A 113,197-nucleotide genomic window follows, 5' to 3' on the forward strand; every position below is an offset into this window, starting at 1 on the left:
GGCCATCGGGGGGTGCTGCCCCCTACGTGGGGCCAGCACCCACCGAGAAAAGTGAGGCGCGATCGACCGGCCGCAGGCTAGCCTGGCGCGTGTGAGCACGCTGCCCCCGCCTCCTGCCTTCACGCCCTTCGCCGAGCCGACGAGGCGGGTGAGCGCCCGCTGGATCGCGCTCTTCGCCACCGCGTGGCTCGGCATCTGGATGGCGCAGCTGACACCCGTGCAGCTGCTGCTGCCACAAGAGATCGACGCCCTCGCGAGCGGCGACGACTGGACGCAGAGCGTCGTGGCCTTCGGCATCATCTCGGCGACCGCCGGCGCCTGCGCGCTCATCGTGTTCCCCCTCACGGGCGCCCTGAGCGACCGCACGACCTCGCGCTTCGGCCGTCGCAAGCCTTGGATCGTCGCGGGCACCCTGCTCTTCGCCGCCTCGCTCATCGCGCTCGGGCTGCAGACCTCGCTCGTCGGCATCGGCGTGGCGTGGTCGCTCGCCATCAGCGGATTCTGCATGGCCTCGGCCGGCATCACGGCCACGATCGCCGATCAGGTGCCCGTTGAGCAGCGCGGCTTCGTGTCGGCCTGGGTCTCGGCCCCGCAGGCGATCGGCACCGTGCTCGGCATCGTGCTCGTGCTGATCCTGGGCCTGGGGCTCTTCGGGGGTTACGTGCTCGTCGCCGGGCTGCTCGTGGTGCTCGTGCTGCCGTTCGTGCTGGGGGTGCGCGATGAGGCGCTGCCGCGCATCCTGCGACCGAAATTCCGGCCCGGGATGCTCGTCACGGGTCTCTGGATCAGCCCGCGCCAGCACCCCGACTTCGCCTGGACGCTCGTCAGCCGCGTGCTCGTCAACATCGGCAACGCGCTCGGCACGACGCTGCTGCTGTACTTCATCCTGTACGGGCTCGGGCGCACCGAGACCGCCGAGGACGACCTGCTGCTGCTGACCGCCGTGTACCTCGTCTTCTTCACGGCGGCCGCGCTCGGGTTCGGCCGTCTGAGCGACCGCTTCGGGCAGCGCAAGCCCTTCGTCTACGTCGCCGCCTACCTGCAGGCGATCGCGGCCCTGCTGCTCGCGGTCGCGCCCGACTACACGATCGCGATGGTCGCCGCAGCGTTCCTCGGCATCGGCTACGGCAGCTTCATGGCGGTCGACCAGGCGCTCGCCACCCAGGTGCTGCCTGACCGCCACACGCGCGGCAAAGACCTCGGCATCATGAACGTCGCCCTCGCCGTGCCGCAGGCCGTCGCCCCGCTGCTCGGCGCCCTGCTCGTCGCGGCGGCGGGCGGGTTCACGGCGCTCTTCATCGCCTCGGCGGTGGCCGCGACGCTCGGCGGACTCGCGGTGCTGCCCGTGCGCTCGGTGCGCTGACCGCTACTTCAGGAACAGCGCGCGCAGCCGGTTAGTCGTGAAAACCACACCGATCGCGATCATGACGAGGTAGTAGCCGACGTGCACGAGCATCATGCTCGAGAGGGCGCCCGTCGTGAGCCCGCGCACGAGCTCGACGCCGTGCCACAGCGGCAGCGCCTGAATGACCCACTGAATGCCCTGCGGGTAGACCGTGATGGGGTAGAACGTCGCTGAGAAGAGGAACATCGGCAGCATGATGAACGTGACCCACTCGATCTGCTGGAAGGTCTTCATGTAGCTCGTGATCGCCATGCCGAGGCTTGCGAACCCGAAGGCGATCAGCAGCACGGCCGGCAGCGCCAGCAGCGCCGTCCACGCGAGGTTGAGGCCGAAGGCCTGCATGATCACCATGAAGCCGAGCGCGTACATCGCCCCGCGCAGCAGGGCCAAGAAGATCTCGCCCAGAGCCACGTCGAGCGGGCCGAGCGAGGTCGTGAGCATGCCCTGGTAGAGCTTCGAGTAGTTGAGCTTGAAGAAGACGTTCCAGGTCGAGTCGTACACCGCGCCGTTCATGGCCGAGACGGCGAGCAGTGCGGGGGCGATGAACGCCGCGTAGGGCACCTCTTGCCCCGTCGAGGTCTGCACGGTGCCGACGAGCGCGCCGAAGCCGATGCCGAGCGACAGCAGATAGAACACGGGCTCGAAGAAGCCGCTGAGCACGACGAGGTAGTTCGTGCTGCGGGTCGCCAGCAGGCCGCGATGGATGACCGCACCGGTGTTGCCCGCATACAGGGCACTGCGGCGCGGCAGAAGAGCGGGGGCTTCGGTCGTCGTCACTTGTTGAGCCTCCGCACGAAGTGCTTGCGCGTGGCCCACAGGCCCACGACGAGCAGCGTCGTCAGGTAGCCGACGTGCGTCACGGTGAGCCAAATCGGCTCGTCGGCGCCGTAAGTGAGCACGCGGCCGAGCTCGGTGCCGTGCCACAGCGGCGAGGCCCAGCCGATCGGCTGCAGCCACACCGGCAGCTGCTCGAGCGGGAAGAAGGTGCCCGAGAACAGGAACAGCGGCGTGATGCCGAAGCGCTGCAACATGGCCATCTGCCCGCGATCCTCTTCGATCGTCGAGGTGTAGGTCGAGAGCACGACGCCGATGGCCATGCCCGTGAGCGTGGCGACGACGATCGCGAGCCAACCGAACCCCGAGGGCACCGCGCCGAACAGCACGATGACGCCGAAGTAGATCGCCACCGTCACAAACGTTCGCAGGGCGATGTGGATCATCATGCCGTTGACGATCTGCCCGCCCGAGATGGGCGAGGCGTTCATGCCGAAGAAGATGGGGTTCCACTTGAAGCCCATCATGATCGGATAGCTCGTCTCGTTCGCCGCGACCGTCATGGCCGCGGTCGCCATGAGCGCAGGCGCCACGAACTGCAGGTAGCTGACCTCGCCGATGCCCTGCGGCACGAGGCTCGCGAGCCCCACACCGAGGGCGAAGAGATAGATGAGCGGGTTGCCGAAGCTCTGGAAGATCGCGTCGCCGGCGTAGCCCTTCATGGCGCGGATGCGGTGCTCGGCGATGTACCACGAGCCCCAGCGGCGCGGGGCGGCGCCGCCCGCGAGCGCGCGCTGGGCATCCTGCCGCTGCTCGAGAGCGGTCATTCGATGAGGCTCCGCCCGGTCAGGCGCAGGAACACGTCCTCCAGGCTCGAGCGTCGCACGAGCGAGGTGATGGGCGCGAGGCCCATGTGGGTGATGGCCTCGAGCGCGGCCTCGCCGTTCTCGCTGTAGACGAGGATGCGATCGGGCAGAACCTCGAGGCGCTCGCCGACCCCGGCCATGCGCTGCGCTGCCTCGGCGTTCTTATCGCTGCCGAAGCGCACCTCGAGCACCTCTTTGCTCGAGTACTCGCGGATGAGCGCGGCGGGCGAGCCCTCGGCCATGATGCGGCCCTTGTCGACGACGACGAGGCGGTCGCAGAGCTGCTCGGCCTCGTCCATGTAGTGCGTCGTGAGCACGAGCGTCGTGCCCTGCTCTTTGAGCCGGAAGAGGCGGTCCCACAGGATGTGCCGCGCTTGCGGGTCGAGGCCCGTCGTGGGCTCGTCGAGCAGCAGGATGCGCGGCTCGTTGATGAGCGCGCGCGCGATCGTGAGGCGGCGCTTCATGCCGCCCGAGAGGTCGTCGACCTTGGCCTTCTTACGGTCGGTCAGCTGGGCGAACTCGAGCAGGGCATCCGCCCGCTCGGCGACCAGGGCGCGCGGCAGGCCGAAGTAGCGCCCGTAGACGAGCAGGTTGTCGCGCACGCGCAGCTCTTGGTCGAGATTGTCTTGCTGCGGCACGACGCCCAGCTGCGAGCGGATGTCGGGGCCGTGATCGTTCGGGTCGAGGCCGAGGATGCTCAGGGCCCCGCTCGTGCGCGTCGACACCGCCCCGACCATGCGCATGGTCGTCGACTTGCCCGCACCGTTGGGGCCGAGCAGGCCGAAGCTCTCACCCGGAGCGACCTCGAAGTCGATGCCGTCGACGGCCGTGAAGTCGCCGTAGACCTTGGTGAGCTGCGATGCGGTGATGACGGGCTGGGGCACGAGAGAAGAGCCTAGCCCCGTCGCACGGTCGGCACCGAGGATGCGTCGGCCAGGATGGAGCCATGAGCAGCCCCACCCCGCGCCCCGCCCGCCGCTTCGGCCGCCCCGTCGACGACGGGCCGCGTGCGACCTTCGGGCAGCTGCTGCCCTACCTGCTCGAGCATCGCGTGGTGCTCGGCTGGGTCATCGTCATCAGCGTGCTGGGCGCCGCCGCCTCGCTCGCGCAGCCGCTGCTCGTGAGCCAGGTCATCACCGTCGTCGAAGACGACGGCGACCTCGGCCCGCTCGTGGCCCTGCTCGTCGCGCTGGTCGTCGTCGGCGCCCTGCTGAGCGGATTCGGGCACTACCTGCTGCAGCGCACGGGTGAGGGAGTCGTGCTCTCGAGCCGCCGCGCGCTCGTGCGCCGCATGCTGCACCTGCCGATCAGCGAGTTCGACCAGCGGCGCACGGGCGACCTCGTCAGCCGGGTCGGCAGCGACACGACGCTGCTGCGCGCCGTGCTCACGCAGGGCCTCGTCGAAGCCATCGGCGGCAGCCTCACGTTCGTCGGCGCGCTCATCGCGATGATCATCATCGACCCGGTGCTGCTCGGCCTCACGGTGCTCGTCATCGCGGTGTCGGTCGTCACGGTCGTGCTGCTCTCGCAGCGCATCCGCATCGCAAGCCGCAGGGCGCAAGAGAAGGTCGGTGACCTCGCTGCGGCCGTCGAGCGGTCGATCTCGTCGGTGCGCACCGTGCGGGCCGCCAACGCGACCGAGCGCGAGATCGCCGTCGTCGAGCAGAACGCGGTCGGCGCGTGGCAGCAGGGCATCAAGGTCGCCAAGATCTCGGCGCTCGTCGTGCCCATCTCATCGATCGCGCTGCAGGTCTCGTTCCTCGTCGTGCTCGGGGTCGGCGGATTCCGCGTGGCCTCGGGCGTCATCGGGGTCGCCGACCTCGTCGCGTTCATCCTCTTCCTGTTCCTGCTCATCGGCCCGCTCGGGCAGGCCTTCGGCGCCATCACGAGCGTCAACGCGGCGCTCGGGGCGCTCGGCCGCATTCAAGAGATCATCGGCCTGGCGAGCGAGAGCGAGGGCGATGCGCAGGTCGCGCCCGCCGCGTCCACCGACTCGGTCGCGGCGGTCGAGTTCGACGCGGTGCACTTTCGGTACCCGGAGGCGGCGCACCGCACCGAGGAGGAGAAGGCCATCGCGGAGGTCGTGGGCGAGCATCCCCGCGACAAGACAGTGCTCGATGGCGTGACGTTCAGCGTTCCCGTCGGCTCGCGCACCGCCCTCGTCGGCCCGAGCGGCGCCGGCAAGAGCACGGTGCTCTCGCTCATCGAGCGGTTCTACGACCCGACCGCGGGCGTGATCCGCATGGGCGGCGACGACATCCGCGGCCTCGACCGCACCGAGCTGCGCGGCCGCATCGGCTACGTCGAGCAAGACGCCCCCGTGCTCGCCGGCACGCTGCGCGACAACCTGCTGCTGGGCACGCCCGGCGCCACCGACGAGCAGTGCATCGCCGTGCTGCGCTCGGTCAACCTCGACGAGGTGCTCGATCGCGACGAGCGGGGGCTGGATGCGCAGGTCGGAGAAGACGGCGTGATGCTCTCGGGCGGCGAGCGCCAGCGACTCGCGATTGCCCGCGCGCTGCTCGCGGCCCCGCCGATCCTGTTGCTCGACGAGTCGACCTCATCGCTCGACGGCGTCAACGAGCAGCGCATGCGCGAGGCCATCGACGCCGTCGCCGAAGACCGCACGCTCATCGTCATCGCGCACCGGCTCTCGACCGTCGTCGACAGCGATCAGATCGTCGTGCTCGACCACGGTCGCGTGGTCGGTATCGGCACCCACAGCGAGCTCGTCGTCTCGACGCCGCTCTACCGCGACCTCGCGAAGCACCAGCTGCTGGTCTAGCGCCCGTTCTCAGACGGCTCGACCGTCACCCCGGCGGCGTCGAGCTCGGTGAGCGCAGCCGCGCTCGTCGCGGGAGCGACGCCCGCGACGAGGTCGGTGAGCACCCGCACACGGCGGCCGGCGGCGAGCGCATCGAGCGCCGAGGCGCGCACGCAGTAGTCGGTCGCGATGCCGACGACGTCGACGTCGGTCACGCCGAGCTCGTCGAGCGCGGTCACGAGTCGCCTGCCATCGTCGGTCGTGCCCTCGAAGATCGAGTACGCGGGCACGCCCTGGCCCTTGCGCACGTGGATATCGATGAGCCCGGTGTCGATCGAGGGGTGGTACTCGGCGCCCTCGGTGCCCGCCATGCAGTGCTTCGGCCACGTGGCGACGAAGTCGGGCTCGCCCTCGAGCGCGAAGTGGCCGCCGTTGTCGTTGTCGGCATCGTGCCAGTCGCGCGAGGCGATCACGACGTCGTAGGTCTCAGGATGCGCGCGCACGTGCTCGGTGATCGCAGCCGCGACGGCCGCTCCCCCCTGCACGCCCAGCGCTCCGCCCTCGGTGAAGTCGTTCTGCACATCGATGATCACGAGCGCGCGGGACATATCGCCTCCGAGGCGGGTCAGTTGTTCGAGAGGTTGTTGCCGCAGCGGAAGGCGCCCGCCGTCAGCGCGTCGAGCGCGGGCCGGGCTCCGTCGGTGATGCCGTCGCGGATCGCGTAGAAGGCGAAGGTCAGCACCGTGCCGTCGGCGGCCCGGATGATGCCCGAGAGCGTGTGGGCCGATCGCAAGAAGCCGGTCTTCGCCGTCACCTGCCCGCGCGCGACCGCGCTCGACCCGGTGAACCGCCCCGCGAGCGTGCCGCTCTCGCCTGCGACCGGCAGGGCCTCGGTGATGATCGAGAGATTCTGCTCGCCGGTCTGGATGACCGCGAACAGTTGGGCCATGAACCGGGTCGGCACGCCGTTGTCGGTCGCGAGGCCCGACCCGTCTTTGATGACGAGGCCCGCGGTGTCGAGGCCGTAGGTGTTGAGCGCTCCCGTGATCGCCTGGGTGAGCGATGCCGTCGACCCGTCGAGCCCGAGCGACTTCGACGTGATGCGCGCGAGCATCTCGCCGAGCATGTTGTCGCTGTTGGGCAGCATCTGCGCGATCAGGCGGCTGACGGGCTGCGACTGCACCTGGCCCAGCACGGCGCCGCCGACGGCCGAGCCGCGGCTCACCGAGGGCACCCCCGCCGGGTTGCCGGCCGCGGCGATGGCCTGCGCGAAGGCGGTGCCCGCCCGAGCGATCGGGTCGTCCGAGCGGGGGCTCGTCTGGGCGCGGGGGTCGGCGCGATCGCCGTCGACCATGAGCGCCGTCGCGGGCGCTTGGAAGCCCGCGGGGATGCGGTCGCGGTTCCACGTGGGGTGCCAGGCGTCGGCCGGGTTCCAGTAGGTCGCGTCGAGCACGAGCTGGGTGATGCCCGGCGATTCGGGATTCGCCGCGGCGTGCGCCGCGACCACCTGGGCAGCGAGGTCCGAGAGCTTGGGCGCGCCGCGGTAGATGCTCTCCTGGCCCGCGGGCAGGCGGCTGAGGGTGGCATCGCCCGCGCCGACGAGCACGACGGTGCCGGGCGTCGAGCCGGCGACGACCTTCGTCGTGATGCGGAAGTCGGGTCCGAGCGCCGAGAGCGCGGCGGCGGCCGTGGCGACCTTGAGCACGCTCGCGGTGCGCACGGCGGCGTCGCCGCGGCGATCGAAGAGCACCTCTCCCGAAGCGGCGTTGATGACCGTGCCGTGGATGGTCGCCAGTTCGGGGCTGCGGGCGAAGGAGAGGATGCTGCAGGTGCGCACGGGGCTCGGCGCCGCGATCGTCGCGGGCAGGGTGCGCGGATCGGGCTCGGCGGTCGGGGTCGCTGAGGCCGTGGGAGCAGGAGCCGCGTCGGCAGAGCCGACGGCGATGCCAGCGAGCAGCGAACCGCTCGCGAGCAGCACGAACGCGACCGAGAGCGACGTGGTCAGAACCGCACGGGGGTGGCGGCGCACGAACCCGGCGATGCCACGGGGCTCGGTCGTCGTTCCCTCGGACGGCGCGGCGCCCGGTTCAGCACCCGCTGCCGGCTCGACGCCCCGACGCCCGCGCGAGGTCGTCGACGCGCGCGCGGCGCGGCGGCTGGGGGGCTGCTGCGAGTCGCTCACGCGCCCATGATACCGAGCAGACCCGAGGCGTCCTCGCCCGGGTATGCGAGCCCGATGATCGCGCGCACCTCGTCGAGCACCCCCATGATGGCCACCGACTCGTCGAGCGGCAGCGAGGCGGGCTCATGCCCGGCGACCCGCCGCTCGAGCTCGAGCGCCTGAAAGTGCATGCCTCGGGTCGCGACCGGCTGCTCGAAGCGCTCGACGACCTGCCAGTCGCGGTCGTAGCGCGTGAGCACCGTGGGGGTGTACCAGACGCGGTCGAGCTCGATCGCCCCCGTCGTTCCGAGCACGACGGCACGATTGGATCCCGCCGTGTCGAGCGCGCACTGCAGCACGGCCTGGCGCCCGTCGTCGTAGCCGAAGATCATCGCGGTCTGCCGGTCGACACCCGTCGGGGTCATGGCGGCGTGCGCGCTGATGCTCGTCGGCAGGCCCAGCACGTCGACGGCGAACGACACCGGGTAGATGCCCAGGTCGAGCAGCGCCCCGCCGCCGAGTTCAGGGTTCTGCAGGCGATGACCGGGGTCGGTGGGCAGCGACTGCGTGTGGTCGGCGATGACCGTGCGCACCTCGCCGATGGCCCCTGCCGCCAGCAGCTGCCGCAGGTGCACCATGTGCGGTAAGAACCGGGTCCACATCGCCTCCATGGCGACGACGCCGCGCTCGGCGGCACGATCGGCAATGCGCTGCGCATCCGCCCGATTGAGGGTGAGGGGCTTCTCGATCAGTACGTGCTTGCCGGCATCGATCGCGAGCAGCGCATTGTCGACATGGTGCGGATGCGGGGTCGCGATGTACACGACGTCGATCTCGGGGTCGGCGACGAGCGCCTCGTACGATCCGTGCGCGCGCGGGATGCCGAACTCGGTCGCGAACGCCTGGGCCGCGCCGGTCGCGCGCGAGCCGACCGCACCGATCGTGAGTCCGGCGTCGATCAGGTCGCGCGTGAAGGTTCGGGCGATGTGCCCCGTGGCCAGGATTCCCCAGCGCAGTGCAGTGCTCACGGTCGGCTCCTCTTGTGCGCCGCTGTGGCGCCCGGTGGTGCGAGCCTAATCGAGCCGCGCGATGCGAGCAGCGGTCAGCAGCTGGTCCATCGCGCGGCCGCGCGGGTGAACGAATAGGGCTCATTCGGCACGCCGCCGTGCGTCATGGCGAACAGGATGCAGACGTTGGTCGTGCTGCCCGTATAGGTCGGCTTGTAGAGCGAGCTGCGGTGGCCGCTCGAATCCCACCACTTCTGCGCGACCGTTGTGCCGGTGTTGTCGGTGCCGCCGGCGAGGTTGCCGTCGCATCCGACGCTCGGCACCCCGTCGCTGCGCTGCGAGCCGATGTGGCCCCACGCGCTCATCGGGTCGGTGCTCGGGTCCTCCGCCATCCAGAACAGGCGGTCTTCCATGCAGCTGTCGTACCGGATGTTCGAGAAGGGCACGGGAGGCAGGCAGTTCGCGACGCGGATGGCGTTGTACTTCTCGGCGAAGAGCTGCAGATCGCTCGAGGTGGTGCCAGCGACGCCGAGCGGAGAGGTGCGGCTCGGGGCGCCGGGGGTGGTGCCCGAGATCGCCGCCGGGCACGAGCCCGCGGTGGGCGCCGGCGACTCCTCGGCGATCGGCAGGTAGATGGGCACGGGCGAGGCGGTGACGGTCGAGGTGCCCGTCGAGGTCGACGAGCCCGAACCGGTCGAGCCGGTCGCGGTGGGCCGGGGCGACGACGAGGTGGCGGTGGGCGACGGCGCGGCCGAAGCGGCGACGAAGTCTCCTTGGTCGGCGACCGGGGTCGGCGTGACGGCCAGATCGGGCGCGGCCGTGTCGGTGCTCGCGACGGTGACCGACCCTGCCGGAGGGGCCGCGGTGGTCGAGGCCGCGCCGGCACCGCTCACGACGGGCACAGCGAGCCCCACGACGACCGTGAGCGCCATGACCGCGGTGATCGAGCGGTAGTCGAACGATGCGCGCATGATGATCAGCCCCGCTCTCAGCAACTCGTCCAGCGCGCGGCCGCGCGGGTGAAGCTCGTGGGCTCGTTCGGCACACCGCCGTGCGTCATCGCGAAGAGGATGCAGACGCCGCCGGTGCCGCCCGTGTAGGTCGGCTTGTAGAGCGAGGCGCGGTGACCGCTCGAATCCCACCACTTCTGCGCGACCGTCGCCCCGGTGTTGCCCGAGCCGCCGGCGAGGTTGCCGTCGCAACCGACGCTCGGCACGCCGTCGCTGCGCTGCGAGCCGATGTGGCCCCACGCGCTCATCGGGTCGGTGCTCGGGTCCTCCGCCATCCAGAACAGCCGCTGCTCCATGCAGCTGTCGTACCGGATGTTCGAGAAGGGCACGGGAGGCAGGCAGTTCGCGACACGAATCGCGTTGAACTTCTCGGCGAACGACTGCAGGTCGCTCGAGGTCGTGCCGCCGACGCCGCCCGCCGAGGTCTTGCCCGGAGCGCCCGGGGTCGAGCCGCCGATCGCGCCGGGGCACGTCGGGGCCTCCGGTTGCGGTGCGGGTGCCGGTGCGCTCGGCGCGGGAGCAGACGACCCTCCCGAGGAGCCGCCCGACGACCCGCTCGATGAGCCGGAGGAAGACCCGGAGGATGATCCCGCGCTCGATCCGCTCGATCCGCTCGACGCCGCGCTGGCCTCCGCGCTCGCAGACGGCGCGGGCGCTTGCGCGCTGTGCTCGGTGTCGCGGTCGTCGGCCGGGCCTGCGGAGTCGCTCTCAGCCGTTCGGCGCTCGACGTACTCGAGGATCGCGACGGTGGAGTCGTCGTCGACCGACCGTGCGTCGGCGGCCGTGATGACCGGTGCGCTGCTGCTCGGGCTCGCCGCGAAGAGACCGGCGAGGTCGGTGTTCGCGCCGCCCAGAATGGGCATGGTCACGAGCATGACCGCGGTCAACGCGGACCCAGCAAACACGGAACGCAGCACGAGCCCATCCCCCCGAACAGTTAGCTCGACAGCCCCCCCGGCTGTCGTGATTCACGGTATGCCCGCATAGCCGAACGGCAAAGTGGGCATAGTCGAAAAACGAACGATTGCCCCGCGAACTGGGGGGCGTGTCGTGCCCTTTTCGCCCCCGGTCGGGGGTATTGACGATTCGGTCCGCTCGCGCAGGGGGATTGCCCGCCGAGTCTGTGAGTTCGCCGAACACGCACCGCATAGCAGTACTGAGAGAGCCGACTGCGGGCGTGGCGCATCGCGCCACGCTGGGCGCGGCTCTCGACACATCGCCTACTGAGGGGTAGGCGAGTCTGTGGGGTTCTGAGAGAGCCGACTGCGGGACTTGAACCCCGCGACGCATCGCGTCGCGACAGAGAGCCGACTAGGGGACTCGAACCCCTAACCGCCCGATTACAAGTCGGGTGCGCTACCAATTGCGCCAAGTCGGCGTTGGCCGATTCCGGCCGGGGCCGGAGCCCGGCCCCCAGACTACCGCCGCTACGGCGTCGGGGTCGGGGTCGGCGTCGGGGTGGGGTTGGTCGAGAACTCGTCGCCGGCCGCCTGCAGCACGAACTGCGCGAACTCCCCCTGGTCGAACGGGTAGCGGTACTCGAAGAGCTGGCCGTTGACGAAGATCGACGGCGTGCCCTCGATGCCCTCGACCTCGACCCCGCGGATCGCGAGAGGCCCGGTGCGCGCGCGCTCGGTGGCCGCCTTGACCCACGACTCGAATCCGCGTTCGGCGATGCACGGCTCGACCAGGCTCATGGTCGCCCCGGCCTCGTCAGCGAGCTCGACGAGTCGCGCGTCGTCGAGTCCGGGCGTGCCCTCCTCGGGCTGCTCGGCGAAGAGCGCCGCGTTGAAGGCGAAGAACGAGTCGGGCGAGGAGTTGGCTACGCACGCGGCGGCATTGGCCGCCCGCAATGAGTACTCGGTGCCGGCGGAACGACTGGTGAGAATGGCGATGGGCCGGTACTCGACCGTTGCGGCCCCCGACTCGATGAGGGTCGCGATGAACTCGCCGTTGGTCTCTTCGAACTCGCCGCAGATGGGGCAGAGGTAGTCGAGCACGATCTGGATGTCGACGACACCGTCGGCGTTCGGGGCCGAGGCCACGGGCCGATCGCCCGCGGGCAGGGCAGCCGTCGGCACGGCGACGAAGCCCTCGGCGATGCGGATGCCGTCGCTGGCCATATTGCGCGGGCCCGGTCCGGCGGGCCGCACCGAGTTGACGAGCACGAGGGCGATGATCGCGACGATCGCGACGGCCGCGAGGGCCACGCCGCCCTGCAGCAGCAGGCGCGAGCGCTTCTCCTTCTTCAGGTGCTCTTGGCGCAGCTGGCGGGCCTTCTCCCGCGCCTCGGCACGACGCTCGTTCTTCGACGGTCGCGCGCTCGCGGATCGCTGGTCGCTCATGGAACCTCATTCGACGGGAGGACGGGACTCCCCCGGGACACGGTGAAGGGCGCACTCGGCGCCCTCGGTGCAGTCTACGTCGCGCCGCTATGAGGGTGCCAGGCAGGGCGCCGGAATGGGCGTAGCGCTCGTCAGGTGGCATACTGGCCCCGGTGGTCGATGACGCCCACCGCGCCTCTTGGCACATCCATTCACTACGGATCGTCCGGCACGTACCTGCCGGTGAAGGAGAAGATCAGCATGGCTACTGTGACCTTTGACAAGGCCACCCGCCTCTACCCGGGTTCCACGGTTCCCGCGGTCGACGCGCTCGACCTGCACATCGCAGACGGCGAGTTCCTCGTGCTCGTTGGCCCCTCGGGCTGCGGCAAGTCCACCTCGCTGCGCATGCTCGCCGGCCTCGAAGAGGTGAACGACGGCAACATCCTCATCGGTGAGCGCAACGTCACCGATGTGCCGCCGAAAGACCGCGACATCGCGATGGTGTTCCAGAACTACGCGCTCTACCCGCACATGACGGTCGCCGAGAACATGGGCTTCGCGCTCAAGATCGCCGGCATCAACAAAGACGAGCGCGCCACCCGCGTGCTCGAGGCCGCCAAGCTGCTCGACCTCGAGCCCTACCTCGACCGCAAGCCGAAGGCGCTCTCGGGCGGCCAGCGCCAGCGCGTCGCCATGGGCCGTGCGATCGTGCGTCAGCCCCAGGTGTTCCTCATGGACGAGCCGCTGTCGAACCTCGACGCCAAGCTGCGCGTGCAGACGCGCACCCAGATCGCCTCGCTGCAGCGCCGTCTGGGCGTCACCACGGTCTACGTCACGCACGACCAGACCGAGGCCCTCACGATGGGCGACCGCATCGCGGTGCTGAAAGACGGCATCCTGCAGCAGGTCGGCACGCCCCGCGACCTCTACGAGACCCCGAACAACGTCTTCGTGGCCGGCTTCATCGGCTCGCCCGCGATGAACCTGTTCCCGGCCGAGGTCGCCGACGGCGGCGTCAAGTTCGGCACCGCGATCGCGCCGGTCGCGCGCGACGTGCTCTCGTCGACGAGCGAGAAGATCGTGACCGTCGGCGTTCGCCCGGAGGACATGATCGTCAAGACGAGCGGCGAGGGCCTGCCGGTCGAGGTCGAGATCGTCGAAGAGCTCGGTGCCGACGGCTACCTCTACGGCAAGACCGAGGTGCAGGGTCAGCGCGTCGACATCGTCGCGCGCGTCGACGGCCGCGTGCACCCGCACAGCGGCGACACGGTCTACATCACGCCCGAGCCGAAGCACGTGCACGTCTTCGACACCGCGTCGGGCCTGCGCCTGAACAAGGAGCCCGTCTCGAGCTGAGACGCTCTCTGATCCACCGGCGAGGGCGGGCGTGCTGACTCCAGCACCCCGCCCTCGTCGCTTTCCCCCGGTCCCCCACCCCCGACAGGAGCGCGCATGAGCGCATCGCTCTCGATCACCTCGGCCGTCACCGACCCGGCCCTGCTCGATCTGCCGTGGCAGCTGCCCCTCGAGCTGTGGCCCGACGACGCGATCGCCTCGCTGCCCAAGGGCATCTCGCGCCACCTCGTGCGGTTCGTGCACATGAGCGACTTCGTGGTGGCGGTCAAAGAGACGACAGAGGAGATGGCGCGGCGCGAGTACGACATGCTGCGCACCCTGCAGCGCCTCGACATCCCCTGCGTCGAGCCCGTCGCCGTGATCACGGGACGGGTCAGCGCCGAGGGCGAGCAGCTCATGCCCGTGCTCGTGACGCGGCACCTGCGGTTCTCGCTGCCGTACCGCGCCCTCTACTCGCAGACGCTGCGGCCCGACACGGCGACACGATTGGTCGACGCCCTCGCGCTGCTGCTCGTGCGTCTGCACATCATCGGATTCTTCTGGGGCGATGTCTCGCTCTCGAACACGCTCTTCCGGCGCGATGCCGGAGCCTTCGCGGCCTACCTCGTCGACGCCGAGACCGGGCAGCTCTACGAGGGCGGGCTCTCGAACGGGCAGCGCGAGAACGACCTCGAGATCGCCCGCGTCAACATCGCGGGCGAGCTGCTCGACCTCGAGGCGGGCGGACGCCTCGACGAGAGCATCGACGCCATCGAGACGAGCAACGGCATCATCGAGTCGTACCGCTCGCTGTGGAAGGAACTCACGGGCTGGGAATCGTTCGACCGGTCAGAGCGCTGGCGCATCAACCAGCGCGTCGAGCGCCTCAACGACCTCGGCTTCGATATCGAAGAGCTCGCGATCACGACCGATGGCGAGAGCACCGAGGTACGCATCCGCCCCAAGGTCGTGGATGCGGGCCACCACACGCGCCGCCTGCTGCGGCTGACCGGCATCGATGCGGAGGAGAACCAGGCGCGGCGACTGCTCAACGACCTCGACTCGTACGCGGCATCCAACTACCCCGATCGCGAGGCCGATGAGGAGGTCGTCGCCCACGAGTGGCTGGCGCGTGTGTTCGAGCCCGTCGTGCGCGCGGTGCCGAAAGATCTGCGCGGCAAGCTCGAGACCCCCGAGCTGTTCCACCAGTTGCTCGAGCACCGCTGGTACCGCTCGCAAGACGAGGGTCGTGCCATCCCGCTCGCCGAGGCGCTCAGCTCGTACATCGACACCGTGCTGCGGCACCGCCGCGACGAAGCGACGATGATCGCCCCGCCGACCGAGACGATCTCGCTGCCCGCACTCGACACGAGCGAGATCGAGATCGTCGAGGGCGACGACGCGCCGACGGGCAGCTGGCGCGACAAGGTGTAGTCGGCCAGGCAGCTCAGGGGGAGGGCTCGATCTGCACCTGCACGGTGACCTCGACCCCGTCGCGCACGAACGTGAGCGTCGACCCCGAGAGGAACTGATCGATCGGCACCCGGACGACCTGTCGAACCGCGCGGTCGTACCCTGCCGCACGAGGCAGAGCGGTCGGGCACACGTCGTCGTCACCCCCGACGGAACCCGGCGTGAAAGCCTCGACGTGCACCGACACCTCGGTCGACCGGGTGAGGTACGCCGACCGGACGTCGTTCTCGAGAGGAGACGTCTGCACGCCTGCCCCGCACGAGAACCATTGACGGCGCGACCGGTCGTTCTGCCACACAGCAGCGCCGATCGTGACCGAGTGCTCACCCAGGATCACGGGGCCTCCGTCGAGGCGACGCACGGAAACGTCGGTGCGAACCTCGACCGGTCGAGGGTCGACGAAGACGACACCGGCCGGCCAGGTGAGGCCCTGCAGACCGTTTCCGTCGTAGACGCTGATGTTCCCGTCTCGGTCGGTGAGGGTGAGGACGAGCGAGTAGGCCGTGCGGGCATCCACCGTTCCCAGATCGATGACGTGCCGGTCGGAGAAGGTGGTCTCGCGGATCACGGGGACGTCGACCTCGACGACGCTCGCGTCGCCCGAGAAGGAGTAGTCGACCGAGAACGTGCCGACCATGGTGACCTCGCGATCGGTCACGATGGTCGCGGTCGCGGGGAAGGTGATGCCGTCGGCCTGCGGCGCCCCGATCTCGATGCCCGAACTGCGGTCGAGCACGGGTCGATCGACCTCGGCGAGGGGCACGTCGTCGCGCACCCAGTCGGTGAACCACGAGTCACGACCGTCGACCCAATCGATGCGCAGCCGAACCCAACTGCGGTCGTACGGCGCGCATCCGTCGCCGAGGCACTCCCGCTGCGCGGGCAGGGGAACATCGGCGAACGTCGGAGCGATCGATTCGCATCCGACCCCGCATTCGCGTGCGTCGATGATGTGCACATACGGACGGGCCGACGAGCGAGGCGCACCATCCTGCCGGGTCGAGACGATCAGGGTGTTGTTCCACCGCCAGTCGGGGGCGTCGGCGAACCCCGTCGCGTCGCACAGCACGTAGTCGGTCGCGAGAACGGGCCCCCAGAAGTCGGTACCCCACCCGCCGCAGTACGACTCGCCGAATAGCGCGGTTTCAGAGAACGAGCCACCCAAGCGGGCCTCGAGCAGCACGGGATTCGCGAGGACCCACCCGTCGAGATCGGCGTCATCGACCGAGATCACGGGGTAGGCGAGGTCGGGGCTGTGCAGCACCTCGCCGAAGACCTGATCAGGAATGTTGCCCGACCACGTGTGCGACTCGACCCAGCCCGCGCAGACCGTGATCGTCGAGGCCTCCGGAACGGCGAAGGCCGCCGCATGCCGTTCGATGAAGAGGTCGTTGTAGCCGGCCTCCCGCAGCTGCTCTCGCGACGAGCTCTGCATGGCCTGGTCGATGGGCTCGATTGCGTTCTCGATGTTGTCGAAGTCGCAGGCGAGGGGCGGTTCGCCAAAGGGGACCGCGAAGGCGAGAAACCGCACGGTCGCGACATCGCCCGTCGCGACCGAGATCATGACCGCGGTCGGCGTGATCGGCTCGACCCACGAGGGCGGGATCGGATTCGCGTCGTACCACTGCAATCGCTTCTCGAGGCGAGCGGTGCCGCCCGTCTGATCGACAGCGTCGATGACCGCGGTGCCCTGCCACGCGGGCGAGAGATTCGTCAGCGCGACGCAGTGCGCGATGAAGTCGATCGCACCGGCCGCGAGCCAGGCCGATTCGGCCTCGTCAGAGGTCGTGACGGTGATCGCGCGTGGCGCTCCGTCAACCACATACGTGATGTCGAGCACGACGGGCCGGGTCGAGAAGACCTGGAACTCCCATCGGTCGCGAGCGTTGGCCTCCGGCGCGCAATCAGATCGGTCGCTCGCCCGCAGCTCGAGCGGCGGGCCGAAGGGCAGATCGAGAACGGTCGCTCGGCCGCCGTCAGGGCACTCGCCCTCGACGGGCGGCAGAGCGGCGCAGGGGTCGGCCGCGATCGCCGCGCGTCCGGCGCTCGGCAGCAGGTCGCGCGCGAGCAGAAGCGCGCCCGGATCCGCGCGGTCGAGTGCCCGTACCTCGTCGATCGTTTCGAGCATCGCCGACCGGGCGGCCACCGCTGACGCGGGGTCGGCGGTCACGACCTGGGTGGGCGCCAGCAGTTCGTCGATCGGGGGGTCGTCTCCCGACCGGTCGAGTGCGAGCGGCGTGATGCCCGAGCTCGTGGGCAGCACCCACGCGTCGAGCAGTTCGGGTTCGACGATGCGCGGAGCAGCGAACGGAGCGGCGATGGCGAAAGCGCCCACCCCCACCGCGATAGACGTGACGCCGGCAATGACGGGCATCCAGATTCGGCGAGGTATCACGGCGGCTCTCTCGTTAGATGAGGCAGTCGACCGGCACGGTGAGCCCGGCGGGGGCGCTCACGTTGCCGGCGGCGTCGACCGCCGTGATCGTGAACTGCACGGGGCCCTGAGTGCCTGGTCCGGTCGCGTCGAAGGTGAAGACCCACACCGAGCCCGACCGGGTCGCGGTCGCCTGGCCCGTGTACGCGCCGCTCCACGTCGCCCTGACGCCTGTGACGCCGACAGCGTCAGCGGCGGTGATCGTGATCACCGTCGCCGTGGGGTAGGTGTACCCGTCATCGCACGCGACGATCGGGTGCTGCGAGACGACGCTGGAGATCGTGGGGGCCGTGCGGTCGCGCGCTGGCTGCGACGGCGACGGCGACCCGTCGGAGTCATCGACCGGGGGTTCGCTCGCCACCGGTTCGGCGGCAGGGGGCGCCGAGTCGGCCACGATCGTGACCGACGCGCACTGCCCGCCGATCGGCACGGCACCCACCGCGGCGGCCTCGCCGTCGTCGATCACGATCACGGTCGCCGGAACCCAGAGCAGCTCGGTGAGACGCTGCGGGTTGCGCACGGCCACCCAGTCGGCGTCGTCGCTCTGTGCCACGACGAGCACCCGGTCGCCCGCGAAGAGCTCGCTCACGACGGGGCCGTCGACACACGCGTGGGCGGCCGTCGATTCGATGAGCCCGCCGATTCCGGGGTCGAGCGGTTGGGGCGCCGCGAGAACACCCGAGAGCGCGATGCTCGCTCCCGCCACGCCCGACACCGCCACGGCACCCGCCGTGATGAGCCATCCGCCCAGTGCACTGAGTGCCATGGGCCCATCATGACGGTCGAATGACCGCAACGCTATGGTGAAAAGGAGTATTCGTCGCGAGCGCTACAGGTTCTTGACGGCCGTCAGCACCTTTGTGAGCGAGTCTTTGGCGTCGCCGAACAGCAGGGTCGTCTGCGGTTCGAAGAGCAGGTCGTTCTCGATGCCCGCGAAGCCGGGGCGCATCGAGCGTTTGAGAAAGACGACCTGACGCGCCGAGGCGACGTCAAGGATGGGCATGCCGTAGATGGGCGAGCCGGGGCTCGACTTCGCGGCCGGGTTGACGACGTCGTTCGCGCCGACGACGAGCGCGACGTCGCAGTTCTTGAACTGCGGGTTGACCTCGTCCATCTCGGCGAGCACCTCGTAGGGCACGTTCGCCTCGGCGAGCAGCACGTTCATGTGCCCAGGCATGCGCCCCGCGACGGGGTGGATGCCGAACACGACCTCGATGCCCATGGCCTCGAGCGTCGTCGCGAGCTCGGCCATCGTGTGCTGGCCCTGCGCGACCGCGAGGCCGTAGCCGGGCACGACGATGACGCGCTGCGCGTAGCCGAGCAGGATGGCGACGTCTTCTGCGCTCGAGCTGCGCACGGGGCGGTCGCTCTGCGCGGTCGAGCCGGCGGTCGAGCCGCCGCGGAAGGCCCCGAAGAGAATGCCCACGACGCTGCGACCCATGGCCGAGGCCATGGCGCGCGTGAGAATGGTTCCGGATGCTCCCACGAGGGTGCCCGCGACGAGCAGCAGCGTGTTGCCGAGCACGAGGCCCGAGGCTGCCACCGTCAGGCCCGTGAACGCGTTGAGCAACGAGATGACGATCGGCACGTCGGCTCCGCCGACCGGCAGCACGATGAGCACGCCGAGCGCGGTGCCGAGCGCGAGCAGAACGTAGCTGGCGGTCGCGTCGCCCGTGAGCACGAGCCACACCGCGCTCGCGAGCGAGCCCAGCGCGACGAGCGTGATGACGACGGGCGCGCCCGGGAAGACGATCGGGCGGGTCGGCATGAGCTCTTGCAGCTTGGCGAAGGTGATCGCCGAGCCCGAGAACGACACCGCACCGACGAGCACCGTGAAGGCGACGGCGATGACGGCGCCGAGCTCGTCGGCGACGAGCGGCAGCTCGAGCAGGGCGACGAGCGCGGCCGCGCCGCCGCCGACGCCGTTGAACAGGGCGACGAGCTGCGGCATCTGGGTCATCTTGACCATGCGCGAGGCCGGCACCGCGATGACCGTGCCCAGGGCGATGACGCCGAGGATCAGCAGCACGTTGTCGAGCTCGGTCGAGAGGAACACGACGACCATCGCGAGCAGCGCGCCGAACGCGCCGATGAGGTTGCCGCGTCGCGCCGACTTCGGCGACGACAGGCCCTTGAGGGCGAGGATGAAGCAGACGGCCGCGACCAGGTACAGCACAGCGGTCCACTCGGGGCTGAGCACGATCACTTCGACTCCTCGCGATCCTTCGCGACGGCGGGCTTGCGACCGCCGAACATCTCGAGCATGCGGTCGGTCACGACGAAGCCGCCGACGAGGTTGACGGTCGCGAGCAGCACGGCGATGAGGGCCACGACGAGCACCGGGGTGCTCTCGGCCTGCCCGGCGACGATGACCGCGCCGACCAGGATGATGCCGTGGATGGCGTTGGCACCCGACATGAGCGGGGTGTGCAACGTGCTCGACACCTTGGAGACGACCTCGAAGCCGACGAACACCGAGAGCACGAAGAACGTGAGCAGGGTGATGGCGTCCATTACTTGCCCTCCTTACGGTCAGCGAGGGCCGCGGCCGTCGGCTCGTGCCGCACGACCCCCTCGTGGGTGAGGCAGGCCCCCGCGACGACCTCGTCGTCGAAGTCGGGAACGAGCGCGCCGTCACGCGTCATGAGCGCGATGAGGTTCGCGATGTTCTGGCCGAGCAGGCGCGAGGCGTCGAAGGGCATCGTCGAGGGGGCATCATTCATACCGACGATCGTGACGTGGCCGCCCGTGACGGGAACCAGAACATCGTCGCCGGGCTTCGCGCCCTCGACGTTGCCGCCGGTCTCGGCGGCGAGGTCGACGATAATCGAGCCGGCGGCCATGCCTTGCACCATGCTCGCGGTGATGAGGCGCGGCGCCGGTCGGCCGGGGATGGCCGCGGTCGTCACGATGATGTCGGCCTCAGCCACGAAGGGTGCGAGCAGCTCGCGCTGCCGATCGGCGCGATCGGCGGCGAGCTCTTTCGCGTAGCCGCCGGCCGCGTCGGCCGCGGCATCGAGATCGAGGTGGATGAATGTGCCGCCCATCGACTGCACCTCGTCGGCCGAGGCCGAGCGCACGTCGTAGGCCGAGACCTTCGCGCCGAGGCGCTTGGCGGTCGCAATGGCCTGCAGTCCGGCGACACCGGCCCCGAGCACGAGCACCCGGGCCGGCGGGATCGTTCCCGCGGCGGTCATGTACAGGGGAAGAAAGCGGGGGAACCGCATCGCGCCCTCGAGCACGCAGCGGTAGCCCGCGACGAGCGCCTGCGAGGTGAGGGCATCCATCGACTGGGCGCGCGAGATGCGCGGGATCAGCTCGAGCGAGAACGCGGTCACTCCGCGATCGGCGAGCGCCTGCACGCCGTCGAGCTCGCTCGCCGGCGAGGCGAACCCAACCGTGATCGCACCCTTCGGCAGCGTCGCGATGGTCTGGCGGTCGAGCGGGCGCACATGGGCCAACACGTCGACTGTCGACAGCGGGATGCTCGCCGCGAGCTCGGCCCCCGCCTCGGCATACGCGGCATCGGGGTACCCGGCCGCGATGCCCGCCCCCTTCTGTACGGTCACCGCGTAGCCCGCGGCGACGTACTGGGCGACGGCCGCGGGGGTGGCCGCGACGCGGCGCTCCCCCTCGATCGGCTCGCGCCGGATGGCGATCTTCATTCGTGCTCCCGTTCGACAATGAGTGGAGACACGGCCAGAGTATCCGCCGCGTCGCCCGCCGACCCCGATGGTCGGCCCCGGGGCCGTGAAAGAACCGCCGAAAATTGCTGCAGCGCAGATTCTGCTCAGGCGAGGATCGACACCGGGTTCTCGATGCGGGCGACGAAGGCGGCGAGCCAGCGCGCGGCGAGCGCGCCATCCAGCACCCGGTGGTCGGCCGAGAGCGTCACGGTCATGACCGTGCCCACCTCGAGGACCCCGTCGACGACGACGGGGGCCGGCCGCGCGGCGCCGACCGCGAGGATTCCCGCCTGGGGCGGGTTGATGATGGCGCTGAAGGCTTGCGTGCCGAACATGCCGAGGTTCGACACGGCGAAGCTGCCGCCCTCGATCTCGTGCTGCTTGAGGCCGCCGTTGCGCGCGCGCGTCGCGAGGTCGCCGATCGCCGCCGAGAGCGCCGTGACGCTGAGCGACTCGACGCCGCGCACGACGGGGGTGACGAGACCGTCGTCGAGCGAGACGGCGATGGCGATGTCGGCCGTGCGGTGGCGCAGCATGCCCTCGTCGCTCCACGTCGTGTTGGCCTCGGGCACGTCGACGAACGCCGCCGCCACCGCCTTGACGACGAGGTCGTTGACCGAGATCTTGACGCCGTCGATCGCGTTGATCTCGCGCCGCAGCTCGAGCAGGCGGTCGACCCGGCAGTCGGCTGTGAGGTAGAAATGCGGAACCGTGCTCTTGCTCTCGGTGAGACGGCGCGCGATGGTCTTGCGCATGCGCGAGGTCGGGATGAGCTCGGGCTCGAGGCCCGCGGCAACCGGCGCGGGAGCGGCGGCCGCAGCCGCGGGAGCGGCCGCCGAGGCGGCGGCCGGTCCGGACGCGAGCAGGGCCTCGATGTCGCGCCGCACGATGCGGCCGCCCGGTCCCGATCCCACGACGCCATCGAGGCTCAGGCCCTTCTCGCGGGCCAGGCGGCGCACGAGGGGGCTGACGAACCGGCGAGCGCCGGAGTCGACGGTGGTCGCGGGTGCCGGGGCGGCGGTCGGCGCCGCTGCTGCAACGGGCACGGCGGCAGTCGGCGCCGCCGCGGCCGACGGGGCCACCACCACAGAGTCCCCGTCGGACGCGGCAGGCGGTGCTGCCGCGGGAGAGGCAGGGGCCACCTCCCCCGCCTCCCCCACGATTGCGATGGGAGCGCCGACGTCGACGGCGTCGCCCTCCCCGATGAGCAGCTGCAGCACGGTACCGGCCGTCTCGGCCATGTACTCGACGACAGCCTTCTCGGTCTCGATCTCGGCGAAGGGCTGGCCCACCGCGACCTCGTCGCCAGGAGCGACGAGCCACTTCTGCACGGCCGCCTCGGTGACATTGGCGAGCACCTCGGGCATGCGAATGGTCGTGGCCATCAGGCACCCGCCCCGTTCGCCACGATCGCCTGCAGCGCGGTGACGACCTCGTCCGTGCGGGCGATGGCCGCCCGCTCGAGCACGCGCGAGATCGAGGGCGACGACTCCTGCCCCGTCACGCGCTGCACTGGCTGATCGAGCCAGTCGAAGAAGCGGCGCTGGATCTCGTCGGCGAGCCATCCGCCGTAGCTCGTGCCCTGGGCTCCCTGCTCGACGATGAGCACCGCGTTGGTCTTCTTCACGCTGGCCTCGATGGTCGCCCAGTCGAGCGAGGCGCGGTCGAGCCAGCGCAGGTCGATGAGCTCCGCATCCACCCCCGTCTGCTCGATGGCTTCGGCGCAGTGCCGCACCATCGAGAGGTAGCTGATGACGGTGACGGCCGAACCCTCGCGGCGCACCGCGGCGGTGCCCGGCGGGATGATGTAGTCGAGGTCGCCCGCGATGATCTCGTCTTTCTCGGCGTACAGGTCGACATGCTCGATCACGAGCACCGGATCCTGCAGCGCGAGTGCGGCGTTCATGAGCCCGACGTAGTCGGCCGCCGACGAGGGGGCGACGATGCGCCAGCCGGGGCTCGTGGCGAAGATGCCGGCCGGGTCCATGAGGTGCTGCGAGCCGTAGCCCGATCCCATGGCGACCTTCGTGCGCAGCACGAGCGGCACGGGGTTGTCGCCGCCGAACATGTGGCGCGCCTTGCCCACCTGGTTGAACACCTGGTCGGCGGCGACCCACATGAAGTCGGGGTACATGAACTCGACGACAGGACGGAACCGCCCGTCGAGGGCCAGACCGCCGCCGAGGCCCATGAAGGCGTTCTCGCTGATCGGCGTGCCGAGCACGCGGTCGGGGTAGGCGGCGGCGAGGCCCTTGGTCGCGCCGTTCGTACCACCCTTCAGGCGGTGGATGTCCTCCCCCATGATCACGATGCGCTCGTCCTCGCCCATCCGGCGCTCCATCACCGCGGCGACGGCGTCGACGAACTTGGTCTCCTCGCGCGCGGCGTCGGATCGGCTCGGATCGAGCACGCGCAGGGCGTCCAGCTCGCTCGCGTCCCCGCGCACGCCCACGTTGACGAACGCGGTGTCGGGCCAGAGCTCGGGGCGGATGCGCCGGCGACCCTGCTTCTCGGGGTCGGCCTCGAGCAGTTCGGCGGTGGCCGCATCCATCGCGGCGACGGCCTGGGCGCGCACGCTCTCGATGCCGGCGTCGTCAATGAGGCCGAGCTTGATCATCTCGGCGGCGACCCGGTCGAGCGGGTCGCGCATCTTCCACTCCTGCTCTTCTTCTTTGGTGCGGTAGCCGAAGGCGCTGCCCGGGTACGGCCCGTTCTGGTGGAAGAAGCGGTAGACCTCGGCCTCGATGACGACCGGGCCGTTGCCCGACCGCATGTGCTCGATGGCCTCCTGCATCGCCAGGTGCACGGCGAGCGGGTCCATGCCGTCGACGCGCCACGAGGGGATGCCGAAGCCCTGGCCGCGCACCGAGAGGCGCGTGTCGGCCACGGCCTCGTCGATGTGGGTCGAGACGGCGTAGAGGTTGTTCTCGATGAAGAAGGCGACGGGCAGCTTCCACGCGGCGGCGAGGTTCATCGACTCGAGCACCGAGCCGATCTGCGCGGCGCCGTCGCCGAAGTAGTTGATCGTGAGGTCGGTCGTGCCGGCATGCTTCTGGGCCCAGGCGTTGCCCGTGGCCATGGGGGCGCCGCCGCCGACGATCGCGTTGGTGCCGAGCGCACCGGCCTCGAACCACTGCAGGTGCATCGATCCGCCGCGGCCGCGGCAGTAGCCCTGCGCGAGGCCGAGGATCTCGGCGAGCGTGCGCTGCAGCACGGTCTGGATCTCGGCGGTCACGAGCGCGTCGAGGGCGAGGCCGCCCTGCGCCACGTGCGTGAGCGCCTTGGCGAGGAACTGGTGGTGGCCGCGGTGCGAGCCGTTGACGGCGTCGGTCGAGCGCAGGGCCACGATCGAGCCGACCGCGCCGCCCTCCTGCCCGATCGACGAGTGGGCGGGGCCGTGCACGAGGCCCTCGGCGGCGAGGTCGAGCACGCGCTCTTCGAAGGCGCGGATCAGGTGCAGCTGCCCGAGCATCGTGGCGAGCAGGGCCGGGTCGGCCGCCTTCCAGTCGGCGGGCGTGGTCGTGATCTCGACCCACGGAACCTCGGTCTGCAAACGTCGTTGTTTCGCCATGGGAGCGAGAATAGACAACATTGCATCCAATCGCAACGACTTGATGGAGAAAATCGCGCGCAACGCGGCTGTTTGGGGATATATTGCATCCACTGTTCGCTCCCACCCCGCCTGGAGGCCCCGATGGCACTGCCCGGACTGCGCGGCACCGAGCACATCGGGTTCACGGTGCCCGACCTCGACGAGGCGCACCGCTTCTTCGTCGACGTCATCGGGTGCGAGTACGTCTACACGCTCGGCCCCTTCGCGCGCGACGACGACTGGATGCGCGAGCACCTCAACGTGCACCCGCGATCGGTCATGCGCGAGCTGCGCTTCTACCGCTGCGGGCACGGCCCGAACTTCGAGGTGTTCCAGTGGGAGCCGGCCGACACCCAGCTCGCCCAGCCGCGCAACAGCGACATCGGCGGCCACCACCTCGCCTTCTACGTCGACGACCTCGATGCGGGTGTCGCCCACTTGCGCGAGCACGGCATCCGCGTGCTCGGCGAACCGACCGCGAGCCGCAATGCCAGCGAGGGTCAGCGCTGGGTCTACTTCCTCAGCCCCTGGGGCATGCAGTTCGAGCTCGTGAGCTTCCCCTCCGGCAAGGCCTACGAGCGCGACAGCGACGTGGTGCTGTGGCACCCCGCGCGTCCGGCAGAGTAGAGCGGTGACCCCGCCCCGCGAACACGGCGCCGCCGCCGCCCACGTCGCCGACCGCATCCGCGAGGCGATCATCCGCGGCGAGTACCCGCCGGGCGCCCGCATCCGGCAAGAAGAGCTCGCCCTCGACGCCGGGGCCAGCCGCGTGCCGGTGCGCGAGGCCCTGCGCATGCTCGAGGCCGAAGGGCTCGTCACCCTCGTCGCCAACACGGGAGCCTGGGTGTCGTCGCTCAGCCTCGGCGAGTGCCAAGAGATCTACCGCGTGCGCGAGCGCGTCGAGCCGCTGCTGCTGCGCATGAGCGGCCCGAGCCTCGATGAGCCGACGCTGCAGCGGCTCGACGAGCTCGCCGCGCAGATGGCCGACTCCGACGACCCCGAGACCTTCCTCGAGCTCGACCGCGCCTTTCACCTGCTCACCTACGCGGGCACCACGACCGTGGTGCTCACCGAGCTCGTGCACCGCCTCTGGAACCGCACGCAGGCCTACCGGCGCGTGTACACGGGCCTCATGGATGCTCGCGCGCGCCGCACCGTGCACGACGAGCACCGGCTCATCGTCGGGGCCCTGCGCGACCACGACATCGACGCGGCCGAGTCGCTGCTCGCCGGCCACATCCGGCGCACCCGGCGCCAGCTCGCGAGCCACCCCGAGGTGTTCGCGGCGAGCGACGCGTCGAGCTAGCCGCGCTGCTCGGGGCGCAGCGCCTTGAGCGCCTGCAGCACCTCGACCGCCGAGGCCGGCGCCCGCACCTCGCCCGTGTCGTCGTGGCCCAGGTCGGCGAGCGTTTGATAGGCCATCTCGCGGCGGCCGATGACGAACCAGATGCCGCGCGCGGGAACATCACCCGCATTGATGTAGAGGTGCGGCCGCGAGGCGTCGAAGCAGAACGAGTCGCCGGGGTCGAGCTCGTAGGTCTCGAAGTCGACGCGCAGGGTCAGCCGCCCCTCGAGCACGACGCCGTACTCGAGCGCGGCGTGCCGCATCATCTTGCCCTCGACCGACGACGAGGCCGACGGAGCGTAGGTGACGATGAGCGGGTCGGCGATGGCGCTGTCGCCGACGGCGAGGCGCTCCCACGTGACGCCGTTCTCCATCTCGATGACGGGGTTGTCCTCCCGGCGCTGCACGATCGAATCGCTGCGCCGGTCGCCGTCGGGCCCGGGCGCGCTGTCGGCCGAGCTGACCGCGCTCAGGCCGAGCGGCGCGGCCGTGACCCGGCTCGTGCCCATGAGGCCGTCGAGCGAGATGCCGAGGTGGTTGACGAGCGCGTAGAGGGTGCTGACCGAGGGCTGGGTCTTGCCCGTCTCGACCTGCGAGAGCAGGCTAGCCGAGACGCCCACCGCCGAGGCGACCGCGCGCAGGCTCAGCTTCTTCGATTCCCGAACGCGCCGCAGTTCGGCGCCGAGATCGAAATGCATGGGTCGCCCTTTCGTCGTGCACGGGATCAGCATTGATCGACAGCCACGGTGAACAAGACTGTTGATCGAGCATAGCCGACGGAACGGTCTACCCGGGCGGCGCGCGGGCTCGTCGCCAGCCCGCCGCACGGTCAGCGCCCTGTCGCGCGCCAGTGTGAAGCGATACTGTACAAAGGCGAGGGTGGACACCGCGCCGACGAACGAAGTGGAGACGATCGTGCAGCACAACGACACGAGCAGCCCCGCCGCCGTGGCCTTTCTCGGGCTCGGAGCCATGGGGCGCGGCATGACGGCCCGGCTCGTCGATCAGGGCTACGACGTGCTCGTCTGGAACCGCAGCTCTCAGCCGGCCGAGCAGCTCGCCGCCGAGCACAGCGCCGTGGCGCGCGCCGACTCGGTCGAGGCGGCCTTCGCCGAACGCGCGGTCGTGCACTCGATGCTGAGCGACGACCGCGTCGTGCTCGATGTCTTCAGCGACGACCTGCTCGCGGCCGTGCCCGCGGGTCGCGTGCACGTCAACCACGCGACCATCAGCCCCGCGGCGGCGGCCGAGCTCGCCGAGCGGCACGCCCGGCACGGCGTCGCCTACGTGAGCGCGCCCGTGCTCGGGCGCTCGACCGTCGCCCACACCGGTGCGCTGCTCGTCGTCGCCTCGGGCGCCCCGGCCGCGGTCGCCGCCGCGACCCCGTCGATGCAGGCCCTCGGCTCGCGCCTGTGGAGCCTCGGCGACGACCCGCGCCTCGCCGCCGTCGTCAAAATCGCCGTCAACTACTCGATCCTCAACGCCCTGCAGTCGATCGCCGAGTCGGTCACCCTCGTCGAAGCAGGCGGCATCGACCCGAGCACCTTCGTCGAGATCCTCACGCACACGGCGTTCAGCGGCTCGGCCCACAAGGGGTACGGACCGATCATCGCCGAGAAGCGCTATCAGCCGGTCGGTTTCGCGATGTCGCTCGGGCTCAAAGACCTCACCCTCGTCGAGGATGCGGCGGCCGAGCTCGGCGTCGCGCTCCCCGTGGCTCCGGTGCTGCACGAGCTCTTCGAGGCCGCGCTCGCCGACCCCGAGCTGGCGCAGCTCGACTGGTCGGCCGTGGCCGAGATCACGCGTCGTCGGCGCGGCTGAGGCCAGGCATCCCGATCGCACAAGAGAGCCCGGCGGCGCCGACCCGAACGGCGCCACCGGGATCACCACGACCCGGCGCCACTGGCTCGGGGCCGATGACGCCGGGCGGGACTCGAGCGGCTACTTGCCGCCGCGGCCGTCGACCGTGTTGAGGTGCGACTGCGAGTCGCGCAGCGTGCTGAGCTCGCCGCCGACCGAGTAGTAGCGCTTGCCCGCGACGAGCAGCTCTTCGGCCGGGAACTTGGTGATGACCTCGCAGCCGGTGGCGGTCACGACGACCTCTTCTTCGATGCGCGCCGCACCCCAGCCGTCGGCCGCCGGCCAGTAGGTCTCGAGCGCGAAGACCATGCCCTCCTCGAGCACCTCGGGGTGGTCGAACGAGGTCAGGCGCGAGAAGATCGGCTTCTCCCAGATCGAGAGCCCGACGCCGTGGCCGTACTGCAGGGCGAACGCGGCCTCTTCGTCGGGGAACCCGAACTCCTCGGCCTTGGGCCACACGGCGACGATGTCGGCCGTCGTGGCGCCGGGCTTGACGAGCGCGATCGCGCGGTCCATGTACTCGCGGGCTCGCGTGTACGCATCCTTCTGCGCCTGGCTCGCCGAGCCGACCGCGAAGGTGCGGTAGTAGCAGGTGCGGTAGCCGTTGTAGCTGTGCAGGATGTCGAAGAACGCGGGGTCGCCCGGGCGGATGAGGCGGTCGCTGAACACGTGCGGGTGGGGCGAGCAGCGCTCGCCCGAGATGGCGTTGACGCCCTCGACGTACTCGGAGCCGAGGTCGTACAGGGTCTTGGCGACGAGGCCCACGGCCTCGTTCTCGCGCACGCCGGGCCGCAAGAATTCGTACAGGTTCTCGTAGGCCGCATCCACCATCGACGCCGCCTGCGTCAGCAGCCGGATCTCGTCGTGGGTCTTGATGCGGCGCGCCTCGAGGAAGATCTGCTGGCCGTCGACGACCTGGATGCCCTGCTGCTGCAGTGCGAACAGGATGGGCAGCTCGATCACGTCGACACCGAGCGGCTGGTCGGCGACCCCGAACTTCTCGAGCTCGCGCTTGATCTTGCGGGCGACCTCTTCGGCGATGCCCGCGTCGGGCGGGAAGGCGCCGCGCAGGGTCGAGATGCCGGCGCGCGCCCCGCTCTCGAGGCGCGGGCGCTTGGCGCCCTCGTGCGGCGAGTGCGGGTCGGCGTCCATCTCGGAGGTCGTCACGTCGAGCCACGGGTTGTAGAGCTTGTGGTGCTTGGCAGCCGAGCCGAAATCCCACGAGATCGGGTCGGTGTTGCGCGTCAGCAGGCTGAAGCGGATGAGCTTGTCCATCGCCCACGTGCCGATGTGGGTCGCGGTCATGTAGCGGATGTTCGAGAAGTCGAACGCCAGCAGCGCACCCACGTCGGAGCGGTCGAGCTGCGCCTTGAGCTTCGCGAGCCGCTCGTCGCGCAACCGATCGAAATCGATGCGTGCTTCCCAGTCGACGCCGTTGGTGCCCGTGGTTCCCGTGTTCTTCATGGTCTCAACTCTCCTCGATGAATCCCGTGATGGTGTGCAACCGCTCGATGCCGCCGTGGCTACCCGGCCGCGGATCGAGCGTCGGCGCGGCGTCGGCGCCAGGCGACGATGATCGGGATCAGGGCGGCCAGGATGACGAAGACGCCCTGCAGCCAGTATTGCCACGAGAGCCCGAGCGAGAGGAAGCTCAGCGCGCTCGTGATGGTCTGCAGCAGCAGTCCAGCAGCGGCGACGGCGATCGCCGAGCCCGAGCCGCCGAAGATGCTCGCACCCGCGATGACGATGGCGGTCACCGAGGTGAGCGTTAGCGCTTGGCCGGTGTTCGCGTCGCCGATGCCGGTTCGCGTGTAGAGGATGAGCCCCGCGATGGCGGCGAGCACCCCCGCGGCGACGGCCGCGTAGAAGCGCATCCGGTCGACGTTGACGCCCATGCGGTTGGCCTTGACCGGGTCGGAGCCCGCGGCCCGCAACCCGCGGCCGAGGGTCGTGCGCTCGATGACGTACCAGAGCCCGACCGCGAGCACGACGGCGACCATGAGCACGACGGGCACCCCCGCGATGACCGTGCCGATCGCCGACATGATGTCGCCCGTCGCCGAGCCGCCGGGGGCGGGACGTAGCACCTGGGCCACGCCCACGACGGCGATCGAGGTCACGAGGGTGGCGATGACCGGTGGCAGGCCGAGCCTCGTCACGAGCAGACCGTTGACGACGCCGACGACGAGCCCCGCGACGAGCGCGAGCACGATGCCGAGAGCGAAAAGCCCGGGGCCGCCCTGCCCGAAGAACGAAACGACGACGGTCGAGAGCGCCACGACCGAGCCGATGCTCAGGTCGATACCGCCCGTCATCACGACGAGCAGCTGCGCGAGCCCGACGAGGATGATCACCGACGACGCCGCGAGCAGCTGGCTGAGGTTGAGCGGGCTCAGGAAGGCTGACGACACGAGCGTCGTCGCGAGGCTCAGCGTGAGCGCCAGGGCGAGCAGCACGGTCGCCTGGGTTCCCCCGGGCCCGAGCGGCGAACGCCGACGCGGCGCGGTCGCCGCGGTGATCGTGGTCGACTCGGAGGTGTCGGTCGAGAGCACTGCGGCGCCCGTGATGGCGCGCTCGGTGACCTTGCTGCCGTCGAGAACCGTCTGCACGCGGCCGCGCGAGAACACGGCGACGCGATCGCACAGGCCCTCGAGCTCGACGGCGTCGGTCGAGAGCACGACGACCACCGTTCCCTGGGCGGCCATCTCGCGCAAGAAGGCGTAGATCTCGACGCGCGCTCCGGCATCGACGCCCTGGGTCGGGTCTTCGACGAGCAGCACGCGCGGCGCGCCCAGCCGGGCCCGCGCCAGCAGCACTTTCTGCTGGCTACCGCCCGACAGCGAGACGATCGAGGTCTCGAGCGTGGGGGTCTTGACCGCGAGGCCGGCGATGGCCTGACGCGTCAGTCGGTATTCCTGGCCCCGATTGATCACACCGAAGGGCATGGCCTCGCGCAGGGAGGGCGCGACGACGTTCTCGCGGATGGTCATCTTGCCGAACATGGCTTCGCCGATGCGATCTCCGGGCAGGTACACGACGCCGGCCCGTTTGGCGGCGCGCGGGTTCTTGAGCGAGATCTCGTCGCCCGCGAGCGACACGGTGCCCGACCGCACCCCGTGGCCGCCGAGCGCGCGCAGCACTTCGCGCTGGCCGTTGCCCTCGACCCCGGCGAGGCCGATGATCTCTCCGGGCCGAGCCTCGAAGCTGACGTCGGTGAACGCGGCAGAGGTGAGGTTCGCCACCGAGAAGACCGGGGCGACTCCGTCGTCGACGGCGGCCTTGTCGGGGAAAGTGGTCTCGAGCGAACGCCCGACGATGAGTTCGACGATCTCGTCCTCGGTGTAGTCAGAGACCACGCCGCGACCGACAACACGGCCGTCGCGCAGCACCGTGAGGTCATGGGCGATCTCGACCACCTCGGGGATGCGGTGCGTGATGTAGACGATCGCCGTTCCGTCGGCGAGCAGCTCGGCGATGCGGTCGAAGAGCCAGCGGGTCTCCTCGGGCCCGAGGGCCTCGGTCGGCTCGTCGAGCACGAGCACCGAGGGCTTGCTCGCGAGTGCGGCGGCGATCTCGACGAGATGCGCATCGCGCAGCGAGAGGCTCGACACGAGCGCGGCGGGGTCGACCCGCAGCCCGAGCTCGCTGAAGTGGGAGGAGAGCCACGCGCTCGCCGCACGCTGGGCGGGGCGGCGCGATTCGGGAAGGAGCAGCATGACGGCGTCGAGCACCGACAGGGCGGGAGCGAGCGCAGGCGTCTGGTAGACGATCGCCAGGCCGCGCTCACGGGCATCCCGGGTGTGCATCCGGGGCAGTTCCTCGCCGGCGAGGCCGATCGTGCCGGAATCCGGCACGACCGACCCCGCGGCGATTCCGACGAGCGTGGACTTGCCCGCGCCGTTCTCACCCAAGATCGCGTGAACCTTGCCCGGGGCGACAGCGACGCTGACATCGTCGAGCGCGCGAACACCGGGGTAGGTCTTGGTGATACCGGAGAGAGTGAGTGCGAAGTCCATGATCATCGGTTCTTTCTCGTGCTAGTTGAACAGAGCCGCGATCTCGTCGGGCGTGAGGAGGGTCGACGGCGTCGCGTCCGGCGGAGCGTCGGGCAGGCACGCGTCAGCGGGCAGCACCGAACCCGGAGCGGTTCCGGTCGAGTCCTCGTAGATGGCCAGCTCGTAGATCGACGGCTCGGGGTTGCTGCCGCCGTAGTACGCCGCCACGGCCTTGCGCAGGGCGACACGGCCGATCCAGGTGCGCGACGACACGGTCGCCAGCTCGTACGAGGGGTTGGTCTCCTTGAGCGCCTCGAAGTTGCAGCTCAGCGAGTTGTCGTCGGTCGTCGCCAGCAGCGGCAGCGAGAGCCCAGCGGCCTCGTAGGCGCGGATGACGCCACCCGCGGCTGCGCCGTAGTCAGCGATGATCGCGTCGATGTCCGGGTACTGCGCGAGCAGTCCGGCCATGGCCTGCTGGGCCTGGGCAGGGTCCCAGTTGGTGACGACGGGCTCGGGGGTGAGCAGCGTGACCTGCGGGTTGTCCGCGAGCACCTCCTGCAGACCGGCGAACTCCTGCGTCGAGACGAGCGCGCCAGCGGGGCCACCGAGGAACACGATGTTGCCGCCCTCGTCGCCCAGCTGGTCGACGATCCACTCGGCCTTCGAGATACCGACGAACTTCGGGTCCTGGTCGGCGTAGTCGAGGTAGTCGACACCGGCCTCTCCCTGCGGGTCGGAGGCGAAGTTGATCACGATCGACCCGGCCTGCGTGGCCTGGCGGATCGCGGGCAGGTGCGCCTCGCCCGGTCCAGCATCCGGGATCACCAGGATGATGTCGGTGCCCTTGGCCGCGAGGCTCGTGATGCCGCTCGTGGTCGTCTCGAGGTCGAACAGACCCGCGACGAACTCAACGCTCTCGATGAGCGGGCACTGTGCGGCTTCGCTCTCGATCTCGGCCAGCACGGTCTTCGACCAGCTGTTGGTGCCGATGCCGTCGACGACACCGAGCGTGATGGGGTCGCCCTCCTCGGGGCAGACGTCGGCCATGGTGATGAACTGGTCGACGGTGCCGACCGATCCGGCGGCGATGTCGGCGACGAGGTTGTTCGGCGTCTCGCCCTCTTCGGGCGCCGTCGAGTTGGTGGACGAGCAGCCGGTCACGACGAGCGCTGAGACTGCCAGCACGGACGCGATCGGAATGAGCCTGTTGCTCATGATCTTCATGACGCACTCCTCATTGAGTAGTTGGTGCTAGGGATGGGTTTTGCGATTGAGCCGAAGGATCGAAGAGATCCGACTCGAGTTGCCGCCCAGCTGAAGCTGGGCAACGATCCCGACGCCGATGATGAGCGCCTGGACGATGTTCTGCACGGCTGTCGCCTGCGTGAAGGTCTGCACCAGCTGGCTCAGCTGGGCGAGGAAGAGGGCGCCGAGCGCCGTGCCGACGACGCTGCCGCGCCCTCCCGTGAGCGCCGTGCCCCCGAGCACGACCGCCGCGATCGACGGCAGCAGGTAGTCGTTGCCCGCCGTAAGCGTCGGCGCGCGCAGCAGGCCGGCGAGCAGCACGCCCCCGGCGGCCGCGAGCAGGGTCGAGAGCCAGTAGGCCGAGACGATGTAGTTGCGGGCCGAGATGCCGATGTTGCTCGCGCTGCGCGGGTTCTCACCGACGAGCTCGAAGCGGCGGCCGACGCGGGTTCCCTTGAGGATCACGTGCACCGCGACGACGATGACGAGCGCGAACCAGGCGAGCACCGGGACACCCCACACCCGCGTGAGCGCGAAGCTGCTGAGCTCGTCGGTGGTCTGCGCGTTGAACCCGCCCGAGATCGCCTGCACCGCGCCGATCATGAGCGCGTTGCTCGCGATTGTCACGACGAGCGGCGGCAGGCCGAAGACCGCGATGACCACGCCGCTCAGCAGCCCGAACAGCGACGTCGCGATGATGGCCACGACGATCGCGGTCGGCAGGCCCCAGTTCTCGTCCGAGCCGAACTTCGCCACGATGAGCGCGCTGAGCGTGATCGCGCCGGGTACCGAGAGATCGAGCCCGCCCTGCTGGATCACGAGCGTCTGCCCGACCGCCACGATGGCCGTGAGCGCCGCGAACGGCAGCATCGAGATCACGGCCGTTTCGCTAACGCTGCCGGGCGCGATGAGCGGGCTCACCGCGAACAGCACCGCGACGGCGACGAGCGCCCGCGTTCCGGGCCACGACCAGATCGTGCGCCCGAGCGAGGCCCGATCGACGATCTGCGGCCGCGTCGGTGCGGGCTCGGTAGTGGCGGTCATGGCGATCAGCCCTTCTTCGCGAGCTCGGGGTGCCACGAGCCGTCGAGCTTGGCCTCGGGCATCTCGCCGACGATGTAGTCGCGCGAGGCCTCGGCCCGCTTGCGGAGGGCGTCGATGTCGACGCCGACGAGCACGCCGTCTTTCTTGACCTGCTTGCCCTGCACGAAGATGTCGCGCACGAGGCCGGGGTGCGCCGAGTAGACGACGGCGCCGATCGGGTTGTTCATGGGCGTGAGGGCGAGCGAGCGGCCGTCGAGCACGACGATGTCGGCCGCCTTGCCCACCTCGAGCGAACCCGTGCGGTGGCCGAGCCCGGCCGCGTTAGCCCCGTCGATCGTCGCGAAGCGCACGACCTCGGTGACGCTCAGGCCGATGCGCTCGAGCACCTCGCCTGTGTCGACGCTCGGGGCGTTGTCGAGGGCGCGCTGCATGCCGATGGCGGTGCGCATCGTGCCGTACATGTCGCCGCCGTTCGAGCTGCAGACATCGATCGAGAAGGTCGGCCGGATCCCGGCCTTGAGCAGGCGGCCCGTGGCGGGGAAGCCGTGGCCCATCTGCATCTCGACGTCGGGCGAGACGGATGCGGTGCCACCGGACTCGGCGATCATGTCGAGCTCGTCATCGCCGAGGGTGCAGCAGTGAACGTAGGTGATCTTGTCCGAGAGCAGGCCCTCGTCCTTGAGCTTGCGGATCGGGCCCGACTTGCCCCAGTAGCCGTCGCCGACGTGCATCGTGATGCGCAGGTCGAGGTCTTTCGCCAGCCGGAAGTCGTTCGTGTTGACCTCGGGAACGACGAACTGCGGCCCGCGTAGGGCGAGCGCCATCGTGACCAGCTGGTCGTCCGAGCTGAAGTACTGGTCGCGCACGCGGCGGGCGTCGTCGGCGGGGTGGTCGTTGGTCGAGGGCAGCGCGCCCCACTGCTGGGCGCCACCGCCGTGCGCGAAGACCGCGCGCATCCCCGTGTCCATGAGCGCCTGCACAGCGGCGTCGGCGTGGGCCGGGGTCGCGAGGTTGTGCGACCAGTCGACGAGGGTCGTGATGCCCGAGTCGAGGGCCTCAAGGGCCCCGAGGTAGTTGCCGGTGTAGGTGTCTTCGGGGCGGAAGAACTTGCTGAGGCCCGTGTGCAGGCCCGCGAGGTACTCGGTGAGCGACCAGTCCGAGGCGACGTGCCGCACGACCGACTGCCAGGTGTGCCGGTGGGTGTCGACGAAGCCGGGGTGCACGATGCGGCCCGACACGTCGATGACGGTGGCATCGGCGGCGTCGAGCCCGCGGCCGATGGCTTCGATGTTGCCGTCGGCGCCGATGAGGATATCGGTGTCGGTGAGCACCTCTCCGGCCCGAGCCGAGGTGATCACGGTGCCGCCACGCAGCAGGGTACGAGTACTCATGTCGTCTTTGACTCCTGGTTCAGGCAAGGCGTCGCCTGAGGCGCCGCATTGCGTCGTGGTGTGCTGAGGTCATGCTAGAAGTGACACTGAACGACGTCAAGCGTCACTTACCGTTTTGTTTAGTTTTAGTGAACCCCGCGCGAGCGGGGCCGTCATCACGCCCGCTCGCGGTAGAGCGGGATGTCGATGGGCGGCTGCGGGATGAACCCGCCGTGCTGCTCCATCTGGTCGTAGAGGTAGCCGTGCGACTCGTCGAGCGTGCGCAGCGCGCCCGGCAGATCGACGTGCACGAGCACACCGCCGCGCTTGATCACGCGACCGTCGACCAGCACCGTGTCGACGCACCCCGCGTGGGCCTGGGCGATGATCGCCCCGGCCGGATCGTTGCGATTCCACCCGGCCTGGCTGATGCCGCCCATCTCGAGCAGCACGATGTCGGCGCGCTTGCCCGGGGTCAGCGAGCCGACGAGGTCGCCGACGCCGGCCGCGTGAGCTCCGTTGATCGTGAGCCAGCGCAACGCATCCTTCGTCGTCCACGCCATCGTCTGCGGCGCGACCCATTGCTGGTAGCCCGGTTCGTCGGCACGGTACCGGCTCGCCTGCAGCACGAGTCGGGCGTGCGAGATCATGTCGCCGCTGTCGCCACTCACGCAGTCGATGCCGAGGCTCGGGCCCGGCGTGTGCCGCGTCACCTCGGCGATCGCGGGGTACCCCATGCCCATCTGCATCTCGGTCTCGGCGCAGACCGACACCATCGTGCCGGTGCCCTCGAGCATGCGCCACTCGTCGTCGGTGTTGAAGGTGCAGTGCACGAGCAGCAGGTCGTCGCCGAGCAACGAGTGCTCGTGCAGCACCTCGACATCTTTGAACAGCTGCCGCACCATGACCTGGTTCGCGTGCATCGTGATGCGCGCACCGAGCTCGCGAGCCAGCGCGAACTCGGCCTGCACCGTGGCGACCGGAGCGATCGCGAGCTCTTGAGGCGCGATGCCGAATCGCAGCAGGCTGTCAGAAGAGAAGTACTCGTCGCGGATGCTGCGCGCGAGCCGCGCCCGCGTCTCGAGGTCGGCGGGGTCGGAGTCGGCGGCCGAGCCACCCTTGCTCTCGCTCCACGTGTTGCTCGTGATCGGCGTGAGCCCGTGGCCGTACAGCCCGCGGATTCCCGCATCGCGCAGCCCCGTCACCGCGGCATGCGCGCAGTCCGGGTCGAGGATGTTGTGACAGTAGTCGACGAGCGACGTCACCCCGCAGTTGAGGGCGTCGAGGGCGCCGGCGTAATTGCCCGCGTACATGTCGGCGGCCCGGTAGCGGGGAGCCATCTGCAGGCGGATGCCCCTCAGGTAGTCGGGAATGTTGCCGTCGGCGAGGATTCCGCGCAGCGCGGTCTGCCACGTGTGCCGGTGGGTGTCGACCATGCCCGGCATTGCGATCATGGTCGAGGCGTCGATGACCTCGGCGTCTGCCGCGTCGATCGACGGGGCCACGGCGAGGATCTCGCCGTTCTCGATGAGGATGTCGCCGCGCGGGAGGTCTCCGATGGCGTCGTCCATCGAGACGATGGCGGCGTTCGTGATGAGGGTGCGCATGGGTCAGCTCCGGTGGTGGTCGGCGGCGCGCACGTGCGTCGCCGAGGGGTCGATGAGGGTCTTGATGCGCTGGGATGCGCCCGTGCTGAGAGGGATCAGACCGTCGTCGAGCGTGCGGTCGAGGGGGTGGACGGTCGGCGCGATGTCACTCCAGTCGTCGCGCGTCGCCAGCAGGCGGACCGCCTCGGCGAGGTCGGCCGAGAAGACGTGGGCGTTGGTGCCCACGATCGTGTACTCGCGCACGGTCCACGAGGCGAGGGGCGCGGTGACATCGGCGCGTTGGATTCCGACCGGCACGATCGTCGAGCCCGGTCGTGCGGCGCCGAGCACCGAGGCGAGTCCCGCTGCGCTGCCGCTGACCTCGAAGAGCACATCGGGGTGCACGTCGAGCGCGTCGAGCTGGTCGGTGAGCGATCCGTCGCGCGGGTCGAGGGTCGCGGTCGCGCCGAGGCGGGCCGCGAGCTCGAGACGCGCGGGGTCGAGGTCGACCACGACGACGCGCGCCGCCACCGCGGCGGCGGCCACGATGAGGAAGGCGCCGATGCCCCCGGCACCGACGATCACGGCGTTGTCGTCGGGGCCGACACCGCTGCGGCGCACGGCGTGCACCGCGATCGACATGGGCTGGGCCAGGCCCAGGGTGTCGAGCGTGAGGGGGGAGTCGCTCACGTCGAGCAGCACCGAGGCGGGTGCCACGACGTACTCGGCGAGTCCTCCATCGCGCTGCAGCCCCGTGGTCCAGTAGGTGGCGCAGAGATTGGTGCGGCCGCGGTGGCACTGACGGCACTGGCCGCACGACACCCCGGCGCCGCACACGACGCGGTTGCCGGGTGCGAATGCCGTGACCGACGCGCCGACGGCCTCGACCGTGCCGGCGAACTCGTGGCCCAGGACGACCGGAGGCGAGGTCAGGATGGGGCCGTGATCGAACTCCGCCGCATCGCTGCCGCAGACCCCGCACACCGCGACGCGCACGAGCACTTCGTCGGGGCCGGGCACGGGAATCGGCCGCTCGACGACCTCCGCCTGCCCGGCCGTGCGGAACACGAGAGCCTTCACGACGACGCCTCGCGCGTCCCGGTCGTTCGATCCATCGTGTCTGCTCCAGCTCATCGTTGAGATTTAGCGTCACTTTACACACGGGGTGGGAGTGCAGCGCAAGCGTCCATACATCCGCATATATCCGCGCAAGTGTCACTGTCGCTCGACAGATCGTTCCCTGCCACTGAACGAGCCTGTACAGTGTGGACGTCGTCCCGACCGAAGCAGAGAGGCCTCGAATGAGCAGACCGCGGATCGCCGTGCTCGGCACGGGAGCCCAGGGCGCCGGGATCGGCGCCGACATGGTGCGCGCGGGGCACGACGTCACCTTCATCGATCAGTGGCCCGCCCACGTTGAGGCCATGCGCGATGGGGGCATCGAGGTGCGCATGCCGCTCGAGACGGTCGTGACGCCGGTCGACGCCATCCATCTGTGCGAGGTCGCGACACTGCGCCAGCCCTTCGACATCGTCTTCGTCGTCGTCAAGGCCTACGACACCCGGTGGGCCGTCGAGCTCATCGCGCCGCATCTCGCCGAGGACGGTCTCGTGGTCGGTGTGCAGAACGGCATGACGATCGACGACATCGCCGCGGTCGTCGGGCCCGAGCGCACCCTCGGCGCCGTCATCGAGATGGCGTCGAACATGTTCGATCCCGGGGTCGTGACGCGTCAGAACGCTCCCGCAGACTCCTGGTTCGCCGTCGGGGGCGTGCACCCCGAGGCGCAGCGTCGCGCTCCCGAGGCGCAGCAGGTCTTGAGCAGCGCCGGCACGGTCGAGATCAGCGACGACATCCGGTCGTCGAAGTGGATGAAGCTCGTGGCCAACGCCGGCGAGCTCGTGCCCTCGGCGATCCTCGACCTGCCCCTCTACGAGGCGGTGCGGCTCGAGGGCGTGCACGAATTCATGATCGCCTGCGGCGCCGAGGCCGCCCGCGCGGCGCTCGAAGACGGCAGCCGCCTCGTGAGCATCTTCGGCATCGACGCCGCCGAGGTCGGCGATCCCGACCGCTACGCCGAACGGCTGCTCGGCGAGGTGCTCGACAAGTACTCGCTGCCCGACACGCGCACGACGGTGCTGCAGGACTGGATGAAGGGGCGTCGCTCCGAGTACCGCGAGCTCAACGGGCTCGTCGTCGACGTGATGCGCGGCGCCGGCACGCAGGCGCCCATCAACGCGCGCATCGTCGAGCTCGCGGCGCGCATCGAACGCGGCGAGCTATCGCGCGACATCGCGCTGCTGCCGGCCCTGCTGCACGGCGACGAGCGGTGAGCGGCACCGGGCCCGACGCCCTGCGGGTTGCCGTCGTCGGTGCGGGCGCCAACGGCGGCGGCATCGCCGCCGACCTCGTGCGCGCCGGCCTCGACGTCACGGTGATCGAGCAGTGGCCCGAGCACGTCGCGGCGATGCGGCGCGACGGGCTGCGCGTCATCATGCCCGACCGTGAGACCGTCACGCCGATGCGCGTGCTCGACCTGTGCGATGTGGCAGCCGAGCGTGAGCCCTTCGACCTCGTGCTCATGCTCGTGAAGGCCTACGACGCGACCTGGGTCGCCCGGCTCATGCTGCCCGTGCTCGCCCCCGACGGGCTGCTCATCGGCGTGCAGAACGGCATGATGGCCGAGACCATCGCCTCGGTCGTCGGCACCGAGCGCACGCTCGGCTGCGTCATCGAGGTCTCGAGCGAGCTGCTCGAGCCCGGCATCATCGTGCGCAACACCCCTCCCGAGCGCTCGTGGTTCGCGCTCGGCGTGCTTCCCGGAGGGCGGGACGACCGCCTCGAGCTCGCCGCGGCCGTTCTCGGCCACGCGGGCCGCGTCGAGATCGTCGACGACATCCTCTCGGCCAAGTGGATGAAGCTCGTCAGCAACTGCACGACGCTCGTCGCGACGGCCGCCCTCGGCCTGCCGATGATCGCGGCGCTCGAGACGCCCGGCATGCGCGCGCTCATGCTTCGGGCGGGTGCCGAGGCGCTCGCGGTCGGGCAGCGCGACGGCCGTGCGATGCTGCCGATCTTCGGGCTGACCACCGCGCAGGTCGAGCAGCCCGAGACGGTCGTCGAGGTGCTGCTCGACGCGCTCTACGCCGGGTTCGTGCTGCCGACCACGACGACCACGGTGCTGCACGACTGGCGCCGCGGCCGGCGCAGTGAGGCCGAGCAGCTCAACGGCCTCGTCGCCCGGCGCGCGGCGCAGCTCGGCATCGCGTCTCCCGCGAACGACGCCCTCATCGAGATCGCCCGGCAGATCGAGCGTGGCGACCGCGTGCCCGAGCCCGGCGTGGCGACCGCGCTGCAGCGACTCGCGTCGCGCTGACGGCGCTGCGCGCATCCACCACCCGCCCGCCGCGCGATCTCGACACCGCGCCCCAACGGAACGAGGGGGCGACCAGCTGGTCGCCCCCTCGTTCGTCGACGCGTGCGTCGATCGGTCGCCTAGCTCTCCTCGTCGAGGTACATGTACGGGTTGGCGATGGGCTCGTCCTCGGGCAGAGCGGGGTTCATCCACTCCTTCCAGGCGTATTCGCCCAGCTCGCCGCGCACGTGCTCGACCGACGCGGCGACGCGGTCGGCCACGGGCTTGAGCGGCAGACCGATGCGCTCGCCGTTGTACTTGACGACCTTGCCGTTCACCACGACCGTGTGCACGTCGGCCGTGCCGGCCTGGTACACGACGTGCGCGTAGGGGTTGAGCACGGGGGTCATCGCGGGCGACTCGTCGTTCTTGAGCAGAACCAGGTCGGCCTTCTTGCCGACCGTGATCGAGCCGAGCTTGTCGGCCATGCCGAGCGTGTGAGCACCGCCCATGGTCGCCTGCCAGACGGCGTCCTCCGCCTTCATGCGGTTGACGTTGACCGTCTCCTCCTTGTTGTGCGCCTCGAGGTGGTCGCGCGAACGGAACGAGCTCAGGGTCGCGCGCATCGCCGAGAAGAAGTCGGCGCTCCACCACACGCTCGTGTCCATCGACAGCGAGGCCGTGATGCCGTACTTCTTGGCGACCCAGGCCGAGGGGTAGCCCTGGCCGGCGCTCTGCTCGCTCTCGGTCGCGATCGAGATCGTGCCGCCCGTCGCGGCGATCTTGTGGTAGCTGTCGGGCCCGAGCGAGCTCGCGTGCACGTACGTGACGGTGTCGTCCATGAAGCCGTTCTCGTACATGTACTCGATGTTCGGGTCACCGTTGACGCCCCACACACCGGCGTGGGTGGTGACCCGCAGGCCCAGGTCGCGCGCGGCCTGGAAGGCACCCTTCTCGTGGAAGTCGGGGCCCGAGTTGACGTCGAAGGCCACCTGCAGGCCCATCATGTCGTCGGCCGTGAAGTTCTTCGCCCAGTTCTGGAAGCCGGGCTCGTTCATCCACTCCCACGGCGCGCCGAGGTAGTTGCCGTACGCGAGCACGAACCGGCCCGGGATGCTGCGCAGAGCCTCGACGGCGGCGTCGGCGTAGTCGGGCGTGCGCAGGGCGTGCGACCAGTCGACGGTCGTCGTGACGCCCTGGTCGACCGACTCGAGCGCGCTGAGCTGGTTACCCGCGGCGATGTCTTCTGCACGGAAGACGTGGCCCCACGTGAGGTAGTAGAAGACGAAGTACTGGCTGAGGGCCCAGTCGCCGCCGTAGCCGCGCAGCGCGGTCTGCCACATGTGGCGGTGGGTGTCGATCATGCCGGGCATGAGGATTCCCCCGGTGGCGTCGATCTCGAGCGTGCCGGCGGGCACCTCGAGCTTGTGGCCGACGCCGGCGATCGTGTCATCGGTGATGAGAACGTCGGCGTTCTCGAGCACGCCAGCCGAATCGACCGTGATCACCGTGGCGTTCCGGAAGACGACGGGACGGCCGGGAGCGAAGTCCGCGGCGTGAGGCGCGACGGCATCGGTCATGAGTTCCTCCTCGTTGAGCAATTCAATAAGGGTGTACGGCTATGTACAGCCCGGGTGAAATTCTAAGTCCATACGCCTGGATATATCCAGTCGTGATCGCAAACTTCCGGGGGCGATGCTGGCCCCTCGTGACGAGGAGCGCACGCCGACTAGGTGAGGCGCCACCCGCGGTCGACGTTGAGACTGATGCCCGAGACGCCCCGGTTGTCGAGCAGGAACATCGTGGCCCCGACGATGTCGGCCATCGTCGCGAGTGTGCCGCCCGGTGTGCGCGACTGGTAACCGTCGAGCGCCGCCGTCTTGTCGGCCCAGAACGGGCTGTCGCCGATGATGCCGGGGTGCAGGCCGTTGACGCGCATAGGGGCCAGTTCGAGAGCCATCGAGTGTGTGAGGCCCTCGACGCCGCCGTTGATCGTGGCGACCGTGGTCGAGCCGGGGTACGGGGCGTCTTTCGCGCGCCCCCCGAAGAGCACGATGCCCGTGTCGACGCTCGGTTCGAGACGGTCGAGCAGCGCGTGCACGGTCTCGGTGTACCCCACGAGCTTGAGGGTCACGAGGCGGCGGGCGCGCGCGATGTCGTACTCGCGCACCGAGTTCGCGTCGCGCTCGATGGCCGCGAGCACGAGGCCGTGCACCTGGCCGATGCTCGCGAGGCTCGCGGCGATCGTCTCGGGCTCGGAGATGTCGACGCCGAGGCCCGTGGCGTTCTCGCCGATCGAGGCCGCGATCGCCTCGGCCCGCTGCTGGTCGCGACCGGTCAGCACGACGCGGTCGCCACGGGCGACGACCTCCTTGGCGATCTCGAGGCCGATTCCGGATGTTCCGCCGATGACGACGATGGTGCGCTGAGTCACTGCTCCTCCTTGAGCGTTTCGATCGGGTGCGGTGCCGCCGGGCTACTCGGAGCCGAGCTTGTCGGTGAGGTAGGTCCAGTCGCGCGCGAACCGGTAAGCGTGGCGCGCGGGCATCTGGGGCGACTGCGTCTCGAGCCAGCGCACGGGCTCGCCGACCGCACGGAACGAGTGCACACAGCCGACGCCGGCCCACGCGATGTCGCCGGGCTTCATGCGCACCTCGTAGCCGTCGAAGGTCGCGTCGACCTCGCCGTCGAGGATGAGATACGCCTCTTCGAGCGGGTGATCGTGCGGGCCGGCCACGCCGTCGGGCTCGTACTGCACCATGAACATGGTGTGCAGCACCGATCCGAGGTCGCTGTCGACCATCATCTTGAGCGAGATGCCGCTGTAGACGAGCAGCGCGGTGCGCATGCTCGCCGATTGCGCGAGCAGCTCTTGTGACTGCTTGCCGGGGTTCATCTGCTCGGTCGTGATCGCGCCGAACGAGCGCGTGCGCGGGTCACGCGGGTCGACCGCGACCGGCGTTCCGGGGGCGATGTCGGGCACCCGGAAGGTGTCGTAGCCGTGGTGCGCGCGCGGCGGCGGCGAGTAGATGTCGCTCCACACGGCGGGCGCGTCGCCGACCGCGTGCCACGAGTGCGGCACGCCCAGCGGGATGACGCCGTAGTCGCCCGCCACGAGGTGCACCGTGGCCTCGGGGGTCACGAGCAGCACCTCGCCCTCGACGAGGTGGAACGACTCCTCGACCGAGTGCACGTGCGTGGGCACGACGCCGCCGGGCTCGAGCCGCGACATCCCGAAATCGGTGTGGGCGGCGCCGTCGTCGAAGCCGACCGCGCACCAGCGGGTGAAGCCGCTCGAGTCAGGGGCGAGCGGCCCCGGGTCGCGGTAGTCGGCCTGCTCGGCCGTGCGCACGACGTAGCGGTTGGTCATCGTCGACTCCTTCGATCACGGAGGGCCTCGCCACTCAGGCGTTCACCCCAGCTGAACACAGTCAATGCGATCGCATGCTCCCCTGTCAAGCGGAGGCGAGCGTACCGATCAGCAGCGGGGCGTTCGCGGGCGAGGGTTCGATCTCGCCGCGCTCGACCCGCTCGGCAAGACGCAGCACGGCGTCGTTGACCGGCGCGCGGCCACCGAGCGCGGCGCGCTGGCCGACGATGTAGCCGCTGAACGCGTCGAGCTCACCGCGGCGCCCCTTCTGCCAGTCCTGCAGCACCGCCACACGCGTGTCGGGCTGCGAGAAGTGCGAGAGCACGCGGTCGAGAAGATCGAGCGCGTACTGCTCGGTGGGCGGCATCTCGTCGGCCGCGATGCCCAGGCTCGGACGCATCGTGATGCCGAGGTCGATCGCGAGGCGGTAGGCCTCGCGGGACATCGCATCCATCACGGGCCGGATGCCCGCCATGGTCGCCGCTTCGAGCAGGGGCACCCCGAGCAGGGCCGACGGCAGCATCTCGGGGATGTTCGCGATGAGCTTCATCCACTTGGCCGCCCTGATGTCATCGGTGACCTCGACGGTCGCCGCGTGGCCGAGCACAGCCGCGACCTGCTCGAGCCGCGGGGTGCGGGCCCCCGAGAGCGTGCCGATCGAGAACCACGTCGCCGCGGGCGCCACCTGGCGGCGCACGAGGCCGGGCTGCGGCAGATTCGCGGCGATACCCATGGCGCAGCCGATCGTGCGATCGGCGCCCAGGATCTGCGCGCTCTGATCGATCGTCATGCCGTTCTGCAGTCCCACGAACACGGAGTCGTCGCGCAGGAGCGGCCGCATGAGCTCGGCGACCCAGCGCGTGTCGTAGGTCTTCACCGAGGTGAAGACGAGGTCGAAGGGAGCCCGTAGCTCGGCGACCTCGCACAGGTGGTGCGCTCGCACCGCGGTGACCTGCACGTCGCCGAGCGTGTCGACCGTCAGGCCGTTCGCGCGCATCGCCTCGACGTGCGCGGGCCACTGGTCGATGAGCGTCACATCGAGCCCCGCCCGCACGAGGTCGGCACTCACCGATGCGCCGACGGCGCCGGTTCCGACGACGGCGATCCTCAGGTCGTGCAGCTCCATTGCCGGCTCCTCGCGCGTTCAGTAAAGGTGAACACTGCGAGGATACACACGGCCGCGAGGCCGCTACAACGCCGAGCGCCTCCGCGCCACCTCGTAGAGCGCAACGCTCGCCGCGATGCCCGCGTTGAGCGACTCGGTCGCCGCCGAGATGGGGATCGACACGATCGCGTCGCACGTCTCGGTGACGAGGCGCGAGAGCCCCTTGCCCTCGCTGCCGACGACGATCACGAGCGGGCGGTCGGCCAGTTCGAGCTTCGGCAGCTGCATGTCGCCCTCGCCGTCGAGCCCGAGCACGAATACGCCCTCGGCCTTCATCGCCTTGAGCGTCTGCGTCAGGTTCGCGGCCATGGCGACGGGCGTGCGGGCCGCAGCTCCCGCCGAGGTCTTCCAGGCGGCGGCCGTGACGCCGACCGAGCGACGCTGCGGCACGATGACGCCGTGCCCGCCGAACGCGGCCGTCGACCGGATGATCGCCCCGAGGTTGCGCGGATCGGTCACGCCGTCGAGGGCGACGAGCAGCGGCGTCTGACCGCGGTCGATCGCGCGCGAGACGAGATCCATCGGGTGCGCGTACTCGTACGCGGGCACCGTGATCGCGATGCCCTGGTTGACCGAGTTCTCGCCCGTCATGCGGTCGAGCTCGGGCCGCATGACCTCGAGTACGGGGATACCGCGCTTGGTCGCGAGCGACAGCGCCTCTTTCACCCGATCATCCATCTCGACGCGCGAGGCGATGTAGAGCGTGCTCGCGGGGATCTTGGCCCGCAGCGCCTCGAGCACCGAGTTGCGGCCGCTCACGACCTCGGCATCGGCGCTCTTCTTCGGGGCGCGCGACCGACTGGCCTGCTGGCCGCCGCCGTTGCCGCCGCCCGCCCGGCTCTTCGCCGCCGCGAGGCGATCGTTGGCCGCCTTGCGCTTGCCCGCGGGATGCCACGTGCGGTCCTCGGCCTTGGGGGTGGGGCCGCGGCCCTCGAGAGCCTGGCGGCCTTGCCCTCCCGAACCGACCGTGGGGCCTTTTCTTTTCTTGCTCGCGCCAGGGCGCCCAGGCTTAGCCATCGATACTCCAGTCAGTTGCGGTCGGTGAGTCTTCGAGCACGATGCCCGCGGCAGCGAGCTCGTCGCGGATGCGGTCGGCTGCCGCGAAGTCGCGTGCGGCTCGAGCGGTGCGCCGCTCGGTGATCTTCTGCTCGACGAGCACGGCGAGCGCGCGCTGCGCGACGACGGCGTTCGCCGTGCTCGGTGCGGTGTCGTCGAGACCGAGCACGGCGAGCATCGCCTCGACCTGCGCGAGCACGGCGCGTGCGCCGTCGTCGTCGCCAGCGTCGAGGGCGGTGTTGCCCGCCCGCACGGTCTCGTGCAGCGCGGCGAGCGCCTGCGGCACCGCGAGGTCGTCGTCGAGCGCGGCCGCGAACGTTGCGGGGACGCTCTCGTCGAGGGGAGCGAGCCACGCGTGCTCAGCGTCCGGAACCGCCAGTCGCGCGCGCGCCCGCCCGCGGAAGACGCGGATGCGAGCGAGCGCCTCGCGAGCCTCGTCGAGCGAAGTCGGCGTGTAGTCGATGCTCGAGCGGTAGTGCGCCGAGCCGAGCCAGTACCGAACGACGGCAGGCTCGTGGGTCGCCAGCAGGTCGGCAGCGAACACCGAGTTGCCGAGTGACTTCGACATCTTCTGCCCACCCACCGTCACGAGGCCGTTGTGCACCCAGTGCCGGGCGAAGGCATCGCCCGCCGCGGCCGACTGCGCGAGCTCGTTCTCGTGGTGCGGAAACCGCAGGTCGAGCCCGCCGCCGTGAATATCGAACGCCGCGCCGAGGTAGCGGGCGGCCATGGCCGAGCACTCGATGTGCCAACCGGGTCGGCCCGGCCCCCACGGCGACGACCACTGCGCGGTCTCGGGCTCGTCGGCCTTCGCACCCTTCCACAGCGCGAAGTCGCGGGGGTCGCGCTTGGCCCGCGCGGGGGCGTCACCCGCGTCTTCCATGTCGTCGGGGCTCTGCCGCGTGAGCTCGCCGTAGCGGCTCCAGCTGCGCACGTCGAAGTACACGTCGCCCGAGGCATCGGTCGCCGCGTAGGCGTGCCCCGCGGCGATGAGGCGCTCGATGAGCTCGTGCATCTGCGGGATGCTGGCTGTCGCGCGCGGCTCGTACGTCGGGGGCAGGATGCCCAGGGCACGGTAGGCGGCGGTGAACTCGAGCTCGACGCGATACGCCACCGCGAACCACGGCTCGGCCTCGCTCGCATTCGCGAGCACCTTGTCGTCGATGTCGGTGACGTTGCGCACGAACGTCACGGCGTAGCCGCGCGCGGTCAGCCAGCGGCGCCACAGGTCATAGACGAGCGCGCTGCGCAGGTGCCCGATATGCGGAGCCGACTGCACCGTGGGACCGCACACGTACATGCCGATCTGCCCCTCGACCCGTGGTTCGAGGTCGACGACGGCCGCTTGCAGGCTGTCGAAGAGGCGCACGGTCACCGGCCCAGCCTACCGGCGGGTCAGGATCGGAGCATGGCCGTGGCGATGGCGGCGACGCCCTCGGCGCGTCCGGTGAATCCCAGGCCGTCGCTCGTCGTCGCCGCCACGCTCACGGGAGCCCCGAGCGTGCGGCTCAGCAGCGCCTCGACCTCGTGCCGGCGGGCGGCGAACCGCGGGCGCTGGGCGACCACCTGCACCGCGACATTGACCACCTCGAAGCCCGCGGCGCGCACGAGCTCGAGCGTCGCCGTCAGGAACACCTCGCCGCGGGCCGCGGCGAACCGCGGGTCGTCGACGCCGAACTGCGAGCCGATGTCGCCGAGCCCCGCGGCCGACAGCAGCGCATCGCAGATGGCATGACTGATGGCGTCGCCGTCGCTGTGCCCCGCGAGCCCCGGCTCGTCGGGCCAGTAGAGACCGCCCAGCCACAGCGGCTGGCTCTCGTCGTAGGCGTGCACGTCGATGCCGATGCCCGTGCGCAGCGCCGACCGGTCGCTCGCGACGAGCTGCTGCGCGCGTCGCAGATCCCACGGGGTCGTCACCTTGAAGGCGCGCTCGTCACCGGGCACCGTGACGACGGGATGCCCCGCCGCGGCGAACACGCTGGCATCGTCGGTGTGCTGCGCACCAGGGGCTACCGCTGCTACCGCGGAACGGTAGGCCTCGGCCGGAAAACCCTGGGGGGTCTGGATCGCCGCGAGCTGCGCGCGATCGACCTGCTCGACGACCGCTCCCGCGGCGTCGCGACGCGCGATCGTGTCGACGACGGGCAGCGCAGGGATCACGCCGACCCCCTCGGCGCGCACGCGCTGCACGACACGCGTGAAGACCTCGGGCGGCGTGAGCGCCCGCGCCGCATCGTGCACCAGCACGACCTCGATGCCCTCGGCCATGGCGGCGAGACCGGCCGCGACTGATGCCGCGCGGCTGTCGCCTCCCGTCACGACGGTCACCGCATCCTGAACCGCGCCCGCGACGCGACGGCCGATCGCGGTCGCCTCATCGCGGTGGCTCGCCGGCGCGACGATGACGACCTGAGCGGGCTCGGGCTGGGCAAAGACCCCCTCGAGGGCGTGCTCGAGCAGCGTTCGCCCGGCGAGCGCGACGAACGCCTTGGGCTCGGGGCGACCCAGCCGGGTGCCGCTGCCGGCCGCGACCACGATGATCGCGAGCCGCGGCGCGAAGGGCACCGTCATGCTCAGGAGGCGAGAACCTCGTCGAGCACCGTCGAGGCCTTCTCCTCATCCGTCTTCTCGGCGAGCGCGAGCTCGCTGATGAGAATCTGACGGGCCTTCGCGAGCATGCGCTTCTCGCCCGCGCTGAGGCCGCGGTCCTGATCGCGGCGCCACAGGTCGCGCACGACCTCGGAGACCTTGATGACGTCGCCCGAGGCGAGCTTCTCGAGGTTGGCCTTGTAGCGGCGCGACCAGTTGGTGGGCTCTTCGGTGAACGGCGCACGCAGCACCTCGAACACCTTGTCGAGCCCCTCCTGGCCGATGACGTCGCGAACGCCGACGAGGTCGACATTCTCGGCGGGAACCTCGATCGTCAGGTCACCCTGCGTGACGTTGAGCTTGAGGTACAGCTTCTCTTCGCCCTTGATGATTCGGTTCTTCACTTCGATGATCGTCGCCGCACCGTGGTGGGGGTAGACGACCGTCTCGCCAACCTGAAAAAGCATGGGTGATGGTCCTTCCGCAGAACTGCCAGTCTACCACAGCGTTTTCACAGAGAATCGGGCCCGGCGCCCCCGCGCACGGGGGCGGGAACGGGCCGCGGCGGCTCACTAGACTAGACTCGGATGCGCTCTCGCGCGCCTCTCGCACTGTGCGCGAACAGGCCACCCGACGGGCTGAAGGAGTCAATTCGTGAAATCTCGCTTGGCGGCGTCGATCGCCCTCGCGACCGCCCTCCTAGTCGGAACGACCGGCTGCACGTTCGGAGCGGTGATCGCCACGGAGAAGGACTACGACCCGAGCGACGGCGTCGGTGCCGAGGTCGGCGAACTGGCCATCCGCAACGCCCTGCTCATCGGCGAAACCGGCGACGAGCTCAACCTCGTCATGACCATCGCGAGCTCGGCCGACGTCGACCGACGCCTCACCGTGCAGTGGGAGGCCGACGGCGAGCGCGTCACCGAAGCCGTCGTCGTGGCAGCGGGAGACCGCACGCGCGTCGGGGGGCCCGACGACGAGACGCAGATCGTCATCGCCGGCAGCGGCGCCACGATCGGGGGCCTCGTGCCGGTGTTCTTCAGCTACACGGGCGCCGAGGGCGTCGAGGTGCTCGTGCCGGTGCTCGACGGGGCGCTTCCCGAGTACGAGCTCTATATTCCTTGATCCCGCCCTTCGGGCGGCGAATCCCTGAGCTCGCCCTTCGGGCGACGAGTTCCCTAGGCCTCGAAGCGGTAGCCGAGGCCGCGTACGGTCACGAGCATCCGCGGGTTCGAGGGGTCGGGCTCGATCTTCGAACGGATGCGCTTGACGTGCACGTCGAGGGTCTTGGTGTCGCCGAAGTAGTCGGCACCCCAGACGCGGTCGATGAGCTGGCCGCGGGTGAGCACGCGCCCGGCGTTGCGCAGCAGCAGCTCGAGCAGCTCGAACTCTTTGAGTGGCATCGCGACGACCGCGCCATCGACCGTCACCTGGTGCTTCTCGACATCCATGCGCACGGGGCCCGCCGTCAGCACGGCGTCGTCGAGATCGCCCGCGTCGGTCTGGCGGCGCAGCACCGCCCGGATGCGCGCGAGCAGCTCTCGGGTCGAGTACGGCTTGGTGACGTAGTCGTCAGCGCCCAGCTCGAGCCCGACGACGATGTCGACCTCGCTGTCTTTCGCGGTGAGCATGATGATCGGCACCCCCGAGCGCTGACGCAGCTCGCGGCACACCTCGGTGCCCGGCAGACCCGGCAGCATGAGGTCGAGCAGCACGAGGTCGGCCCCCGCCCGGTCGAACTCGGTGAGCGCCGCGATGCCGTCGGCGGCGACCGTGGTCTCGTAGCCCTCGCGGGTGAGCAGGTAGGCGAGCGGCTCAGAGAGCGCTGCTTCGTCTTCGACGATGAGGATTCGGGTCATGACCGTGCCTTCGTGAGGAGGGGTTTCGCCGGCTCGAGCACGCGCGGCAGTCGGATGGTGAAGGTCGAGCCGCGACCGGGCTGCGACCAGACGCGCACATCGCCGCCGTGGTTTTGCACGACGTGCTTGACGATGCTGAGGCCGAGACCGGTGCCGCCGGTCGTGCGCGACCGGGCCTGGTCGACCCGGAAGAAGCGCTCGAACACGCGATCGAGCTCGTCTTCGGGAATGCCGATGCCCTGATCGGTCACCGCGATCTCGATGACGTCGTCGGCGGCCGTGACGCCCACGCCGACGCGCGAAGGGCTGGGTGAGTACTGCACGGCGTTGAGCACGAGGTTGTGCACGGCCGTGATGAGCATGGCCTCGTCGCCCCACACCCGCATGCCCTTCGACCCCCCGCTCACGAGCGTCACACGCTGCGCTTCGGCGAGCACGCGGTTCTGGTCGATCGCGGCGGTGATGACGTGATCGAGGTCGACGACCTCGGGATTCGACAGGGCATCCTTCGCCTGCAGTCGCGAGAGCTCGATGATCTCTTGCGTCATGCTCGCGAGCCGCGACGACTCCTTCGTCAGCTGCTCGGCGAAGCGGCGCACCTGCACGGGGTCATCGGCCGCATGCACGAGCGCCTCTCCCAGCAGCCCGATCGCGCCGATGGGCGTCTTGAGCTCATGACTGATATTTGCCACGAAGTCGCGGCGCACGGCATCGAGACGGTACGACTCGGTGCGGTCCTCGGCGAGCAGCAGCATGAACCGGCTGCCGAGGCGGGCGACGCGCACCGAGAGATGCAGCGCGGCATCGCCGAGCGGCCCGCGGCTGAGCTCGAGCTCTTCGGTGACCGCCTCGCCGCTGCGGCGAACGCGATCGACGATCTCGACGAGTCGCGGGTGCACGAGCGTGCGGTGCCACACGAGCCCGAGGGTGACGGCGCGCGGCGAGGCCTTGACGACATTGTTGCTCGGGTCGAGCACGACCCCCGCCGACTCGAGCGCCTCGATGACCTGATCGACACCGTCGGGCACGGTCGTCGACGCGACCTCGGCGGCCATGCGGCCCCGTCGCGCGGCGGTGACGACGGCGACGACGGCTCCGCCCCCGATCACGGCCCCGAGGGCGAGAGCGAGGGGCACGAGCAGTGCCGAGTCCATGAGCACTAGATTAGTGACCGACAGAGCACCCTCCGGGTGCCGAAGGTCGCCCCGAGCGCGACGTCGCCGAGAATTAACCTGCGGGCCAGCAGTCGTTCACCGCCGAACGGCACTGTGCAAGGGATTGTGCCGCAGCCCCCGAGATCAAGAGGACGTGTTCAGATGCGCGAAGTGTTCCAGCAGGAGCTGCGAGAGGTGCGCGAGCGCCTTGTGGAGATCGCCGGCCTCGTGGCCGACTCGATCGACAACGCGACCCGCGCGTTCAATGAGTCGAATGTCTCGCTCGCCGAGACCGTGATCGCCGACGACGCCAAGATCGACGCCGCGGCGGCCGAGCTCGACGAGCTCGCGATCAACATCCTCGCCCGCCAGCAGCCCGTCGCCCGCGACCTGCGCGTGGTCGTCAGCGCCCTGCGCATCAGCGCCTCGCTCGAGCGCATGGGCGACATGTCCGAGCACATCGCGCAGCTCGCCCGCTACCGGTTCCCCGACAAGGTCGTGCCGAAGAGCCTGCGCGGCACGTTCAAAGAGATGGGCGCGCTCGACGTCGAGATCGCGCGCAAGCTCGTCGAGCTGCTCGAGACCGAAGACGTCGCGATCGCCGAGCACATCCGCAACGAAGACGACAAGATCGACGCGCTGCACCTCAGCGTCTTCGACAAGGTGCTCGGCGAGACCTGGAAGGGCGAGGCGATCGACACCGTCGATGCCACCCTCGCCTCGCGCTACCACGAGCGCTTCGCCGACCACGCCGTGTCGATCTCGAAAAAGGTGCAGTACCTGGCCACGGGCGACTGGGTTCCGGTCGACTGACCCTGCTCGAGCATCCTGCTCACGCGAACGGCCCCGGCAGACCTGCCGGGGCCGTTCGCATTGCTGTGGATGCGCGCTACTTCTTGCCCTGCGCTGCGACGGCCGCGGCCCCTGCCGCGGCAGCCTCGGGGTCGAGGTACTCGGCGGGCTTCACGGGCATGAAGTCGTCGCCCAGCTCGTAGACGAGCGGGATTCCGGTGGGGATGTTGAGCTCGGCGATCGCGTCGTCCGAGATGCCGTCGAGGTGCTTGACGAGCGCGCGCAGCGAGTTGCCGTGGGCCGTGACGAGCACCGTCTGACCCGCGGCGAGGTCGCGAGTGATGTCGCTGTGCCAGTACGGCAGCATGCGGTCGATGACGAGCTTGAGGCTCTCGGTGCGCGGCACATCGCCGTCGATGCCGGCGTAGCGCGGGTCGTGCACCTGGCTGAACTCGGCGTCGTCGTCGAGCGGCGGCGGCGGGGTGTCGAAGCTGCGGCGCCAGGTCATGAACAGCTCGTCACCGTGTGCCGCGAGCGTCTCGGCCTTGTTCAGGCCCTGCAGCGCGCCGTAGTGGCGCTCGTTGAGCCGCCAGCTGCGCTTGACCGGCAGCCAGTCGAGATCGGCGACCTCGAGGGCGATGTTCGCCGTGTGGATGGCGCGCTTGAGCAGGCTCGTGTAGAGCACGCGCGGGGCGAGGCCCGAGGCCTTGATGAGCTCGCCGGCGCGGGCCGCCTCGGCCTTGCCCTGCTCGGTGAGCCCCACGTCGACCCAGCCGGTGAAGATGTTCTTCTCGTTCCAGACGGAGTGGCCGTGGCGAAGCAGGATCAGGGTGTGCGTCATGGCTCCAGCCTATCGAGGGCCGACAATAGACGGATGGCAGAGGGGCGCATCACGCGGGGCACGACGGGCGTCAACCGCCTGCGCCGCATGGACCGCTGGCTCGCGGCGCAGCCGGCCCTGCGCCGCGCATCCGACCCCCTCGTCGTCGACCTCGGCTACGGGGCCGCGCACTGGACCTCGCTCGAGCTGCTCGAGCGCCTGCGCCCCGTGCGCCCTGACACGTGGGTCGTCGGCATCGAGATCGACCCCGAGCGCGTTCGCGCGGCGGCCGCGTTCGCGCGCGAGGGGCTGAGCTTTCGGCAGGGCGGCTTCGAGGTGCCGCTCGACGGGGATGCCCGGCCGGCGATCATCCGCGCCGCCAACGTGCTGCGGCAGTACGACGAGGCCGAGGTGCCCGCGGCGTGGGCCCTCATGCGGTCTCGACTGCTGCCCGGCGGTCTGCTGCTCGAGGGCACGTGCAGCGAGGTCGGCCGCGTGGCGAGCTGGGTCGCGCTCGACCCGGCCGGCCCGGTGTCGCTCACGCTCGCCCTGCATCTGGGCTCGCTCGACGAGCTCGGCGGGCCCTCGGTCGTGGCCGAGCGGCTGCCGAAGGCGCTCATCCACCGCAACGTGCCCGGCGAGCCCGTGCACGCGCTGCTGCGCGACCTCGACGCGCACTGGGCGCGGCAGGCGCCGCTCTCGACGTTCTCGCCGCGCCAGCGATTCATCGCCGCGGTGCGCGGGCTGCGCGAGGCCGGTTGGCCGGTGCTCGACGGCCCCGCGCGCTGGCGGCTCGGCGAGCTCACCGTGCCCTGGTCGGCGGTCGCCCCGCTCTCCTAAGGCCGGCCCGCGCCGCCCTGCCCTGCACCGCTCTGCCTCGCCTCGCCTCTCCTCTCCTCGCCTCTCCTCTCCTCGCCTCCCCTCTCCTCGCCTCTCCTCGCCTCTCCTCGCCTCGCCTCGCTCCACCCTCTTCCCTACTCCACTCCCCCAGACTCCCCAATCCAAGGAACTGTGCGCGACCGCGCTGCCTGATCTCCTTGGATTGGGGAGTGCGCGTGACCGGGGCGGGCCGCCGCGCGCTACCGGGTGATGACGACACGCGCCCAGGCGGCCGCACGGGGCAGACGGCCCTACAGCGGGGGCAGCAGCGCGCGAGCCTCGTCGGCGGGGGTGCCGAGGTGCACGAGCACGTCGAAGACGAGCGGGCGCAAAAGCACGATGACGACCTGGTCGCCGACGCCCTCGACCGCGGTTGGCGAGCAGCGACCCGCGAGCACGGCCGCCACGGCGCGCGCCGCATAGCGCGCGGCCTCGTCGTCGCGACTGCGGCCGAGAAGGCGAACGAGCTCGGCGGCCGACTCGACGAGCTCGGCGAGCACCGGCCGGGCCCGGCCGTCGCGCACGATCACCTCGACACGTCGCGCGATCGCCCGCACGTGGCGGGTCGTGAGGTCGGCGACGGCGAGCAACCGCACCTCGTCGGCGAGACCCGCGCGCCGGGACCGCAACCAGGGCGACACGGCCGCGACACCGCGCGCGCTCTCGAGAGAACGGCCCCAGTCGTCGATGAGCACCTGGCTGCGCCGCACGCGGGCGAGGGCGAGCTCGGCCGCGCGGCCGTCGCCACCGCGCAGCGACTCGTGCAGGCCCGAGAGCGACTGCTCGAGCAGCGAGAACAGGGCGGTGGCCTCGCCGCGCTGCCGCACGAGGTCGAAGCGCGGGATGAAGGCCGTGATGAGCAGCGCCATCGCGCCTCCGATGAGGCCGTCGAGGCTGCGGGCGAAGACTCCCCCGTCGGGCGGCGGCAGCACGGCGACGAGCATCGACTGCACGGCCGCCGCGATCGCGAACGGTGCCGAGGGCGACACCGCCCGGGCGACCACGAGTGTCACGGCGAGGATCACCGCGATCTGCCAGGCACCCTGGCCGATCACCTGCACGAGCAGCGCGGCCACGGCGATGCCGATGTTGATACCGATGACGGTCTCGACGACGCGCCGCGGGGTCGCATCGCGCGCGAGCCCGAGCGCGACGATCGTCACGGTGACGGCGACGAGCGGCAGTTCATGGCCGAGCAGCCACTGTGCGAGCAGGTAGGCCGCGGTCGCGCCGACGACGATCTGCACGATGGCCGGCAGCGAGCGCGCGACGCGGTCGAGCGCGGCGCGCGCATCCAATCGTCGCCGGATGCTGCGCTCGAGCCGCGAGAGCGCCTTCGCCTCACCGCTCATGCCGACACCCGCCGGCTCAGGCCTGCGGGCGCTGCACGGCGCCCAGCCGCGGCAGGCGCGGAACACCCGCCGTCGCGCCCGCATCGGTCGGCACGATGGTCTGCTGGGCGGCGGCGACCGCGACGCCATCGGCCTCGACGACGAGGGCCGCGGAGGGGTCGAGCGAGCGCTTCACGACCGCGAGCGCGATCGGGCCGAGCTCGTGGTGCCGGGCGCTCGAGGTGACGGTGCCGACGGGCGCGCCGTCGAACAGCACGGAAGCGCCATGCGCGGGCAGCAGCGCGTCGGAGCCGTCGAGGTGCAGCATGACGAGCCGGCGCGGCGGGTGGCCGAGGTTGTGCACCTTCGCCACCGTCTCTTGACCGCGGTAGCAGCCCTTGCTGAGATGCACGGCCGAGCGCAGCCAGTCGAGCTCGTGCGGGATCGTTCGCTCATCGACCTCGGTGCCGAAGCGCGGGCGCCACGCGGCGATGCGCAGGGCCTCGAGCGCGAGCGTGCCGGCGACCGCCAGGGTGCCCGCACGGGCGGCCGCGGCGACCTCGGCGAGGCGAGCGCGCTCGACGAGCAGTTCGACCGCCGAGAACTGCGGCGCCGGATGGCCCTCGTCGGCGGCGTACTGCCAGCCGCCCGTCTGCACGGCCGACCAGGGGTCGTGCCACGCGAGCGGAACGCCGTTCGGGGCCGCCGGCGCGACGAGCAGGTCGGCTCCCTCGGGCTGCAGCTGCCCGAGCACTGCCCACTGCGGCGAGACGTCGGCGACCTCGACCCGCAGCATGAAGCGCATGCGGTCGAGCCACGCGGCGAGTGCCGCGGTCTGCGCCGCCTCGACGAGCAGCCAGGCGGTGACGCCGTCATCGACGAGGCGGATGCTGTGCTCGAGCCGCCCGTTCGGGTCGAGCATCAGGGTCTCGGCCGACTGGCCCGGGGCGAGCGAGGCGAGCGCCTGCGAGGTGAGCGAGTCGAGCCAGGTGAGGCGGTCGGAACCGGTGACGGTAATGACCCCGCGGTCGCTGAGGTCGACGATCGCGCGGCCGGCGGCGAGCATCCGCTGCTCGGCGACCGGGTCGCCGTAGTGCGCCGCGACCGCCGCGGGGCCGGCGGCCTCGGCCGGCACGGCGCCCACCATGGCCACCGCCCCGGGCAGGGCGAGCAGCGCGCTCACGGGGCTCGACTCAGGCATCGCGGTTCAGGGTTCCCGAGGCGTGGGTGCGCAGGTCGTTGCCGAGCGCGGCGATGTCCCACGCCCACAGCAGGCGACCCTCGACGAGGCCGTAGATGCGCGTCGCGGCCGCGTACTCTTTCGCGCTCGCCGAGCGCATGACCGCGTCGGTCTGCAGGTCGATGCGCGCGTCGGCGACACGGCCCAGGTAAAGCTCGCTCACGCCGCCGGGGTGGATGAGCGCGACCTCGACGTCGAAGCCGCCGTGCGCGGCGCGCAGCTGCTCGACCTGCTCGGCGGTCGCGTAGGGCCGCGGGCCGTCGCCCGGCAGCATGCCCGGGCCGGGGTCGCCGGGCTGCGAGGGCCGGTGCAGCCGCCAGTAGCCGGCCTCGGCGCTCAGGGGCGTGTTGGCCTCATCGAGCAGCCAGGTGTGCGACGAGTAGTTGAGGTAGTTGAGGCCGTCGTGGCTGAAGCTCACGCGCTGGCCGAACTCGTGCTCGCGCGTGCGGTCGCCGTCTTGATAGTGCACGACCCCCGTGCCGTCCCACACCCCGATGAGCCAGGCGAGGGGTGCGAGCTCGGCCGGCAGGCTCGTGTCGAGGGAGAACACGGCTGCGCGGGGAATCAGCGCTGGCCGCGGTACAGGTTGACGAGCACGACGACCGAGACGAACCCGATCGAGAGCGTCGCCAGACCCAGCAGGCCGAGGAAGAAGATCTCAAGGGCGAGAAGCATGGTTCCAGTGTACGACGGTGGCGGCGGGGAGAACGCCTACAGCGTCGTGACGAGCAGCGTCGCGATCGAGGCGGCGATCAGCAGCAGGATCGCCCCCGTCACCGTGACGAGCATGCGCATGACGAGCCCGTCTTTCGACTGCAGGCTCACCTGAATGACGAAGGTCATGATCATGGCACCGCCCGCGATCGCCGGCAGCACCGCCCACCACTGATCAGCGGGCATCAGCAGGGCGACGACGACGACGGCCGCGGCGACGGCGAGCCAGACGGGCAGCGCGGTCGCGATGGTGCGGGACATGCCCCCATGCTAGGCCGCTTGTACACTGAGCGGGACACCGTGGAGGACATGTGGCTCAGCTGTTGATCCTGACCTCGCAGGTGAACACCGACGTTCTCCCCGCGCTAGGGCTGCTTAGCCACCGGGTGCGCCGAATTCCGGCGGAACCGGCGGCCCTCGTCGGCGCGCCCCCCGCCGATGTCATCATCGTGGATGCTCGCGCCGACCTCGCGAGCGCCAAGTCGCTCTGCAAGATCCTGACGACCACGGGCGCCGGCTCGCCCATCATCGTCGTGCTCACCGAGGGCGGCCTCACGGCCGTCAACGCGGAATGGGGCATCGACGACGTGCTGCTCGAGACGGCGGGGCCCGCCGAGGTGGATGCCCGGCTGCGCCTCGCCGTGGGCCGCCAGTCGCGCGACGAGGGGTCGAGCATGATCCGGGCATCCGGCGTCGTGATCGACGAGGCCAGCTACTCGGCGAAGGTGCACGGCCGCACGCTCGACCTCACGTTCAAGGAGTTCGAGCTGCTGCGCTTCTTCGCCACCCACCCGAGCCGCGTGTTCACGCGCGAGCAGCTGCTGAGCGAGGTCTGGGGCTACGACTACTTCGGCGGCACCCGCACGGTCGACGTGCACGTGCGGCGCCTGCGCGCGAAGCTCGGCGACATGGAGTCGCTCATCGGCACCGTGCGCAACGTCGGCTACCGCTTCACGGTGCACGAGGACGACGCCGAGCAGGCCGCGCGGCGCGTCGACGCCTAGCGCGGCCCGCCCTCCTTCACCGCGTCGGCGGCGAGCACTCATGCGCTGACGCCCACGAGTGCTCGCGTCGGCGGCTCAGCAGCAGACGGTCGACTCGCAGCACGCTCCGGGGCAGCACTCCTCGGCGCAGCAGGGGCCGAACGCGATCATCGAACGCAGCACGGTCATGGTGTCTCCCTTCTTCTTCGTCTTCTCGGAACCGGCCGCTCAGCAGCAGCCAGCGTTGAGGGCGCGAGCGATGGCGTGGATCGCCTCGGACTCGGCCCGGTAGTGCACGTTCAGCCCACGGCGCTCCTTGCTCACGAGCCCCGCGCGCTCAAGGCGCTTCAGGTGGTGACTCACCGTGCCCTCGGTCAGGTCGACAGCGGGGGCGAGGTCGCACGTGCATGCCGTGCCATCGGGAGCGGTGAGCAAGGAGGTGAGCAGCTGCAGCCGGGTCGGGTCGGCGAGCGCCTTCAACCGCAGCGCGAGCTGTTCGGCCTCATCGCGGCTCAGGGCGGAGGAGGAGCCGATCGGCTCGCAGCAGATCGGGGCGGTGGTCGTGAGCACGGGCAGCGGAGCGGGCATGCCCTCAGTCTGACAGTGATTTGATATATGTCAAATAAAACGGTGACGACCACGGCGCCGTCAGCGACGGGCCGGTGTGAGCTCGAACTCGGCGGCGAGCCCGGAGACGTGCTCGGCGATCTGATCGCGCGTGCGCCGCAGCCCTGGCCGGCCGCTCGTGCTCTCGAGCATGATTCTCCAGGTGCGGAACTCGCGGCCCTCGAGCTCATCGAGGGCGTCATTGCAGTTGAGCACGATGATGTGGTCGGCGGCCGCCACGAACTCCGGCGTCACGGGCTTGGGGTACTCGCCGAACGAGGGGATGCCCAGCTCGTCGAGGGTGTCGGTGACGGCGGGCAGCACGCGCGCGGCGGGATGCTCGCCCGCACTGACCACGCGCGTCGAGAGCGGCGCGATCGAGCGCATGAGGGCCCCGGCGAGCTGCGAGCGGCCCGCGTTGCCCGAGCACACGAACAGGAACGAGGGCGGGGCCGGGCGCGATCCGTGCCGCGCGCGGAAGCGCAGGGCCTCGAGCCGGTCGGCGGCGAGCTGGGCGGCGAGCGCACGGCCGTGGTGGGCAGGGTGGTCGAGGTGCCGGTAGCGCCGGAAGCTGTCGAGCACGAGAGCGCGCACGGCGGCCTCGTCGATCGCACGCGCGTGCTGGGCGGTGAGCCGCCGGGTGACCTCCTCGATGATCTCGAGAGCCTGCGGCGCGTGCAGCGTCATCGTGCGCGCCCCGCGCGCTGAGTGCCCCCCCTGCCACGTGACCAGGCAACGGGCCTCTCGTGAACGGCGTGTGAACGCACGACGACCCCGGCACGACGGTTGGGCGATTCCTGCCACAATGGGCCGCATGCACGACGACGGGCTCGCAGAAGCCGGCTACCAGGTCGACGGCGGCGTGGGCGGCGACTTCCTCGACGACTACGACGAGTCGACGAGCGTCGACGACGGCACGCTGCCGCCCGACCGCTACCTCGATCGCGAGCTCAGCTGGCTGCGGTTCAACCAGCGCGTGCTCGAGCTCGCCGAAGACGAAGCGGTGCCGCTGCTCGAGCGCGTCAACTTTCTCGCCATCTTCGCGAGCAACCTCGACGAGTTCTTCATGGTGCGCGTGGCCGGGCTCAAGCGCCGCATCGTCACGGGCCTCGCCGTGCCGACGAACACGGGCCGTGCGCCGGCCGACGTGCTCGCGGACATCAACGCGCTCGCGCTCGAGCTGCAGTTGCGCCACGCGCGGGCGTTCCACGACCACGTCAAGCCCGCGCTCGACGAGGCCGGCATCCACATCGAGTCGTGGGCCGATCTCAGCGAGTCCGACCGCTCGCGCGTCGACGAGATCTTCTCCGCGCAGATCTTCCCCGTGCTCATGCCGCTCGCCGTCGACCCGGCCCACCCCTTCCCGTACATCTCGGGGCTCTCGCTCAACCTCTCGGTGCGCGTGCGCAACCCGAAGACCGAGCGCGTCGAGTTCGCGCGCCTCAAGGTGCCCCAGGTGCTGCCGCGCTTCGTGCAGCTGCCCGACGACGGTTCGGGCCGCGTGCGGTTCCTCACCCTCGAAGACCTCATCTCGAACCACCTCGACGAGCTGTTCCCCGGCATGGAGATCCTCGAGCATCACGAGTTCCGGGTCACGCGCAACGAAGACGTCGAAGTCGACGAGGACGAGACCGAGAACCTCATCCAGGCCCTCGAGCGCGAACTGCTGCGCCGTCGCTTCGGTCCGCCCATCCGTCTCGAGATCACCGATGACATGGATGCTGTGACTCTCGGCCTGCTGGTTCGCGAGTTGGGCATCACCGAGCAGGAGGTCTACCGCCTGCCCGCGCCCCTCGACCTCGGCGGGCTCTTCGAGATCTCGAAGCTCGACCGGCCGCACCTCAAATACCCCAAGCACGTCCCGGTCACCCCACTGCAGCTGCAGCCGGTCGAACCGAATGCGACCCCCGACGTCTTCGCCTCGATCTCGCGCGGCGACATCCTCGTGCACCACCCCTACGAGTCGTTCGCGACGAGCGTGCAGGCCTTCCTCGAGCAGGCTGCGCGCGACCCCAACGTGCTCGCCATCAAGCAGACGCTCTACCGCACGAGCGGCGATAGCCCCATCATCGAGGCCCTCATCGACGCGGCCGAGGCGGGCAAAGCCGTGCTCGCGCTCGTCGAGATCAAGGCGCGCTTCGACGAGCAGAACAACATCGAGTGGGCGCGCAAGCTCGAGAAAGCGGGCGTGCACGTCGTCTACGGCCTCGTCGGGCTCAAGACCCACTGCAAGCTCGCTCTCGTCGTGCGGCAAGAGAAGGGCGGGGCGCTCAAGCACTACGCCCATATCGGCACGGGCAACTACAACCCCAAGACGAGCCGCATCTACGAAGACCTCGGGCTGTTCACCGCCGACGACCAGGTCGGCAAAGACCTTACGCGGCTCTTCAACGAGCTCTCGGGCTACGCCATCGAGAAGAAGTTCAAGCGCCTGCTCGTCGCTCCGCGCTACTTGCGCCGCGGCCTGCTCAAGCTCATCGCCACCGAGACCGAGCACGCGCGCGCGGGCCGACCCGCCGGCATCCGCATCAAGGTGAACTCGCTCGTCGACGAGGCGATCATCGACGCCCTCTACCGGGCGAGCGCCGGCGGCGTGCCCGTCGACATCGTCGTGCGCGGCGTGTGCGCCCTGGTGCCGAGCCGCGAGGGGCTCAGCGACACCATCCGCGTGCGCAGCGTGCTCGGCCGGTATCTCGAGCACTCGCGCATCTTCGCCTTCCAGAACGCGGGCGACCCGCAGGTCTACATCGGCAGCGCCGACATGATGCACCGCAACCTCGACCGCCGCATCGAGGCGCTCATCCGCCTCGTCGAGCCGGCGCACCTGGCCGAGATCGACGAGCTCTTCGAGACGACCATGAGCGAGCGCACGGCCTCGTGGCACCTGCGGCCCGAGGGCGATTGGCAGCGCGTCCACCGCGATGAGCGGGGCCAACCGCTCGCCGACCTGCAGAATGTCGTCATGAACGCGATCGCGGCCCGGCGCCGCGGGGGCGCGGCGCGCGCATGACGCCCGCAGCCCCGTTCACGGCCACCGCATCCGACATCGTCGAGGCGGCCGGCGCCGTCGTGTGGAAGATGGTCGACGGCAAGGCGCGCATCCTGCTCGTGCACCGCACGCAGCACAAAGACGTCTCGCTCCCCAAGGGCAAGGTCGACCCGGGCGAGACCCTGCCCCACACCGCCGTGCGCGAGATCGCGGAGGAGACCGGCTTCGAGGTCGCGCTCGGCGCCCCCCTGGGCACGGTCGAGTACCGCCTGCCCAACGGCCGCGACAAGGTCGTGCACTACTGGTCTGCCGAGGTGGATGCGGGCCAGGCCGAACGGCACAGCTACGAGGCGAACGGCGAGATCCGCGCCCTCGAGTGGGTGCCGCTCGCCAAGGCCGCCAAGCACCTCACCTACGCGCACGACGCCGATGTCGTCGAGCGCTTCGCCGCGCAGGTCGAGGCGGGGCTCGCGCGCACCTTCGCGCTCGTCGTGCTGCGCCACGGCAAGGCCATGCCGCACGAGCAGTGGGACGGCCCCGACCACACGCGGCCCCTGCTGCACCGCGGGCTCGAGCAGTCGCGCTCGGTCGCGGGCGGCATCGCCGCCTTCGGCCCGGAGGCGCTCGTGACGAGCACGGCGGCGCGCTGCATTGCGACGATCGCGCCGACCGCCGAGGCGACGGGCCTCGAGGTCAAGCACTCGCGCGGCCTCAGCCAAGACGCGTACTCCGCCGACGCCGCGCGCGTGCGCCGCCAGGTCGAGAAGCGCGTCGCACGCCGGGTCACGGCGGTGCTCTGCAGCCACGGGCCTGTCATCCCCCAGATCATCGGCGCGGTCGCCGAGGTCACGGGTGCGCCCGTCACCCCCGCGCTACGGCGCAGCGCCGCGCTCTCGACGGGCGACTACACCGTGTTGCACCTCGCGCGCGAGGGCGAGCAGCCTCGCCTCGTCGCGATCGAGACGCACAGCCCCGCGCTCGTCGGGTGAGCGCGCGTGCGGTGGATGAATAACCACCGTTAACCTTCCGTTCACCTGAAGTGAGTGAGATGGTAATCACGTGCCCCCGCGCGCGTTCCCGCTCCAACCTCGTGATCCCGACGTCGGGCCACCCCCACCCCAGGAGTTTTCGTGACGCACACCCGTGCCGTGGGCATCGTCAGCATCGCGCTCTCGGTGAGCCTCGTCATGGCCGGGTGCGCGGTGAACGAGCAGATCGGGCCGGGAGCATCCGACTCCCGCATCACCGGCACGCTCGTCGGGGCTGGCTCCTCGGCACTCGGCGCGGCGCAGAACAGCTGGATCGCAGGATTCCAGACCGCCCATCCCCGTGCGAACGTGACGTATGACCCCACGGGCTCAGGCGCCGGGCGTGAGGCCTTCGCCGGAGGAGGTACCGACTTCGCGGGCACCGATCGCGCGTTCTCGACCGAGGAGCTCGACGGGGCGGTGGAGTTCCGCGGCTGCGCCGTCGACTCCGGGGTCGTACAGTTGCCCCTATACATCTCCCCGATCGCCGTGATCTTCCGGCTCGAGGGGATCGACTCGCTCAACATGTCGGCCGACGTCATCGCCGGCATCTTCGCCGAGCGGATCACCGACTGGAGCGACCCCGCGATCGCCGAGCTCAACCCCGAGACCACGCTGCCCGAGCTCGCGATCACGCCCGTGCACCGCTCCGACGACTCGGGGACGACCGAGAACTTCACCGACTACCTTGCCCAGGCCGCTCCGACGGTGTGGTCGTTCGAGGCCGACGGGGTCTGGCCGCTCGACTCGGGCGAGGCCGCCCAGGGCACGTCGGGAGTGGTGGATGCCGTGTCCAACGGCGTGGGGACGATCGGCTACGCCGACGCCTCGCGCGCGGGCGACCTCGGCATCGTCTCCGTCGGCGTGGGCGACGAGTTCGTGCCCTACTCGCCCGAGGCGGCCGCCGCGATCGTCGACGCCTCGCCGACCGTCGAGGGGCGGCCCGATTTCGACCTCAGCCTCGAGCTCGACCGCGACACCACCGCATCCGGGGTGTACCCCATCGTGCTCGTGTCGTACCTCGTCGCGTGCGAGCGCTACACCGACCCCGTGAAGGCAGAGCTCGTCGCCGAGTACTTCCGCTATATGGCGAGCACGGAGGGGCAGCTCGTGGCGCAGGACGGCGCCGGTTCGGCGCCGATCTCGGACGCGCTCTTCCTGCGCGTGAGTGCGGCGATCGAGGCGATCTCGTGAGCGCGCCCATGGTGCCGGCCCGGCAGCGCATCGGCGATCTGATCTTCTCGCGCGCGGCCCTCATCGCCGGTGGCGCCATCCTCGTGGTGCTCGCGCTCGTCGCGATCTTCCTGGTCGCGCAGAGCATCCCCGCTCTGATCACCGACCCGGCGGAGTTCATCGGCGCGCCCCCGAGCCTCTGGGACTACGTCTGGCCGCTCGTGTTCGGCACGCTGTGGTCGGCGCTTCTCGCGCTGACCATCGCACTGCCGCTCGCGATCGGCATCGCCCTCTTCATCTCGCACTACGCACCGAGACGGCTCGCGCAGCTGCTCGGCTACATCGTCGACCTGCTTGCGGCCGTGCCCTCCGTCGTCTTCGGCCTCTGGGGCATCGGCGTGCTCGCGCCCGCGGTGCTGCCGGCCTACACCTGGCTCACCGAGAACCTGGGGTGGATCCCTCTGTTCGCCGGCCCGGTCTCGGGCACGGGGCGCACCATCCTCACCGCCGCTATCGTGCTCGGCGTCATGGTGCTCCCCGTCATGACGGCGATCTGCCGCGAGATCTTCCTCCAGACGCCCGTGCTGCACGAGGAAGCCGCGCTCGCGCTCGGCGCGACGCGCTGGGAGATGATCACGATGGCGGTGCTGCCCTTCGGCCGCCCCGGCATCATCTCAGGAGCCATGCTCGGTCTCGGTCGCGCCCTCGGCGAGACCATGGCTGTTGCGATGGTGCTCTCGCCGCAGGCGATCGTGACGTTCGCGCTGCTGCAGTCGGCGAATCCCTCGACCATCGCCGCGAACATCGCGCTGAGCTTCCCCGAGTCATACGGGGTGAATGTCAACCTGCTGATCTTCACCGGTCTCGTACTCTTCATCATCACCCTCGTCGTCAACTCGATCGCACGATACGTCGTCAACCGGCGCAGAGACTTCTCGGGAGCGAACTGAGATGACCGCCATCCAGCCCCGAGCGGGCATCGCCAGCAGCCTCACCCAGGGCCAGTTGCACCCGCGCACCCCCTGGGTCGTGTTCGGGCTGAGCCTCACGGCGGCCGGTGCGATTGTCGCCCTCATCGCCATGGCGACGGGCGCCGAATTCTCGATCGTCGGCACGATCTTGCTCGGCCTGCTCTTCCACATCGTGATGATCGTCATCATCAGCCGGCAGGTCGAGGGCTCGCGCACGGCCACCGACCGGTTCGTGACCGCGCTCGTCGCCGGCGCCTTCCTGATCGCCATTACGCCGCTGATCTCCGTGCTCGCGACGGTCGTGATCAACGGCTCGGCACGCTTCGACGTCACCTTCTTCACCCACTCGATGCGCAACATCGTCGGCGAGGGCGGCGGCGCCCTACATGCGATCGTCGGCACGGTGCTCATGACCGGCACCGCGGCGATCATCTCGATCCCGATCGGCCTGCTCACGGCCATCTACCTCGTGGAGTACGGGCGCGGGCCGCTGGCCCGGGCGATCACGTTCTTCGTCGATGTGATGACGGGCATCCCCTCGATCGTCGCGGGGCTTTTCGCCTTCGCGCTGTTCGCGCTGTTCTTCGGCCCCGGGGTTCGCATGGGGTTCGCCGGGGCGATCGCGCTCTCGGTGCTCATGATCCCGGTGGTGGTGCGCTCGTGCGAGGAGATGCTCCGCGTCGTTCCGAACGAGCTGCGCGAGGCGGCATTCGCGCTCGGGGTTCCCAAGTGGCTCACGGTGCTCAAGGTCGTGCTTCCTACCTCGGCGGCGGGCATCGCGACGGGCATCATGCTGTCGATCGCCCGGGTGATCGGTGAAACCGCCCCGCTCCTCATCGTCGCCGGCTACACGGCGAGCATGAACTACAACCTGTTCTCCGATCGAATGCAGTCGCTGCCCGTTTTCGTCTTCACCTCGTACGCCAACCAGGGCGTCGACACGCAGGCCTACCTCGACCGAGCCTGGGCCGGAGCGCTCACCCTCATCCTCATCGTCATGCTGCTCAACCTGATCGCCCGCATGATCGCCCGCTTCTTCGCCCCCAAGCTCGGCCGCTGAGCCCCACCCCGATCGAAGGAATGCTGCCCCCGTGTCCAAGCGCATCGAAGTCAACGACCTCAACGTCTACTACGGCAAGTTCAAGGCCGTCGAGGGCGTCAGCATGGTCATCGAGCCCCGCAGCGTCACAGCCTTCATCGGCCCCTCGGGGTGCGGCAAGTCGACGTTCATCCGCACGCTCAACCGTATGCACGAGGTGATCCCCGGCGCCTACGTTGAGGGCGAGGTGCTCATCGACGGCGACGACCTCTACGGCCCCGGCGTCGACCCCGTGCTCGTGCGCCGGCAGGTCGGCATGGTCTTTCAGCGCCCGAACCCGTTCCCGACCATGTCGATCCGCGACAACGTGCTCGCGGGCGTCAAGCTCAACAACCGCCGCATCAGCAAGACCGACGCCGACGAGCTGGTCGAGAAGTCGCTGCAGGGCGCCAATCTCTGGAACGAGGTCAAAGACCGTCTCGAGCGCCCCGGCTCGAGCATCTCCGGCGGCCAGCAGCAGCGGCTCTGCATCGCCCGCGCGATCGCGGTCGAGCCCGAGGTCATCCTCATGGACGAGCCCTGTTCTGCCCTCGACCCCATCTCGACGCTCGCGATCGAAGACCTCATCGAAGAGCTCAAGAAGGACTACACGATCGTGATCGTGACCCACAACATGCAGCAGGCCAGCCGCGTGAGCGACAAGACGGCCTTCTTCAACATCGCGGGCACCGGCAAGCCCGGCAAGCTCATCGAGTACGACGACACCTCGGTGATCTTCTCGAATCCGAGCGTCAAGGACACCGAAGACTACGTGTCGGGCAAGTTCGGATAGCGGCGCGACGCCGCCGCCGGTCTAGTCGCCGACACGGTACCCGATGCCGCGCACGGTGTGCACGACATCGGGCAGTTCGGGAGCCGCTTCCGCGAGCCGGAGCCGAATCTTAGCGATCATGACCCGCACACGGGCGAGGTGGGCGGGAACCCCCGCCTCGAAAACCTGCACGAGCTCGGGAAGCCGCACGACCCGCGGCGAGGCTCGCATGAGGTACTCGAGGATCGCGAACTCCTTGGGCGACAGGTGCACTTCCCGACCAGCGACGAGCACGCGGTGGGAGAGCGAGAGGAGCTGCACGTGACCGCACTGCAACTCGGTAGGCAACGGCTCATCGCGGAGCCGTGCGGGCTCGAGCGCCCGCACCTCGTTGGCGATGCGCGGTGCGTCGAGAGGCATCGGCAGCATGCCACGAGCGCCCCGGTCGAGGGCGGCGACGGCGTCTGCGTGATCGTCGTCGCACGCCAGCCCGATGAACACCGGCGCGCGCGTCAACGACACGACGACGTCGGTGAAATCGACGATCGACATGCCGATGAGATCGGTCGGAGCGATCACCGCCGATACTTCAGCGTGTCCGAGCTCGACGAGCGCTGCGGCCGAGTCGGTGCGATGGACAACGGCGAGCCCCACGGAGCGGAACTCGCGGTCGGTCACGCGCAGTGGCCTGCTGGGCGAGTCGACGATGATGACCCGCGCCGGCCAGACCGACGGTGAACCGCCCGCCGCCCCCTCGCCGGCCGCCATCGCGCGCTCGGTCGACATCACCCGAAACGGCCGGAGATGTAGTCCTCGGTGCGCTTGTCGGCCGGGTCCTCGAAGATCTTCGTGGTCTTGTCGAACTCGACCAGCACGCCCGTGCGGTCGCCCGTCGACTCGTCGGCGAGCGCGGTGAAGAACGCCGTACGGTCGGCGACGCGAGCAGCCTGCTGCATGTTGTGCGTGACGATCACGATCGTGTACTCGTTCTTCAACTCGTGCATGAGGTCTTCGATGCGCGTGGTGGCGATGGGGTCGAGCGCCGAGCACGGCTCATCCATGAGGATGACATCGGGGCGCACCGAGATGGTGCGCGCGATGCACAAACGCTGCTGCTGGCCGCCCGAGAGGCTGAAGGCGCTCTGCTTGAGCTTGTCCTTCACCTCGTCCCAGAGCGCGGCCTTCGTGAGCGCCTCCTCGACGAGGTCGTCCATCGAGCTGGGCTTCATGCCCGTCACGCGCGGGCCGTAGGCGATGTTCTCGTAGATCGACTTCGGGAACGGGTTCGGCTTCTGGAACACCATGCCGATGCGACGACGCACCTCGATGGCGTCGACGTCCTTGCCGTAGATCTCCTCGCCTTGGAAGGTGATCTGGCCTTCGACGCGAGCGCCGTCGACGAGATCGTTCATGCGGTTGAGCGAGCGGATGAGCGTGGACTTGCCGCACCCCGAGGGGCCGATGAGCGCGGTGATCTCGTTCTCTCCGAACGACAGGTTCACGCCCGTGACCGCGCGAAACTTGCCGTAGAAGACGTTGACGTCGATGCACTCCATGATGGGGTTCGGAATGTCGGCGAGCGTGCGCTGCGCGGCCGTCTCGACGTGCATCGAGGGCTTGCGGCCCTCGGAGAGCGAGAACTCGGCGGGCTGGGACTGGGTTGCCATGAGTGGGGTCCGTTCGGTTGCGGTCGACGTGAGCGGCTTACCAGCGCTGCTGGTAGCGGTTGCGGATGATGATGGCGAGCGCGTTCATCGCGAGCAGGATGCCGAGCAGCAGGATCGAGGTCGCCGCCGCGAGGATCGCGAAGCCTTCCTGCGGCCGCCCGACCCAGTTGAAGATCTGGATGGGCATGGTCGTGTAGCCGCTGAGCAGGCCGTTGGGGTCGAAGCTCACGAAGACGAGCGCACCAAGCAGCAGCAGCGGTGCGGCCTCCCCGAGCGCGCGGGAGAGGGCGAGGATCGATCCCGTCGCGATGCCGGGAACGGCGCTCGGCAGGGTCTGCCGCATGACCGTCTGCAGCTCGGTCGCACCGAGCGCGAGCGAGCCCTGCCGGATCTCCATGGGCACGGCGCGCAGTGCCTCGCGCGTCGCGATGATGATCACCGGCAGGATCAGCAAGCTGAGCGTGAAGGCGCCGGCGATGACGATGTTGCGGTTCGCGACGCCGATCGCCACGAGGAACCCGAGTGCGAGGAGTCCGTAGACGATCGAGGGCACCGCGGCGAGGTTCTGGATGTTCAGCTCGACGAGGCGGTTGAACCAGTTCTTCTTGTCGGCGAACTCCTCCATGTGCACGGCGGCCGCGACACCGAGAGGGATCGACATGATCGCGGTCGTGATGATGACCCAGACGGAGCCGAGGATCGCCGGGCGCGCGCCCGCGTCCTCCGGGTCGGAGGCCGGGTACTCGGTGAAGAGCCGGGAGTCGAAGCGCGGCCAGCCGTCGATGACCGTCGTGACGATCAGCACGACGAGGAAGCCGAAGGCGACGAAGAGGCTGAACCAGAGGGCGATGAGGAAGAGGATCGACTTCGGGCTGGAGTCTCCGCCGCGAGCACGGCCGCGGACGGTCGCCCCGCGGATGTGCCCGCCCATGGTCACGGTGGTCAGAGCCATCAGTAGGCCTCCCGGAATCGGCGCACGATGCGGATCGCGATCGCGTTGATGAAGAGCGTCAGGATGAAGAGGAGCAGGCCGACCGCGAAGAGCGTGTTGTACTCGATCGAGCCGACCCGCGAGTCGCCGAGGGCGGCGTTCGCGATGAAGCCGGTCATGGTCTGACCCTGCTCGAGGGGCCCGGTCACGACTCGAGCCTGGCTGCCGGCCGCGATCGCGACGATCATCGTCTCGCCCACGGCGCGAGAGACGCCCAGCACGATGGCCGCGATGATGCCCGAGAGCGCGGCGGGGAAGACGACCCGGATGGTGGTCTGCATCTTGTTGGCCCCGAGGGCGGCCGACCCCTGGCGCATGCCGAGTGGCACGGCCGACATGGAGTCTTCACTGATGGAGGCGATGGTGGGGATGATCATGACGCCCATGACGAGACCGGCGGCGAGCACGCTGAAGGCGCCGGTGTCGAGCTGCAGCCACTCGCGGAAGACGGTGGTCTGCACGAACTGGAGGGCGAAGAGGCCGTAGACGACGGTCGGGATGCCCGCGAGCACCTCGAGGATCGGCTTGAGCACCTTGCGCACGCGCGAGGACGCGTACTCGGAGAGGAACACCGCGGCTCCGAGCCCGAGCGGGATCGCGACCAGCAGGGCGATTGCAGTCGTCCACATGGTGGCGCTCACGAGAGGCAGCACCCCGAACGATGCGTCGGCGAAGCGAGGAGCCCAGCGGTCGCCGAACAGGAAGTCGGTGACCGGCACCTCGGCGAAGAACTCGAGCGAGGGCCCGAGCAGCGCGATGACGATGCCGATCGTGATGACGATCGTGATCCACGCCGCTATGCGGAATACGAGCTTCACTGCGAGCTCGCCGTCGCGCGGGCGCATGGTCGACACAGACCCCGCGGGGCGGCCCGACGACGTCGTCGGGCCGCCCGTGGGGGTGAGTGTGCTCATGAAGTGCACTCTCTCCTTGTGTGTTGGGTGATGCGTGATGTGGTGGGTGGTGCTTAGCCGGCGAGCGAGGCGAGCTCGTCCGCGGCGGTGGTGATCTGCTCGTCGGTCAGCGGCACGAAGATCGCGGCCTCGGCGATCGACGCGGCGTTGGCCACGTAGTAGTCGACGAAGGTCTTGACAGCCTCGTTACCCGTGTACGACTCGTTCGCGACGTAGATGAACAGCGGGCGGCTCAGCGGCGTGTACTCGTTCGACTGAACGGTCTCGACGTTGGCATCGACGCAGCCGGCGCCACCGTCGATCGCGACGGCACGCAGCACGTCGGCGTTCTCCGCGACATAGCTGAGGCCGAGGAAGCCGACGCCGCCGTCTTCACCGGTCACGCCCTGGATCGTGATGTTGTCGTCCTCCGACGGGCTGTAGTCGGTGCGGATCGCACCCTCTTCGCCGTTGATCGCGTCGGTGAAGTAGTCGAACGTGCCCGAGTCGGTGCCCGCGCCGAAGAGGGCCAGCGGCACGTCGGGGAACGACGGGTCGATCTGGTTCCAGTTCGTGACGGTGCCCTCCGAGGCGGGGCCCCACATGGTGGCGAGCTGCTCGACCGTCAGGCACTCGGCCCAGTCGTTCGCGAGCGGGACGATGACCGAGAGGCCGTCGTTCGCCATGATGATCTCGGTGAACTCGATACCGTTCTCCTCGCAGGTCGCGATCTCCTCGTCGGAGATGGCGCGCGACGCGTTCGAGATGTCAGTCTCACCGGCGCAGAACGCGGCGAAGCCACCGCCGGTGCCCGAGGTGGCGACGGTGACGTTGATGCCGGGCTCGACGTCGCGGAACGCGTCGGCAGCGGCCTCGGTCAGGGGGGCGACGGTCGACGAGCCGTCGGCGACGACGGCGCCGGTGAGGCCTCCGTCAGCGTCGGTGCCGGCCTCGGTGGTCTGGCCGCCACAGGCGGAGAGGATCAGGGCGGTGATCGCGGCGGTGGCCGCGATACCGGCGAACTTGAACGTGCGCTTGGTCACTGTGTTCCTTTCACAGGCGACCCTGCGGGCCGCTTCGGATGAAATGTGGGCGCCGGCGAACCGACTTCTCCGATCGAAGGCCCCCCGGGTGAACGTGACGTGAACGGCGAGCGTCTGCCGTGTAGCGATCGGCGGTCGACTCGACCTCCTCGAGGGTCTCGAGCATCCGCTCTTTGGGTGAACGCAGGGTTAACGGCGGTCGACGATTCGACTCAGTCGTTACCCCCGTGCGGCGGGGGCGATGACGAGCCGCACGACGAGCACGCCGAGCGCCGCGCCGACGAGCTGGGCGCCGATGAAGGCCGGGGCGCTCTCGGGCGCGATGCCCGCGAAGCTGTCGCTCAGCATGCGCCCGATCGTGATGCCGGGGTTCGCGAAGCTCGTCGAGCTCGTCACGAAGTAGGCGCTGCCGATGTAGAGGCCGACGGCGGCCGGCACCCAGCCCCGCTGGTCGCGCGCGACGAGGGTCAGGATGACCGCCACGAGCCCCGCCGTCGCCACGACCTCGCCGAGCAGCAGCCCGGGCTCGGCCCGCACCGTGGTGCTGATCGACACGGCCGCACCGCCGTACATGAGGTTGGCCAGCACCGCGCCCGCGGCGAAGCCGAGCACCTGCGCGAGCACGGTGGGCAGGATCTCACGGGCGGGCACGAGCCGCTGCGCCACGAGCGCGAGCGTCACGACCGGGTTGAGGTGGGCGCCGCTCACGGCCCCGAGCAGCACGATGAGCACGACGAGCGCGGCCGCGGTCGCGACGGCGTTGATGAGCAGCTGCACGCCGACGTCGTCGGTCAGTCGGGTGGCCATGATGCCCGAGCCGATGACGGTGGCGCCGAGCCCGGCGCTGCCGATGGCTTCGGCGAGCATGCGGATCGGAAGGGGGCGAGGGGCGGCAGGGGGCGCGTCGACGTCGGTCACGGCCACACTGTACGTCATCGCATAGACTCGGGTCTATGAGACCGCGCGGCCCGGTGGCTCCCGAGCTCGGCGCCCTGGGCGACGCCACTCGGGGCGCGATTGCGCGCCTGCTGCTCGACGCCGACGACCACGCGCTGACGGTGGGCCGCCTCACCGAGGCGCTCGCCCTGCGCCAGCCCACCGTCTCGCACCACCTGCGCGTGCTGCACGAGGCCGGCATCGTCGACCGCGAGCCGCGCGGGCGCGAGGTCTGGTACTCGCTGCCCGAGCCGGTCGCGGCGCGGCTCGAAGAATGGGTGCCCGCGCCAGCGGCGGAACCGCTCAGCGGGGCCCTGCTCGGCCGCATCATCGACGACCTGGGCACGCGCTTCGCGGGCACGTTCTCGCGCGAGACCGTGCAGCGCGTCGTGCTCGACAGCGACAACCTGTTGCGGGCGCGCGACGGCTCGGGGCGCGCACTGCCCTCGGCGACCGCCCAGTTCGCGGCTGAGCGCCTGAGCGCACAGCAATCGAGCGGCCTCGTGGGCGAGCGGCCGCCCGGCGCTGCGCTCGAGGTGCTGTTCGTGTGCGTGCAGAACGCCGGCCGCTCGCAGCTGGCCGCCGCGATCATGCGCCACCTCGGGGGCGAGCGCGTGCGCGTGCGCACGGCGGGATCGGCGCCGATCGATGCGATCCGCCCCGCGGTCGTCGCGGCGCTCGACGAGATCGGCGTGCCGCTCGGCGGCGAGTTTCCGAAACCGCTCACCGACGACGTCGTGCGCGCGGCCGACGTGGTCGTGACGATGGGCTGCGGCGACGCGTGCCCCGTGTTCCCGGGCCGGCGCTACCTCGACTGGGCGGTCGCCGATCCGGCCGGGCAGCCCCTCGAGCGCGTGCGGGCGATTCGTGACGACATCGACGGGCGCGTGCGCGGGCTGCTCGACGAGCTGGGCGTGCTGGCCTGACGCGGTCGATCGGGTGCGAGCGCGCATCCCCGTGGCGCAAAGCATAGATGTGTGTCTATACTTTGAGCATGAAGAAGACAGCCCCCGTCGACCCCCAGCCCACCGTTCTCTTCGTGTGCGTGCACAACGCCGGCCGCTCGCAGATGGCCGCGGGCTACCTGCAGCACCTCGCGGGCGACCGCGTCACGGTGCTCTCGGCCGGCTCGGAGCCGAGAGACCAGATCAACCCCGTCGCCATCGAAGCCATGGCCGAAGAGGGCATCGACATCGCCAACAACGTGCCCAAGATCCTCACCGTGCAGTCGGTCGTCGACTCCGACGTCGTCATCACGATGGGCTGCGGCGACGCGTGCCCGATCTTCCCGGGCAAGCGCTATGAAGACTGGGAGCTCGACGACCCGGCCGGCCAGGGCATCGACTCGGTGCGCGTGATCCGCGACGACATCAAGCGCCGCGTCGAGGCGCTCGTCGCCGAGATCGCCCCGACCCGGTAGGGCGCGGTCGCGCGCGGCTCGATCGGGCTACGTGCGGTCGGGCTCGCGCAGGGCGAGCACGATCGAGGGCAGCGCGAGCGCGAGGCCCTCGAAGGCCCAGAAGATCGCCATCACGGCGCCCCAGCTGAGCTCGAGGGTCACGAGATCGTCGTCGCTCACGACGACGAAGGCGATGAGCGCGATCGTCGCGGCGAGCAGGGTCACCCCGGCGAACCAGCGGTAGGCCTCGACGTAGGCGCGATCGCGCACGCGCGACTGGCGCTCGTCGAGGTACTCGTCGGGCAGGTCGGCGACGACGCGCACCGACATGCGTAGCGCCCACCACGCGATCGCGGCGAGCCCGATCACCCCGAGCGCGGCCAGCGCCGGCAGCGTGAGCCAGGCGACGGGCATCGCGACGAGCAGCGCGATCATGATCGCGACGATGCCGCGACGGGCGCGGCGCGTGCGCATCCAGTCCCAGCGCGTGTCGCGCATCACGGTGTCGGCCATCTCGGCCACGGCCCGCTCGTTGCGCTCGCGGGCAGAGAGCTTCTTCTCGGTCATGCGGTTTCCTCCTCGGTCGGGTCGGCGCCGTCGAACGGCGCGAGAGAGAACAGCTGCTCGACGGGCACGCCGACGAGCCGCGCGATGCGCAGCGCGAGGGCGAGCGACGGCGCGTACTCGCCCCGCTCGAGGTACCCGACGGTCTGGTAGTGCACGCCGACGGCGTCGGCGAGCTCTTGCCGGCTCAGCCCGGCCCGCACCCGGTGCTCTTCGATGCGGGTGTAGACGGGGTCTTCTGACTTCGGCTTGCGTCCCATACTCGTAGCATAACTACTACATAGCAATAATGCAACAGGATGCCCAGGGCCGCGCACGACGAAGGGCCCCGTGCACGCACGGGGCCCCCTCGAGTCGTCGGCGCTAGGCCGTGGCGATCGCGACGATCGGGTCGGTCGTCGGCGCCGGGCTGCCCGACGCGGGTTCGACCGTCACTCCCACGACCGTGCCGGCCTCGAACGCGCCGTCGAGCACCTGCACGACCGCCCCGTCGCCGTCGACGGCGAAGAGGCCGGCCGGCGTGGGCACGCCGTCGGTGATGTACCAGAGGGCGTAGCGCTCGTCGTCGCTCAGCGGCGCGAGGCCATCGAAGACCATCGCCGAGATCCCCACCGAGGCGCTCGAGACGAGCGTCGCCGTGGCGCCTCCCGCCACGTCAGAGACCACGGTCGAGACGTCGGGCGCCGCGACGATCGCCGCCAGCTGGTCGGCATCGCTCGGCGCTCCGGGTGCGATGATGTCGGCGGCGAACACGCCGCCGAAGAACAGGGCCACCGCGGCAGCGGCGGCCGTCACGAGCATCGCGGGCCGGGCGAACCAGCGCGCCTGCGCTCGCGCGGCGGCCGACCCCGGTGCGGCGGCGGGCATCGCATCCACGACCCGATCGCCGGCGGCCGGATCGCCGACAACCGGCTCGACCGCCACGAGCGGCGCGAGCTGCGGCGTCGTCGCGATCGCGGCCATGACCGCGTCTTTCATGCCCGCCGAGGGCGCCACCGGCGCCACCGCGAGCCCGAGAGCGGCGCGCACGTCGGCGAACTGCTCGTCGCGCATCTCATCGATACCGTTCGCGTCATCGTCGATCGACTTCATGACGCCACCCCCAATTCTTCGCGCAACCGCATCATGCCGTCGCGCAGTCGAGTCTTGACCGTGCCCATCGGAATGCCGAGCATGGCGGAGACCTCGCTGTGGCTGTAGCCGCCGTAGTAGGCGAGCTCGACCGCTTGTCGCTGCAGCTCGGTCAACCGGCTCAAGGCCTTCTCCACTCGATCGTGTTCGATGCGGATCTCGACGCTCTCTGCGACCGAGTCGTAATCCCGGTCGAGATCGCGGATGCCGATTCTGGTGTCTCGGTCACGAGACGACTGCGCACTGCGTACGCGATCGATCGCTCTCCGGTGGGCCATTGTCAGCATCCAGGTCACCGCTTTCCCCTTATTCGGATCGAAGCGCGGTGCGGTTTGCCAGATCTCGAGCAGAACTTCTTGCACCACCTCCTCCGACTGGGCGTGGTCTTTCAGCACGTGCCGCACGAGCCCCAGCATGCGCGGGGCGATGAGGTCGTACAGCTCGCTGAACGCGCGCTGGTCGCCCGTGGCGACGCGCAGCAGCAGGGCGTTGGTGGCCTCGACGGTGGCGTCGGCAGCGGGGGCGACGTCGTCGAGCGCGATTTCTGGGGGCACGAGTACCAGCATCGCAGGACTCGGGCTGATCTACGGCTGAACGGGCCCTGCGGGTCGCGGGCGCAGCAGCGCGGCGGCGAGGCCCGCGGCGAGCGCGATCGCCTGCACGAGCGCGGCGATGACCTTGTCGGCGTACCAGATCGGCTCGAAGAGGAACGGCAGGCCGATGGGGCTCAGGTCGAGCGGCACAAGGGTCGTGATGACGACGAGAGCGAGGCCGCCCGCGGCGACGAGCGCGGCGAGCGCCGAGGCCCAGCGGGTGCGGGAGATGAGCAGCAGGGCGGCGGCGATGTTCACGGCGGCCTGGATGCGGAAGAGCGTGCCCTGGCTCACGAGCGCGCCCGTGATCGCATCGAAAGGGCCGGCGAGGCGCAGGTGCACGACAGCGTTCACGACGAGCGCGATGGCGGTGATGATCAGCAGGGCGATGCGGAGTGCGCGCATGAGCGGGGCCTCTCGGGTGCGGGGATGGTGCGGGAAGACGAGTACGGCCGGTGGGGTGGGGCTCGGGTCCCCTCCCCCCCGGCCGGTGGTCAGCGTTCGGCCCCTACCGGGCGTCGCGCTGGGTCATGCTGGCGACTACTGGATGCCCAGGTTGGTCGCGATGCCGCCGGCGAGCGCGGTCGCGGTCATCGGCATGTGGCTCGCGGCCTCCTTGAGCAGGTCGAAGTAGGCCGGGTCGTTCGCGATGTTGGCGTCGATCGCCGCGAGCAGGGTCGTCGCGTGCATCTCGAGCTCGGCCTGCACGGCCTCGGCCGGCAGCTCGGGAACGACCGAGTTGATCAGCTGGCCGAACGACACCGCGTAGGCGCCGAGGTCGGCGACGGCCTGCTCGGCGAGCGCGTCGTCACCGGTCGCCTTGCCGAGCGTGTAGTTGACGAAGAACGGGATGTGCGAGCGCCACGAGTCGAGGAACGGCTGCTCTGCGTCGGGGTACGCCGAACCGACGAGCGCGGCGACCTCGACCGAGTTCTCGTCGAGAGCGGCCACAGCGGCCTGCACGTTGGCGGTGGTCAGGTCTCCGCCATCCTGCAGCGCCTGGTCGATCGCGGCACCGGCGAGGTACACGTGGTCGGCGAGCAGAGCGGTGAGCTGGGCACGAAGGGCCGAGCCGTCGCTGTTGACGGTGTCGATGACGGCGGCCTCCTCCATGGGGGCCTCCGCCTCGGCAGCGGTCGAGCAGCCCGAGAGAACGAGAGCGGCAGCCAGGCCGAGGCCGGCGAATGCGATGGACTTGCGCATGATGTGATTCCCCTTAGTTGGTTGTGGTGCTGTTGGTGTTGGTGCGGGCCGGCTGCCTAGCCCTCGACGATGACGCGAGCGTTCATCGTGAGGTGCGGCATGCAGAAGTACAGGTACTCCCCCGGCTCGGTGAAGGTGAACGAGAACGTGTCCCCCTCCTGCCCCATCGGCGCGAGCGCGTGATCGAACAGGCCGTCGGCCGACTGCGAACCGCGCAGCCCGGTGCTCTCGTTGACGTCGCCCCAGGCACCCGATGTGATCGTGTGCCCGATGGTCTCGCCGTTGCGCCAGGTGACGGTGGTTCCGACGGGCACCGTGATGTCGTCCGGCATGAACCGGAGTCCGATCGTGATGACCTCGTTCGGTCCCGCCTCGAGCGACTCCTCCGCGGCCTGCGGCAGGCTCGTCGACGTCGCGATGATGGCCGGCGTGTTGCCGGTGCATCCCACGAGTGCGGCGAGCACGAGCGGCAGGGCTGCGATGGCGAGCCCGGAGCGGATGGTGCGTGCGGTCGGTGACATGCCAGGTGTTCGGCACCCCGGGGTGCGGGGTTTGGCCGAGGTGGCGTTGCTCAGCGCACTCTCAGGTTGAGGGCCCGAGCGAGAGCTCGAGGGCATGAGAAAGCCGGGCCGCAGAACGCCTCTCGGCGAGTGGCCGCTCGGAGCGGCAAATATTGGAGCCCGGGGTTACTGCGGCCCGGCTACAGCAGTGTAACCGGGTGACCCTGCACGGCATTCCCGGGCGGTGGATGCTCGGGCTCAGTCGAGCGAACCGGCGCGCTCGAGGGCGGCGCAGGCCGTGAAGTCGCGGCCGCTCGACGTGAGGCGGGCGGCGCGCGCCGTGAGCTCGGCGGCGCGGGAATCGTCGGCCGCGGCATCCGCGTCGTCGGCAAGATCGGCGGCGCCGGCCGCGGCGGTGCGGCAGAAGGCGGCGGCGCGATCGAACGCGACCGCGACGTCGCCGTCGTAGACGCCCCGCAGCACGGCATCGGCGAGCACGCGGATCTCGTCCGGGCCCGTCGGGCTTTCCGCCCCGGCCACGACGACATCCGCGGTCGACAGCACCTCGCTGCCGCGCTGGAACAGTAGCGCCGTGCCCGCCGGGTCCTGCCGGATGAGCGCGCGCAGCAGCGACAGCCGCCAGAGCGCACCCGGCAGCGTGCGGGCACCCGCGCGCGACCACAGCTCGGCGAGCGTGTCGAGGCCGTGCTCATCGGTGAAGGCGACCATGCGCTCGACCAGGTCGGGGTCGTCGCTCGAACGCACCCGGTGCACGAGCGCGCGGGCCGAGTCGTGCGCGATGCGCAGCGCGACGGCGGGGTCGAGCCCGCCCTCGATCGCGTCGAAGGCGCTCGACGGCCGCCGCACGGGGCGCATGGGGCGATCGTTCATGGCCTCAACGCTAACCCTGCGCCGGTGGTCGCTTTTTCTCATGGAGATCTGGTTCGCGAGCCCCTGTGCTCGGTAGGCTCGGTCGAATCGTATTCACCAACTCGGGGGTTGTCATGTCTCGCACCACGCTCCGCGTCTCGTCGCTCTTGGTGCTCTCGTCGGTCGTGGCACTCGCCGGTGCGGGAACCGCGTCTGCACTCGGCGGCGCGACTGATACGCGCACGTCGATCTCTGTGGACTGCGCGATCGGCGAAGGCTCGAACGACAACCAGGTGATCCTGCCCGGCGAATCACTCACGATCACGCTGCTGAACTGCGGCGACTGGCTGGTCACCGATCTCGCCGGCTTGAACGCGATCGATGTGCCCGCCGAGGCGAGCGACATCAACTCTTTCGTCGTACCCTCTGGCTCGCCGACCTACACGATGTCGGTCGACGACGAGGTCGACCTCGAGCTCACCTTCGAGGCCGACGACATCGACATCGACGTATCGATCGCGGTGGCGGGCGATGCTCCGTCGGGTGCGCTTCTGGCCACCAACCGCGTTGCCATGCCGATCGAGATCGACGACTTCAGTATCGGCCTCGATGCGCTGGGCACGGACGTCACCCTGGGCGGAGACGCGGAATGCACGATGGAAGCGGGGTACCACCCCTACCGAACGCTGCCGATCATCATCTCGGAGTCGGGTGACTTCACCTTCCGCGTCATCGATGTCGAGCCGGTCGATGAAGACCTCCAGTGGGGTCAGCCCTATTACCCCTCTCAAGACTTCTTCTTGGCCGTCTACACGGCCTTCGACCCCACCGAACCCGAGTCGGGACTCGTCTCGTGCAATGACGACCGGCCGGTCGACGACGTCTCGTTCGTCAACGACGGGGTCACCTACATTTCTGACGATCAGGCTCCCGAGTTCGTCGCTACTCTGGCGCCGGGCGCCTACACCCTGGTGCTGACCACGTACCGTTCCACGAGCAGCGACGACTGGGCGGCGGGAGAGTTCTCGGAGTGGTCAGGGGTGTCAGACCTCACATGGGCACCGATCGAGATGAGCGCGCTCTTCGAGCTGTGGGGGCCGACCGGCAGTCTTGCCATCGGCGAACCTGACGAACCGGAACTCGCTGACACGGGCATCGAGCCCTCCGACGCGATGGCGATCAGCGCGGGAGCGGCCCTGCTCATCGCCTTCGGCCTGGCACTTCTCGTTGCACGGCGCTCCCTCAGCCGCACACGCTGATCCCGTCGCAGCACCGCGACCGGTACTGTTATGGGGGGCCTCTAGCTCAGTTGGCAGAGCAGCGGACTTTTAATCCGCGGGTCGTCGGTTCGAGCCCGACGGGGCCCACCACTACTCGAGTCAGTTGTTGAAGCCGTCGCGCGGGCCGGGAGTGTCTTTCAGCACGCGGAAGACGCCGATCTCGGTCTCGCCGTCGGACTCGTAGACGGGAATGTCGTAGACGGCGTTGGGGTCAGAGGTCGACCGCCACAGGTTGCGCGCGAACTCCAGCTCGCTCACGCGAATGTATCCGGTCTTGCCGCCCTCGGCGCGGGCCAGGATGAGGTCGGGCACGCGGTCATTGAGCGGGCTGCCGTAGGTCTCACCGTTGGCGTTGACCTCGAACTCGATCTCATCGCCCACGATCGCGGTCGACGGCGCGACCGCTTGCGTGAACAGGTCACCGAGCGTGGGCGCGAGCGCGAAGCCTCCCCCGACGACGACCAACCCCCCAGCGATCATCGCGATGGTCTTCGGTGCAATGGCCATGGTCGACTCCCCCGTCGAAAGCGTGCGGGCCGCACGCGGGAAGCATTCCCCAGCCCCCTCGCTCATCCAATCACCCGCACGGCGCGCGGGTCACCCCCCGTTCGCGGGCGGCGGTGATGGATGCGGGGCTCAGGCCGGGCGGCAGATACCCCAGCTGCCCGCCCACGAGGCGCCGGGCTCGATCCAGCGCAGGCCGACGCCGGAGTTGAGTGCGTCGGCCGGCGCGGTCATGGGCTCGACCGCGATCGCCGTGACGGCGCCGTTCGCGGTCGGAAAGCTGCGCGTGATGAACAGCTGCAGCCACTCCCAGTCGCCGTTCTGCCACACCTCGGTCTCGGTGCCGTCGGCGGCCGACAGCACGGTGCGGATGACGCCGTCGTCGTCGGGCTGCACGCGAAAGGCATCGTCGAGCGCGAGCTCGCCGACGACACGGCCCGCGGTGAGATCCCACTGCCCCGCCGCCGGCTCAAGCCCGACGGGGTTGAGCCGCTCGTCGACCATGACGTGCTCGACCGTGCGCGCCGTGATGGTGAGCTCGTCGACGGGGTGAGATCCGACCCGGATGAACGGGTGCGTGCCGACGGCGTAGGGCGCGGCGTGGTCGCCGAGGTTGGTGACGGCGTGCGTCACGGTGACGCCGTTGCCGGTGAGCCGGTACTCGACCGTGGTCCAGAGGTGGAAGGGGTAGCCGTGCTGCGGCACGACGGCTGCGCCGAGCGTGACGGCGTCGTCGGTCTTCTCGACGAGCTGGTACGGGGTATTGCGCAGCAGGCCGTGGATCGCGTTCGTGCGATCGACCTCGGTCAGGTCGAGCTGCAGGGCGGCGCCCTCGTGCACCCAGCGACCGTCGCGCACGCGATTGGGCCACGGCACGAGCACGATGCCGCACCCGAACGGCGGGGTGACGTGCTCGTCGAAGCCCTGCACGAGATCGTGCCCATCGACGGTCAATACCCGCAGCGCCGCGGCCACCGAGGTGATGACGGCCTCGACTGGGCCGTGCGCTCCGTCATGGTGCAGGGCGTACTGCTCGCCCGTGGGAGGAGTGGTCATGCGGTCACTGTACGCGCGCGACGCTCACCGGTGTGACGACGAGACGCGCGTCGCGAAGGGGCGCGAGCCGCGCATCCGTCGCCGCATCGTCGGTGATGAGCTCGTCGAGCTCGTCGAGCGTGGCGACGCGGCCGAGGTGCACCTGGCCGATCTTGCTCGAGTCGGCGGCGAGCACGCGGCGGGCGGCGCTCGCGACCATGCGGCGCTTCACCTCGGCCTCGGGCAGGTTGACGTTCGTGACGCCCGCCTCGGCGTCGATGCCCGTGGCGCCGAGGATGGCGAGGTCGACGCGCACGTCGTCGAGCAGGGTCGTGGCGAGCGGGTTGACGAGCGAGTGCTGCAGCGACCGCACCGTGCCGCCCGTGACGACGACCGTGAAGCGCGGAATGGCGGGCTCGAGCGCGAGGGCGATCGCGAGCCCGTTCGTGACGATCACGACCTCGTCGAGGTCGGGGCGATCGACGAGCGCGTGAGCGACGGCGAGCGTCGTCGAGCCGACATCGAGCAGGATGCTCTCGCCCGAGCGCACGCGCGCCGCGGTCTCGGCGGCGATCGCCCGCTTGGCCCGCGTGAGCCGCGTGCGCGATTGCTCGAGGCTCGACTCGCGCTCGGCCACGAGACCGCGCGGCATCGCACCGCCGTGCACGCGCGTGATGCGGCCCTCGGTCTCGAGCGCGGCCAGGTCGGTGCGCACGGTGACCTCGCTCACCTGCAACTCGCGGGCGAGATCGGCGACGCGGGCGAACCCCCGTCGGGCGATGGATGCCGCCATGCGGTCGCGGCGCACGGGAGCGGCATCCATGAGCGGCCCCTTTCGAGATCTGTCGAAATCGAAAGCGTACCGCTTGCGGTTTCGCAAGCATCCGGCTCTAGCATCGTGAGGTGACGATCCGCTTCCATTCCACGACGCTCGCCGACGGCCGCGAGCTCATCTACGTCGACGACGCCGACACGACGCTCGGGCCCGAGCGCTCGATCGACCGCCGCGTGCTCGACCCGCGGCCCGAGACGGCGAGCATGCGGCAAGACGTGCTGACGGGCGAGTGGGTGTCGATCGCGAGCAACCGGCAGAACCGCGTGTTCATGCCGCCGCCGGATCAGGACCCGCTCGCTCCGGCGAGCGCGGCGAACCCGAGCGAGATCCCTAGCAACTACGACGTCGCCGTCTTCGAGAACCGTTCCCCGAGCTTCGGCCCCGCGCTGACGCACGAGAACGCCCCGGCCGGCCTCGACGACCTAGCCGAGATCGGCATCGGCCGGCTGCGCACGAGCGTCGGGCGCTGCGAGGTCGTGTGCTTCTCGCCCGACCACGAGGGCTCGTTCGGCTCGCAGAGCGTGAGCCGCGCGCGCACCGTGATCGAGGCATGGGCCCACCGCACGGCGGCGCTCAGTGCCCTGCCGGGCATCCAGCAGGTGTTCCCCTTCGAGAACCGCGGCGCCGAGATCGGCGTGACCCTGCCGCACCCCCACGGGCAGATCTACGCCTACCCCTTCGTGACCCCGCGCACGCGCACGCTGCTGCGCTCGATCGACGCCGTCGGCCCCGACCTCTTCGCGCACGTGCTCGAGAGCGAGCAGTCGAGCGACCGGGTCGTGCTGCGCGGCGAGCACTTCACCGCCTTCGTGCCCTTCGCCGCGCGCTGGCCCATCGAGGTGCACGTGCTGCCGCACCGGCACGTGCCCGACTTTGCGGCGCTCACCGAGGCGGAGAAAGACGAACTGGCGCCGTTCTACCGCCGCCTGCTGCGCGGCATCGATGCGCTCTACCCGACGCCGACGCCGTACATCGCCGCGTGGCACCAGGCGCCCGTGCACGTCGGGCGCGAGACCGTGCGCCTCATGCTGCAGGTGACGAGCCCCCGGCGCGGCGCTGACAGACTGAAGTACCTGGCCGGCTCGGAAGCCGCGATGGGCGCCTTCATCGGCGACGTCGCCCCCGAGGCCCAGGCCGCATTCATCCGTGAAGGAATCGAGAGCACCGGCAATGACTGACATCCGCGACGACGCGCGCGCGGGCTTCGAGGCTGTCTTCGGCACCGCACCCGACGGTCTCTGGTCGGCCCCCGGGCGCGTCAACCTCATCGGCGAGCACACCGACTACAACGAGGGCTTCGTGCTGCCGTTCGCGATCGACCGCCGCACGGTCGTGGCGCTCGGCGTGCGCGACGACCGCCGCGTGCGTGTCGCGAGCACCTTCGCCGACGAACTGGCCGAGATCGACCTCGATGCCCTCTCGCCCGCCGCGCTCGGCGGCTGGTCGGCCTATCCGCTCGGCGTGGCCTGGGCGTTCAGCGAGTTCGGCGCCGACCTCGGCGCCGTCCCCGGCGTCGACCTGTTCATCGACTCCGACGTTCCCGTCGGGGCCGGGCTGTCGAGCTCGGCCGCGATCGAGAGCGCGGTCGCGCTGGCGCTCAACGACGTCTGGCGTCTGGGCCTCGACCGCCGCACCCTCGCTCGCGTCGGCCAGCGCGCCGAGAACGTCGCCGTCGGCGCACCCACGGGCATCATGGACCAGTCGGCGTCACTGCTCGGCCAGGCCGACCACGCCGTCTTCCTCGACTGCCGCACGCTCGAGAGCGAGCTCGTGCCGCTCGGACTCGCCGAGGCCGGGCTCGCGATTCTGGTGATCGACACCGGGGTCAAGCACAGCCACGCCACGGGCGGGTACGGCGAGCGCCGTGCCGCGTGCGAGCGCGGGGCCGCGGCGATGGGCGCATCCTCGCTGCGCGACCTGACGGTCGACGACCTGCCGCGCGCGCAACAGCTGCTCGACGATGTGACCTTCCGGCGCATCCGCCACGTCATCACCGAGAACCAGCGTGTGCTCGACACCGTCGCGGTGCTGAAGGCGCAGGGCGCTTCGGCGATCGGCGACCTGCTGGATGCCTCGCACCGCAGCATGCGCGACGACTTCGAGATCTCGGTGCCCGAGCTCGACCTCGCGGTCGAGACGGCCGTCGGCGCCGGCGCGATCGGCGCCCGCATGACGGGGGGCGGATTCGGCGGTGCGGCCATCGCGCTCGTGCGGGTCGGCGACCTCTCGCGCGTGCAGGTCGCCGTCGACAACGCCTTCGGCGAGCACGCCTTCGGCCAGCCCGACACGTTCGTCGTCACGGCCTCCGACGGGGCCGCCCGCAACTAGGGAGCCGGGCGGCTACCAGCGGTTCTGCGCCTGCTCGGCCCAGCCGGTGAGGCCGTCGACGCTGAAGCGCGTGCCGCTCGCGTCGAGCATCCACCCGCGCCACGTACCCAGCGCCTGATGGATAGTGCTCGCGACGACGAGCGCGTTCGTGCGCTCGACGCGCCGGTGCCAGGGCGTGAGGGTGACGTCGGCGTGCTCGCCGACGATGCGCCACGGCGAGTGCTCGTCGTCGAGGTCGTACTGCCAGGTCAGCTCTTCGTCGAGGTAGTGCTGCACGCCGTCGACGAACAGGGCGTTCTCGGTCGAACCGGTACCGTCGGTCCACTTCCCGCCCAGCTGCAGGCCGATGCGCTGGCCCTCGACGAGCCCCGAGCCCGCGGCCCAGTTCCAGGTCATGCGGTACGGCCAGCGGCCGCGCCCGCGGTCGAGCACCGCCCAGCTGCCCTCGGCGACCGGGTAGTCGCGGCCGTCGACGGTGATCGCGCCCGACACCGGGCGGGCCACGTCTTTCAGCGTGTACTGGAAGAGGCGGTCGCTCCACGGCACGACCACGCCGAGCGCGTCTCCGGCGTCGGGGCTCGTCACGTCGATCGCGAACCCCGGTGCGGTGCCGTGGATGCTCGTGCCCGAGCCCGCGGAGGTCATCCGCAGCTCGTTGCCGCGCCCCCACCGCGTGCTCGCCTCGAAGGGCGGCAGGGTGTCGGGGATGCTCGTGCCGCGCGCGAACGGCACGAGGCCGCCGATCGTGCGATGCTCGCCGGTCGCACGGTTCACGAGGTAGATCGACGGCACGGCCGCGTAGTCGAGGCTCGAGACCGTGAGCCCCACGAACCAGCCGGGCGTCATGATGCCCCAGTATTCCCACCGCTTGGTGCGGCCCCAGCCGCGCAGGGGCGAGCGGTGCAGGGGCGTGCGGGTACGCCCGACCGCGGCCGGGTTCAGCCGACCGGTCGGCAGGCAGAGGTCGACGGGCTCGGTGATCTCACGCAGCGGCATCGGTGCGGGCTCTCGGCGGTGCGGGGGGCTCAGCGCGCGATCGCGAGCGTCGCGGCCGTGCTCTCGAGCAGCTCGTCGGCGAGCGCCGGGTCGTCAGAGACCTGGCGACCGTAGCTCGGCACCATCGCGAGCAGCCCGGGCCTCCAGCCCTCGAGCTTCTCGGGAAAGCACCGCTCGATGAGGTCGATCATGATCGAGGGCGCCGTCGACGCCCCGGGCGAGGCGCCCAGCAGGCCCGCGATCGATCCGTCGGCCGAGGCCACGACCTCGGTGCCGAACTGCAGCGTGCCGCCCTTGCCGGGGATGTTCTTGATGATCTGCACGCGCTGGCCCGCGGTCTGCTGGTACCAGTCGGCGCCGTCGGCGCCCGGGTAGAACTCGCGCAGGGCATCCAGCTTCTGCGATCGCGAGGCGAGCAGCTCGCCCACCAGGTACTTCACGAGGTCGAAGTTCTTGAGGCCCACCTGCAGCATCGGCACGAGGTTGTGCCAGCGGATCGAGCCGAACAGGTCGAACCACGAGCCGGTCTTCAAGAACTTGGGGGTGAAGCCCGCGTAGGGGCCGAACAGCAGGCTCGGCGTGCCGTCGACGACGCGCGTATCGAGGTGCGGCACCGACATGGGCGGGGCGCCGACCGAGGCCTTGCCGTACACCTTGGCGTGGTGCTTCGCGACGACGGCGGGGTTGTCGGTGCGCAGCCACTGGCCGCTGACCGGGAAGCCGCCGAAACCGCGGATCTCTTTGATGCCGCTCTTCTGCAGCAGTGGCAGCGCGTGGCCACCGGCGCCGACGAAGACGAACCGCGCGGTGACCTCGACGGGCGTCGTGCCGACCTCCTGCCGCAGGCGCAGCTTCCACAGCCCGTCTTTCGTGCGCCGGATGCCCGTCACGCTGTGCTCGACGTGCAGCGTCGCCCCGCTCGCCACGAGGCCGTTCATGAGCAGCTGGGTGAGCGCACCGAAGTCGACATCGGTGCCCGCGGCCATGCGCGTCGCGGCGATCGGCTGCGCCTTGGCCCGGCCGGGGATCGTGAGGGGGGCCCACCGTCGGATCACGGCGGCGTCGTCGCTGAACTCCATGCCGGCGAAGAGCGGGTGGTCTTTGAGCGCCTCGTAGCGCTTTCGCAGGTACTCGACGTTGCTCTCGCCCCAGACGAGGCTCATGTGCGGCGTCGCGGTGAGGAAGGCGCTCGGCTCGGGCAGCAGGCCCTTGCCGACGAGGTACGACCAGAACTGGCGCGAGACCTGGAACTGCTCGTTGACCTTCACGGCATTCGTGATCTCGATCGAGCCGTCGGGCCGCTCGGGCGTGTAGTTGAGCTCGCACAGCGCGGCGTGGCCCGTGCCGGCGTTGTTCCAGGGGTTCGAGCTCTCGAGAGCGACATCGCTCAGGCGCTCGTAGATGCGGATATCCCACTCGGGCTCGAGCTGACGCAGCATCGTGCCGAGGGTCGCGCTCATGATGCCGCCGCCGATGAGGACGACGTCGATGGGTTCAGTCACGCCCCCAGTTTAGTCGCGCTCAACAGGGCGTCGACCCGGCCCGACTAGGCTGGCCCGGTGATTCTGCCCCTTCTTGCGATCGGAGCAATCGGGGGCCTGTTCTCGGGGCTCTTCGGCGTCGGCGGCGGGTTCATCATGGTGCCGCTGCTCATGGCCTGGATGCGCTTCGACCAGCGCCGGGCATCCGCCACCTCGCTTCTCGCGATCATCCCGCCCGCCGCGCTGAGCGCCTCGCTCTACGGCGCGCGCGGGCAGATCGACCTCATCGCCGCCGCAATCATCGCGGCCGGGGCCATCGCGGGCACACCGCTTGGGGCACTGCTGCTGCGGCGCATCTCGCTCGTCTGGCTGAAGTGGATCTTCATCGCCGGGCTGCTGGCCACGGCGCTGCGGCTCGTCTTCGTCGTACCCGCGCGCGATGGCGCCCTCGACTACGGCGTGGCGACGGTGCTCGGCCTCGTGGCCCTGGGCGTGCTCATGGGCGTGCTCGCGGGTCTGCTCGGCGTCGGCGGCGGCATCGTCGCGGTGCCCGTGCTGATCGCCGTGTTCGGAGTGGGCGACCTGCTGGCCAAGGGCACGTCGCTGCTCGCGATGATCCCCGGCGCGATCGCCGGCACCCTGCCCAACCTGCGGGCCGGGCTCGTGCGCTGGCAGGAGGGGCTCATGATGGGCGCCGTCGCCGCCGCGATGTCGCTCGTCGGCGTGTGGCTCGCGTTCCTGATCCCCCCGCAGGTCTCGGGCTGGCTCTTCGCCGCGCTGCTGCTCGGGGTCATCGTGCAGATGGCCCTGCGGCCCGTGCGACCGCGCGACTGAGCGGCGCGCACGGGGGAACGGCGAGCCCGCACCGCTCGGAATGCATCGTTACAGTGAGCGGTGAGTCGTTCGCCGAGAAGAGGGGTCATCGTGGCTGAAACGTCGCCGCCGCGCCGCGCGAATACCACGAGCACGATCGAGCGCGTTGCCCTCGTGCTGGAAGAACTCTCAAGGCATCCCGGTGGCACAGGCCCTCGAGAGATCGCCCGGGCGACCGGCGTCGATCGAAGCGCGGCAAGCCGCATGCTCGCTGTTCTGCGCGACGCGGGCTTCGCGTCACAAGAGGTCGACTCGGGGCCGTACGTCGCCGGGGTCAGGCTCAAGTCGCTCGCCGCTCGATTGCGAGGCCACGACGGGACGGTCGCCATCGCCCGGCCGATCGTCGACAGGCTTCGCGACGCCGTCGATGAGACGGTGACGTTCGTGACCGGCCGCACCGACGATGCCCGCCATCTGGTCGTGGCAGAGAGCACCCGTCCCGTGCGATTCGCGGTGGCGGAAGGGTCGGATGCGGCGGGTGGCCTTCGGGGCTACCAGCCACCGGTCGGTGACACCGTACGCCACCTCGACGACCCCGACTCGGTCTGGCTCGTCGCGGCGATCGATACCGACGATCCCGATGCATCCGACCTTCTCGTCGTCGCTGTTCCCCGATCTCGTGCCACCGCAGAAGCAATCCGCAGTGCCTCCCTCGCCGTGAGCGCCGCCGCCCGCGAACTGCGCGGGCTCTTGCCCTGACGGGCGCTACAGCCCCAGCCCGACGAGCGCCTCGTCCATGAGGCGCGTCATGAGGGCGTAGCCCGCGTCGTTGGGGTGCAGGCCGTCGGCCGCCATCTCGCCGGGCCGGCCCGCGATCCAGTCGGAGGCGCCCGCGATGTGGTCGGCCCCGATGCTCGCCGCCTCGCGCTCGACCCAGTCGGCGATGATGCCGAGCGACTCCGGCTGCTCGGCCGTGTACCAGAAGGGTTCGACGACGATGATGCGCGCATCCGGAAGCCCCTCGCGCAGCCGCCGCAGGTCGATGGCGATCTGCGCCTCGATCTCGGCCGCGGCCCGCGAGTACGAGAAGTTGTCGTTGAGGCCCATCGTCACGAAGACGATGTCGGGCTGCTGGGTGATGATCTGGTCGGGCAGGTCGCCCGCCCCGTAGGTGCCGCGGTTGTTGACGAAGCCGAGGCCGTTGACGCTCGGATTGAACTCGCGCCAGCCACGGCTCTCGGCGATCTGCGTCGACCAGCGCAGGCTCGCGTCACTCGCCCCCGTGCCGAGCGTGTACGAGTCGCCGTAGAAGGCGACGAGCGGCCCCTCGCCCTCGGGCACGCCCGAGCCGGCGCTCGGCGCGGCGAGCGGAGAGCATGCGGTGAGCGCCACGACGGCGGCGAGCAGGGCGGTGGCGATGAGACGACGGCGAGCGAACATGTCACCTATTCGACGCGGGCGGGCTGAGGGTTCGCCGGGATGCCCAGCCCCGGCCGCGGTGCCCGCGGTCACGCCTGCTCGGGGCCGAACGGTTCGAGCGTCGGGCGCTTCGCCTGCCGATGGTCGCCCGACGACCTCCCGGTGAGGCGCCGGCCGATCCAGGGCAGCACGTAGCGTCGCCAGTACTCGGCCGTGCGCGGGCGCTCGACGTCGTCGGCGGCATCGGGCGCCATCGGCGCGGGGACGATAGCGACACCGAGCGCGGCGAGCACGTTGGCGGCCGCGAGCGCGTGGCCCTGCGCGTTGAGGTGCAGCCGGTCGACCGACCAGTAGCGCAGCTCGGGCAGGCGCGGGTCGCTCCAGTTGTCGACGAAGAGCACGTCGGTGCCGACTAGTCGGTGCCGTGCCGCCACCGCGAGTGCGTCGCCGCGGCGCGAGAACACCCGGCCGAGCGGCAGGTGGCGGGTGGGGTCGCCGCCGCTCACGATCATGACGCGCGCCCCGGTCGCCCGCGCGCGCTCGGCCGCCGACACGAGCCGGTCGGCGACGGCCTCGATCGAGACCGAGGGGCGCAAGATGTCGTTGCCACCGCCGTTGATGCTCAGCAGCTCGGGGCCGAGCGCGAGCGCCGCGGGCAGTTGCTCGTCGAGGATCGGGGCGAGCAGCCGACCGCGGATGGCGAGGTTGGCGTAGCCGATCGTGCCGCCCGCGGCATGCGCGAGCCCGGCCGCGACGAGATCGGCCCAGCCCCGCGGCGTGCCGTCAGGGCGCTCGTCGCCCATCCCCTCGCTGTAGCTGTCGCCGATGGCGGCGTACGAGGCGATGGGCACGACCGGTCCGCTCAGGCGGCGGTGCCGGTCAGCAGCCGTGCGGCGAGCAGCTCGGCGATCTGCACGGCGTTGAGCGCCGCGCCCTTGCGCAGGTTGTCGTTGCTGATGAACATCGCGAGGCCGCGGCCCCCGGGCACGCCCTCGTCAGCGCGGATGCGCCCGACCAGGCTCGGGTCGGCTCCGGCGGCGTCGAGCGGGGTGGGAACATCCATCAGCTGCACACCCGGGGCGTCGGCCAGCAGTTCGCGCGCGCGCTCGGGGCTGATCGGTCGCGCGAACTCGGCGTTGATCGCGAGCGAATGGCCCGTGAACACCGGAACGCGCACGCAGATGCCGCTCACGAGCAGCTCGGGCAGCTCGAGGATCTTGCGCGACTCGTTGCGCAGCTTCTTCTCTTCATCGGTCTCGCCGAGGCCGTCGTCGACGAACGAGCCCGCCTGCGGGATGACGTTGAAGGCGATGTTCTTGGGGAACTTCACCGGCGGCGGGAACTCGACCGCGGCGCCGTCGTGCACGAGGCCCATGGCGTCTTGCACGATGACGGCGTTGGCCTGCTCGAGCAGCTCTTCGCCGCCCGCGAGGCCCGCGCCCGACACAGCCTGGTAAGTGCTGACGATGAGGCGCTGCAGCCCGGCCTCGGCGTCGAGCACCTTGAGCACGGGCATGGCGGCCATGGTCGTGCAGTTGGGGTTGGCGATGATGCCCGTGACGGCCTGATCGATCGCGTGCGGGTTGACCTCGCTCACGACGAGCGGCACGTCAGGGTCCATGCGCCAGCCCGACGAGTTGTCGACCACGGTCACGCCCGCGGCGGCGAAGCGGGGGGCCTGCGCCTTGCTGAGCGTGGCGCCGGCGCTGAAGATGGCGACGTCGAGCCCGCTCGGGTCGGCCGTCTCGGCATCTTCGACGACGATCTCGCGATCGCCCCACGGGATGACCGTTCCGGCGCTGCGCGCACTCGCGAAGAAGCGCAGCTCGCCCACGGGGTAGGCGCGCTCGAGCAGCAGCTGGCGCACGACGGCGCCGACCTGGCCGGTGGCGCCGACGACGCCGATGTTGACCGTCGACCCCATGATCAGCGCCCCGTTCCCGCGTAGACGATCGCCTCGGCTTCGCCGTCGAGCCCGAAGGCCGTGTGCACGATCTGCAGGGCGTGGTTGAGAATGTCGGCGCGCATGACGACCGAGATGCGGATCTCGGAGGTGCTGATCATCTCCATGTTGATCGCGGCGTCTTTGAGCGCCGTGAACAGCTGCGCCGAGACGCCCGCGCTCGTGCGCATGCCGCCGCCGACGACCGAGAGCTTGCCGATCTGGTCGTCGTAGGCGAGCGACTCGAATCCGAGGCCGGGCTGCGCCGCACGCAGGGCCGTCATGACCTTCTCACCGTCGGTCTTGGGCAGCGTGAAGCTGATGTCGGTGCGGCTCGTCGCGGCGGCCGACACGTTCTGCACGATCATGTCGATGTTCGCCCCGGTCTCGGCGACGATCGTGAAGATGTCGGCGGCCATGCCTGGGGTGTCGGGCACGCCGACCACCGTGATCTTGGCCTCGCTGAGGTCACCGGCGACGCCCGTGATGATCGGCTCTTCCATTGCTTCTCCCTCTGTCGGGGTGACGACCCACGTGCCCTCATTGGGCGAGAACGACGACCGTACATGCAGCGTGACGCCGTGCCGGCGCGCGAACTCGACGGCGCGGATGTGCAGCACCTTGGCGCCCGCGGCAGCCAGCTCGAGCATCTCTTCCGATGTCACGCGGGTGATCTTGTGTGCCTTCTTCACCACGCGCGGGTCGGCCGTGAACACGCCGTCGACGTCGGTGTAGATCTCGCAGACCTCCGCGCCGAGCGCGGCGGCGAGCGCGACGGCGGTGGTGTCGCTGCCGCCGCGACCGAGCGTCGTGATGTCGCGGCTGTCGCGGTTGAAGCCCTGGAAGCCTGCCACGATCGCGATGGCGCCCTCGTCGAGGGCCTCTTGCACGCGCACCGGAGTGACGTCGACGATGCGGGCGGCGCCGTGCTGGGCATCCGTGATCATGCCCGCCTGGCTGCCCGTGAACGAGCGCGCATCGTGGCCCATGCTCTTGATCGCCATCGCGAGCAGCGCCATCGAGATGCGCTCGCCCGTCGTCAGCAGCATGTCCATCTCGCGGGGGTCGGGCAGCGGCGCGACCTGGTGGGCGAGGTCGATGAGGTCGTCGGTCGTGTCACCCATGGCGCTCACGGCCACGACGACCTGGTTGCCCGCCTTGCGGGTCTCGACGATGCGCTTCGCCACGCGCTTGATGCTCTCGGCGTCGGCCACCGACGATCCGCCGAACTTCTGCACGATGAGGCTCACGGCGGGACTCCTGGGGGTGATGGCGCAGCGGGGCTGAGGGCGGACGGTGGCGGCGGCGCGGAGCACGCGGGCACCCGAACCGGCGGCGCGACGGCGGTGGCGAGCCTGAGTGCCGATTCTACTGCCGCCGGATGCCCGGCGCGGCATGAGCCCAGTGAGCTAGCCGTCGACCAGGGCGAGTGTTCGTGCCACCAACTCGTCGATCGTCACTCGATCAAAGTCACGGACCGCGCTCCGAACGCGAGTGTGGGTGTTTCCCACGAGCGCTGGGGGAATCGAACCGAACCCATGGAGCGCGCCCCAGACGCTTCCGACCGTCGCCGCGTTCGAGTCGGTATCGCGTCCACCCGCGACCGTGATGTGGATCGCGTCAATAAACGACTCCCCCCACAGGAGTGCGGTGGCGATTTGCGCTGCGTTATTGATGGTGTGGACCCAGGGATACTGTCCGAGGTCGCTATCGATCCAATCCAGCGCCTCGGTCCACGATCTCCCTTCGTCGTGAAGCACACGAATCGAACGCAAAGCGCTCGCCAAACGAGAGCCGTCAGGAATAACAGAGAGACCGCTGTCGTAGACGTCGCTCATTGTGCAGTCGGCCAGCGCCGCCGCACAGAGCGCAGCAGCCCACAGCTCTCCGTAGACGCCGTTCCCCGTATGACTCAACCGCGCGTCTTTCACTGCCAGGCGAACCGCGGCCTCCGGATCGCCTGGGTTGACGTATCCGAAGGCGTCGCCTCGGATGAGCGCGCCGATCCACTCCCGATAGGGGTTTCGATAGGTTGCGGTCGACGGAGGGCTCATCCCGTGGATGAGGTTGCGGTACGCCGCTCGCTCGGCCGTGTAGGTCTGAGTGAACGGAACTCGATCGAGCCATTCACGTGCGATCTGCTCGGTGCTGAAGCCTCGCCCGTATTTTTCGACGACGTGGAGTGCGACGATCGTCCAATCAAGGTCGTCGTCGCGCGGCGCCGCATCGAAGGTGCCCAAAGTCGATACCGGAGCGGAGGGGTGCAAGATCGACACCCCGGCAGGCAGCGGCTGGACGAGCGGAAGGTAACCACGAACGGGCCAGGCGTCGCCGGCTCGGAGGTAGAGCTCCACCTCAGCGCGGGAGAGGCCTTCAATCGGCTTGCCGATGGTGTTGCCGACGGCACGGCCGGTCCACGCTCCTCGGAGCTTCTCCGGTAGTCGGGAACGATCGACCGGGATGCGAGATGCGCGGCCGGCAAGATCGTCAAGAGCCGCAGGATCGTCGGGCTCGTGGAACTCCCACGTCGGGAGCAGTCGACACGACTCAAGCTCCGAGTAGATCGTCTCGAGCACTGCCACGTCGCCGGCGCTCGCCGCGGTGAGAGCCCGGTGCTCAAATCCGACGACATCGAAGCCGCTGACCGTGCGTTGCTCGACCTCGTCGACGACGAGGTCTCGCAAATCAAGAACATCGTGCACAGGTACTCCTTCGTGCGTCGTGATCGATTGCACCTGCTCGCGCAGGCACGACTTGCTGTCACCCCTTGATGGCGCCCGACAGGAACCCTTGTGTGACCTGCTTCTGCAGCAGCACGAACAACACGATGACCGGGATGATCGTGATGAGCGCGCCGGCGGCGAGCGGACCGATATCGACCGACCTGCCGCCGACGAAGAGGTACAGCCCTGTGGTCAGGGGGCGGAAGGAACCGTTGGGCAAGTAGAGCAGTGGCACGAGGAAGTTGTTCCAGTTCTGCAGGAACGTGAACACAGCGAGCGCACCGGCTCCAGACGTCACCAGCGGCACCATGACTCGGATGAAGATTTGCCACTCCGAGGCGCCATCGATTCGTGCCGCCTCTTCCAGTTCTGTCGGCAGATCGGTGAAGAACGCCCGCATGAAGAAGGTTCCGAACGCCAGGCCTGTCGAGGCGAGAACAAGGTTCACTCCGAGAAGAGAATCAAGGAGCCCGAAGCCGCGCAGCTGGAAATAGAGCGGAATCATGAAGGTGAAGAACGGCACGAGTAGGCCGAGCACGACGAGATAGAACGCCACCGTCCTCCCGGGAAACGGAAGCCGGGCGAACGTGTACCCGGCCATGGTCGACAAGACCACCACAAGCGCCGTGCTCGGAACGCTCAGCAGGAAACTGTTCACGAGGTACTCGTTGAATCGGCCCACCGTCCATGCCGTGACGAAATTCTCGACTGAGAACGATGTGAAGAGGCCGAAGGGGTTGCGCTGCGCGTCCTGAGCTGTCTTGAACGCCGTCGAGATGGTGAGGATGACAGGGAAGAGGGTGACCAGCGAGATCACCACCAGCACCGCATGCTTGTTGACATTCAGCCAGGTCGTTCGGGGCGAGCGCACCCGCGATGCGGTGTTCATGCGCTTGTGCCTTGCATCGAAAGCCTCCGTTGAAGACGGTTGAGAGCGATGGTGAACGGAATCGCCAGGACGGTGATCAGCAGCGCAAGCGTCGTGCCGTAGCTGATGCGATTGAGCTCGAAAGCTTGGCTGTACGCGTACGTCCCCAACACGTCTGACGCCCCGGCTGGGCCGCCTCCGGTCATGACGAAGATGATGTCGAAGACACTGAAGCCGCCGATCAGCGTGATGGTCGTGACCATGAGAAAGACAGGCATGATCTGAGGAAGGATGACGTACCACAGTCGTTGAAGAGTGTTCGCCCCGTCGAGCATGGACGCATCGATCAACTCCATGTCGACGTTGCCGAGCGCAGAGAGGAAGATCACGAAGACGAAGCCCGCCGTCGCCCAGATCGCAGTCACCAATACGGCGTAGAGGGCAGTATCAGCGTTTCCCAGCCAGCCGGTCTGGAGTTCACCGAGCCCGACGACCTCGAGAGCCTTGTTGAGCCAGCCGCGAATCGGGTCGTAGATCCACCCCCAGACCACCCCGATAACCACCTGCGGCAGCACGTAGGGCAAGAAGAAGATCACCCGATACGCTGCACTCCCCCGACGGACGTTCCACATCAGCAATGCGAGGGCTAGGCCGATAACGAGTGGGGCGACAGTGCCGATGACGATCCAGATGGCGTTGTTCTGCAGTGCGGCCCAGACTCGCTCATCGGTGGCCATTTCAACGAAATTGTCGAGACCGACGAAGGGTGGGTTCGCGCTCAGACCGTCGAAGTCGACGAAGGCGTAATACAACGCGTTCACGAGCGGGGTGATGAAGAAGACGATGACCATGATCATGACGGGTGCCGCCAGGAGCAGCCCCAGCCGCATCTGCGCTTGACGCGTGACGAGGGGCGTGCGATGCGCGCTCGGCCGGGGGCGCCGGGCAATCGCCGCAGCGGCGATGGATTCCGGTGCCCCCGAGCCGTTGGCCCGAGCAGGCATCTGCGTCAGGCCGCGCTTCGTCACTGCTGCGACGCTTCTTCCAGGCTTGCGGCGACGTCCGCCGCACTTGCCTGATCGGAGTAGATCGCCTGCATCCCGTTGAACATGGCCTCGTTGAAGGCGTCGCTCATCAGCACATCAATGTTGAGGCCGAAGTCGCCTTCGCCAGCGCCGAACTGCTCGACATCCGCGAGCACCTGGGCCAACAGCGGCGAGATCTCGACGCCATCAAGATCGGCCGGGAACGGCGGGATGACGTCGAGGTTTTCGACCATCCATCGCCCGTGCTCGGCACTCACGAGGAAGTCGATCAGCTTCAGGGCCTCCTCCGGGTGCTGCGTCTCGGCGGTGATCATCGGGCCGGAACCCAGGCCTGCCGCGAAGATGCCTTCTCCGTCCGGGGCCGGGAACGGGAAGTACCCGGCTTCGAAGTCGGCGTTGGCAACGATGCCGTCGACGATCCAGCTGCCCATCGGCAGCATCGCAGCCTCACCCGCGAAGAACAGCGCGTTGCCCGAGTCGTACGAGACCGACGTCGGGAACGGAGTCAGGTAGCCGGCTTCGTCGTAGCTATCCCACAGTGCAACCGCTTCTTCGACGGCAGCTGACGTCCAGTCGCTGTCACCAGAGACGAGCTCGTTGACCCCCGCCGATCCGACAGCGCTTGAAAGCGCCATGCTGAGCTGGTGCCCTCCTTGCCAGCCTTCCTGGTCGCTGATCGCGAAGGGGATGTACCCGGCTGCCTTCGTCGCTTCAGCGATCTCCTCGAGGTCGGCGAGGCTCTGGGGCTCCTCCAGGCCGAGCTCCGCGAACAGGTCGCGGTTGTAGAAGACGCCCAGCGTCTCCATCTCGCCCGGGATGCCGTACACAGTCCCATCGGCGCTGGTGACACGATCCTTGGCGAAGTCATACACTTCCCAGCCGCGCTCCTCGTACGCCTCGGTCAGGTCATAGAGCAGGCCGGCATCGGCGAGTGCGCCACCGAAGCTGGGGCCAGAGCCCCAGTTGATGACATCGGGGGCGTCGCCCGACCGGAGCTGCGTCTGAAGCACCGTTCGCATGGTGTCGAACGGAAGGGTCTGGAGGTCGACAATGATCCCCGGGTTTTGGGCCTCGAACTCGTCGAGACGCTCACGAAGCCGCGCCTCTGCCTCGGCGTCTTCGAGCTCCTCAACCAGGTACCGCACGGTGACATCGCCCGAGGCCTGCTCGCCATCGGTGCTCACTTGCCCCGTGCAGCCAATCAACGTGAGCACAAGGCCCACCGCCGCTGCCGGGGCAGCGATTTTCGAAAGTTTCATGTGCTCGTGTCTCCTCGCGTGGGTTGTGGTGAGGTGTCGACTCGATGGCATTGAAGAATGTGCCTTCGGCGTTCTCCACAGCGAGTCGTTGGTAATCTTTGCACTGCGAAATGATTACTGTCAACGGGTTGCAGAGAGTCAACAATGAACGTTTCGTGAACGACGTGGCTGGCTAGCCCACGGTGGTCAGAAGACCCCGGACTGCCCTGCGGTCACGCCGGAAAGGACGACTGAATAGCCACCACGGCGGCGCCACGCGCCCATTCATCGAAGGCCATCGGTCGAACGACGAGGTCGTGATGATCGACTTCTCGAATGTCGAACTCCGACACCCCGTCCTGGAGCGCTTCTGCCGCGATCGAAGCGATGTCGACACCCTCGCCTGACAGGATGATGCGACGCACACCCGTCATCGTGCTCACGGCTGCTGCCGCTCTGCCCAGGGCGCGCGCAGACTCGTCAATCACCGAGACGGCGCGGGGGTCACCGGAGCGGGCGAGCTCCAGGGCCTCGGAGAAGCCAACCGGGTGACCGATCACTTCGGAGACGGCAGACGCTATCGACCCCGACGACACCATCGCCGTCATACACCCGCGATGGCCGTAGGAGCAGAGACGTCCCCCGGGGTTGACCGGGTAGTGGCTGATCGGCGCCACCCCCGTCGGGATTTGCTGATGGTTGATCACGAGACCGTAACCGATGCCGGCGCCGATGGTGATGAGCGCGAAGCTCTCATGTCCCGTTCCCTCACCAAACCAGTGTTGAACCTTCGTGAGACCGACCACATCGTTGTCGAGATAAACCGGCACGTTAAGTTCTGCGGCGAGGATGGATCGCAGTGGCACATCCCGCCAGTGCATGAACGGTGAATCCGCGACCACCTCGCCGTCTGTCACGAGCCCTCCGACGGTGACCCCCACCGCGTCCACGGTGCGGGCACCTCGAGCGGAAAGCTCGTCGACAACGCTTCGGACAGTCGTCACCACCTCCGCCACCTCGAGAGACGAAAGCTCGACCGTTACGCGATCGAGAATCGACGCTCGGAGGTCGGTCACCACTGCATAAACCGAGTCGGCAGTGAGCTTGACGCCGATGAATCGGTAGCGACCCGGAACCACATCAAGCGCGAAGGCGTTTCGACCTCTCTCCGCCGTTCGATAAGCCTCCGTTTCGACCAGAACGTCAGAGTCCAGAAGTGGGCGCACCAGCCGCGTCACCGTTGCAGGGGAGATACCCATTCGGCGCCCGACACTCGAGCGCGTCTGAGCACCGTGCACGAGGATGTCGATGGCCACTTCGCGTGAAAGCCCAGCGAGTGCGGTATCGGTCTCGATCGACACGCCTCAGACCTCCTCCTCGCCACCCCCACGGGCAGTGGAACCGAGTGCGAGACTAGCCCTGCGGAGGCGGTCAATGCGGCAATGCCACGCCTTGCACCTCACGCCTCGCCTGGATATAGCAGGCCGATTGATGCCCTGACACGGTCCATGGTTCGCATAACGGCGATCGTATGGTCGAGGGACGCCATCGCTGCGGCCCAATCATTCCCAGCGATGAGCCGTTCCATCTCGGTCGCTTCGAACTGCATTCCCCGGCCCGAGACACGCGAGTCGAAGCTGTCGCGCACAGCTCCGGATGCGTCGATCAACCGGACCGACGTCGGCGCGTACCACGTCCCGTGAAGCTCGAGGCGGCCTTCCGTCCCGATGATGGTTGCAGAATTCTCGGCACGCGCGACCATCGACGAGAACGTCGTTGCCATTGCTCCACCAACGTGGGTGGAGAGGGTCGCCACAGACGCATCGACCCCCGTCGACGTCATGGCGGCCTGGGCCGAAAGGAGTTCGGGTTCTCCGACCACATCGCGCAGCAGCGATAGTGGATAGACACCGAGGTCCAGAAGCGCTCCCCCGCCGAGAGCCGGATTCCGCAGGCGATGATGGTCGGGCACGTCCAACCGTTGCGCGTGCACGGCGTGCAGCGCGGTGATCTCACCGAGGTCACCGCGGTCAATGCGCTCGCGAACGAAGGCCATGTGCGGAAGAAAGCGCGTCCACATGGCCTCCATAACGATCACCTCGCGGCGTCGGGCCTCTTCAACGATCACACGGGCCTGGCGTTCGTTGAGTGTGAACGGCTTCTCGACCAGCACGTGCTTTCCGTGCTCCAGCGCGAGCAGGGTGTGCGCAAGGTGCTCAGACGGCGGAGTGGCGACATAGACCACATCGACTGCGGGATCGGCGACCAGGTCGGCGTAGGAACCGTGGAATCGCCCCACGCCGTGCGCCTCGGCAAAGGCACGCGCAGAGAGCTCCGATCGGGAACCAATGGCGGCAACGAGATGGCCATGAAAGAGCAGGTCACGGGTGAACAGCCCCGCGATCCCTCCCGTGGCTAGAATCCCCCAGCCGATCGGCCGACCGGCGTCTCCCTCGGACACCGTCATCCCGCTCGGTAGTCGAGTACGACCTGCAGCACATCACTCGCCGCTTCGTCGAGCATTTCGAATGCGCGCGCTGCCTCACGGGCATCGATGAGGTGCGATACCAACGGAGCCAGCTGCAGGCGTCCGCTCGACTCCAGATTCAAAACCGTCTGCGACATGCGGATTTCATCCCACCGATGCTGCAGTGACGGCGCGACCCCTGAGATTTGCGAACCGACGACAGCAACTCTGTTGTGATGGAACTCCTCGCCCAGTCGGATTTGAGTTCCGCCACCCTGATAGAAGCCAGCCGCCACGACCCGGGAGCTGTAGGCCACCGAGCGCACGGCGTCATGGAGAGCTTGATAGCTGCCGCTGATCTCGATCGCCACATCGGCACCTCGGCCACCCGTAAGTTCCTTCAGTCGCGTTGCAACATCGGTCTGTCGGGGATCGAGCGCCTCATGGGCTCCCAGACTCAGTGCTAGTTCCCGCCGTTCGGGGACGAGGTCCACGACCACGACGTGAGCCCCGTTCAGGCGCGCCAGTTGGGAGACGATCTGGCCGGGCACTCCCGCTCCGAAGACGACCACCGTCTCACCGATGTGGACGTCAGCATCAAGAACTGCGTTGAGTGCGATAGCCCCGATCTTCGCGAAAATCCCGACAGCGTCGTCATTCGCCTCAGGCATCATGCGCGGCTCGACCCATGCCGCCGTCCGGATTGCCGTCGAGCGATGCCCCCAAGCTCCCCATACGAGACGACCGATGAGTTCGGTATCGACACCTTCGCCGACTTCCGTGATCTCGCCCACTTCTTCGTAGCCCCAGCCATCGAGGGGGTAGCTGTGCGTCGGCTGCCCTTCGACGAACAGTCTCGAGTCAACATCCCAGCGATGACTCATGTAAGGGTTCGTTCCCCGGTACGCAGTGAGTTCCGTGCCTGCCGATATCCCGGAATAGCGAGTGGCGATGAGAACTTCGCCAACCGCGGGGCGCGCATACGGTTGCTCGATGACCTCGGCGTTCCGCGGGGAAGTGAAACGAACCAGATGACCCACCGTGGTGCTCCTGTCTCTCTCGTTGTTCAGTTCTGCTGTTCCGCGCCGACGCGCGTCAAGCGAAAGACCAGCGCTTGCTCGGGATACAGCATGGGTGCCTGCAAGCCGACCGTTGCCAAGATGTCGCCGCGCACGGCCGTCGGAGTCGTCCACCACGCTGGCGGCCCATCGGCGGTCCTCGTAAGGGCCGCCTCGGAGAGACGAACGGGCTCGATCCGGTAGGTCGACGCGGGGTCGAGCCCCGACAGACGGACGCGCCCCGGCTGGGTCGACACGAGAGTCTCCATCGCGACAAACGAAAACACGGCCGTACTCCGGTCGAGCGAGACGTATCCATGCGCCCAGTACGCCGGATCCGGGTAGTCAATGTGCACAGCCGTTCCTGTGTGCACGATTGGCCTGATCTCCTTGTAGAGGGCGACCCAGGCTGACAGCTCCTCACGCTCGGCCTGGCTCGCAGCACGCAGATCCCACTCGATCCCCATGTGCCCGAACAGCGCTGTGGCACCGCGGAACGCCAGTGTGTGAGTGCGGCGGGTCGTGTGCGACGTCGGCGCCCCGACGTGCGAACCGACGAGCTCTGGAGGGAGGAGAAGACCTGTCCACCGTTGAATCTGTTGACGCTCGAGCGGGTCGATGCAATCACTGGCCCACACCCGATCCGTGCGCTCAAGTACCTCGAGGTCGACGCGACCGCCGCCCGATGAACAGGACTCGATCTCGAGCTGGGGGAACCGACGCTTGAGCTCGTCCATCAGAGCGTAGACGGCAACGGTCTGATCGTGCACGGCCGCTCTGCCGGAAGCGCGGTCACCCGGTTCCGCAAGATCACGGTTGTGGTCCCACTTGATGTAGTCGACGTGATGCAGTTCGATCAACGCACTCATACTCTCGAGCACCGAGGAGAACGCATCTGGCCTGGTCAGGTTGAGAACGTGTTGATGGCGTCCGCTGATCGCAAGGCGGTCACCAGGAGAGAGGATCCACTCAGGATGCTCGCGCGCAACGTGGGAGTCCGCGTTAAGCATCTCAGGTTCGAACCACAGTCCGAACTGCATGCCGAGCGATCGGACGGTCTCGACCAGTGGGCCCAGACCGTCAGGCCAGACCTCGGCATCAACCTGCCAGTCACCGAGCCCACGAGTGTCGTTGCGTCGGCCGGTGAACCACCCATCATCGAGAACAAACCGCTCGACACCCACCTCTGCAGCTAGGTTCGCCAGCGAGATGAGCTCCTCAAGGTTGTGGTCGAAGTACACCGCTTCCCAGGTGTTGAGCACGACCGGCCTCGCGGACGTCGGGTGGTTCTCTCGCGCGCGGAGATAGCTGTGGAATGAGGCGGCAACGTCATCCAGACCTTGCCACCCGTAGGTCGCGTACACCCACGGGGCGGTGTACGTCGCTCCCGGGTCGAGGACGACCTCGCCAGGCAGCAGCACTTCGCCGCCGCCGATGATTCGCGAGTAGGTGCTGAGACCCCGCTCGGCGAAAGTGACATGGTTGCCGCTCCAGGCGGTATGCACAGCCCAGATTTCGCCGTGTTGGAAGCCGAAACCCGCGGTTCCCGCGGCAAGGACCGTTGCGGCATCAGAACCAGTTCGCCCTCGACGGCCCTCGCGTTGGTGGGTGCCCACCATGAAGGGGTGGCGCTGAGGTGTGCGTTCACGCAAGTGACGTCCGACAAAGTCGAGCAACTCCTCGGCTTCGACCGGCACCGGAAGCGCTACGCGCACAGCATTGACCGTGTAATCCGCGGACTCGCTCTCGTTCGTGACAGAGGCGTTCACCCTGAGGACCCCGGAAGGGCTCAAGTCGATCCGGGTCTGCAGGCTCAACTCTGCATCCGCGTCTCGTCCGACCACCACGAGACTCGCACCGAAACCGGAGCTCGAAAGGACTTGATAACCCACAGGAGTGAAGAGGCTCGAAAACTCTCGCCCGTTGCGATGGCCCTCGAGACCGGGAGTCCCAACCCACCCAGCACTCTGCTCGGGCAACACGGCAGGGGGGCCCGAGCCGCGCAGAGCATCGGCGCCCCGCTGCGCGACAGCCAGCGAACGGAGGTAGTCAACATCACCGCGACGGGCATCTACGCGCGCACCCCAGTGAAGAATGCGCGGAACACCCCGGGACGCATCGACAATCACGCTGACCGAGGCGCTGTGCAGTGCCACGACGCCGTCACCAAGATCAGAGGACTGTACCGGCGCGCTTCGATCGATCACGTTGTTATCTTTGCGTCCTGAAACTAAATACGCAAGCGACACACCGCCGAGGAAATCTGCGGTGTGAGGCCGGGTCGGTACCAGACCGTTCGGCGCCCAGTGAACACACACTTGAGCAGAAGCTTGCGGGTGCATCCGAGGCCCTCGGGCAGGCATTTGTGACCCTCAAGCCGCCTCGCCCGCCGCGCGTACACGACACTCAGGTTCAGGGGCAGGTCGCGCCCGCCGGTCACCGTCGCCCCGACCGGCTTCCTCCCGATCGGGTGCGAACAGCGTGCATGCATCCCCCGGAGGGAATGGTTACGGGCGCGCCCCGCGCACGGCGAGCTCGACGAGCTGGCGCGCCTCGGCATCGCTCGTCAGCCGCCCGCACAGCGTGCGCACGTGCATGGGGTTGACGATCTGCTCCCACACGATGATCGGGTCGAGGTCGCGGCGCATCTCGCCCGCCTCGACGAGCCGCTGCAGGGGTTCGCGGGCGAGTTCGTAGCGGTCGCGAAAGAACTCGTCAGCGAGCGCGACGAGCTCGGGCGTCGCCGCAGAGGCCGCGATCGCGGCCCGCAAGATGTTGCCGGCCTGGGGGCTGCGCAGCGCGGCGGCGACCGACACGGCGAGCGTCTCGAGGGCGGTGCGCGGGTCGGTCGCGTCGACGGGCGGCACTTGCTGCTCGCCGAGGCGGCGGATCGCGGCGGCGACAAGCAGCTCGCGGGTCTCGAAGCGCCGGTAGATCGTGGTCTTGTGCACGCCGCTCGCGGCCGCGATGTCGTCGACCGTGATCGCGGCGCCGCGCTCGGCGAGCAGCGCGATCGTCGTGTCGAGCACGGTCGCCTCGACCGCGGCGCCGCGGCGGCGCGGCTCGGGCGCAGCGCCCACGCGGCCGCTCGCATGAGTCGCGGCGCTCACGCGCCGACCCGCGCGGCGAGCTCGGTGTTCATGCGGGCGAAGGCGGCTGGGGTGTCGACCGTGAGCATGCGGCGGAAGACGGGCACGAGCACGCCCGACAGCACCTCGCTGTGGACGAGCCGGCTGCGGTTCGCGTCGATCGGCACGATCTCGAAGCGGTGACGGCCGTCGAGCGCGCCGGGGATGCCGACGCGGCCGAGCCAGACGAGCAGCCGCCCGGGTTCGAGCTCGACGATGCGCGGGCGGAAGGTCTGGCCGCTCGAGTCGGTGGGCTCGATGCGCACGGTCTGCCGCTCGCCGAGCGCGAGATCGCCCTGCCACGAGCGAATGAAAGTGTTCCACTGCGGGTAGGCGTCGCGGTCGACGAGGGCGGCCCAGACGTCGGCGGCCGGGCGGTCGATCTCGATGCTCGTCGTGATCTCGACGCGCAGGGCGGTCGAGGTGACGGTGTCGGTGGGGGTCATGCGGGGCATCCTCTCTTGTGCAACTTCTGTTGCGATAGAGAGACTACGCGCCCCCGTGCGCTAATGCAACAAAAGTTGCAATCCTGCTCAGCGCTCGACCGTGCGCCGTCCCTCGAAGGCCCGGCCGAGCGTGACCTCGTCGGCGTACTCGAGGTCTCCGCCGACGGGCAGACCGCTCGCCAAGCGCGAGACCGTGAGCCCCGGCTGCACGAGCAGGCGCGAGAGGTAGGTGGCCGTCGCTTCACCCTCGAGGTTGGGGTCGGTCGCGATGATGACCTCGGTGACGGTGCCGTCGCGCAGGCGTGCGAGCAACTGGGCGATACGCAGGTCATCGGGGCCGATGCCGTCGATCGGGCTGATCGCGCCGCCGAGCACGTGATACAGCCCGCGGAACTCGCGCGTGCGCTCGATCGCCACGACGTCTTTCGCCTCTTCGACGACGCAGATCGTGGTCGGGCTGCGGCGCACGTCGCGGCAGATCGAGCACTGCGCCTCCTCCGCGACGTTGCCGCAGATCTCGCAGAAGCGCACCTTCTCGCGCACGTCGATCAGCAGCTGTGCCAGCCGCGCGACGTCGAACGACTCGGTCTGCAAGATGTGAAAGGCGATGCGCTGCGCCGACTTGGGGCCGATGCCGGGCAGGCGCCCGAACTCATCGATGAGGTCTTGAATGATGCCGTCGTACACGTCAGCTCAGCTCTCTCGGCACGAATGCCTAGTAGTCGTCGCGCAGGGGGTCGGGGGCGTCGGCGCTCGACGGGCGGTCGGGATCATGCACGACGGCAGGGCTCGCGACGGGCTCGACGCCGCCCGCGCTCACGAGCGGCTCGATGGCCTCTTCGACGAGGAAGGTCGCGCCGAGCACCTCGCGCACGACCGCCTCGCCGTAGCGCTGGCGCCCGTTGACCTCGGTCACGTGCTGCACCGCGGCTCGTGCGGGCGGGGCCTCGGGCTCAGGCGCATCGGGTTCGTCGACCGGGGGCGCCTCGTCGGGCGAACCGGGCGACGTCTGTGCCGGGATGCTCGCCGGCGCCGCGACCGCGCCCGGGATCGCCGTCACGACCCAGTCGGTCACGACGGCCGGGCTCTCGCTCGCCACGGCCTGCGCGACCGGTGCCGAGCGGGTCGCGGCGGCGGGTCGGGATCGTGCGGGCGCGCTCGGGGCCGGGTCGGGGTCGGCGGGGGCGTCCGCCGGGGGCTCGGTCGGCGCGGGGGCGGCGGCCCGGGCATCCGGAGTCGCCTCGACGCGCACGCGGAACTTGACGCGCAGCCCGAGCACCGACTGGATGGCGCCGCGCACGTGCTCGCTGACGCTGTCGGTCGGTGCCGCCCGCTGCTTGAAGGCCGCGGCGTCGGCCTCGGTGGCGAAGGCGATCGTCAGCACGTCGTCGTCGAGCGCGACGGGCGTCGTGCCGAAGACGACCGTCCACGAGCTGCGCTTCGCCTGCTGCACCGCGTCGAGCACGGCGGGCCAGGACGCCCGCACGGTCTCGATCGTCACGGGAACGGCGGGCGCAGCGGGTGCCGGGTCGGAGGGAGCCGGCGTGGCGGGCGCGGCCGGCGCGGCCTCGACGGGGGCAGTCGCGGCGGGTGCCGGCGCGGAGGATGCGGGCTCGACCACAGCCGCCGGGGCGCTGGTCACGACGGGCTCAGGCCGGGCCGGCGAGGGTGGGGGCGTCGCGGCGGCCGACACCGCGGGCGTTGCCCGCGCGATGGGGGCGGCGGCGACCCCGTCGCCACCGAGCGCGACGAGCACGCGTGCCGTCATGAGTTCGAGATGCAGGCGCGGCGAAGTGGCACCCGACATCTCGGTGAGGGCCTTGTTCACCACATCGGCAGCGCGCGAGAGCTCGGCGGGGGCGAACATCGCGGCCTGGTCGCGCATGCTCTGCAGGTCGTCGGCGGGAATGCCATGCAGCACCGAGGCCGCGCTGTCGGCGGTGGCCTGCACCACGATGAGGTCGCGCAGGCGCTCGAGCAGGTCGTCGACGAACCGACGCGGGTCTTGCCCCGTCTGGATGACGCGATCGACCGCGTGGAAGGCGGCCCCGGCATCCCGCGCCGCGATCGCCACGACGACCTCGTCGAGCAGGGCGCCGTGGGTGTAACCGAGCAACGCCACGGCCCGCTCGTAGGTGACCGTGGCATCGTCGCTGCCCGCCATCAGCTGGTCGAGCAGCGAGAGGGTGTCGCGCACCGAACCGCCGCCGGCCCGCACGACGAGGGGCAGCACGCCCGGCTCGATTGTGACCTTCTCGCTCGTACAGAGCTGCTGCACGTAGTCGAGCAGCTGAGCGGGCGGCACGAGCCGGAACGGGTAGTGGTGCGTGCGCGAGCGGATCGTGCCGATGACCTTCTCGGGCTCGGTCGTGGCGAAGATGAACTTGACGTGCTCGGGCGGCTCTTCGACGATCTTGAGCAGCGCGTTGAAGCCCTGGGGCGTCACCATGTGCGCTTCGTCGAGGATGAAGATCTTGTAGCGGTCGCGCGCGGGAGCGAACACAGCGCGCTCGCGCAGGTCGCGGGCATCGTCGACGCCGTTGTGGCTCGCGGCGTCGATCTCGACGACGTCGAGCGATCCGCCGCCATCGCGACTGAGTTCGACGCAGCTCGGGCACACGCCGCACGGGGTGTCGGTCGGCCCCTCGGCGCAGTTGAGGCAGCGGGCGAGGATGCGCGCCGACGTCGTCTTGCCGCAGCCGCGCGGCCCGCTGAACAGATAGGCGTGGTTGACCCGGTCGCCGCGCAGCGCGGCCCGCAGGGGGTCGGTCACGTGCGCCTGGCCGATGAGCTCGGCGAAGGTCTCGGGCCGGTAGCGGCGGTAGAGGGCGGTGACCACGTGCCCAGCGTAGTCGTCACCTCGGATGCTCGAGCCGGGCATCCCGCCCCCCGCCTCAGGCGACGAGGGCGGCGGCGGCCTGCGCGATCGCGAGCTCTTCGTTGGTCGGCACGACGAGCACAGCCACGGGCGCGCCCTCGGGCGAGATCACCCGTGCGTCGCGCGCGGGCGATCCGTTGCGGTCGGCGTCGATCGCGAGCCCGAGGTGCCCAAGCCCGTCGAGGGCGCGGGCCCGCAGCGCGGGCGCGTTCTCGCCGACGCCGGCCGTGAAGACCACGGCATCGAGTCCGCCGAGCTGGGCGAGGTACGCCCCGACGTAGTGCCGGATGCGGTGAGTCCAGACGTCGATCGCGAGCTGCGCATCCACGTCGCCCGCGTCGGCCGCCGCCGTGACGTCGCGCATGTCGGCCGAACCGGCGAGCCCGAGCAGCCCGCTGCGGCTGTTGAGTAGCCGGTCGAGGTCGTCGACCGGCAGGCCCGCGCGCAGCAGGTGCAGCAGGGCGCCCGGGTCGAGGTCGCCCGAGCGCGTGCCCATGACGAGCCCGGCGAGCGGGGTGAGGCCCATCGAGGTGTCGATCGATCGGCCGCCGTCGACCGCCGTCGCCGAGGCGCCGTTGCCGAGATGCAGCACGATGAGCTTCAGCGACTCGAGCGGCCGGCCGAGCAGCGCGGCCGCGCGGCCGGCGACGAACTGGTGGCTCGTGCCGTGAAAGCCGTAGCGCCGCACCCCGTGCTCGGCCGCGACCGCCCGATCGATGGCGTAGGTCGCCGCAGCGGCCGGCATCGACTGGTGGAAGGCCGTGTCGAATACGGCGACGTGCGGCACGCCGGGCAGGGCGGCGCGCGCCGCCCGGATTCCCGCGAGGTTCGCCGGGTTGTGCAGCGGGGCGAGAGCGCTGACCGCCTGGATGCCCGCCTCGACCTCGGCGTCGATCACCACGGGTGCCGTGAAGACGTCGCCGCCGTGCACGACCCGGTGCCCGACCGCGGCGATCGACTGCGCCTCGGAACCGAGGCGATCGAGCACGACGCGCATCCCCGACTCGTGGTCGGCGGCGTCACCACCGGCCTGACCGAGCCGCTCGAGCAGCCCCGACAGCACGACCTGCTCGCTCACGACGTCGACGAGCTGGTACTTGATCGAGCTCGAGCCCGAGTTGACGACGAAGACGCGCACGCTCAGGCCACTCCACCGATGGTCGAGATCGGCGTGGTCGGCGGCGGAGGAGTCCGTTGCGCTTGGATCGCCGTGATCGCGACGGTGTTGACGATGTCGCTCACGAGCGCCCCGCGGCTCAGGTCGTTGACGGGCTTGCGCAGCCCCTGCAGCACGGGCCCGACCGCGACGGCGCCCGCCGAGCGCTGTACTGCTTTATAGGTGTTGTTGCCGGTGTTGAGGTCGGGAAAGACGAAAACGGTCGCACGCCCGGCCACGGGCGAACCCGGCATCTTCGAGGCGGCGACGCTCGGCTCGGCCGCCGCGTCGTACTGCATGGGCCCGTCGACGAGCAGCTCGGGCGCCCGCTCGCGCACGAGCTGCGTGGCCGCCCGCACCTTCTCGACGTCGTCGCCCGAGCCCGACTCGCCCGTCGAGTACGAGAGCATCGCCACGCGCGGCTCGATCGCGAACTGCGCCGCGGTCGCCGCCGACGAGACCGCGATATCGGCCAGCTGCTCGGCGGTGGGGTCGGGGATGACGGCGCAGTCGCCGTAGACGAGCACGCGGTCGGCGAGGCACATGAAGAAGACGCTCGACACGACCGAGACCCCGGGGTCGGTCTTGATGATCTCGAAGCTCGGGCGAATGGTGTGCGCCGTCGTGTGCGCGGCCCCGCTGACCATGCCGTCGGCCAGGCCGAGGTGCACCATCATCGTGCCGAAGTAGCTGACGTCGGTCACGACGTCGCGCGCGGTCTCGTAGCTGACACCCTTGTGGGCCCGCAGGCGCGCGTACTCTTCGGCGAAGCGGTGCCGCAGCGGCTCATCGTGCGTCGAGAGGATGCTCGCCTGCGCCAGGTCGAGCCCGAGCTCGGCGGCCCGGGCCCGCACGGCCTGCTCGTCGCCGAGAATCGTCAGCTGGCACACGCCGCGCTGCAGCAGCGTGCCGGCCGCGCGCAGCACGCGGTCGTCGTCGCCCTCGGGCAGCACGATGTGCTTGCGGTCGGCGCGCGCCCGCTCGAGCAGGTCGAACTCGAACATGAGCGGCGTCACGACGTCTGACCGCGTCACGTCGAGCCGGTTCATGAGCGCCTCGGCGTCGATGTGGCGTTCCCACAGGGCGAGCGCGGTGTCGTACTTGCGCTGGCTGTCGGCCGCGAGCCGCCCGCGCGCGCCCATGATCGCGAGCACGGTGTCGTAGGTGCCCGACTCAGCCCGAATGATGGGCAGGCTCGGGTCGAGGCCCTCGACGAGGCTCTGCACCGCATCCGGCGTCTCGAACCCGCCGTAGAGCACGATGGCCGCAAGGCTCGGGAAGGTCTCGCTCGCGTGCGCCATGAGCACCGCGAGCAGCACCTCGCTGCGATCGCCGGGAATGAGCACGACGGCGCCCTCGGTGAGGCGCGGCAGCACGTTCTCCATCGACATGCCGGCCACGACCGCGCCGAGCACCTCGCGCTGCAGCAGCTCGTCGTCGCCGCGCACGAAGGTGCCGCCGCACGCCTCCATGACGGCGGCGACGGTCGGGGCGATGAGGTACGGGTCCTCCGGGATGGCCGCCACGAGCGCCGCAGGCGCCACGGTCTGCACGGCCGCGACCACGGCGTCGAGCGCCTCGCCGTCGGCGCGGTTGGCGATGATGCCCAGCAGCTGCGCGTGCTCGTGGTCGAGCTCGGCGACGGCGACCTCGGCGACTCGGCGCATGTCGTCGGCGGAGCGCGCCCCCGACTCGGCGAGCCCGCGCCCGCCGGATGCCCCGCTCTCGCGCCCGCCGATGACGAGCAGCACGGGCGCGCCCAGGTTGGCCGCGATGCGCGCGTTGAACGAGAGCTCAGTCGGGCTCGACACGTCGGTGTAGTCGCTGCCGACGATGACGACAGCGTCGCTGCGCTGCGCGATGGCGTGGTACCGCTCGACGATCACGGCGAGCGCCGCCTCGGGGTCAGCGTGCACCTCGTCGTAGCCGACGCCGATCGCCTCCTCGTAGGCGAGGTCGACACCGTCGTGGGCGAGCAGCACGTCGAGCACGTAGTCGCGCTCGTCGCGCGACCGGGCGACGGGCCTGAACACGCCAACCCGCTTGACACGGTGGCTCAACGTGTCGACGAGCCCGAGGGCCACCGTCGACTTGCCCGAGTTGCCCTCGGCGGAGGTGATGTAGATGCTGCGCGACATTGCGCCCAGCCTAGGGCGGCGCGCTTGGAGCGCCCAGAGTCGATGGTCCTGGGGATGCTGCGCCGGGCATCCGCGCACAAAAAAAGACCCCTCGCGCACCCGCCAGAGCCCGGTTACCCTTGCTGCATTTCTGCCCTGGGGGAGTTGGCCTGGATGGCGCCACGCGAGGAGCCGCTATCAGTTTACCGGTAGGATTCAGTCTCGTCGCCCCCGCCCTCGCAGCGGGTGCCGCCCAGGAGAATTCGCCTAGTGGCCTATGGCGCACGCTTGGAAAGCGTGTTGGGTGCAAGCCCTCGGGGGTTCGAATCCCCCATTCTCCGCCATCGCACCGCTAATCGTCGGGGTCGCTCGGGTCGAGAGGCTCGTGGTGGTCGAACGCAGCCGACCCGCGCCTCCAGTACCCGTTCACGGCGTACTGGGTGCGGGGCAGCGCGAGCTCGTGCTTGAGCCAGCGGCGCACCTCCGCCATCACGGACGCTTCGCCGGCCGCCGTCACGTAGGTGGCCTCGTCGACCTCGAGCGCCCGCAGCCGTGCCAGCAGCCGCTCGGCGCTGGGCTCGACCTCGACGGTCAGATCGCTGCGGCCCGACTCGGTGACCAGATACTCGGCGGCCTGCGCCGTGCCGGGCCCGTCGAGCACGAGCACGTCGACACGCGTCGTGGCCGGCACCTCGCGCGCCCACCGCGCTGACGTCGGCAGCGCCGTGGCGTCGGCGATGATCAGGATGCGCGCTGCATCCTGCACGGCCGCCTTGGTGCCGCGCGGCCCCACGAGCACGAGCTCGGCCCCGGTGGCCGCCGCGCGCGCCCAGTCGCCCAGCGGGCCCGGCTCGGGGTGCAGGGCGATGTCGAGGGACAGCACGACCCCGGCGTCGGTGCGCTCGATGCGCACAGGAGTGAGGTCGCGCCCGTGGGCGGGCTGCTCGGGCCGCACGATGCCGTCGGCATCGGGGCCGACCGCGACGGGCGCGATGAGCTCGCCCGTCACCGGGTCGGGCACGAACGCGCGCACGTGGTCGCTCGGGCCGTCGCTCTCGAGGTCGTGCAGCTCGGGCCCGGTCACCCGCAGGCGCAGCATCCCGTCAGCGATCATGCCGGCGTCGACCACGGTCGCCCGCCGCGCGGTGAAACGCAGCCGGCGCCCCGGCCGCGCGAAGGGGCCTGTGTGCTCGGGGCGGCCGCCGCCCGCGCTTCCCGCCGGTCGGGGCGTCACGCGCCGCCGCCGTCGACGCGGCGCTCGGGCAGGATCGCCACGAGGTCGGCGTGCACGAGTGTGCCCTCGTCGAGGTAGGCGGCCATCACCTGGCGAGCCGGGCGGCTCTGGGGGTCGGGGAAGGCACGCTCCCACTCCCGGTTGATCGCCGCGCGGTCACGGTAGTCGAGCACCCAGAAGGTGATCTTGATGATGTCGTCCATCGAGCCGCCGACCGCGTCCATGAGCTCGCGAAAGCGGTCGAAGAGCAGCACCACCTGCTCGTCGAGCGTCTCGGGGGTCTGCTGCGTGACCGGGTCGCGCCCGGCCAGCACCCCCGAGTACACGTGCGGACCGATGCGCGACGCGGCCGGCACGGGGTTTCGGTGGGTGAAGCCCGAGATCTGGATCGCCTGCCGATCGCTCATGGGCGCGGCTCGGCGATGACGGTGTTCTCGATCGCGCCGAGCCCGTCGATCTCGGCCCGCACGACGTCGCCCGGCTGCAGGAACCGCCCGGTGGGTGCGCCGATGCCCGCCGGGGTGCCGGTGGCGATGACGTCGCCCGGCATGAGCGTCATGACCTGCGTGAGGTAGGCGATCTGCTCGTAGATGTCGTAGATCATGTCGTCGGTGCGCCAGTTCTGACGCTCGTCGCCATTGACGCTCAACCGCATGCCGAGATCGAGCGGGTCGTCGATCTCGCTGTCGGTCGTCAGCCACGGGCCCATCGGCCCGTGCGTGTCGAACGACTTGCCGAGCGTGAACGTGGGCGACCGCTTCTGCAGCCAGTCGCGCACCGAGACGTCGTTGACGACCAGGTACCCGGCGATCACCGAACGCGCCTGCTCGACCGCGACGTGGCGGCAGCGGCGGCCGATGACGACGCCGAGCTCGATCTCGTAGTCGAGCTGGTCGCTGATCTCGGGTTTGATGATCGGATCGAACGGCCCGGTGATGCACGAGACCTGCTTGTTGAACCAGAACTGGTTCTCGGGGATCGTGATGCCGGCCGCTCGCGCCTCTTCGGCGTGCTCGCGATAGTTCATGCCGATGCCGAGATACTTCTGCGGATCGTCGATCGGCGGCAGCAGCCGCACGGCGTGCAGGTCGAAGCGCGGGCCGTCGGCGGCGGCGATCGCGGGTTCGAGGTCGACGAGAGCGGGCAGCAGCGCGCGCAGCGATGACCCGACCCCCGGCACGGCCGAGACGTCGACGACCGTATCGCCGTCGA

The 113,197-nt window shown here is 69.7% G+C and carries 107 protein-coding genes, 3 tRNA genes and 1 other RNA gene (1 of these 111 running past the window's edge); 28 read left to right on the top strand and 83 right to left on the bottom strand.

What is annotated here, in order from left to right; genetic code table 11:
* Nucleotides 1-91: 91 nt before the first annotated feature.
* The gene (locus ACK4HH_RS00450) at nt 92-1,363 is read left to right on the top strand and encodes an MFS transporter (RefSeq protein WP_409647138.1); all 1,272 of its coding nucleotides are present in this window, start codon (nt 92-94) and stop codon (nt 1,361-1,363) included.
* A 3-nt stretch (nt 1,364-1,366) separates the two neighbouring features.
* Here the strand turns inward: ACK4HH_RS00450 and ACK4HH_RS00455 are convergent, their stop codons facing one another.
* Genes ACK4HH_RS00455 through ACK4HH_RS00465 form a run of 3 tightly spaced genes read right to left on the bottom strand, consistent with a single transcriptional unit; the run spans nt 1,367 to nt 3,929 of the window.
* Entirely contained in the window at nt 1,367-2,182 is an 816-nt protein-coding gene (locus ACK4HH_RS00455) for an ABC transporter permease (protein ID WP_409647141.1), read from the bottom strand.
* Entirely contained in the window at nt 2,179-3,006 is an 828-nt protein-coding gene (locus ACK4HH_RS00460; protein ID WP_409647144.1) for an ABC transporter permease, read from the bottom strand. Before ACK4HH_RS00460 ends, ACK4HH_RS00455 begins: the two co-directional genes overlap by 4 nt.
* Nucleotides 3,003-3,929, bottom strand: a complete 927-nt coding sequence (locus ACK4HH_RS00465) for an ABC transporter ATP-binding protein (RefSeq protein ID WP_409647147.1) — start codon at nt 3,927-3,929, stop codon at nt 3,003-3,005. The genes ACK4HH_RS00460 and ACK4HH_RS00465 overlap by 4 nt, the downstream gene beginning before the upstream one ends.
* 62 nt (nt 3,930-3,991) lie before the next feature.
* On the opposite strand from ACK4HH_RS00465, the gene ACK4HH_RS00470 reads away from it, so the two are divergent.
* Nucleotides 3,992-5,830 (top strand): ABC transporter ATP-binding protein, encoded by a 1,839-nt coding sequence (locus ACK4HH_RS00470; RefSeq protein WP_409647150.1) that lies wholly within the window; start codon nt 3,992-3,994, stop codon nt 5,828-5,830.
* Here ACK4HH_RS00470 and ACK4HH_RS00475 read toward each other — a convergent pair.
* The 7 genes from ACK4HH_RS00475 to ACK4HH_RS00505 all read right to left on the bottom strand — a co-directional run bounded on the left by ACK4HH_RS00475 (nt 5,827) and on the right by ACK4HH_RS00505 (nt 12,332).
* Nucleotides 5,827-6,417, bottom strand: a complete 591-nt coding sequence (locus ACK4HH_RS00475; RefSeq protein ID WP_409647153.1) for an isochorismatase family protein — start codon at nt 6,415-6,417, stop codon at nt 5,827-5,829. The genes ACK4HH_RS00470 and ACK4HH_RS00475 overlap by 4 nt on opposite strands.
* A 17-nt stretch (nt 6,418-6,434) precedes the next feature.
* A complete protein-coding gene (gene dacB, locus ACK4HH_RS00480; RefSeq protein WP_409647156.1) occupies nt 6,435-7,991 on the bottom strand; it encodes a D-alanyl-D-alanine carboxypeptidase/D-alanyl-D-alanine-endopeptidase in 1,557 nt (518 codons plus the stop codon).
* Entirely contained in the window at nt 7,988-8,998 is a 1,011-nt protein-coding gene (locus ACK4HH_RS00485) for a Gfo/Idh/MocA family protein (protein WP_409647158.1), read from the bottom strand. Before ACK4HH_RS00485 ends, dacB begins: the two co-directional genes overlap by 4 nt.
* Nucleotides 8,999-9,072: 74 nt before the next feature.
* Entirely contained in the window at nt 9,073-9,948 is an 876-nt protein-coding gene (locus ACK4HH_RS00490) for a hypothetical protein (protein WP_409647161.1), read from the bottom strand.
* Nucleotides 9,949-9,965: 17 nt separating this feature from the next.
* Nucleotides 9,966-10,850 carry a hypothetical protein gene (locus tag ACK4HH_RS00495; protein ID WP_409647163.1) on the bottom strand — a complete coding sequence of 295 codons (885 nt, stop codon included), beginning with the start codon at nt 10,848-10,850 and terminating at the stop codon, nt 9,966-9,968.
* Nucleotides 10,851-11,292: 442 nt separating this feature from the next.
* A tRNA-Thr gene (locus tag ACK4HH_RS00500) sits at nt 11,293-11,365 on the bottom strand.
* Nucleotides 11,366-11,414: 49 nt separating this feature from the next.
* Nucleotides 11,415-12,332, bottom strand: coding sequence for a DsbA family protein (locus ACK4HH_RS00505; protein WP_409647166.1), 918 nt, complete (start codon nt 12,330-12,332; stop codon nt 11,415-11,417).
* Nucleotides 12,333-12,572: 240 nt separating this feature from the next.
* Here ACK4HH_RS00505 and ACK4HH_RS00510 point away from each other — a divergent pair, with 240 nt between their 5' ends.
* Both ACK4HH_RS00510 and ACK4HH_RS00515 read left to right on the top strand, forming a co-directional pair.
* Nucleotides 12,573-13,670: an ABC transporter ATP-binding protein gene (locus tag ACK4HH_RS00510; RefSeq protein ID WP_409647169.1), complete on the top strand. Its 1,098-nt coding sequence runs from the start codon at nt 12,573-12,575 to the stop codon at nt 13,668-13,670.
* Nucleotides 13,671-13,766: 96 nt separating this feature from the next.
* Complete coding sequence (locus tag ACK4HH_RS00515) at nt 13,767-15,083, top strand: DUF4032 domain-containing protein (RefSeq protein WP_409647172.1); 1,317 nt, start codon at nt 13,767-13,769, stop codon at nt 15,081-15,083.
* Nucleotides 15,084-15,096: 13 nt separating this feature from the next.
* Here the strand turns inward: ACK4HH_RS00515 and ACK4HH_RS00520 are convergent, their stop codons facing one another.
* The 7 genes from ACK4HH_RS00520 to ACK4HH_RS00550 all read right to left on the bottom strand — a co-directional run bounded on the left by ACK4HH_RS00520 (nt 15,097) and on the right by ACK4HH_RS00550 (nt 24,813).
* Complete coding sequence (locus ACK4HH_RS00520) at nt 15,097-17,517, bottom strand: hypothetical protein (RefSeq protein WP_409647175.1); 2,421 nt, start codon at nt 17,515-17,517, stop codon at nt 15,097-15,099.
* 13 nt (nt 17,518-17,530) lie between these two features.
* A complete protein-coding gene (locus ACK4HH_RS00525; protein ID WP_409647178.1) occupies nt 17,531-18,322 on the bottom strand; it encodes a hypothetical protein in 792 nt (263 codons plus the stop codon).
* A 63-nt stretch (nt 18,323-18,385) separates the two neighbouring features.
* Complete coding sequence (locus ACK4HH_RS00530) at nt 18,386-19,762, bottom strand: NAD(P)(+) transhydrogenase (Re/Si-specific) subunit beta (RefSeq protein WP_409647181.1); 1,377 nt, start codon at nt 19,760-19,762, stop codon at nt 18,386-18,388.
* Complete coding sequence (locus ACK4HH_RS00535) at nt 19,759-20,070, bottom strand: NAD(P) transhydrogenase subunit alpha (protein ID WP_409647184.1); 312 nt, start codon at nt 20,068-20,070, stop codon at nt 19,759-19,761. The genes ACK4HH_RS00530 and ACK4HH_RS00535 overlap by 4 nt, the downstream gene beginning before the upstream one ends.
* Nucleotides 20,070-21,221, bottom strand: a complete 1,152-nt coding sequence (locus ACK4HH_RS00540; protein ID WP_409647187.1) for a Re/Si-specific NAD(P)(+) transhydrogenase subunit alpha — start codon at nt 21,219-21,221, stop codon at nt 20,070-20,072. Before ACK4HH_RS00540 ends, ACK4HH_RS00535 begins: the two co-directional genes overlap by 1 nt.
* 125 nt (nt 21,222-21,346) lie before the next feature.
* The gene (locus tag ACK4HH_RS00545; RefSeq protein WP_409647190.1) at nt 21,347-22,627 is read right to left on the bottom strand and encodes a dihydrolipoamide acetyltransferase family protein; all 1,281 of its coding nucleotides are present in this window, start codon (nt 22,625-22,627) and stop codon (nt 21,347-21,349) included.
* Nucleotides 22,627-24,813, bottom strand: a complete 2,187-nt coding sequence (locus ACK4HH_RS00550) for a thiamine pyrophosphate-dependent enzyme (RefSeq protein WP_409647193.1) — start codon at nt 24,811-24,813, stop codon at nt 22,627-22,629. Before ACK4HH_RS00550 ends, ACK4HH_RS00545 begins: the two co-directional genes overlap by 1 nt.
* 123 nt (nt 24,814-24,936) lie before the next feature.
* On the opposite strand from ACK4HH_RS00550, the gene ACK4HH_RS00555 reads away from it, so the two are divergent.
* Nucleotides 24,937-25,461 (top strand): VOC family protein, encoded by a 525-nt coding sequence (locus ACK4HH_RS00555; protein ID WP_409647196.1) that lies wholly within the window; start codon nt 24,937-24,939, stop codon nt 25,459-25,461.
* Nucleotides 25,462-25,465: 4 nt separating this feature from the next.
* Complete coding sequence (locus ACK4HH_RS00560; RefSeq protein WP_409647198.1) at nt 25,466-26,140, top strand: GntR family transcriptional regulator; 675 nt, start codon at nt 25,466-25,468, stop codon at nt 26,138-26,140.
* Here ACK4HH_RS00560 and ACK4HH_RS00565 read toward each other — a convergent pair.
* Nucleotides 26,137-26,877, bottom strand: a complete 741-nt coding sequence (locus ACK4HH_RS00565) for a cupin domain-containing protein (protein ID WP_409647200.1) — start codon at nt 26,875-26,877, stop codon at nt 26,137-26,139. The genes ACK4HH_RS00560 and ACK4HH_RS00565 overlap by 4 nt on opposite strands.
* Nucleotides 26,878-27,058: 181 nt before the next feature.
* On the opposite strand from ACK4HH_RS00565, the gene ACK4HH_RS00570 reads away from it, so the two are divergent.
* A complete protein-coding gene (locus tag ACK4HH_RS00570) occupies nt 27,059-28,000 on the top strand; it encodes an NAD(P)-dependent oxidoreductase (RefSeq protein ID WP_409647203.1) in 942 nt (313 codons plus the stop codon).
* A 120-nt stretch (nt 28,001-28,120) separates the two neighbouring features.
* Here ACK4HH_RS00570 and ACK4HH_RS00575 read toward each other — a convergent pair whose 3' ends face one another.
* The 7 genes from ACK4HH_RS00575 to ACK4HH_RS00605 all read right to left on the bottom strand — a co-directional run bounded on the left by ACK4HH_RS00575 (nt 28,121) and on the right by ACK4HH_RS00605 (nt 38,359).
* Nucleotides 28,121-29,503 carry a M24 family metallopeptidase gene (locus tag ACK4HH_RS00575; protein ID WP_409647205.1) on the bottom strand — a complete coding sequence of 461 codons (1,383 nt, stop codon included), beginning with the start codon at nt 29,501-29,503 and terminating at the stop codon, nt 28,121-28,123.
* A gap of 59 nt (nt 29,504-29,562) precedes the next feature.
* Nucleotides 29,563-32,055, bottom strand: a complete 2,493-nt coding sequence (locus ACK4HH_RS00580; protein WP_409647207.1) for an ATP-binding cassette domain-containing protein — start codon at nt 32,053-32,055, stop codon at nt 29,563-29,565.
* Between the two features lie 21 nt (nt 32,056-32,076).
* A complete protein-coding gene (locus tag ACK4HH_RS00585) occupies nt 32,077-33,258 on the bottom strand; it encodes a substrate-binding domain-containing protein (RefSeq protein WP_409647209.1) in 1,182 nt (393 codons plus the stop codon).
* A gap of 27 nt (nt 33,259-33,285) precedes the next feature.
* Complete coding sequence (locus ACK4HH_RS00590) at nt 33,286-34,323, bottom strand: ABC transporter permease (RefSeq protein ID WP_409647211.1); 1,038 nt, start codon at nt 34,321-34,323, stop codon at nt 33,286-33,288.
* Nucleotides 34,324-34,328: 5 nt separating this feature from the next.
* Nucleotides 34,329-35,714 (bottom strand): amidohydrolase family protein, encoded by a 1,386-nt coding sequence (locus ACK4HH_RS00595; protein WP_409647213.1) that lies wholly within the window; start codon nt 35,712-35,714, stop codon nt 34,329-34,331.
* A gap of 155 nt (nt 35,715-35,869) precedes the next feature.
* On the bottom strand, nt 35,870-37,300 hold the full coding sequence (locus ACK4HH_RS00600; RefSeq protein WP_409647215.1) for an amidohydrolase family protein: 1,431 nt from the start codon (nt 37,298-37,300) through the stop codon (nt 35,870-35,872).
* A 3-nt stretch (nt 37,301-37,303) separates the two neighbouring features.
* Nucleotides 37,304-38,359 carry a zinc-dependent alcohol dehydrogenase gene (locus ACK4HH_RS00605; RefSeq protein ID WP_409647218.1) on the bottom strand — a complete coding sequence of 352 codons (1,056 nt, stop codon included), beginning with the start codon at nt 38,357-38,359 and terminating at the stop codon, nt 37,304-37,306.
* Between the two features lie 221 nt (nt 38,360-38,580).
* Between ACK4HH_RS00605 and ACK4HH_RS00610 the strand changes: the two genes are divergently transcribed.
* Both ACK4HH_RS00610 and ACK4HH_RS00615 read left to right on the top strand, forming a co-directional pair.
* Nucleotides 38,581-39,612, top strand: coding sequence for a ketopantoate reductase family protein (locus ACK4HH_RS00610; RefSeq protein ID WP_409647220.1), 1,032 nt, complete (start codon nt 38,581-38,583; stop codon nt 39,610-39,612).
* Nucleotides 39,609-40,655, top strand: a complete 1,047-nt coding sequence (locus ACK4HH_RS00615; RefSeq protein WP_409647222.1) for a ketopantoate reductase family protein — start codon at nt 39,609-39,611, stop codon at nt 40,653-40,655. The genes ACK4HH_RS00610 and ACK4HH_RS00615 overlap by 4 nt, the downstream gene beginning before the upstream one ends.
* Before the next feature lie 119 nt (nt 40,656-40,774).
* Here the strand turns inward: ACK4HH_RS00615 and ACK4HH_RS00620 are convergent, their stop codons facing one another.
* The 8 genes from ACK4HH_RS00620 to ACK4HH_RS00655 form a co-directional block, all read right to left on the bottom strand.
* Nucleotides 40,775-42,214, bottom strand: coding sequence for an amidohydrolase family protein (locus ACK4HH_RS00620; protein WP_409647224.1), 1,440 nt, complete (start codon nt 42,212-42,214; stop codon nt 40,775-40,777).
* A 149-nt stretch (nt 42,215-42,363) separates the two neighbouring features.
* Nucleotides 42,364-43,068: an SDR family NAD(P)-dependent oxidoreductase gene (locus ACK4HH_RS00625; RefSeq protein ID WP_409647227.1), complete on the bottom strand. Its 705-nt coding sequence runs from the start codon at nt 43,066-43,068 to the stop codon at nt 42,364-42,366.
* 42 nt (nt 43,069-43,110) lie between these two features.
* Nucleotides 43,111-44,004, bottom strand: coding sequence for a cupin domain-containing protein (locus tag ACK4HH_RS00630; protein WP_409647229.1), 894 nt, complete (start codon nt 44,002-44,004; stop codon nt 43,111-43,113).
* Between the two features lie 85 nt (nt 44,005-44,089).
* A complete protein-coding gene (locus ACK4HH_RS00635; protein ID WP_409647231.1) occupies nt 44,090-45,130 on the bottom strand; it encodes a ketopantoate reductase family protein in 1,041 nt (346 codons plus the stop codon).
* A gap of 63 nt (nt 45,131-45,193) precedes the next feature.
* Nucleotides 45,194-46,186, bottom strand: coding sequence for a 23S rRNA (guanosine(2251)-2'-O)-methyltransferase RlmB (gene rlmB / locus ACK4HH_RS00640; RefSeq protein ID WP_409647234.1), 993 nt, complete (start codon nt 46,184-46,186; stop codon nt 45,194-45,196).
* Nucleotides 46,179-47,600 carry a cysteine--tRNA ligase gene (cysS, locus tag ACK4HH_RS00645; RefSeq protein ID WP_409647236.1) on the bottom strand — a complete coding sequence of 474 codons (1,422 nt, stop codon included), beginning with the start codon at nt 47,598-47,600 and terminating at the stop codon, nt 46,179-46,181. The genes rlmB and cysS overlap by 8 nt, the downstream gene beginning before the upstream one ends.
* A gap of 20 nt (nt 47,601-47,620) precedes the next feature.
* Nucleotides 47,621-48,796, bottom strand: a complete 1,176-nt coding sequence (ispD, locus tag ACK4HH_RS00650; protein ID WP_409647239.1) for a 2-C-methyl-D-erythritol 4-phosphate cytidylyltransferase — start codon at nt 48,794-48,796, stop codon at nt 47,621-47,623.
* Nucleotides 48,797-48,798: 2 nt separating this feature from the next.
* Nucleotides 48,799-49,281, bottom strand: coding sequence for a CarD family transcriptional regulator (locus ACK4HH_RS00655; protein ID WP_047565183.1), 483 nt, complete (start codon nt 49,279-49,281; stop codon nt 48,799-48,801).
* A gap of 187 nt (nt 49,282-49,468) precedes the next feature.
* Here ACK4HH_RS00655 and ACK4HH_RS00660 point away from each other — a divergent pair, with 187 nt between their 5' ends.
* Nucleotides 49,469-49,939 carry a hypothetical protein gene (locus ACK4HH_RS00660; protein WP_409647241.1) on the top strand — a complete coding sequence of 157 codons (471 nt, stop codon included), beginning with the start codon at nt 49,469-49,471 and terminating at the stop codon, nt 49,937-49,939.
* 53 nt (nt 49,940-49,992) lie between these two features.
* On the opposite strand, the gene ACK4HH_RS00665 is transcribed toward ACK4HH_RS00660, so the two are convergent.
* On the bottom strand, nt 49,993-50,673 hold the full coding sequence (locus tag ACK4HH_RS00665) for a winged helix-turn-helix domain-containing protein (protein WP_409647244.1): 681 nt from the start codon (nt 50,671-50,673) through the stop codon (nt 49,993-49,995).
* The gene (locus ACK4HH_RS00670) at nt 50,670-51,827 is read right to left on the bottom strand and encodes a sensor histidine kinase (protein ID WP_409647247.1); all 1,158 of its coding nucleotides are present in this window, start codon (nt 51,825-51,827) and stop codon (nt 50,670-50,672) included. The genes ACK4HH_RS00665 and ACK4HH_RS00670 overlap by 4 nt, the downstream gene beginning before the upstream one ends.
* Before the next feature lie 162 nt (nt 51,828-51,989).
* On the opposite strand from ACK4HH_RS00670, the gene phoU reads away from it, so the two are divergent.
* On the top strand, nt 51,990-52,640 hold the full coding sequence (gene phoU / locus ACK4HH_RS00675; RefSeq protein WP_255160261.1) for a phosphate signaling complex protein PhoU: 651 nt from the start codon (nt 51,990-51,992) through the stop codon (nt 52,638-52,640).
* Between the two features lie 76 nt (nt 52,641-52,716).
* Here the strand turns inward: phoU and ACK4HH_RS00680 are convergent, their stop codons facing one another.
* Nucleotides 52,717-53,460, bottom strand: coding sequence for a phosphoglyceromutase (locus tag ACK4HH_RS00680; RefSeq protein ID WP_409647250.1), 744 nt, complete (start codon nt 53,458-53,460; stop codon nt 52,717-52,719).
* A gap of 33 nt (nt 53,461-53,493) precedes the next feature.
* Between ACK4HH_RS00680 and ACK4HH_RS00685 the strand changes: the two genes are divergently transcribed.
* A complete protein-coding gene (locus tag ACK4HH_RS00685) occupies nt 53,494-54,279 on the top strand; it encodes a class I SAM-dependent methyltransferase (RefSeq protein ID WP_409647252.1) in 786 nt (261 codons plus the stop codon).
* Nucleotides 54,280-54,569: 290 nt separating this feature from the next.
* Here the strand turns inward: ACK4HH_RS00685 and ACK4HH_RS00690 are convergent, their stop codons facing one another.
* The 4 genes from ACK4HH_RS00690 to ACK4HH_RS00705 form a co-directional block, all read right to left on the bottom strand.
* Complete coding sequence (locus ACK4HH_RS00690) at nt 54,570-55,670, bottom strand: FUSC family protein (protein WP_409647254.1); 1,101 nt, start codon at nt 55,668-55,670, stop codon at nt 54,570-54,572.
* Nucleotides 55,671-55,686: 16 nt separating this feature from the next.
* The gene (locus ACK4HH_RS00695) at nt 55,687-56,850 is read right to left on the bottom strand and encodes a YgfZ/GcvT domain-containing protein (RefSeq protein WP_409647256.1); all 1,164 of its coding nucleotides are present in this window, start codon (nt 56,848-56,850) and stop codon (nt 55,687-55,689) included.
* The gene (locus ACK4HH_RS00700; protein ID WP_409647258.1) at nt 56,843-57,439 is read right to left on the bottom strand and encodes an FABP family protein; all 597 of its coding nucleotides are present in this window, start codon (nt 57,437-57,439) and stop codon (nt 56,843-56,845) included. Before ACK4HH_RS00700 ends, ACK4HH_RS00695 begins: the two co-directional genes overlap by 8 nt.
* A gap of 161 nt (nt 57,440-57,600) precedes the next feature.
* Complete coding sequence (locus tag ACK4HH_RS00705) at nt 57,601-57,864, bottom strand: hypothetical protein (RefSeq protein ID WP_409647260.1); 264 nt, start codon at nt 57,862-57,864, stop codon at nt 57,601-57,603.
* A 50-nt stretch (nt 57,865-57,914) separates the two neighbouring features.
* Between ACK4HH_RS00705 and ACK4HH_RS00710 the strand changes: the two genes are divergently transcribed.
* The gene (locus ACK4HH_RS00710; RefSeq protein WP_409647262.1) at nt 57,915-58,607 is read left to right on the top strand and encodes a DNA-binding response regulator; all 693 of its coding nucleotides are present in this window, start codon (nt 57,915-57,917) and stop codon (nt 58,605-58,607) included.
* 207 nt (nt 58,608-58,814) lie between these two features.
* Here ACK4HH_RS00710 and ACK4HH_RS00715 read toward each other — a convergent pair whose 3' ends face one another.
* Nucleotides 58,815-59,174 carry a metalloregulator ArsR/SmtB family transcription factor gene (locus ACK4HH_RS00715; protein ID WP_409647264.1) on the bottom strand — a complete coding sequence of 120 codons (360 nt, stop codon included), beginning with the start codon at nt 59,172-59,174 and terminating at the stop codon, nt 58,815-58,817.
* Between the two features lie 60 nt (nt 59,175-59,234).
* On the bottom strand, nt 59,235-59,879 hold the full coding sequence (locus tag ACK4HH_RS00720) for a low molecular weight phosphatase family protein (protein ID WP_409647266.1): 645 nt from the start codon (nt 59,877-59,879) through the stop codon (nt 59,235-59,237).
* Nucleotides 59,880-60,006: 127 nt separating this feature from the next.
* On the opposite strand from ACK4HH_RS00720, the gene ACK4HH_RS00725 reads away from it, so the two are divergent.
* The 6 genes from ACK4HH_RS00725 (at nt 60,007) to pstB (ACK4HH_RS00750) (ending at nt 67,224) form a co-directional block, all read left to right on the top strand.
* Nucleotides 60,007-62,202, top strand: a complete 2,196-nt coding sequence (locus ACK4HH_RS00725) for an RNA degradosome polyphosphate kinase (protein ID WP_409647268.1) — start codon at nt 60,007-60,009, stop codon at nt 62,200-62,202.
* Nucleotides 62,199-63,170, top strand: a complete 972-nt coding sequence (locus ACK4HH_RS00730) for an NUDIX hydrolase (protein ID WP_409647270.1) — start codon at nt 62,199-62,201, stop codon at nt 63,168-63,170. The genes ACK4HH_RS00725 and ACK4HH_RS00730 overlap by 4 nt, the downstream gene beginning before the upstream one ends.
* Nucleotides 63,171-63,311: 141 nt before the next feature.
* The gene (locus ACK4HH_RS00735; protein ID WP_409647273.1) at nt 63,312-64,403 is read left to right on the top strand and encodes a phosphate ABC transporter substrate-binding protein PstS; all 1,092 of its coding nucleotides are present in this window, start codon (nt 63,312-63,314) and stop codon (nt 64,401-64,403) included.
* Between the two features lie 8 nt (nt 64,404-64,411).
* The gene (pstC, locus tag ACK4HH_RS00740) at nt 64,412-65,332 is read left to right on the top strand and encodes a phosphate ABC transporter permease subunit PstC (protein ID WP_409647571.1); all 921 of its coding nucleotides are present in this window, start codon (nt 64,412-64,414) and stop codon (nt 65,330-65,332) included.
* A gap of 1 nt (nt 65,333) precedes the next feature.
* Nucleotides 65,334-66,413, top strand: a complete 1,080-nt coding sequence (gene pstA, locus ACK4HH_RS00745) for a phosphate ABC transporter permease PstA (protein WP_409647275.1) — start codon at nt 65,334-65,336, stop codon at nt 66,411-66,413.
* 31 nt (nt 66,414-66,444) lie between these two features.
* The gene (pstB, locus tag ACK4HH_RS00750) at nt 66,445-67,224 is read left to right on the top strand and encodes a phosphate ABC transporter ATP-binding protein PstB (protein WP_409647277.1); all 780 of its coding nucleotides are present in this window, start codon (nt 66,445-66,447) and stop codon (nt 67,222-67,224) included.
* A gap of 21 nt (nt 67,225-67,245) precedes the next feature.
* Here pstB (ACK4HH_RS00750) and ACK4HH_RS00755 read toward each other — a convergent pair whose 3' ends face one another.
* The 6 genes from ACK4HH_RS00755 to ACK4HH_RS00780 all read right to left on the bottom strand — a co-directional run bounded on the left by ACK4HH_RS00755 (nt 67,246) and on the right by ACK4HH_RS00780 (nt 72,715).
* Nucleotides 67,246-67,989, bottom strand: a complete 744-nt coding sequence (locus ACK4HH_RS00755; RefSeq protein ID WP_409647279.1) for a winged helix-turn-helix domain-containing protein — start codon at nt 67,987-67,989, stop codon at nt 67,246-67,248.
* Complete coding sequence (gene pstB, locus ACK4HH_RS00760) at nt 67,989-68,759, bottom strand: phosphate ABC transporter ATP-binding protein PstB (RefSeq protein WP_409647574.1); 771 nt, start codon at nt 68,757-68,759, stop codon at nt 67,989-67,991. Before pstB (ACK4HH_RS00760) ends, ACK4HH_RS00755 begins: the two co-directional genes overlap by 1 nt.
* A gap of 148 nt (nt 68,760-68,907) precedes the next feature.
* Nucleotides 68,908-69,822 carry a phosphate ABC transporter permease PstA gene (pstA, locus tag ACK4HH_RS00765; protein ID WP_409647282.1) on the bottom strand — a complete coding sequence of 305 codons (915 nt, stop codon included), beginning with the start codon at nt 69,820-69,822 and terminating at the stop codon, nt 68,908-68,910.
* Nucleotides 69,822-70,775 carry a phosphate ABC transporter permease subunit PstC gene (pstC, locus tag ACK4HH_RS00770; RefSeq protein WP_409647284.1) on the bottom strand — a complete coding sequence of 318 codons (954 nt, stop codon included), beginning with the start codon at nt 70,773-70,775 and terminating at the stop codon, nt 69,822-69,824. Before pstC (ACK4HH_RS00770) ends, pstA (ACK4HH_RS00765) begins: the two co-directional genes overlap by 1 nt.
* A gap of 53 nt (nt 70,776-70,828) precedes the next feature.
* Nucleotides 70,829-71,797, bottom strand: coding sequence for a PstS family phosphate ABC transporter substrate-binding protein (locus ACK4HH_RS00775; protein WP_409647286.1), 969 nt, complete (start codon nt 71,795-71,797; stop codon nt 70,829-70,831).
* A 219-nt stretch (nt 71,798-72,016) separates the two neighbouring features.
* Nucleotides 72,017-72,715: an aquaporin gene (locus ACK4HH_RS00780; RefSeq protein ID WP_409647288.1), complete on the bottom strand. Its 699-nt coding sequence runs from the start codon at nt 72,713-72,715 to the stop codon at nt 72,017-72,019.
* Between the two features lie 35 nt (nt 72,716-72,750).
* Here ACK4HH_RS00780 and ACK4HH_RS00785 point away from each other — a divergent pair, with 35 nt between their 5' ends.
* Nucleotides 72,751-73,659: a metalloregulator ArsR/SmtB family transcription factor gene (locus tag ACK4HH_RS00785; protein WP_409647290.1), complete on the top strand. Its 909-nt coding sequence runs from the start codon at nt 72,751-72,753 to the stop codon at nt 73,657-73,659.
* A 68-nt stretch (nt 73,660-73,727) separates the two neighbouring features.
* Nucleotides 73,728-74,153, top strand: a complete 426-nt coding sequence (locus ACK4HH_RS00790; protein WP_409647292.1) for an arsenate reductase ArsC — start codon at nt 73,728-73,730, stop codon at nt 74,151-74,153.
* A 27-nt stretch (nt 74,154-74,180) separates the two neighbouring features.
* On the opposite strand, the gene ACK4HH_RS00795 is transcribed toward ACK4HH_RS00790, so the two are convergent.
* The 8 genes from ACK4HH_RS00795 to ACK4HH_RS00830 form a co-directional block, all read right to left on the bottom strand.
* Nucleotides 74,181-74,699 carry a hypothetical protein gene (locus ACK4HH_RS00795; RefSeq protein WP_409647294.1) on the bottom strand — a complete coding sequence of 173 codons (519 nt, stop codon included), beginning with the start codon at nt 74,697-74,699 and terminating at the stop codon, nt 74,181-74,183.
* Nucleotides 74,696-74,956, bottom strand: a complete 261-nt coding sequence (locus ACK4HH_RS00800; RefSeq protein ID WP_409647296.1) for a helix-turn-helix transcriptional regulator — start codon at nt 74,954-74,956, stop codon at nt 74,696-74,698. Before ACK4HH_RS00800 ends, ACK4HH_RS00795 begins: the two co-directional genes overlap by 4 nt.
* Nucleotides 74,957-75,059: 103 nt before the next feature.
* Entirely contained in the window at nt 75,060-75,788 is a 729-nt protein-coding gene (locus tag ACK4HH_RS00805; RefSeq protein WP_409647298.1) for an anti-sigma factor, read from the bottom strand.
* Nucleotides 75,785-76,393: an ECF RNA polymerase sigma factor SigK gene (sigK, locus tag ACK4HH_RS00810; RefSeq protein WP_409647301.1), complete on the bottom strand. Its 609-nt coding sequence runs from the start codon at nt 76,391-76,393 to the stop codon at nt 75,785-75,787. The genes ACK4HH_RS00805 and sigK overlap by 4 nt, the downstream gene beginning before the upstream one ends.
* A gap of 18 nt (nt 76,394-76,411) precedes the next feature.
* Nucleotides 76,412-76,825, bottom strand: a complete 414-nt coding sequence (locus ACK4HH_RS00815) for a hypothetical protein (protein WP_409647303.1) — start codon at nt 76,823-76,825, stop codon at nt 76,412-76,414.
* Nucleotides 76,826-76,960: 135 nt separating this feature from the next.
* The gene (locus ACK4HH_RS00820) at nt 76,961-77,623 is read right to left on the bottom strand and encodes a hypothetical protein (protein ID WP_409647305.1); all 663 of its coding nucleotides are present in this window, start codon (nt 77,621-77,623) and stop codon (nt 76,961-76,963) included.
* A 56-nt stretch (nt 77,624-77,679) separates the two neighbouring features.
* Nucleotides 77,680-78,144: a plastocyanin/azurin family copper-binding protein gene (locus tag ACK4HH_RS00825; protein ID WP_409647308.1), complete on the bottom strand. Its 465-nt coding sequence runs from the start codon at nt 78,142-78,144 to the stop codon at nt 77,680-77,682.
* Between the two features lie 237 nt (nt 78,145-78,381).
* Entirely contained in the window at nt 78,382-79,014 is a 633-nt protein-coding gene (locus ACK4HH_RS00830; RefSeq protein ID WP_409647310.1) for a DNA-directed RNA polymerase subunit beta, read from the bottom strand.
* A gap of 113 nt (nt 79,015-79,127) precedes the next feature.
* Here ACK4HH_RS00830 and ACK4HH_RS00835 point away from each other — a divergent pair, with 113 nt between their 5' ends.
* Nucleotides 79,128-80,252, top strand: coding sequence for a hypothetical protein (locus ACK4HH_RS00835; protein ID WP_409647312.1), 1,125 nt, complete (start codon nt 79,128-79,130; stop codon nt 80,250-80,252).
* Between the two features lie 35 nt (nt 80,253-80,287).
* Nucleotides 80,288-80,363 (top strand) — tRNA-Lys (locus ACK4HH_RS00840).
* Between the two features lie 9 nt (nt 80,364-80,372).
* Here the strand turns inward: ACK4HH_RS00840 and ACK4HH_RS00845 are convergent.
* The 3 genes from ACK4HH_RS00845 to ACK4HH_RS00855 form a co-directional block, all read right to left on the bottom strand.
* Entirely contained in the window at nt 80,373-80,780 is a 408-nt protein-coding gene (locus ACK4HH_RS00845; protein WP_409647315.1) for a hypothetical protein, read from the bottom strand.
* A gap of 129 nt (nt 80,781-80,909) precedes the next feature.
* Nucleotides 80,910-81,833 (bottom strand): aldose 1-epimerase family protein, encoded by a 924-nt coding sequence (locus ACK4HH_RS00850; protein WP_409647317.1) that lies wholly within the window; start codon nt 81,831-81,833, stop codon nt 80,910-80,912.
* 4 nt (nt 81,834-81,837) lie between these two features.
* Nucleotides 81,838-82,635 (bottom strand): DeoR/GlpR family DNA-binding transcription regulator, encoded by a 798-nt coding sequence (locus ACK4HH_RS00855; RefSeq protein ID WP_409647319.1) that lies wholly within the window; start codon nt 82,633-82,635, stop codon nt 81,838-81,840.
* Nucleotides 82,636-82,715: 80 nt separating this feature from the next.
* On the opposite strand from ACK4HH_RS00855, the gene galT reads away from it, so the two are divergent.
* Together galT and galK are read left to right on the top strand one after the other, a co-directional pair.
* Nucleotides 82,716-83,825, top strand: coding sequence for a galactose-1-phosphate uridylyltransferase (gene galT, locus ACK4HH_RS00860; RefSeq protein ID WP_409647321.1), 1,110 nt, complete (start codon nt 82,716-82,718; stop codon nt 83,823-83,825).
* On the top strand, nt 83,818-84,975 hold the full coding sequence (gene galK / locus ACK4HH_RS00865; protein ID WP_409647324.1) for a galactokinase: 1,158 nt from the start codon (nt 83,818-83,820) through the stop codon (nt 84,973-84,975). Before galT ends, galK begins: the two co-directional genes overlap by 8 nt.
* 12 nt (nt 84,976-84,987) lie before the next feature.
* On the opposite strand, the gene ACK4HH_RS00870 is transcribed toward galK, so the two are convergent.
* Both ACK4HH_RS00870 and ACK4HH_RS00875 read right to left on the bottom strand, forming a co-directional pair.
* Entirely contained in the window at nt 84,988-85,971 is a 984-nt protein-coding gene (locus tag ACK4HH_RS00870) for a DUF2804 domain-containing protein (RefSeq protein WP_409647325.1), read from the bottom strand.
* 29 nt (nt 85,972-86,000) lie between these two features.
* Entirely contained in the window at nt 86,001-87,473 is a 1,473-nt protein-coding gene (locus tag ACK4HH_RS00875) for a malate:quinone oxidoreductase (RefSeq protein WP_409647327.1), read from the bottom strand.
* A 57-nt stretch (nt 87,474-87,530) separates the two neighbouring features.
* Here ACK4HH_RS00875 and ACK4HH_RS00880 point away from each other — a divergent pair, with 57 nt between their 5' ends.
* A complete protein-coding gene (locus tag ACK4HH_RS00880) occupies nt 87,531-88,286 on the top strand; it encodes a sulfite exporter TauE/SafE family protein (protein WP_409647328.1) in 756 nt (251 codons plus the stop codon).
* Between the two features lie 90 nt (nt 88,287-88,376).
* On the top strand, nt 88,377-89,024 hold the full coding sequence (locus tag ACK4HH_RS00885) for a helix-turn-helix domain-containing protein (protein WP_409647331.1): 648 nt from the start codon (nt 88,377-88,379) through the stop codon (nt 89,022-89,024).
* Nucleotides 89,025-89,030: 6 nt separating this feature from the next.
* On the opposite strand, the gene ACK4HH_RS00890 is transcribed toward ACK4HH_RS00885, so the two are convergent.
* The 19 genes from ACK4HH_RS00890 to ffs all read right to left on the bottom strand — a co-directional run bounded on the left by ACK4HH_RS00890 (nt 89,031) and on the right by ffs (nt 110,948).
* A complete protein-coding gene (locus ACK4HH_RS00890; RefSeq protein ID WP_409647334.1) occupies nt 89,031-89,705 on the bottom strand; it encodes an SGNH/GDSL hydrolase family protein in 675 nt (224 codons plus the stop codon).
* A 68-nt stretch (nt 89,706-89,773) separates the two neighbouring features.
* The gene (locus ACK4HH_RS00895) at nt 89,774-90,535 is read right to left on the bottom strand and encodes an SGNH/GDSL hydrolase family protein (protein WP_409647336.1); all 762 of its coding nucleotides are present in this window, start codon (nt 90,533-90,535) and stop codon (nt 89,774-89,776) included.
* An 11-nt stretch (nt 90,536-90,546) separates the two neighbouring features.
* Nucleotides 90,547-91,608, bottom strand: coding sequence for an aspartate-semialdehyde dehydrogenase (locus tag ACK4HH_RS00900; RefSeq protein ID WP_409647338.1), 1,062 nt, complete (start codon nt 91,606-91,608; stop codon nt 90,547-90,549).
* Between the two features lie 2 nt (nt 91,609-91,610).
* Nucleotides 91,611-92,876 (bottom strand): aspartate kinase, encoded by a 1,266-nt coding sequence (locus tag ACK4HH_RS00905; protein ID WP_409647341.1) that lies wholly within the window; start codon nt 92,874-92,876, stop codon nt 91,611-91,613.
* Between the two features lie 159 nt (nt 92,877-93,035).
* Entirely contained in the window at nt 93,036-94,328 is a 1,293-nt protein-coding gene (locus ACK4HH_RS00910) for an ADP-ribosylglycohydrolase family protein (RefSeq protein ID WP_409647344.1), read from the bottom strand.
* Between the two features lie 58 nt (nt 94,329-94,386).
* Nucleotides 94,387-95,238, bottom strand: coding sequence for a carbohydrate ABC transporter permease (locus tag ACK4HH_RS00915; protein ID WP_409647347.1), 852 nt, complete (start codon nt 95,236-95,238; stop codon nt 94,387-94,389).
* Nucleotides 95,235-96,245, bottom strand: a complete 1,011-nt coding sequence (locus ACK4HH_RS00920; RefSeq protein ID WP_409647349.1) for a carbohydrate ABC transporter permease — start codon at nt 96,243-96,245, stop codon at nt 95,235-95,237. The genes ACK4HH_RS00915 and ACK4HH_RS00920 overlap by 4 nt, the downstream gene beginning before the upstream one ends.
* Nucleotides 96,242-97,522, bottom strand: coding sequence for an ABC transporter substrate-binding protein (locus ACK4HH_RS00925; protein WP_409647352.1), 1,281 nt, complete (start codon nt 97,520-97,522; stop codon nt 96,242-96,244). Before ACK4HH_RS00925 ends, ACK4HH_RS00920 begins: the two co-directional genes overlap by 4 nt.
* Before the next feature lie 212 nt (nt 97,523-97,734).
* The gene (locus ACK4HH_RS00930) at nt 97,735-98,862 is read right to left on the bottom strand and encodes an ROK family protein (RefSeq protein ID WP_409647355.1); all 1,128 of its coding nucleotides are present in this window, start codon (nt 98,860-98,862) and stop codon (nt 97,735-97,737) included.
* 98 nt (nt 98,863-98,960) lie between these two features.
* Nucleotides 98,961-99,968 carry a Gfo/Idh/MocA family protein gene (locus ACK4HH_RS00935; protein ID WP_409647358.1) on the bottom strand — a complete coding sequence of 336 codons (1,008 nt, stop codon included), beginning with the start codon at nt 99,966-99,968 and terminating at the stop codon, nt 98,961-98,963.
* Nucleotides 99,965-101,008, bottom strand: coding sequence for a zinc-binding dehydrogenase (locus ACK4HH_RS00940; protein ID WP_409647361.1), 1,044 nt, complete (start codon nt 101,006-101,008; stop codon nt 99,965-99,967). The genes ACK4HH_RS00935 and ACK4HH_RS00940 overlap by 4 nt, the downstream gene beginning before the upstream one ends.
* A 26-nt stretch (nt 101,009-101,034) precedes the next feature.
* The gene (locus ACK4HH_RS00945) at nt 101,035-103,233 is read right to left on the bottom strand and encodes an alpha-galactosidase (protein WP_409647363.1); all 2,199 of its coding nucleotides are present in this window, start codon (nt 103,231-103,233) and stop codon (nt 101,035-101,037) included.
* Nucleotides 103,234-103,533: 300 nt separating this feature from the next.
* Nucleotides 103,534-104,136, bottom strand: coding sequence for a TetR/AcrR family transcriptional regulator (locus ACK4HH_RS00950; RefSeq protein WP_409647366.1), 603 nt, complete (start codon nt 104,134-104,136; stop codon nt 103,534-103,536).
* Nucleotides 104,133-104,600: an SRPBCC family protein gene (locus tag ACK4HH_RS00955; RefSeq protein ID WP_409647369.1), complete on the bottom strand. Its 468-nt coding sequence runs from the start codon at nt 104,598-104,600 to the stop codon at nt 104,133-104,135. The genes ACK4HH_RS00950 and ACK4HH_RS00955 overlap by 4 nt, the downstream gene beginning before the upstream one ends.
* Before the next feature lie 87 nt (nt 104,601-104,687).
* Nucleotides 104,688-105,287: a recombination mediator RecR gene (recR, locus tag ACK4HH_RS00960; protein WP_409647372.1), complete on the bottom strand. Its 600-nt coding sequence runs from the start codon at nt 105,285-105,287 to the stop codon at nt 104,688-104,690.
* Nucleotides 105,288-105,315: 28 nt separating this feature from the next.
* Complete coding sequence (locus ACK4HH_RS00965; protein WP_409647375.1) at nt 105,316-107,439, bottom strand: DNA polymerase III subunit gamma and tau; 2,124 nt, start codon at nt 107,437-107,439, stop codon at nt 105,316-105,318.
* A 55-nt stretch (nt 107,440-107,494) separates the two neighbouring features.
* The gene (locus tag ACK4HH_RS00970) at nt 107,495-108,616 is read right to left on the bottom strand and encodes an acetate/propionate family kinase (RefSeq protein ID WP_409647378.1); all 1,122 of its coding nucleotides are present in this window, start codon (nt 108,614-108,616) and stop codon (nt 107,495-107,497) included.
* 2 nt (nt 108,617-108,618) lie between these two features.
* On the bottom strand, nt 108,619-110,772 hold the full coding sequence (gene pta, locus ACK4HH_RS00975) for a phosphate acetyltransferase (protein ID WP_409647380.1): 2,154 nt from the start codon (nt 110,770-110,772) through the stop codon (nt 108,619-108,621).
* A 79-nt stretch (nt 110,773-110,851) separates the two neighbouring features.
* Nucleotides 110,852-110,948, bottom strand: an RNA gene (gene ffs, locus ACK4HH_RS00980) — signal recognition particle sRNA small type.
* A gap of 59 nt (nt 110,949-111,007) precedes the next feature.
* Between ffs and ACK4HH_RS00985 the strand changes: the two genes are divergently transcribed.
* Nucleotides 111,008-111,095, top strand: a tRNA-Ser gene (locus ACK4HH_RS00985).
* A gap of 8 nt (nt 111,096-111,103) precedes the next feature.
* Here the strand turns inward: ACK4HH_RS00985 and ACK4HH_RS00990 are convergent.
* The 3 genes in view from ACK4HH_RS00990 to ACK4HH_RS01000 are tightly spaced (each overlapping or abutting the next) and all read right to left on the bottom strand, a layout consistent with a single transcriptional unit that may run on beyond the window.
* Nucleotides 111,104-111,985 (bottom strand): siderophore-interacting protein, encoded by an 882-nt coding sequence (locus tag ACK4HH_RS00990; protein WP_409647383.1) that lies wholly within the window; start codon nt 111,983-111,985, stop codon nt 111,104-111,106.
* Entirely contained in the window at nt 111,982-112,392 is a 411-nt protein-coding gene (locus ACK4HH_RS00995; protein ID WP_409647385.1) for a RidA family protein, read from the bottom strand. Before ACK4HH_RS00995 ends, ACK4HH_RS00990 begins: the two co-directional genes overlap by 4 nt.
* Nucleotides 112,389-113,197, bottom strand: the 3' portion of a protein-coding gene (locus ACK4HH_RS01000) for a fumarylacetoacetate hydrolase family protein (RefSeq protein WP_409647387.1). It continues 52 nt past the right edge of the window; the window shows 809 of its 861 coding nt (coding positions 53-861); the start codon falls outside the window, past its right edge — the gene reads right to left on this strand; it ends in the stop codon at nt 112,389-112,391. The genes ACK4HH_RS00995 and ACK4HH_RS01000 overlap by 4 nt, the downstream gene beginning before the upstream one ends.

The organism is Microcella sp., from assembly GCF_046296455.1.
In the GTDB taxonomy this organism is placed as follows: Bacteria; Actinomycetota; Actinomycetes; order Actinomycetales; family Microbacteriaceae; genus Microcella.

Excerpts from the sequence above, each read along its gene's own strand:
- ACK4HH_RS00460 (WP_409647144.1), bottom strand. The coding sequence starts at position 3,006 with ATGACCGCTCTCGAGCAGCGGCAGGATGCCCAGCGCGCGCTCGCGGGC.
- ACK4HH_RS00470 (WP_409647150.1), top strand. The coding sequence starts at position 3,992 with ATGAGCAGCCCCACCCCGCGCCCCGCCCGCCGCTTCGGCCGCCCCGTC.
- ACK4HH_RS00475 (WP_409647153.1), bottom strand. The coding sequence starts at position 6,417 with ATGTCCCGCGCGCTCGTGATCATCGATGTGCAGAACGACTTCACCGAG.
- ACK4HH_RS00490 (WP_409647161.1), bottom strand. The coding sequence starts at position 9,948 with ATGCGCGCATCGTTCGACTACCGCTCGATCACCGCGGTCATGGCGCTC.
- ACK4HH_RS00495 (WP_409647163.1), bottom strand. The coding sequence starts at position 10,850 with ATGCCCATTCTGGGCGGCGCGAACACCGACCTCGCCGGTCTCTTCGCG.
- ACK4HH_RS00505 (WP_409647166.1), bottom strand. The coding sequence starts at position 12,332 with ATGAGCGACCAGCGATCCGCGAGCGCGCGACCGTCGAAGAACGAGCGT.
- ACK4HH_RS00510 (WP_409647169.1), top strand. The coding sequence starts at position 12,573 with ATGGCTACTGTGACCTTTGACAAGGCCACCCGCCTCTACCCGGGTTCC.
- ACK4HH_RS00515 (WP_409647172.1), top strand. The coding sequence starts at position 13,767 with ATGAGCGCATCGCTCTCGATCACCTCGGCCGTCACCGACCCGGCCCTG.
- ACK4HH_RS00525 (WP_409647178.1), bottom strand. The coding sequence starts at position 18,322 with ATGGCACTCAGTGCACTGGGCGGATGGCTCATCACGGCGGGTGCCGTG.
- ACK4HH_RS00535 (WP_409647184.1), bottom strand. The coding sequence starts at position 20,070 with ATGGACGCCATCACCCTGCTCACGTTCTTCGTGCTCTCGGTGTTCGTC.
- ACK4HH_RS00540 (WP_409647187.1), bottom strand. The coding sequence starts at position 21,221 with ATGAAGATCGCCATCCGGCGCGAGCCGATCGAGGGGGAGCGCCGCGTC.
- ACK4HH_RS00545 (WP_409647190.1), bottom strand. The coding sequence starts at position 22,627 with ATGGCCACGACCATTCGCATGCCCGAGGTGCTCGCCAATGTCACCGAG.
- ACK4HH_RS00550 (WP_409647193.1), bottom strand. The coding sequence starts at position 24,813 with ATGGCGAAACAACGACGTTTGCAGACCGAGGTTCCGTGGGTCGAGATC.
- ACK4HH_RS00555 (WP_409647196.1), top strand. The coding sequence starts at position 24,937 with ATGGCACTGCCCGGACTGCGCGGCACCGAGCACATCGGGTTCACGGTG.
- ACK4HH_RS00565 (WP_409647200.1), bottom strand. The coding sequence starts at position 26,877 with ATGCATTTCGATCTCGGCGCCGAACTGCGGCGCGTTCGGGAATCGAAG.
- ACK4HH_RS00575 (WP_409647205.1), bottom strand. The coding sequence starts at position 29,503 with ATGAAGAACACGGGAACCACGGGCACCAACGGCGTCGACTGGGAAGCA.
- ACK4HH_RS00580 (WP_409647207.1), bottom strand. The coding sequence starts at position 32,055 with ATGGACTTCGCACTCACTCTCTCCGGTATCACCAAGACCTACCCCGGT.
- ACK4HH_RS00585 (WP_409647209.1), bottom strand. The coding sequence starts at position 33,258 with ATGAAGATCATGAGCAACAGGCTCATTCCGATCGCGTCCGTGCTGGCA.
- ACK4HH_RS00590 (WP_409647211.1), bottom strand. The coding sequence starts at position 34,323 with ATGACCGCCACTACCGAGCCCGCACCGACGCGGCCGCAGATCGTCGAT.
- ACK4HH_RS00595 (WP_409647213.1), bottom strand. The coding sequence starts at position 35,714 with ATGAGTACTCGTACCCTGCTGCGTGGCGGCACCGTGATCACCTCGGCT.
- ACK4HH_RS00600 (WP_409647215.1), bottom strand. The coding sequence starts at position 37,300 with ATGCGCACCCTCATCACGAACGCCGCCATCGTCTCGATGGACGACGCC.
- ACK4HH_RS00610 (WP_409647220.1), top strand. The coding sequence starts at position 38,581 with ATGAGCAGACCGCGGATCGCCGTGCTCGGCACGGGAGCCCAGGGCGCC.
- ACK4HH_RS00620 (WP_409647224.1), bottom strand. The coding sequence starts at position 42,214 with ATGACCGATGCCGTCGCGCCTCACGCCGCGGACTTCGCTCCCGGCCGT.
- ACK4HH_RS00630 (WP_409647229.1), bottom strand. The coding sequence starts at position 44,004 with ATGACCAACCGCTACGTCGTGCGCACGGCCGAGCAGGCCGACTACCGC.
- ACK4HH_RS00635 (WP_409647231.1), bottom strand. The coding sequence starts at position 45,130 with ATGGAGCTGCACGACCTGAGGATCGCCGTCGTCGGAACCGGCGCCGTC.
- rlmB (WP_409647234.1), bottom strand. The coding sequence starts at position 46,186 with ATGGCTAAGCCTGGGCGCCCTGGCGCGAGCAAGAAAAGAAAAGGCCCC.
- ispD (WP_409647239.1), bottom strand. The coding sequence starts at position 48,796 with ATGACGGTGCCCTTCGCGCCGCGGCTCGCGATCATCGTGGTCGCGGCC.
- ACK4HH_RS00655 (WP_047565183.1), bottom strand. The coding sequence starts at position 49,281 with ATGCTTTTTCAGGTTGGCGAGACGGTCGTCTACCCCCACCACGGTGCG.
- ACK4HH_RS00665 (WP_409647244.1), bottom strand. The coding sequence starts at position 50,673 with ATGACCCGAATCCTCATCGTCGAAGACGAAGCAGCGCTCTCTGAGCCG.
- ACK4HH_RS00670 (WP_409647247.1), bottom strand. The coding sequence starts at position 51,827 with ATGGACTCGGCACTGCTCGTGCCCCTCGCTCTCGCCCTCGGGGCCGTG.
- phoU (WP_255160261.1), top strand. The coding sequence starts at position 51,990 with ATGCGCGAAGTGTTCCAGCAGGAGCTGCGAGAGGTGCGCGAGCGCCTT.
- ACK4HH_RS00680 (WP_409647250.1), bottom strand. The coding sequence starts at position 53,460 with ATGACGCACACCCTGATCCTGCTTCGCCACGGCCACTCCGTCTGGAAC.
- ACK4HH_RS00685 (WP_409647252.1), top strand. The coding sequence starts at position 53,494 with ATGGCAGAGGGGCGCATCACGCGGGGCACGACGGGCGTCAACCGCCTG.
- ACK4HH_RS00690 (WP_409647254.1), bottom strand. The coding sequence starts at position 55,670 with ATGAGCGGTGAGGCGAAGGCGCTCTCGCGGCTCGAGCGCAGCATCCGG.
- ACK4HH_RS00695 (WP_409647256.1), bottom strand. The coding sequence starts at position 56,850 with ATGCCTGAGTCGAGCCCCGTGAGCGCGCTGCTCGCCCTGCCCGGGGCG.
- ACK4HH_RS00705 (WP_409647260.1), bottom strand. The coding sequence starts at position 57,864 with ATGTCCCGCACCATCGCGACCGCGCTGCCCGTCTGGCTCGCCGTCGCC.
- ACK4HH_RS00715 (WP_409647264.1), bottom strand. The coding sequence starts at position 59,174 with ATGCCCGCTCCGCTGCCCGTGCTCACGACCACCGCCCCGATCTGCTGC.
- ACK4HH_RS00720 (WP_409647266.1), bottom strand. The coding sequence starts at position 59,879 with ATGACGCTGCACGCGCCGCAGGCTCTCGAGATCATCGAGGAGGTCACC.
- ACK4HH_RS00725 (WP_409647268.1), top strand. The coding sequence starts at position 60,007 with ATGCACGACGACGGGCTCGCAGAAGCCGGCTACCAGGTCGACGGCGGC.
- ACK4HH_RS00730 (WP_409647270.1), top strand. The coding sequence starts at position 62,199 with ATGACGCCCGCAGCCCCGTTCACGGCCACCGCATCCGACATCGTCGAG.
- pstC (WP_409647571.1), top strand. The coding sequence starts at position 64,412 with ATGGTGCCGGCCCGGCAGCGCATCGGCGATCTGATCTTCTCGCGCGCG.
- pstA (WP_409647275.1), top strand. The coding sequence starts at position 65,334 with ATGACCGCCATCCAGCCCCGAGCGGGCATCGCCAGCAGCCTCACCCAG.
- ACK4HH_RS00755 (WP_409647279.1), bottom strand. The coding sequence starts at position 67,989 with ATGTCGACCGAGCGCGCGATGGCGGCCGGCGAGGGGGCGGCGGGCGGT.
- pstB (WP_409647574.1), bottom strand. The coding sequence starts at position 68,759 with ATGGAGTGCATCGACGTCAACGTCTTCTACGGCAAGTTTCGCGCGGTC.
- pstA (WP_409647282.1), bottom strand. The coding sequence starts at position 69,822 with ATGGCTCTGACCACCGTGACCATGGGCGGGCACATCCGCGGGGCGACC.
- pstC (WP_409647284.1), bottom strand. The coding sequence starts at position 70,775 with ATGAGCACACTCACCCCCACGGGCGGCCCGACGACGTCGTCGGGCCGC.
- ACK4HH_RS00785 (WP_409647290.1), top strand. The coding sequence starts at position 72,751 with ATGAGACCGCGCGGCCCGGTGGCTCCCGAGCTCGGCGCCCTGGGCGAC.
- ACK4HH_RS00790 (WP_409647292.1), top strand. The coding sequence starts at position 73,728 with ATGAAGAAGACAGCCCCCGTCGACCCCCAGCCCACCGTTCTCTTCGTG.
- ACK4HH_RS00795 (WP_409647294.1), bottom strand. The coding sequence starts at position 74,699 with ATGACCGAGAAGAAGCTCTCTGCCCGCGAGCGCAACGAGCGGGCCGTG.
- ACK4HH_RS00800 (WP_409647296.1), bottom strand. The coding sequence starts at position 74,956 with ATGGGACGCAAGCCGAAGTCAGAAGACCCCGTCTACACCCGCATCGAA.
- ACK4HH_RS00805 (WP_409647298.1), bottom strand. The coding sequence starts at position 75,788 with ATGAAGTCGATCGACGATGACGCGAACGGTATCGATGAGATGCGCGAC.
- sigK (WP_409647301.1), bottom strand. The coding sequence starts at position 76,393 with ATGCTGGTACTCGTGCCCCCAGAAATCGCGCTCGACGACGTCGCCCCC.
- ACK4HH_RS00815 (WP_409647303.1), bottom strand. The coding sequence starts at position 76,825 with ATGCGCGCACTCCGCATCGCCCTGCTGATCATCACCGCCATCGCGCTC.
- ACK4HH_RS00820 (WP_409647305.1), bottom strand. The coding sequence starts at position 77,623 with ATGCGCAAGTCCATCGCATTCGCCGGCCTCGGCCTGGCTGCCGCTCTC.
- ACK4HH_RS00825 (WP_409647308.1), bottom strand. The coding sequence starts at position 78,144 with ATGTCACCGACCGCACGCACCATCCGCTCCGGGCTCGCCATCGCAGCC.
- ACK4HH_RS00830 (WP_409647310.1), bottom strand. The coding sequence starts at position 79,014 with ATGAACGATCGCCCCATGCGCCCCGTGCGGCGGCCGTCGAGCGCCTTC.
- ACK4HH_RS00835 (WP_409647312.1), top strand. The coding sequence starts at position 79,128 with ATGTCTCGCACCACGCTCCGCGTCTCGTCGCTCTTGGTGCTCTCGTCG.
- ACK4HH_RS00845 (WP_409647315.1), bottom strand. The coding sequence starts at position 80,780 with ATGGCCATTGCACCGAAGACCATCGCGATGATCGCTGGGGGGTTGGTC.
- ACK4HH_RS00850 (WP_409647317.1), bottom strand. The coding sequence starts at position 81,833 with ATGACCACTCCTCCCACGGGCGAGCAGTACGCCCTGCACCATGACGGA.
- ACK4HH_RS00855 (WP_409647319.1), bottom strand. The coding sequence starts at position 82,635 with ATGGATGCCGCTCCCGTGCGCCGCGACCGCATGGCGGCATCCATCGCC.
- galK (WP_409647324.1), top strand. The coding sequence starts at position 83,818 with ATGACTGACATCCGCGACGACGCGCGCGCGGGCTTCGAGGCTGTCTTC.
- ACK4HH_RS00870 (WP_409647325.1), bottom strand. The coding sequence starts at position 85,971 with ATGCCGCTGCGTGAGATCACCGAGCCCGTCGACCTCTGCCTGCCGACC.
- ACK4HH_RS00890 (WP_409647334.1), bottom strand. The coding sequence starts at position 89,705 with ATGTTCGCTCGCCGTCGTCTCATCGCCACCGCCCTGCTCGCCGCCGTC.
- ACK4HH_RS00900 (WP_409647338.1), bottom strand. The coding sequence starts at position 91,608 with ATGGGGTCGACGGTCAACATCGGCGTCGTCGGCGCCACCGGCCAGGTC.
- ACK4HH_RS00915 (WP_409647347.1), bottom strand. The coding sequence starts at position 95,238 with ATGAACACCGCATCGCGGGTGCGCTCGCCCCGAACGACCTGGCTGAAT.
- ACK4HH_RS00925 (WP_409647352.1), bottom strand. The coding sequence starts at position 97,522 with ATGAAACTTTCGAAAATCGCTGCCCCGGCAGCGGCGGTGGGCCTTGTG.
- ACK4HH_RS00935 (WP_409647358.1), bottom strand. The coding sequence starts at position 99,968 with ATGACGGTGTCCGAGGGAGACGCCGGTCGGCCGATCGGCTGGGGGATT.
- ACK4HH_RS00955 (WP_409647369.1), bottom strand. The coding sequence starts at position 104,600 with ATGACCCCCACCGACACCGTCACCTCGACCGCCCTGCGCGTCGAGATC.
- pta (WP_409647380.1), bottom strand. The coding sequence starts at position 110,772 with ATGTCGCGCAGCATCTACATCACCTCCGCCGAGGGCAACTCGGGCAAG.
- ACK4HH_RS00995 (WP_409647385.1), bottom strand. The coding sequence starts at position 112,392 with ATGAGCGATCGGCAGGCGATCCAGATCTCGGGCTTCACCCACCGAAAC.